This is a genomic window from Variovorax sp. W1I1 (assembly GCF_030815625.1).
GTDB lineage: Bacteria > Pseudomonadota > Gammaproteobacteria > Burkholderiales > Burkholderiaceae_C > Variovorax > Variovorax paradoxus_C.
Genome location: NZ_JAUSWZ010000001.1, coordinates 5,228,861 through 5,342,287 on the forward strand (window position 1 = coordinate 5,228,861; position 113,427 = coordinate 5,342,287).

Here is a 113,427-nt window from a genome sequence, read left to right on the forward strand (position 1 = left end):
CCGCCATTCTCTTTGTCGATGATGCGGAACGGATAGCGCGCGGCCAGCGCATCGAGCGAAGCGCGCTCCTCGGGACGCGAGCCGTCATTGACCACGATGACTTCGGTGGCGGGCACGGACTGCTCAAAGACGCTCTTCACGGAACGCTCGATGAAATCGGCACCGTTGTAGAACGGGATGATCACCACGACGCTCGGCCAGGCGGTCGGCTGCGCTGCGATGGTGGAATCTGGGGAGGCGTTCATTGGGTTCATGGTTCTTTGGGGCGGAGCCTACACAGATTCGAAAAGGTCGCGGACCACGCCGCGCACGCCACGGCCGAACTTGTCGTAGCGGCCGGTCATGGCTTCGCGGGCGATCGGCACGATGCGCGCGAGCCGTGACGCAGGCAAGGCGGCGCGAAAACGCTGGTGCACGATCTTGCTGCGCACCTTGGCGATGATCTCGGGCGGGACCCTGTCCCCCATCTGCAACAGCCGCGCAAGCAGCAGCTCGGCCTTGATCGCGCGCTCGACGTGCGTGTTGCCCCGCGAGGCGAGCGCCTTGCGCACTTTTTCCTTGAACGTGTCGCGCCGCGCGCCGATCTGGTTGGACTCGTGCTGCCGGTATTCGATGAGCGGCTGCTCCAGCAGGTCGACCCGCGCCGTGGTCGATGCGACGATGCTCAGCCATTCGTCATGCACCCACTCGAGTGGCAGCGGCAAGGCGTCGGCCAACAGCGCGCGGCGAAAGACGGTGGTCGCGCCGGTCACCAGGTTGCGGCGCAGCAGTGCATCGAAGGCCTTGCCGCCGTGCACCTGCGCGAGTTCCAGGGGGGTGACCTCCAGAGCGTGGAACAGCGTCTGGTTCAGGTCGCGGCGCTCTGAATCGACCAGCCGTGCATCGGTGTGCAGCAGCATCAGGTTGGCGTCCTGCTCGAAGTGCGCCACCATCAAAGCGAGCCGGTCGGGCATCCACACGTCGTCCTGGTCGCTGAGCGCGATCAGCTCGCTGGTGCAGGCGCTGATGGCCTGCTCGAAATTCTTGACAACGCGCAACGCGACCGGATTCTCGAAGATCCGCAGCGCGATCGGCGGACCCGGGCGCTCGGCCGCGCATTCGGCGACGGCGGCGCGCACCACCTCCACCGAGCCGTCGCGCGAGGCGTCGTCGGACAGCACGATCTCCACCGGCGGCCGGGTCTGCAGGCAGATGCTGCGCACCTGCTCGCGGAGGAACCGGGCGCCGTTGTAGGTGCAGAGGGCGACGGAGACTTCGAGGGGGTGCGGAATGCTCATGAATGGATCGAATTCTTGTGGGGCATGCTGCCTGCGGGGCAGTCGCGGCCCTTCCGATCGGGGGGCAGTGGACTCTCCAGGGGTTACGAATTGCAGCGGAACCGGAGCCGGTAAAATTATCTCTCAGTTGATTACTCATGAATAAAATGAGCGCGCCCTCGCAGGCACCGCCCCGGCCGGCCCGGCCATAGCCCCGAAGAAATCCCGTTTGACCTACTTCGGCAACGAAGCGCATTTGCTTACCGCCGTTTCATGCCACGGCGACCTGACCCAGGACAACACCGTCCGCATGGCAGACAAAAACACTGACGAATACGCATGAGCCAAGTCCATTCCAATCTGCATCGAAGCGCGCTGGCCGACTGGTGGGAAGGCACCCGCCGCACCGATATCTGGTGGACGCTCGCCTGGTTCGACATCGTGCTGCGCTACCGCCGCTCCATGCTGGGGCCGCTGTGGCTCACGCTGAGCATGGGCGTGATGATCGGCGGCATGGGGCCGCTGTATGCCTCGCTCTTCGGCACCCACCTGGACAAGTTCTTCCCGCACCTGGCGCTGGGCGTGATCTTCTGGGGCACTTTCTCCGCGGTGGTCACCGATGCCTGCAATGCCTTTGTCGGATCGTCCAACTACCTGAAGCAAGGCTACTTTCCCATCAGCCTGTTCGTCTGGCGGGGCCTGGCGCGCAACCTGATCCAGTTCCTGCACCAGATCGTGCTGTACATCCCCGTGGCCATCTGGGCGGGTGTCACGCTGTCGTGGTCGGTGCTCCTGATCATTCCCGCCTTCGTGATCCTCATCATCAACGCGCACGCCCTGGGCCTGTTGCTGGGCCTCATCTGCACGCGCTACCGCGACGTGACCCAGATCATCACCAGCCTCATGCAGATGCTGATGTTCCTGACCCCCGTGTTCTGGCTGCCCGAGAACCTCCCGGGCCGCGCCAAATACGTGCTCTGGAATCCGTTCGCGCAGATGCTCGATCTGCTGCGCACACCACTCATGGGCGGCGAGGCGCACCTGCACAGCTGGATCGGCATGGGCTTGTGGACTGTGTTTTGCGTCTCCCTCGCGAGCGTTCTGTTCGTCAAATACCGCCGCCGCGTCGTCTACTGGCTCTGATCCATGGCATCCATCTCACTCAAAAACGTTTCGGTCAGCTTCCCCATCTACGGGGCGGGCTCGGCATCGCTGAAGAAGACGCTGGCGGCTTCGGTCACCGGTGGGCGCTTCGGCAAGGAAACCGGGGTCACCGTGGTGCAGGCACTCAGCGGCCTCAACCTGGAACTCAAGAGCGGCGACCGGCTGGGCCTGATCGGTCACAACGGCGCGGGCAAATCGACGCTGCTGCGCACGCTGGCGGGTGTCTACGAACCTTCGGCGGGCGAATTCACGCGCCAGGGCTCCGTGGCCAGCCTGATCGATCCCGCACTGGGCATAGAGATGGATGCAACCGGCATCGAGAACATCATGCTGCGCGGCCTCGTGATGGGCATGAGCATGAAGGAAATCGAACGGCTCACGCCCGAAATCTGCGAGTTCAGCGGCCTGGGCGAATACGTCAACATGCCCGTTCGCACCTACTCGACCGGCATGATGATGCGGCTCGCATTCTCGATCTCCACCAGCGTCGAGGCCGACATCCTGTTGATGGACGAATGGCTGTCGGTGGGGGATGCAGCCTTCACCGAGAAGGCCGAGCAGCGGATGCGCGATGTGGTGTCGAAGTCGGGCATTCTGGTGCTGGCCTCGCACTCGCCGGATCTGATTGCCAAGGAGTGCAACCGGGTGATCCACATGGAGCATGGGCGGATCGTCGAGCGCTGACGATCAGCCCGCTGGAAGCCGGAATTCCATCGCCGCGCCGCGGATGATTTCTGGCCCATGAGCCTCCGCGCATCCTGTGGCGATTCGACGACTATGATCACCGTCCGCGCCTTGCGCGGCCTCAAGGATGAAAGAAATGCATTTCAAATGCAATGTCTGCGCAGCCACCAGCGTGGGCCGCACACTGACGCGCGGCGACGGGCGCAATGTCCTGTTCTGCGAGAACTGCGACATGGGGGTCGTCGAAGTGGTTCCCGAAGATACGAGCGTCTTCTACGAAGACACGTACTACGGCGCGACGCATGCAGAGGTGGGATATCACGACTACGAGTTCACGGCAGATCACAGTCTTCTGTGGGTCAAACTCGTACTGGAGGCGATCTCCCCCACGGGCCGGATCCTGGACATCGGTTGCGCCAATGGCCATCTGCTTCGGAGCCTGAACGGGGCCTACGAACGCTTCGGCATCGAGGTCAACGCTGCCGCAGCCGGGGTGGCCCAAAACAGAGGCGTGACGATCATCGCTTCCGACGTCTTCGATCCAGCGGTCAGCAATCGGACGCATGGAAGTTTTGACTTCATCACCTCGATAGCGACCTTCGAGCATGTGAACGATTTCAGAGGCGCATTCGATGTTTCCCTGAAATCCCTCCAGCACGACGGCGTGCTCATCTTCGAGGTCCCGCTGATGTCGTACACAAGGGACAACAAGGATTGGCTCGAATCCTCGTACGAGCATGTCTACTACCCGACGGTCAAAGGGATGGAGGCTCTGGTCAAGGAATTCCCGGACTATCAGTTCACTGGATTCGAATCCGCCATCGCCGGATACAGCTCGACCTATATCGGCGTTGCCGCCCGCGACCCACAGGTCTTCTCCCGCGTCGCCCAACTGTTCGAGGCCATGACAAAGCCGTCGCCTGCCGGCCTTTCCGATGCGGAGACCTGCATCAATCTTGCGTACAACGTCGTTCATTCATTCAACGTGACAGCCGACCGCATTCTTGCGCTGCCGACGCTCGTCAAGCATGCCTACAGTTTCAATCTGATCAAGCGGCTGACCCAGCTCTGGCATTCGGACCGGGTCGTCGCGGACGGCGCCGCGGGTGCGCTGGAGAGCGCGCAATGGCATGCGCAGCAAGCGAAGAACTGGCAGTACGAATGGGATCGCCTGCATCACGACACTGAAGAATTGAAAGTGGCCAACGCTGCGATGTACAAGCAGCTTCAGTCGCTGCCCAAGCAAAGCTGAAGACCGCGGTTATCGGACAACGCCTCGGCTGCGCGCGGATGAGGCGACACGCAAGACAGCCTGTGAAAAGCGTCGGCCCATCGTGATCCCCAACCTTTCCATCGAGTGAAACAGGGCAGCGGCGACAAGGCAAAGGGCAACCGTTGCGACCAGCAGCACGGCAATGCCAGTCGTCGAAGGCCTCTCCCCGCCTCCGAGCGCCAGATAGGCCCACGATGAGAAGCTGCAAAGCACCAGAACGTGCAACAGGTACAGCGAGAAGGAGACCCGGCCGAGCCACTGGGATACCGGCAACGAAAGTGCCCGCTGAAATCCTTTGTTGAGCAACACGCCATAGAGCAGCCCTGCACTGCAGAGCGTGAGCCACACGGGCCCGAAGTCATTAGGCCGCGCCGCGGCGAAAACGATCGCGCCGATCAGCAAAGCCCACGACATCAACGGCGCAGCATTCGACACGGCCAGCTTTCGATGCATGTCGAGTTGCGTGAAATTCGCGATCGCGGCTCCGGCGACCATCGCCACGAACGGAGACGCAAGCCATCCGGTGACCGCGAGCAGCGCCACATGAATGGCGCCTCGCAGCACAGCCCCCCGTCCCATGACAAGCAGCGCCGCAAAGACAAGGATCGAGCCTTGCATCTCGACGGGCATTGTCCAGAGCGGCGCATCGTATGAGCTTGCGGGCGAGCCATCGACATACACCCTCCAGAAGGAAAAGTGCAGCACGTCCGCCACGGTTGGCGTGAAGGCATAGACGATCGGCAGCCAGCCCTCGCTTCCCGTCACTTTGCTCGCCGGGATGTTGTGCATCCACCCCAGAGCCATCAGCCCCATGGCCAGACATGAGGCCGCGAAGATCGGCACGGTGAGCCGCGGATAGCGTCTAAGCGCGAGGTCGACGACTGCACGTCGCTCGCCGGTTCGAAAGAATCCCACGCTCAGCACATAGCCGGAGAGAACGAAAAAGATGAACACCGAAAATGAACCGTCGGTGAGAAGAGGATAGAAACCCGGACGCCATGCCGGCCAGAAGATCTCTCCCGCATGGCACAAGACGACAACGAGCGCCGCCCAGCCGCGCAGGCCGTCCAGGTAGGTCTCTCTCATGCTTCGGTGCGCACTACTTTGCCGCTGCTCGCATCCGTGATCGGCGGATGCAGCATCTTGGCCCTGCTCCCGCCGCGCAGCAGCCGCTGAGCAGGCTTTTCGACAAGCAGATAAACCGTCGTCGCCAGCACGAAGAGCGCACCGAAGTAGACAAACTCGGGAACGCCCGGCCATGCGAAAGTGGTGACGAATGCCTTGATCAGAATGAGATGCAGCATGTAGATGGAGAAGCTGATCTCCCCAAGGAACACGAGCGGTCGCACCGACAGCAACCGTCCGACCAGGCCGCGACCGGAGGCAAGGCACCCGATCGCCAGTGCAAAGGCCCAGCACGATCCGGCCGGCTGAAAGAACAGGTTGAACCACGGATTCGGGAACTGTCGTTGCACCGCGTGGAAGCCCGCCAACATCCACCATGCGCAGACAGCGAGCGCGATCGCTTCCACAGCCGTCCACCACCACAGTGATCTGGACTGACGGCTCAGATACTTCCTCCACAGCACGTTGGTCGACATGCCGAGCACAAACTCGAATCCGCGCATCAATGGACTCGGGTAGGTCGCATATCCGGCCGTCATTCGATTGAAGTCGCTGCTTTCGATCGGTACCGCTGCGATGCGAAGCACCGCGATCAAGGCCGCTGCCAACAGGGCGGCGCCCAGGAGCTTCCAGTGCCAGGTGCGTTCGATGTTGACCAGCAGGAACGGAAACGCCAGGTAGAAGAACATCTCTGTCGAAATGCTCCACGACACGGAATTCCACGAGAACGTGTACGCCAGAAAAGGGAAGGCCGAGTGCACGAGGATGGCATTGAAGCCGAGCACCACCCACTTGCTGAAAATCCCGGGACCGTCGAACGTGATCGAGTCCGGCGCCACGCTGACGACCAGCAAGACGATGCCCACCACATGCACCGGCCAAAGTCTCGCAACCCTCGCGCGCATGAACGCCAGGATCGACCCGGGCGGGCGGTCACCATAGACATGCGTCAGGATGAAACCTGACAGCACGAAAAAGAAACTGACGCCCTGTGCAAGCGACAACGGCGCGCCGCGCAACCATGGCCAATCGAGGCTGTTGGACCCGTGCAGAACCACAATCATCATTGCGGCAAAAAAGCGCAGGCTGGTCAGCGCCTTGAGATTTTCAATTGTTGGTGGTCGCGACATCGTTGGGGCCAGTGCGCCTGCTGCCGTTTGCGTCACGGCGAAGCGCGCGATACCGGTCGTGAGCCTCTTTCAAACCAGGGCCACTTTCGCGAAGGCGGCCGCGTAAGCCTCGATCATCTTTTCGCGGCTGAAGTGCTCCAGCGCATGGGCGCGCGCCGCGATCTTCAGCGCATCGAGCGTCTGCGGTTGCTCGTGCAGCCTGGACAGCAATGCGTGTATGCGCTCGGTTTCGGTCGGAGGAATCAGAAAGCCGTTGGCCCCGTCGGTCACCAGCTCAGGAATTCCGCCCACCGGGGCTGCGATCACGGGAACGCCGCACGCATTCGCCTCCATGACCAGAACCGGCCTGCCATCGAATTTCGACGGCAGAACGAGCACATCCAGTTGATGCAGTGCATCTCTGGCGTGCTCGACAAAACCGTGATATCTCAGCCTGTCTGCGATCCCACTGGTTGCAACGCGCTCCTTGACCATGGCCGCATCGGGACCCGTGCCGAACATCTCGAAATCGAGCGCGGAGTTCAGGGGCGCCAGCCGCCGTGCCAACTCGACGAATCCGACCGGATTCTTCTCATCCGACATCCGGCCGACATAGCCGACCTTGAGCCTGGAGCCGCTCTGCGTGGCGACAGGGGAAAACTCGTCCAGATCGACACCGCTGCGAACGACGACGACGGGAGGATCGGGTCTGCGGGACGATCGCCTGATGTAATCGCCCATGAAATCACTCTCGACGATCACGGCATCGAAGCATCCTTCATAGAGGAAGTGATTCAACGTATGGCCGATTTCGTTGTAAAGAATGTCGGCGACCCGCAGGGCAGGCAGCCGCTCTTTCCAATAGGGAAGCAAGTGATAGAGCTCTCCGGCGCCTATCTGCAGCACGAGATCCACCTTGCGGTCGACAAGCTGTTCCAGAACCAGATCGAACCGGGTCATCGCTGTCATGCCGGACAGATCGAGAAGATGCCCGGTCGAAGCGAAGTCCTCCAGCGCATCAGGTTCGTAAGCTGCCGATGCATCGCCGCAATAGGCAACCGTGATATCCACACCGCGTGCTCTGAGCGCACGGAAGATGGCAATCGAGAGAGCACCCTTCACCAGAAAAGGGAGCAGCGCCAGGATACGAGGCGAATTCATTTGGTCAGGGTCCGGACAAGACGCGACCATGCGCGCCGAGGCAAAGAGGGTGAAGAGCCTGAGGCCGGAGCCGGAGCTTCGGCGGCCGCCTGGCGCTCAAGCACGAGCGAGCGATAGGCCTGCTCCCATTTTTCGCTTTCCCCCCTGAAATAGTCCCTTGCTTCGATGTAGGCCCGGATGTCGCGGTGAAGCTTGTCGACCTCCTGATATGCATCGGCACTCGGTCCCACGAAAGCAAAGGAACGTCGGCCGACTTCGGCAAGCTCAGGCTGAACGCTGTAGTTGCCCAGCATTGCGCGGAAGTGCTGGAAATCGGATGCCGCCGTCGATTGCATCATCGCGCCGATCAGTCTGTACGCCTGCAATGGCGGCAATTGACTCAGCGACGGATGGCGACACGTCCAGGCAACCATTCGAGTGATGGAAAGAAGCAGCGAGCGAGCTTCTGCAAGAGGCACCAGATTGCGCTGCATCGCGTAGCTGACCTCGAGCAGCGTGCCGACAGGATCACCGTGCGTTACACCGCGGGAATGAGCGCGGATGAAAGTCAGGCGCTCGGGAACGATGGCGAATCTGCAGCCATGCTGCAGAGCGCGAGTCCACAGCTCGTAGTCTGGTGCACGAACCATCAGCGGATCATCCAGCCCGATTCGCTTGTGCGCCGAAGCGCGCACCATGGTGGAAGACCGGCACAGATGGTTGGCACCGATCCAGGTGTCGACCAGATTCAGGTCGCGCGGCTTGTTGTATCCCGCCTCCAACGCATCGGCCGATGGGTGCCGATCGTCGTTCTCGTCATAGATCTCGACATAGGTGCCGATGACATCGAGTTGTGGATCCCGGGCAGCCGCCTCCAGTTGGATCTCGGCCTTTCGCGGATCGATCCAATCGTCCGCGTCCAGGTTGACCAGCCACTCGCCGCGCGCTTCCTGAACCGCCCGGTTGTAGCTCGCCGCCCCACCGAGGTTCTTCTCATTGACGAACAGCCTGATGCGCGGGTCTTCGATGGCCGACACGATGGCCACCGAGTTGTCGACGGATCTGTCGTCCACCACCACGATCTCGAAATCCTGCACCGTCTGGTCCAGGATGCTGCGCAGCGTCTTGCCTATGTAGCGCTCGTAGTTGTACGAGAGAACGATGTACGAAAGAAGCGGGCTCTTGCTCATTGGAGGCAGCCCGTGATGCGATCCAGGTCGTCCGGCGACAGGTCGTCGTGGAAGGGCAAGCCGATCACACACGGCGCGAGAGTATCGGTGACGGACAGGTCGGACATCGGCACGTCCTTGAACGCCGAATGCCGATGGCAACCCAGCCCCCACCAACGGCGCCACTCGACCTTGGCAGCGTCGAGCCGCTGCGTGGTTGCGGCGACGTCCGCAGCCGGAACGATTACGTTCAACGTCATCGTGACCCAATCGCTTCCGACGCCGCGTTGCAAATGCACCGCCTTGCCTTCCAGCCGCCTTGCGTATGCGGCCGTCAATTCGCGCATTTCCTGGATGCGCCTGGGCAGCCCGTCCAGCCCCGCCAGGCCCACTGCGGCCGAGTACTCGGAAATGCGGTAGTTGCCCGCGCGCAGCGAAGACTGGCGCTCCTGGCCGACGAACCCGAAGCCCGTCATGGCCGTTGCGCGGTCCATCAGTTCCCGGTCGGCGCAGAAGATGGCCCCGCCTTCGCCGATGCCCAGGGTCTTGGTGGCATGAAGGCTCACGCAAACGGGTTGCCGGCCGATGCCCGAGAGCGAGGTCAAGGCGGCCGCGGCATCGAAGACGACGGGGATGCCGTGTTGTTGCTCGAACGCAGCCCAGGCGGCGAAGTCCGGCGGCGCACCGAAGGCGCTGACGACCAGTACCGCGGCAACCGGACCGGGCACCCCGCTCAACGCTGCAGCGGCGATTTCGGGCGTGAGCGCCAGCGAGTTCGGATCGGTCTCGAGCAGATACGGCGTCAGGCCGGCATTGCACACCGCATGCGCGCTGGCGATGAAGGTGAATGCAGGCATCAGGCAATGGCCGCCTTGCTGGCAACGCAGCCTCAACGCCAGCTCGATCGCGGTGGTTCCATTGGAGGTCAACGTCACATGGCTTCCACCGACCAGCTCGCCAAGACGGCGGGCGAATTCGCCATTGAGCGGCCCGTAGTTGCTGTACGTGCGCGAGCTGTCGATGCGTTCGAGATACGGCAGGAGGCTGGCTGCCGCCGGCAGTCGCGGTCGCAGGACCTTGATCGTCGCCGGGGAAGTGTCGCGGTCCTGAATTTGCATGATTGATGGCATCCGGGTCTGTGCAATTGAGCGATAAAAAACTAGGCTGAAGGCGGGAGAGAAGGGGAAATGTCGCCCCTGCGCTGGATGAGACGCGCCGGAACGCCGACGACGGTGGTTCCAGGTTCGACGTCGCGTATCACCACCGCGCCGGCGCCCACCGTCGACCAGGCGCCGATCACGACACCTGGCGCCACCGAGACGCCGACGCCCAGGTTGGCGCCTTCTCGAACTGTGACGCGTCCCGCGAGAGCGCACGAAGGGCCGAGATTGACGAAGTCCTCCAGCACGCAATCGTGGGCGATCGTGCAACCAGGATTGATCAGCGTGTGGGACCCGATCGAAGCGTCCGTCGTGACGCTACACGGGCCGATGAGCATGGCACCCGCGCCGATCGAGACGCGAGAACCGATCACCGCGGCCGGATGCCGCACCATGACGAACTCGGCGCCTGCATCCAGCGACTGTGCAGCACGTTGACGCGCCCGGCCATCCCCCACCGCCAGGACGAGGCGCACGGCAGGGTTCCACAAAGTCTCCAGACGTTCGGCCCGCACCTGCAGGCCTCGCATGTCCGGCACCGGGAAACCCGGGTCGACAACGAAACCGGACACGTGTTCCCCGCATGTCTGCAGGGCGGACAGCACTTCGCGACCCAGTCCGCCTGCTCCATAGATCAACAGAGTCATGTGGTGCAACGGTGTGGTGATCGGAAAGGAAAGAGCGGCCGCGCCAGCGCGGCCGCAAAGAGTATAAAACGCCGCTCAGCGCCGGACCGGCGAGAGCACGGAGACATACCCGCGCTACGGGGCAAGCTGCAATGCACGCAAAACCGCCCCCGTCTGCTCCTGCCAGCTGAACTTCGACAGCGCATCGCTGCGCGCTTCCTGCGCCATCGATTCGTAGGCGTCGCTGCGGTCCATGGCGCGCAGGATGACTTCGGCCCATTCGTGCGCCTTGGCCAGGTAGCCGTTTTCGCCGTCGCGAATGGCTCGGCGATAGGTGAAGCTCGGCGAAGCGATGCTCAGCGTGCCGACGCTCGCCGCCTCGAAATACTTCAACTCGGATTTGCAGTCGGTGAACGCATTCGACTGCAGCGGCATGAGGTTGAACTGCACCGTCCCGAGCAGGCGCTGGAGGTTCACATAGTCATGAAAAGGCTGGCGGCTGACACGGTGGGCGAACTCCCGCATCACCGGCCCATGATCGATGTAGCCGACGACCATGACCTCAGCCTCCGGCCGCAGGGCCAGCACTTCGGCCAGCGCGGACTCGACGATCGCGTAGTCGAGGCGATGGGAAGGCGAGCCGCTGAAGTAGCCGAGCGTCACCTTGTCGTTGCCGGCAAAACGCGCGCGCTCCTTCTCCGCAAAGACGCTCTGCGCGAGCGCGAGCTGCTCCCGGTTCATGAAGTTCGGCACCACGTGCACCGGCAGGCCCGAGTAGTCCGCGAGCTTCTGCGCAAGAAAGTCGTTGGTCGTGATCGCGCCATCGCACAGCTTCAGCGTCTGGCCCATGCGGGCGATCATCGCGAACCAGTCGTCCCAGAGACCGTTCTGCGTGACATCCAGGCCCAGAGTGGCGACCACCAGGTGTGCATAGTCGGTGTCGAAGACCAGATCGTCGACGTCGAACAGCACGCGTTTTCGGCGCGCGCGGAACTTGGTGACGAGGCCATTGACCCGATGGCAGTAGCGCGAACGGCAGATGACCAGCACATCGGCGGCGTCGGCGATCTCGTCGAAGCGCTCGCTGTCGGACAGGAAAAAATAGCTCGCCGAGACGTGGCCCGCCGCATCGTCGTTGAGTACGTGAGCCATGTTGTAGGCCCGGTAGCGAAACGTGCTGTTGTTCGGCTCTTCGTAGAAATAGGCCACCCGCACTTTGCGCCGGTACAGCATGGCCAGCCGCGTCGAGAGCGGCTGAAGCCAGGGATCCGCATAGGGAACGGGCGGGGTTTGCAGTGCAAACATCAGCGTCCCGTGGAGAGCGACTCGAGCGTCGATTCGAACGATTGCGTCCAGTCCGAGCCCAGGGCATTGGCTGCGAAGTTGCGGCTGCGCGCCTCCTTGTCCCCTGCGAGCGCCACGCCGGCCCTCAGCGCATCGAGCATCGCCTGCGTGTTCAGTTCGGCAGCGAGGATGTTGCGCGAATAGCCCGACAGATCCTGCTTGTTGGCGAACTTGTTGGTCACCACGACGGCACCGCTGGCCGCCAGGTCCAGAGGGGGGTAGCTGGGGTGCGGCGTGTACATCAGGCAGAGCCCGAGATCGATCGTTCCCACCAGGTCGGCATAGGCCTCCCAGTCGAGTCCTTCGATGCGCTGGGGCGAATAGCCGTCGCCGAAAGTCACATTGGGAATGTCCTTCCCGACCAGGAAGATGTCCCACTGCGCGAGATCGAGGATCTCCTCGTTGACTGCCCTGTCGATGAGATCCAGGCCGATGTGGAAGAGATTGCGCGAATTGTTCGGTCGCGCATAGAAGAAGAACCGCTTCTTGCCACCCGGCTCCCGCTCGCGCTCGTGGAACAGCGACTTCGGAAATGCGGGCTCGAACCAGCATCCGGCGCGCCGCAGGTGATCCAGGCCCGTTGCGATCAGATGGTCGTACAGGAGCTGGGTGTTGACGACGAACCGGATGTCCTGGACTTGCAACACCCGCTCGCATTGAACGCGCTCTTCTCCGAAGGGATAGAACATCCGTTCGTCTTCCTGGAGCAGATAGACGATCGAGGCGCGCGGAACGCTGGGCAGCGCCGCCGCAGTCGTCCACCACGAGGTGGTGACGAAGATTTCGTCGGGGAGGATGTCCAGGCTGGGCGCCGTTTCTCCGGCGGGAAGGGCACTCGGATAGTCGCCTCCGACGTGCGGTGCGAAGGCAAACTGGATTTCCTGCCGCAGCCGAATGCCGTAGGCGCCCAGGACCTGCGAGGCATTCGCTGGGGAGGGCTCCTCGGTCCGGGTCACGATCCGCAGCGTTGCGTTCATTCGGTTGGCCAGTTGGGCCGCAAACAGCAGCGCGGTGCCGACGCCGCCAAAGAGGCTCCCCGAACCGATGCTGTCGGTCACCAGGCTGATGCGCGGGAGCGAGGACTTCGGGATCACATAAGTATTCAGTGGCTGCTGCGAGACGAACTTCAGCGCCCAAAGCTCGGGAAGCGTCATTTTCGGGTCGCTCGTTTCCCCGGGCTTTCCATTCACGCCAACGATCTCGCCCAGCTTCCTGCGAATCAACCGTGCAGCCCCCGGGGTTCCCTGGTCCCGCCAGAAGGCGATGAATCTCCGAATTCGCGCAATCATCATGAATTCCTAGTTTTTATAAATTTTTCATGCAACCATCGATCAAGACGCATGACAACGATGACAAGTCGGCCACGGATTCAATAGAAACAGAATGCAAAATTCTTTCATTATTAATTCGTCTTGTCGAATTAGAAGTCAGCCATCGTGGCCGCCGCCCTACTTCACCGCCTGTACCGGTCGAAACACTATATATCTGCTGGCCACGTAGGCGGTAACCGTATACACGGGCATCCCCATCGCCTGCGCAAGATAGCTATTGAGACCGAAATGGTCTATTGCCACAACGACCGCCAGGAGGTTTGCACCATAAGCGACCGCGGTACCAAGAAGAAACTTTGCCACTGCAGGCAGCACGGCCCCCTCGTAGGCAAAGGTCCACCGGCTGTTGAGAAAGAAACTGACGCAGATGCCGACACCGTAGCCGATGGCATTTGCCACGACATCGCCCGCATGAAAGAAATATTTGGCGGCGTAGATCACCGACAGTCCGACCAATGTATTGGCGACACCCACGATGAGGAATCGAATGAACTGAAAAGAGAGAATCTTGTCCGTTTTCATTTTTGTGGCGCCGCGCAAATCAAGATCGCGCTTCATCGGCTGCGAGGATTGGCATGGGTGAATCGCTCGGCTTCGAGCAACTGCGCAACGCCGACCGCCAGACTGCGGATTTTTCGATTTCGGCCTCGGCTCGGCACAACAGAGGAAAATCGGATGCGCCGAGAATAGAGTCCCGATGATTTATTCACTCCCGTTGTAATTCGGGGTGACTTTCTGGCAATTCTTTTGAAGATGGAAATTATTTCGGAAATAGTCGCGGGCTGTTCCGAAGCAATGATCTTCGTCAATACACCAGGGGCCGAATTCAAATCGCGAAGTGTTTCGACGATTTCCAGCGCCGCATCGTCGACCGAGATGTAATCGCGAATGGTGTCGATGGGAACGTAGATTCCTATCGGTTTGTTTCGAACGATGCTGCGCGCAATATGGGTCAAAAGCCCTTGCGCCTTGCCCGTCGCCTGCCCCGCGCCATAGAGCGTGGAAATGCGGGCGAGGAGCACTGTCATTTTTGGATTTGCGGCGCAAAACGAACGCAGCAAATCCTCCTGGCTCAATTTCTCCCGCGCGTAAGCGCAATTGGGCGCGGGCAGGGATGCTTCCGTGATGATCTCGTCCGGACAGGCGCCATAGATCGCGCCCGCGGAGCTTGAGAAAACCAGCGAGCCGGGCATGCCCATCAGCACGGCGTCGGCCGCGATCAATTCAAGCAGCAAAGCCAGCGCACGAGTCTCCGGCACGAGGGCCGCCTCGGAACTGCCCATCGTGCCGGCACCGGCTGCCCAATATATTTCCCAGCGGGCCGCACGGCTCGCGCTGACGGAAAACCCGCGAACCGCAGCCTCGATCTGCAAATGCAGCGCCGATTCATCGGTCCATTGGAATGACTCGCTGGGGGTGAACCGCGCTGTGCCGGCCATCGAGAGTGCGCGGCAAAAAGCCGATCCCAGAAGACCACGAGCACCCAACACCCAAGCTGTTTTCATGGGCGATTCGGCCGGGTCGGTTTGGAGCTCACCACGTAAAGCGGCTTGCCCATCACGATGCCCATCGTCACGGCGAGGTATTCGGCAATCACGCCGAGCGCGGTAAGTATCACGCCCGAAAAGAACGCAACCACGACGGCCAGGGAAGTCCATCCCTCAATGGGAACTTGTCCCGTGTATTTCTTGTACAGGGCGTATATCGCAAAACCGATGGCCAGCAGGATCGAGAAAAAACCAACGATCGTGATCAACCTCAGTGGCCGCGTCCCCGTGGTCAGGACAAGGCTCCAGAAGTGCTTGACCAATGCCAGAAAAGAATAGCCAGAAGGCCGGCCAAATTCTTCCCTGAGCTTCAATGGGCAGTGCCCGACTCGGCCGGTTATCCAAAAAAGCCCCACATCGAGATATACGCCATTCCCGCAGTACGCGGACAAGGTGCGGGCTATTTCACCGTCGATCAATCTGAAGCTGTTGAAACTGCCGATCGATTTATTTCCGAGAAGCCGCGTACTGATGAGTTTTGCAGTCTTGCTGAAGAAGTTTCTGACCAGCCCGTGCGGGGCGGCATTTGTCGGTTGTGCATAAACAAGCTGGAAATTCTCCCGAATTCCCAAATCAATCAAGGCCTTGATGCTTTCCGGGTCCTGCTGGCCATCCTCGTCCATGGTGACCACCCAGTCGCCGGTTGCGCTTGCCATGCCCGCCATCGTCGCAGCGTGCTGCCCGTAATTCCGGGACAACCATATCGGTCGGATAAAGGGATACTTTGCCGCCAGCGCGTCAATGACCGTGTCCGATCGGTCGGGTCCGCAATCGTGCACAAGCAATACTTCGCACACGACGAATTCGTTACCCTCGGGCGAAATTTGAGGCGAATTGAATTTTTCGATTTCCGCAACAACCATGGGAAGCGAGCGCTCCCCCGCATAAACCGGAACGACAATGGATATTCTTTGAAGGTTTTTCATTGAAGCGCGTCAATATTCAAAATCAATTGATGGATTCCAGGCCCGGGCCGCAAGAGCCGCCGAGCTTCTTCAAGGACTTGACTCCAGGCAAACGATTGCCAAATTCCCAACAATAGAAACCGATCGCTGGCTGGGCCAGGCTGGCGCGGTTTTGCAATAATCCTCACCGACGGCAATTTGCGTGCCTTTTGCCGGCTTGAACATATATCCAGAGGCTTCGATCAAGAGCGGCACCCTTGAATAGTCAGGGGCAAGAGCAGATACGTTCATGTCACCGTGAACGGTGCTCAGTTTGGCGGGATACGTTCCTTCGCCTTTGCTCAGGAAAATATACTCAACTTTCGAAAAATCGCTCATTTGCTCCAGACGAGCGACGATTCGATTGATTTTCATTTTCTCCCAGGAATTAAGCCGTTGCTGATCGGCAAAAACCTGGTTATTTTTGAAAACGAAAAATATGACTAGTATCGCCGGGAGCAATGCAAAGGCACCGGCCGGAACTCTCGAAAACATCCGGCGCAATATCGGATAAGCGAGCAAGAAAAACAATCCGATGATCAGCCCAGCCTGCGACAACACGCGCGGCATTGGCCACCAATCCTTGAACGGAAGGATCACGCCAACCGTCGCCGGCACGAGAAGCAAGGCCACAGGCAGGACGGTCAATTTCCTGAGCCATTGCCCATTCGCCCTCGCACTCCGAAAGACTTCAATGCACACCGCCACCCCGGCAACGGCGAGCATTGCGGCAAGAAGGGTTTTCAACCAATGGGCTCCCAATGGCTCGCCGCGCCAATATACGGTGGCCATCAAATCGAAAATCTGCGAAATTCGCTCAGGAACTTCCTTCAATTCGATGAATTTTGCCCGGCTCGTTATTTCGATGGCACCGAGCCGTTTGAACACACTCAGTACTACCAAGAAAACCAAAGCGGAAACAATGCAGACGAGTAGCAAATTAAGAATTCGCCTGCGGTGATCGCTGCCAACTCGAGAATTCACTCCCGACGCATTCACTCCCGGCGCATTTCCTGAAATCTCGCCGAACAGAAAGCAAAAGATGAGCGCCACCGCGAAGTAATTCAAAAACCCCTGGTACACAAACAGCATTCCAGTGGTTGCGGCAAACGAGATCAGAAGGTTCTGGATTTTTTTCTCCCCCTCTGCCCGGGCGGCCGATTCCAGCGTGATGATCGCGAGCAATGTGCCCACGCAATAACCGGGAAGCACCATGCGGAATGTGAGTATTTCAGCAAAGTACGGATGCGCCACCATCAGCGAGCCCGCGATGGCCGCGCCAGGTTTGTCGGCAACTCCAACGAAGCGCAATATCGACAATACAAGCCCCGCCTGCAGCAGCAAGGCAGAAAATCCGAGAGAAACATAAATATCGTTTATGTTCACGCCGAGCGAATCGATGACCCGGTCGATGACCGCAAGGAGGAATCTTCCTTGCGTCAAAAAACCTCCGAATTCTCCTTCCGTGAAGCCTTGCCCGTATAAATAATCGTCGATGGCAAAACCTCGGAAGAGGACGCCGCCTCTTGCGAGCAGTGCAACACCGAAAAATATGAGCAGCAACCTGAGATGCCCGGGCGCCATTCGATTGCTGATTTCAATACCTGATGTTTTCATCGAGCAGGCGATTCGACAACGTCAAATTCGCTTATTCAAATTAATTAATTAATCGACCCATCAATTCCAGACATCGACGAAGGTGTTATTTCGCCAATCCCATGGATCGCCCCTGTCGCCAGATCCACTCGAACGCTTTTTTTCACCGCCTGCCACGAACGAAACGATAGGCCCGCCATGTCCAACGCGCCGCGAGCATGCTGCCCCGAATCATCCAGGGCACCTTGCGCTCCAGCCAACGGGACGCCTTGAGGCTCGCGAAGACGACTTGCTCGTCGTACCGTCCCCTAGGTCCGAAGAGCCCTTGGATGAGCTCCTCGGCCGCGGCCTCGGTATTGTCCGGCGGCTCTTCGATCACCTCCGGTTCTGCACCGGCCTGGTTGCCGGCCACCGCTGCGCCGATTCCGATCAGCAAGTGCCTGGATTTCTGCGCGATCGCCTGGGGAGCACTGGTTCGCAACAGATCGCCGTATTCGATGCGCTTGCGAGCGAGATCGCGCGACGCGTGGACCATCGAATTCAATCTTCTTCTGTAGAAGAAGAAAACATCCGTCGTGACGAGGAATCGCCGGCCCGCATCGCACATCCTCATGAACAGCGACCAGTCTTCGTAGCAGTTCAAACTCTCCACGTATGGGAAATCGTCGAGTGCCGATTTCCTGAACAGCGCCGTCGCGGTAGAGAACCGGTTCTCCAGAAGACCCGCGACCACAGCCTCGCCGGAGAACATCGCGTAGTCGCAGAAGTTCGCCGCCTCCCCCGGTGTGGGCTCTGCCTCTCCGTCGAGGAAGTACCCGGCAGGGGTCACGACGATGTCGAATTCCGTGCTGTTCTCCAGCGCAGCCACGCCGACTTCAAGGAAGCGCGGATGGATCAAGTCATCGGCATCCAGCGTCAGCACGTAGCGGCCCGTTGCAAGACGAACGCCGATGTTTCTCGCCGCCGCCAGGCCGACGTTCGCCGTGAGGCGAGCGATCTTGAGACGGGCGTCTTCCTTGAACGCGAGCTCATCGATCACGCGCAGGCTTTGCGCGTCCGTCGACGCATCGTCCACGACGACGATCTCGATGTTCTGATAGCTCTGGGCGGCCAGGTTGTCGAGCGTCGCCGTCAGGTAGCTTCCCAGGTTGTGGTGCGGCACCACAACGGACACCAGAGGCCGTTCCTGCAGCACACGCCACAGAGGCCTTTGCCTGGCTGCGACATGCCATGGCCAAGGTTCTTGCGCGTACTGCACCGGGGTCAGTTGCGCCTTGTCCTCGAAATTGCGCTCCAGCGCGCCAACCAGTCCATCGACCGTTCCGTCGAATTTCAGGCAATTGACACCGTCACGCCATCGCGTGCCTTCGCCGAAGGCCGGATTCGTTTCATTCAGGATCACTCGTGCGCCCAAGAGCGACGCCTCGATGGCGGCCATCTCGCAAGCAGGCGACACACCGGGGAAAACGACGGTTGCGTTTCCGAGGAGCGCTTCACGCGCGTGCGGCGCCAGTTCCGGGATGAAGCTGGCGCGCTCGCTGAACATCGGCGGAACCAGGCGCTCGATCTGCGCGATGTAGCGCTCGTCCAGGCAATGGCCTGCGAGCTTCATCGAGCCCGTGTAGCTTGGACACTGGCGCATGAACCCGGCAACTCCGCGCACGAAGAGATCGGGACGTTCCGATCTCCGCAGATCGGCGCTGAAGACAATGGTTTGGTCGGAAGCTGGGGAGACCGCCCGTCCCACGCCAGAGACATCGCCAGACAAAACTGGCGGTGCGTGGCAAACGACCCTCGGCTCCCATTCCTCTGGAGAAAAACCAAACATCTCGCGCGTGGCCTCGCTCACTGCAGGGCTCGGCGCAATGACGAAATCGCAATCGCGCAGGCATTTGCGCTCCAGGTCGCTGAGATTCAGATCCTCGATGGACAGCGGCAAGGCCTCGGCATGCATCAACGCGGTGTGAGATCCGCAGAGGCGAACCACGATGGTGGCATCGGGCAGGAAGCCCTGGAGCCGGCTTTCCTGCAGCGTGCAGAAGGCGAGCCCGCCCGCATCCTGAAACTCCAGGTACTGGATCGACTGGTTCTCGCTCAACGCCGAAAGCGCCCTGAACACGCATGCCGAACGCCAGTGCGCAGATGTGTTCGAGTAGGCCGATTCGGGTGGATGCTGACGCGAATCCGTGAATCGATCCTGATCGATGCGGGTATCGACCTCGACGAGTGCCACGTTCGGAAAGGCGGCCTCGAACGACACACGGTCGACGGCTGCGTCGACCATGACCAGGGTCGCACGTTGGCGGTCTGCTTCGTCGAGGGCGCGAAGCAGGTCGGACGTCACCCGGCCTGCCGCGTCAGGTGTGCAGGGAAACAGTCCGGTGGAAACGAAGACGAGGCGATCCATTCAGCCTCCAGGGAACTGGCGATGCCGAGGGACCAGCTCGTGGGTTTGTTTATCCGACGCCCAGGATTTCGCGCCTCGGGCTCTTTGGCAAATTTGAATCAAACGCTATTCCCCACCTTCCCGTTTCGGGATTCTTATTGACCGTCATTCGTCGGCGGATCTTTCCGGCGGCCGCCCCCGCATTCACTTCACTGGCCGTTTGCGGATTGCCATCGCCACGCATCGCGGCACATGTCGTCGAGGTCGCGCTTGGCGACCCACCCCAGCAACTCGTTCGCGAGGCTGACGTCGGCAAAACTGATGCCGATGTCGGCCGTGCGGCGCGACACGATTTCATACGGGATGCGCCGGCCGCTCAGTCGCTCGAAGGCCTTGATCACGTCCATCACCGAAGCACCACGCCCCGTGCCGAGATTGACCACGATGTGCGTCTGATTCCGTTCGAGGAAAGCCAGTGCGGCCACGTGTCCGTCCGCAAGGTCCATGACATGGACGAAATCGCGGATCCCCGTGCCATCGGGGCTCGGGTAGTCGTCGCCAAAGATCTGCACGGCAGGCCTGAGACCCGCGGCAACCTGGCACACGAGCGGCATCAGGTTGCTGGGTGTACCCACAGGGCTCTCGCCGATCAGGCCGCTGTCGTGCGCACCCACCGGATTGAAATACCGCAGCGTTGCAATTCGCCACTGCGAATCCGAACGGCTCAGCTCGTAAAGAAGGTCCTCCACGACCAGCTTGGTGCGGCCATATGGATTGCTCACGGTGAGGGGTGCGCTCTCGGCCACGGGCATCGGCTGCTCGGGGCCATAGACCGTCGCCGACGACGAGAACACCAGGGTCTTGCACCCTGCGCGCTCCATGGCCCCCACGAGGGCAATGGAGCCATGAACGTTGTTGTCGAAGTAATCGATCGGGCGATCGATCGACTCGGTCACGGCTTTCAGGCCGGCGAAATGCAAGACGGCGGAGATCGGGTACTGCGCGAAGATCCGATCGAGCGTCGCCCGGTCGCGGATGTCGCCTTCATGCCAACGCACCGGTTGCCCGGTGATGCGCTCGATGCGTTCGAGGACAACCGGGGTGCTGTTGGAGAAATTGTCCAGAACGACAAATTCGTACCCCGCGCGCGCCAGTTCAACGCATGTGTGAGATCCGATATACCCGGCGCCTCCGGTCACCAGAATCAAGGGCCATCTCCGGCGATGCTTTCGGCAAGCGTTGGTGCCGCGGCGTCCTTGGCGGACAGCACCGGCGAGGCGCCCGAAAGGGGCCAATCGATCCCGATCGCCGGGTCGTTCCACGCGATGCTCCGCTCATGGGCGGGCGCGTAGTAGTCGGTGGTCTTGTAGAGAAAGTCTGCCGTCTCGCTCAATACGAGAAAGCCGTGCGCCAGGCCGGGCGGCACCCAGAGTTGTCGATGGTTGCTTTCGTTGAGCTCCACGCCCACCCATTTCCCGAAAGTCGGGGAGGTTGGCCGGATGTCCACTGCAACGTCGAACACCGCGCCCTGAACCACGCGCACCAGCTTTCCTTGCGGCTGCTTGACCTGATAGTGCAAGCCACGCAGCACGCCCTTGGAGGAACGCGAGTGGTTGTCTTGCTTGAACGCCAGGTCCGAGCCGGTCGCACGGCGGAAAACTTCTTCGTTGTAGCTTTCGAGGAAGAAACCTCGGGCGTCACCGAAGACCTTGGGCTCCAGGATCAAGACGTCCGGAATGATGGTGGGAGAAATCTTCATGCTTCAACGTTGGGGAGAACATCTGCGCCGCAATCGATCGGCTGCGTAGCAGGGATTGTTACGCAAAAACGATCGCTGTCGTCTTTCTGCACGCACCCCGTGTTGGTGCAACCGGAAAGATCAAACAAGGGTGAACGCGAATTTATTTGCGCACTTCCTTTTATTCGAAATTAAACCTTTATCATTCCAAATAAAACACAGCGCGATATCCGCTGTCTGAATGGTTTTCCTCAATTCTTCGAGGCTTTCATCAATTTAACAAGCTCTTCTTCATAGCGTCGGAGCATTTTCTTTATGTCGAACCGGCGCTCGGAAAACTCTCTGGCGCTCAATTTGAAATTATTGAGCTTTTCCTTGTCTGCAGCCAATTCTTCGATTCTTCGAGCAAATTCATCGTAGGCTCCGGGCTCGCACAAATAACCCTGCCGCCCCTCTTCCATCATCTCCGGCAGCGCACCGACTCTTGATGCAACGATCGCCGCGCCGCTCGCCAATGCTTCCATGACGATGTTCGGGCGCCCGTCCAGGCGGGAGGGCAGGCACAGAATGTCGCACGCTTGCAGGTATGGCTTCATTTCCGGCACAGTGCCCCGCAGCAGAAAGCGCCCTGTCGGAAAGTTGGCCGCCGCCACGGCGGCTTTTACTTCTGATTCAAGATGACCGGCGCCGGTCATCAAGAACACGACGTCGATATCCTTGGACAGGCGCTTGGCAATTTCGACAAATCCAAGAGGATCTTTCTCCTCGGACCATCGCCCAAAAAATCCGACCACGACCGACTCGCTGGAAATTTCGTCAAAGCCAACTGGCAATTGGTCGTTTGTCGCGGGCGCATTCTGGTCAAGGTCGACGCCGCTCTCCACCATCTGGATGCGTTCGGGCCTCTCCCCTGCGGCAATCAGCCACTGCCGGACTTCCGAGTTTTCGACAAAGGTGAGATCGATGCAATCGGCATACCTCCGATTGTTGGCGGTATGCCCGACCGTATTGAAAAGCAAATCGGCCACGGCAAGGCGGGGGTGCCTTAATTTCAGCGCCGGCAATTGGTCGTAGACAAAGGCGCTGCCAATCACCCAAAGCAATTGGATATTTTTCGATTGCAGCAGATGATCGATGAAATCCCGCCAGTATTCCTGCTCGAGAAATCTCGGCAAATGGAATATCTCAAGAGTCGCCGATTCAAACCAGGATGTGGTATCGCCGTGCGCCTGGCCCACTGGAACGGTTGTCACAATGGTCACGCGCCAGCCGTTCTTTGCCAATTTCGAGACGATGCCGCTCAATAAACGTTCTGCACCACCTAAAACCAGGAATGGCATCGCAATCAGCAGCGAGGGACCCGCAGTCTGAGTATGAAAACGACGCCGGCTCGCAAAGGATTGGGGCAAGCGTGGCGGCGGCGATGCACCATTCGTTCGCGCGGTGCGAATGGCTTCCTCCGTCAGCACGTCCTCGTTGAAACGATGAACCAGTATTTTCTGTACTTCGTTTTCCAGAACAGCCCGGCTATTGCTCAAGGTTTCGCCGTGGCTGCGGTAAAGAAAAAGAGGTTCGCGAATGCCGATAAAGCGCGCCCCCAGCGCGGCGAGCCTCACCCAAAACAGCCAGTCCTCGTGAACATGTCCGGTCGCCGGATCCGAATCCCGATAGCCGCCCGCCTTGCGCCAAAGGTCCTTGGGATACACCGCGCACGTGAGCGCGTTGTTACCTTCCAGCAACATATCGAGCGTCGGGCGTTCGTGCGGCGTCCAGATTTCCGACTTGTCGCCGAAGAACTGGAGTCCCGGCGAGACCACTTGATAGCCCGAATGCTCCAGCACGAAGACGGCTTTCTCGATGTAGGTAGGGGCGATGCGGTCGTCGGCATCCAGGCAGCAGATGTACTTGCCCCTCGCGTGGCTGATGCCGAAGTTGCGGTTGGCTCCGGCGCGGTACGGCTTGTCCTGCAGCAGCAGCCGCAGTTTGGGCGAGGCCTTGGCGACAGCCTCGACGAGGCGCTGGCGGGATTCGGGAGAGCTCGACCCCCCTTCCACCACGATGATCTCGATGTCGGTAAAGGTCTGCGCTTCGACCGAGCGGATCGCATCGCCCACGACGTGACCGTAGTTGAAGCAGGGAATCACGATGCTGACGAGCGGACGATCCGATGGCCAGTCCGGTCCGCTCGGCGGGTTCACCGCATCCGGCACGACGCCCGCCAGCGGCAGGAGGCGAACCGCCTCCGCGGTGCGCCTTATGGCTTCCAGGCTCCCCGCGCCACTCCCGGCCAGCGCGCGCCGGCGCCTGAATTCCCGAAGGTGGTCGAAGATGCGGCCCCGCAGCGTCCACCACACCAGCTTTGCGAGTTGCTTGGCCCGCCTTGCAGCGCGAGGATTGTTCGTCGCCCAGCGACGCACGGGCGCCGTGGCCCGCCATGCAATGGTTTGCTGCATGGCCTCCAGCCGACCCGCAGTCTCCAGAGCCCGGTGTTCGATGGCGGCGGTCTTCCCGACCTCCTCGGACAGCTTCCTGCGAAGCGCCGCCGCTTCCCCCTCGCGCTCCGCAGCGCGCCTGATCTCGAAGTTGATGGCCTCGGTGGCCTGCGCCGCATTGAGGCGCGCGTCCGCGAGGATCACCTCGACTTCGCTCTTCAGGCGCTGGATCTCGCGGCTCGCGGCCTCGCAATCCGCCGCTTGCACGGCACGGGATTGCAGCCTCTTGAGATCGAACGACCAGAGCTGGGCGATGCGCGCAACCAGCGGCGGCGTGAACTCGCTGCCGTCCAGTCTTGTGAGCGATTGCACCGAAGCCTCGGTCGCCTGACCCGCATGCAGAAGGTGCAGGTGCGTCGAGGCCCTGACCTCATCGGTCGCGGCGCTGTCGAAATCGGCGTTCAGCAAGCGTTCGAAAACGTCGTTGACGCGGGCAGCCTGGCGTTCGTTCTTCGTGACGATGCCTATATAGGTTGAGGCGTAGTCCTTGATGGGAATTTCCGCGCCGGTCAGATGAGCGCCCAGTTCCTTCTCGACGATGTGGCGGATTGACTCCTCGGTCGGATAGTAGATGTGCTCCAGCGAACTGTTCAGCCAGGCCGCGTTGCTGGACTCGGCCGACATGACGGGAACCTCGAACAACAGGAATCCGTCGCCTTTCAGCAGGTCGAGGGCCGCGCGGAATCCGCCGCGCAGATCGAGCAGGTGCTCGAACACCGCGATGGCGGTCACCACGTCGAACGCGGCTCGATGCTCATGCACCAGTTGCGGATCCAGCAGGTCGTTGCCAAGAAGCTTGATGCCCTTGCCCTGCGCCTGACCGGCCGCCTTGGCGTTGACCTCGATGCCGAACTTGTCGAAAGCGTCCGCGAACTTGTCCAGCAGATAGCCGTCCGCGCAACCTATGTCGAGAATCTTTCCGTGATCGGCCAGCAGGCGAACCAGCGCAAACGCCCAGCCCAGCCCATGCTCGGCCATGAAGCTGTAGTTCGCATAGCCGCTGCTCTCTCCGTTCACGTAGTAGTTGTCGTCGTAGTACGCCTCTGTGCTCTCGGGCAAGCGGGCAATCACACCCAGGCCGCAGCGGGTGCACTGCTGGATTTCCATGCCGTCCACCCGAACGGCGAATGGCTTGAAGCTGGTACCGGAGCACGCGTTGCAGATCATCTTTGTGGGTTTGCCTGTGAAAAACGAAGGGCTGTATATCCGGCACCGGGCTGGACACGTTCCTTGCGAGCCTTCGTTCTAGGTTGCGGAGATCGCTTTGCGTGCGCTGTGCAGGATTGCTTCGAGAACGGCATCCATGTCGGAAGGCTCGGTGCGAAGCCCCAATGCCTTCAGCCGGGATGGATCGCCGACGAACGCCCTGACATCGCTGTTGCCGCGCCGCGATTCGTCATGCTGCAATTCGACCGGCACGCCGGAGACTGCAATCAAACGCTGTGTCAGGTCGAGCAGCCGCTGGCCGTCGCCGGTGCAGATGTTCACCACCTCCGCAGAGGCATCGCTCGCCAGGGACAGATCGACGAGAAGCTTCGCAACGATCCGTACATCCATGAAGTCGCGCACGACATCGAGATCGCCGGTCGCGAGCACGCCTCCCTGCCCGCCCATGCTCGCGATCTGGTGCGCGAAGCTTCCCAGGGCCAGGGACTTCGGCATGCCGGGCCCGATGGGATTGAACAGCCGGGCCACCACGACGGACAAGCCGCGTGACGCGGCGATGAAGGCATGGCTTGTCTGAGCCAGCTTGCTGGCGCCGTAAGCCGTGTTGGGGCGGCACGCCACGTCCTCTCGCACAGGCTGAAGGGCGGCGGGCACCGGCCCATATTCGGCCGCACTGCCCGCAAGGACCACACGGGGCTTGAGCGGCATGGCGAGCGCGGCGTCCAGAAGATTGGCCGCGAAGGCCACGTTGGCCTCGTAGAGCTCGCTGTAGGAGGGCGCAGCGGAAACGCCCGCCAGATGCATGACGATCTGCGGCGTCACGGCCAGGAGCAGATCTCGAACATCGGCCGCATCGCCAGGGTTGGAAAGCACACGCCTTGCCTCGCCTGCGACGGCGGCCCGTTCGGTTCTGCTGACGGCGATGGTTTCAAGGCCGCGCGCCCGCAGTTCATCAAGCACCGCCCGTCCGACGAATCCGCTGGCGCCGGTGACAAGCACGCGCATGGTTATTCGGGCAGGAAAAGCTCGCGACTCTCGTCGAACATCTTCTGCGCCGTCGAGTAGTCTTCCGGCCGGCCGATGTCGAGCCAGAAGCTCTCGGGCTGCTGATGGCAGCGAACCTTCTTGCCGGCCGCACTCAGCTTGAGCAACAGGTCCGGCATGTCCAGATGAACGCCCTCGCTGACATGCGGCTTCACTGCATCGCGATTGAGCATGTAGAGGCCCATGCTGACCAGGTGCTTGCTCATGGGCTTCTCGAGGTAGCCCTGTAGATTCATTTCCGCATCGACCTGGATAAGCCCGAAATCGATCTTCACTTCTCTTTCGTAGACGCAGATCGTGGCATCCGACTGCCGCTCGGCATGGGTGCGGATGAGCTGGCCGATATCGAAAGTGGTGAGCAGGTCGCCGTTGGTGACGATGAAGTTCTCGCCGACCTTGTCGATCAATGCGCCGAGCGGGCCGGCCGTACCCAGGGGGCTGTCCTCGAGGCTGTAGTCGATCTTCAGACCGAACCGCGAACCATCGCCGCAGAACGCGCGGATCAGATGATGCAGATGGTTGACCGCAAGGATGACTTCGTCGACGCCGGCACGGCGAAGCTGCCGCAACAGCAGCTCCAGCACGGGCATGTCCCCGAGGGGCATGAGAGGCTTCGGAAACGAGGCGGTGAACGGCTGAAGGCGCGTGCCCTTGCCGCCCGCCATGACGACTGCTTTCATGGTGCTTGCTCCCTTAGACGGTGTAGACCGCGGGGCGGTACAGGTGGATATTGCGCCGGATGAATTCGATGCTCTGGCGCAACCCCTCATCCAGATCGACTTGCGGCGACCATCCCATCAACTTCGCGGCCAGCGCGTTGTCGGAGACGAGCTTCAAGACCTCGCTCTTGTCGGGACGCATGCGCGCGGTGTCCGCAACGATCTCCTTTTCCACGCCCATCAGCTTGAGGATGCGCTCGGCAAAGTGGCCGATCGTGTAGGTCGAGCCGGTTCCGAGGTTGATGGTTTGTCCCTCGATGCCGGGCGTCACCGAAGCGGCGACGAAGCCGGCGACCGTGTCCGTCACGAAGGTCATGTCGCGCTCGGGCGTCAGCGATCCGAGCTTGATCACATCCTGCGTCAGAGCCTGCGAAATGATCGTCGGGATGAATGCCCTGGCCGATTGGCGCGGACCGAAAGTATTGAACGGGCGCAAGGTCACGACGCCGGTATCGAACGAACGGTAGTAGCTCTCGGCGATCTTGTCCGCTCCGATCTTCGAGGCCGAGTAGGGCGACTGCCCTTGCAGCGGATGTTCCTCGTCGATCGGCACGCGCACCGCGGTGCCGTACACCTCGGAGGTGCTCGTGTGGACGACGCGGCGAACCGACAGCCGGCGCGCGGCCTCCACGACGTTGAGCGTTCCCTCGACGTTGGTGCGCACGTAGCTGCGCGGGGCGACGTACGAATACGGAATGGCGATCAAGGCCGCCAGATGGCAGACGACGTCGATGCCCTGCATGGCGTGCATGACGAAGTCGCCGTCATCGATGTTGCCCGCCACGACGCGGAACTGGCCCTTCACGTCATCCGGCGCGAACTCGAGGTTGCCCCAGCTCGATGCAGAACCGTAGCGGACCATGGCCGTCACATCGGCGCCGGCACGCACGAGTGCTTCGACCAGGTGGCTGCCGATGAATCCGCCTGCGCCGGTTACGAGGTACTTCTGACCCGTCAGGGTCTGGCTTGATGAGTGCATGACTTGTATTGCTGAAGGAATTGTTTTAGGTGTCAGAGACCGGATTGAGCGTCTTCGACAAGCAGGCGGTTGAGGTACTTGCCATAGGCGTTTTTTTGCAACGGCGCGGCCAGCCGCGCCAACTGCTCCTTGTCGATGTAGCCGTTGCGCCAGGCGATCTCTTCAGGGCATGCAATCTTCAGACCCTGACGATGCTCCAGCGTGGCAATGAACTGGCCGGCTTCGAGCAGGCTTTCATGCGTGCCCGTGTCCAGCCATGCATAGCCGCGCTGCATGATCTGCACATTGAGCTTGCCCAGGTCGAGGTAGGCCTGGTTGACCGCCGTGATCTCGAGTTCGCCGCGCGCGCTGGGCTTCACGGCCTTGGCGATATCGACGACCTGGTTGTCGTAGAAGTAGAGGCCGGTCACCGCGTAGTTGCTCTTGGGCTTCAGCGGCTTTTCTTCGATGCTGCTGGCCTTGCCGCTGGCATCGAACGCCACCACGCCGTAGCGTTCAGGATCTTGCACGTGATACGCGAACACGGTCGCGCCGGATGGCTTTTCATCGGCATCGGCAAGCAGATGCACGAGGTCGTGGCCGTAGAAGATGTTGTCTCCCAGCACAAGCGCACTGGGATCGTTGCCGAGAAACTTGTCCCCGATGATGAACGCCTGCGCCAGCCCATCCGGGCTCGGCTGCACCGCGTACTGCAAGTTGATCCCCCATTGGCTGCCATCACCCAGCAACTGCTGAAAACGCGGCGTGTCCTGCGGCGTGCTGATGATCAAAATATCGCGCATGCCGCCGAGCATCAGCGTGCTCAGCGGGTAATAGATCATCGGCTTGTCGTACACCGGCAGCAGTTGCTTGCTCATGGCGAGCGTCGCGGGATGCAGGCGGGTGCCCGAGCCACCGGCGAGGATGATGCCTTTGCGTTGCGTCGTTTGGGTCATGGGATGTTCGTTCGTGTCTCTTGTCTTGCTCGACGGATGTCAGAAGGTTTCGCGCAACATGCGGGCGACGCCGGACTGCCACTCGGGCAGCACGAGGCCGAAGGTCGATTGCAGCTTCGTGGTGTCCAGGCGCGAGTTGTGCGGCCGCGTGGCCGGCGTCGGGAATGCTGTGGTGGGCACGGGCTCGACCGCTTCGGGGCCGGCCTTGAGTTCGACACCCGCCGCCTTTGCCTGCTCGATCACGAAGCGCGCATAGCCGTGCCACGTGGTCACACCACCGGCCACCGCGTGATAGAGCCCGGCCTTGGACGGGTCCTGCAGCGTCGCGCGAATGGCGTGCGCGGTGATGTCGGCCAGCAGCTCGGCGCCGGTGGGCGCACCGAACTGGTCGTCGATGACCGTGAGCTTGTCGCGCTCCTTGGCGATGCGCAGCATGGTCTTGGCGAAGTTGCCGCCGCGTGCGGCATAGACCCAGCTGGTGCGAAAGATCAGGTGCTTCGCGCAGTGCTTTGCCACCAGTTGCTCGCCTTCGAGCTTGGTGCTGCCGTAGATGCTGAGCGGACCGGTCGCATCGTCTTCCTTCCAGGGCTTGCTACCGCTGCCGTCGAAGACGTAGTCGGTCGAGTAGTGAACCATCAGCGCGCCGATCTGCTGCGCGGCTTCGGCCACCACGCCGGGCGAGGTGGCGTTGAGCTTGCGGGCAAAGTCGGGCTCGCTCTCGGCCTTGTCGACCGCGGTGTGCGCGGCGGCATTGACGATGACGTCGGGCCGCACCTTCAGCACGGTCTCGGCCAGTTGCTCGGGGCGGCTGAAGTCGGCGTTGAAGTCGGTGCTGTCGAAATCGAGCGCGACCAGTTCGCCCAGGGGCGCGAGGCTGCGCTGCAGTTCCCAGCCGACCTGTCCGCCCTTGCCCAGCAGCAGCAGCTTCATGCCGCCGCCTTCGCGTCGTATTGCTTCTCGACCCATTCGCGGTACGCACCGCTCTGCACGTTGCGCACCCACTCGCCGTTCGCGAGGTACCACTCGACCGTCTTGCGGATGCCGCTGTCGAAGGTTTCGGCGGGCTTCCAGCCGAGCTCGCGCTCGAGCTTGCGCGCATCGATGGCGTAGCGGCGGTCGTGGCCCGGGCGGTCGGTCACGTAAGTGATCTGTTCCTTGTACGGCTTGCCATCGGCCTTGGGGCTCAGTTCGTCGAGCAGCGCGCAGACCGTGGTGACGATCTCGATGTTGGGCTTCTCGTTCCAGCCGCCGACGTTGTAGGTCTCGCCGAGCTTGCCGGCTTCGAGCACGCGGCGGATGGCGCTGCAGTGGTCCTTCACGTAGAGCCAGTCGCGCACCTGCATGCCGTCGCCGTACACGGGCAGCGGCTTGCCTGCGAGTGCGTTGACGATCATCAGGGGGATGAGCTTCTCGGGGAAATGGAACGGCCCGTAGTTGTTCGAGCAGTTGGTGGTGACCACCGGCAGGCCGTAGGTGTGGTGCCAGGCGCGCACGAGGTGGTCGCTGGCGGCCTTGCTGGCCGAGTAGGGGCTGTTGGGCTCGTACTTGTTCTCTTCGGTGAATGCCGGGTCGGTCTTGGAGAGCGAGCCGTAGACCTCGTCGGTCGACACGTGCAGGAAGCGGAAGGCGGCCTTCTGGTCGGCCGGCAGCGCATTCCAGAAACCGCGCACGGATTCGAGCAGGCGGAAGGTGCCCAGCACGTTGGTCTGCACGAAGTCTTCGGGGCCGTGGATCGAGCGGTCGACGTGCGATTCGGCGGCGAAGTTCACGACGGCGCGGGGCTTGTGCTCGGCCAGGAGGCGGTCGAGCAGGGCGCTGTCGCCGATGTCGCCCTGGACGAAGATGTGCTTCGGGTTGTCCTTGAGGGACGCGAGTGTCTCGAGGTTGCCCGCGTAGGTCAGTTTGTCGAGGTTCACGACCGGCTCATCGCTCTGCGCGATCCAGTCGAGTACGAAATTGGCGCCAATGAAGCCTGCGCCGCCGGTTACCAGGATCATGGGGTCCCCTGTTTGTTGTCGAACGATCGCCCTTTGGCGAATGAACGGGAGATTATCCCACCGGCCCACAGGGCCGAAATCCAGGGTTGGCGCATCCGCGGGGCCCCACCTACAATCGCCCCCACTGCAGGAGAGCGGGCCACCCCGGTGGCCCTACCGAAGGCGCAAACTCCCATAAACGCTCAGGTCGGCCCAACGAAGTTCTTTGTAATTTCGGCAAGGGGTCAGTACTGCATCAAATCAAACGCCGTCTGGAGAGCCATCGCACCCCGCAAAGGTGTCGCGATGCACCGAAGGAGCAAACCCGTTGCAAGGCGCAACAGGTGAATCTCTCAGGTATCGAGGACAGGGGGAGCGGCAACTTGGACGGCGGACGTCCGGTTGCTTGCTATTGATTGAATAGCACACCACATCCGCCATTCAAGCGCTGCACCTCAAAGGTACTTGCAATGCGCGTGATCGTTCTTGGCGCCGGCCTGCTCGGCGTGACTTCGGCTTATTACCTCCAGCAACTCGGCCACGAAGTGACCGTCATCGACCGGCAGGCCACCCCGGCCGCCGAAACCAGCTTCGCCAACGGCGGGCAGATCTCCGTGAGCCATGCCGAACCCTGGGCCAACCCCAGCGCGCCGCTCAAGGTGCTGCAGTGGCTGGGCAAGGAAGACGCCCCGCTGCTCTTTCGCATCCGCGCCGACATGCGCCAGTGGCTCTGGGGCCTGCAGTTCCTGCGCGAGTGCACCCCGGCGCGCACGAAGCACAACATCGAGCAGATCGTGCGCCTGGGCACCTACAGCCGCGACACGCTGCAACAGCTGCGCCGCGATACGGGCCTGAGCTACGACCAGCGCACCCAAGGCATCCTGCATTTCTATACGACGCAGAAGGAGTTCGACGGCGCACTCAAGCCGGCCGAGCAGATGCGCGCCCTCGGCTGCGAACGGCTGGTGATCTCGGCCGACGAGGCGGTGAAGATCGAGCCCGCCCTCGCCCACATCCGGCCCCAGCTGGCCGGCGCCACCTACACGGCCGAGGACGAATCGGGCGACGCCAACCGCTTCGCCCGCGAACTGGTCGGCCTCGCGGCCGCGGCTGGCGTGAAGTTCCTCATGAGCCACACGGTCACGGCACTGCGCGAAGCCGGCGGCAGCATCGACCACGTCGAGGCGACCGACAACGAAGGCCGCTTCCAGCGCATCCGCGGCGACGCGTTCGTGCTGGCGATGGGTTCGCTGAGCCCGCTGTACGCGGCGCCACTGGGCATCCGCCTGCCGATCTACCCGGCCAAGGGCTATTCGGTGACGCTGCCCGTGAAGGACGCCTCGAAGGCGCACCAGGTCTCGCTGACCGACGACGAATACAAGCTGGTGTTCTCGCGCTACACGTCCGAGTCGGGCGACCGCTTGCGCATCGCGGGCACGGCCGAACTCAACGGCTACGACCGCGACCTGAACCGCGTGCGCTGCGAAGCCATCGTGCGGCGCGTCGAAGAGCTGTTCCCCGGTGCCGGCGACACCACGCAGGCCCAGTTCTGGACGGGCTTGCGCCCCGCGACGCCGAGCAACGTGCCGATGATCGGCAAGACGAAACTGCCGAACCTGTACCTGAACACCGGCCACGGCACGCTGGGCTGGACGCACGCGTGCGGTTCGGGCAAGTCGATCGCGCGGATCGTGAGCGGGCTCGTGCCGGAGGTGGACTTTGCGTTCACCGGCATGCCGGCGCCGGCACCGCGAATCGCGCAACCCGCATTGGGCTGACAATCGCGGCCCTGGGTCACGCCTTGAAGGTGATCCAGGGTTTCAGCCGCACCGCGCAACGAATCAGGCCCGCGCTTTCCTGTGCGTCGATCACCGCGCCGATGGGCTTGTAGGCCTGCGGCGCCTCCTCGATCCTGCGCTCCTCGCGCAGAGTCACACATTGCCAGCTGGCGTTTTCGTCCTGGTTCGCGGCACCGCGCAAGGCACGCACCTCCTGGCGCCGCATCCGGCGGCCGGCGCCATGGCTGCACGACCACAACCAGTCTTCATGACCCAGGCCGGTCGCGAGGTACGAGTGATCGCCCATCGAACCCGGAATCAGCGCCAGGTCTCCTTCGTGGGCCGGCGTTGCGCCCTTGCGGTGGATGTTCATCCCGTGCTCGCGCAGCACCACGTTGTGCGGCACGTCGACCACGAGCTTCGATGCCGTCGCGCCCAGCAGCTCCGCCATGTCCTTGCGCACCAGTTCGGCCAGCACAACACGGTTGGCCCAGGCATAGCGCGCCGCCACACCCATCGCCTCCAGGTACTCCTCGGCCAACGAACCGGAGAGTCCGTACAGGCCGCTGCGGGGATGGCGCAGGCCCTGCGGCCATTCGGCCTTCGCCCGGTCCATCCAGCGCCCACCGACGTGGAAGCCGATGTCGCGCGAACCGCTGTGAATCATCACCACCACTTCGCCGGCCTTGAGGCCGGCGCGGTAGGCCGCGTGCCGGTCCATCACCTTGTCGACCACCTGCAGTTCCACGAAGTGGTTTCCGCCGCCCGGCGTGCCGAGGCATGGGTCCCGAAAAACCTCGTGGCGCGCGCCGGTGTAAGCCTGCGGCGCATGCCGCGCATTGCCGCCGAAGCTCGCAAGGCCGATGCAGCGGTCGATCTCCGCCTGCAGCCGGTCGCGGTCGCAGGACGACCAGAGCCCGCTGCCCTGAACGGCATCGAGAAATGCGGCCGGCCCCACGTCGAACAGCGCCTTGAAAGCCGCTGTGTGCACCGGCACGTCGCGGCCGTTGTCGAGCAGGCTGCGCGTGAGGCGTTCGATGAGCCGTGTCTTGTGCGGCGCCACCTGGTCCAGCGTGAGGCCGGTGGTCAAGAGGCGCATGCCGCAGTTGATGTCGGTGCCCACCGCTGCGGGAATGACGAAGTCCGCGTCGGTCGCCACGACGCTCCCGACCGGCGCCACGGAGCCCGGATGGAAATCGGGCGTCGCGCAGGCCTTGCAGACGCCCTTCTCGCCATCGGGCGAGCGGACGCTGGCAAAGGCCAGCAACTGGTTCACCGCCTTCTCTTCCAGGGGAAGGCTTTGCGGCAGAAGCACCGTCGCCTGTGAAACCTCGTTGTGCAGGTGATAGACGCCGTCGCGATAGTCGACGGCGATGCCAGCGCGCGAAAAGGTGCGCTGGAGTCTCGAAAAATGATTGCTGCTCATGGCTGCTGTTCCATTGGGGAAACCATGTCGGTTTCCAGCCCCGGCCAGCATTGCGTGGCGAGGCGAAAGAGATCGACCGCGCGCCTCGAGGCGCACGGATCACTCTTTCTTGCAGCAGCAGAGATTCAAGAAAGCGGGCGGATTCTAGCGACGGCGGCCGCGGTCGAAAACCCGGCCGTCGTTTTTTCGCCCGTCAGTCCTTGCTGGTGAACACCGTCAACACGCCGGTATAGCCATACAGGTGATGGCGGGCGATTTCGCCCGCGGCGAAGAAGCCGACCAGCGGCACGTCGCCCAGCGCGTGGCGCACGATCTGCAGTTCGGCGCCCGGTGCGCCGAAGTGCGGGCCGCCGCGCCCGGAGCAGCTCACGTACACCGCGCCTGCGATGCGGCGCGCGGGGTGCGGCGCCGCTTCGGCTTCGCCGGCAGCAACGGCGCGGGCGGTGGCCAGCGTCTGTTCTTCCGGCTCCAGCTCTTCGCGGATCTCCGCGCAGATGCGCATCAGGTCGGCCCGCGCAGCCTGCGCATTGCGGCGGCAGAAGGTCAGCCGCATGCCGGCCTCGGCCGTGTCGGCGATCGCGATGCCGCGGCGCGTCGGGTCCAGGCCGATGATGTGGCGCACCAGCACGTCGGCGCCCAGGTCGCCGGTGCGGCGCACGCCGTCGCTGCCGGCGTCGGCCAAGCCGACCAGCGTGTTGCGCACCGCGTCGATGGCCTCCTGCGGCCGTTCGAGCGACACCTGCAGGTCGGCCAGCAGCACGTCGAGCGCAGGCTCGCCGTCGAGCTTGAGCAGGAGGTTTCCGTCGGCCTCGGTGATCTCGCGCTCGCGCACGCCCGAGCGCAGCGGCTGGCAGCCCTGCGTGACGCGCGAGACCACCCGCACGCCTTCGCCGAACACCACGCCCGACAGGCCACCCGAAAACACGCCACCCGCCGCGCCATGCCCGCGGATGTTGCCGTTGCCGCCCACCGCGAATTGCAGCGCGCCGCCGCGGCCCGACGAGAGTCCGCCAAAGAGATAGCCGGTGTCGACGCGGCCGGCCATCTCGCCGATCAGCTCGGTGAGGTCGGGCGTCGCGGGGTCGGCGTGGACGAGCGCGGTGTGCGCCTCGAAGCCGCTCATTTCCGAATTGCTCAGTGGCGCCACGCCCGAGAACACGCGGTATTGATCGCTCGGCAGTGCGCAGAGCATGAGGCTCATGCCGGGCTCGTCGAAGTACTCGGCGTTGTTGGCCGAGACGCCGATGCCGACGGTGCCCGACCAGTCGGTCACCTCGGGCAACTCGGCGCTCAGGTGATCGAGGATCTCCTGCGCCTCGGACGCGTAGTGGTCGGTGATGTAGAGCAGCCCGAGCGTCGGGGACGACGCGTAGTCGGGCAAGGCCATCTGCGCGCGCAACTGGGCCAGCACGAGGCCGGCGGCCATGCGCCATTGCGGATGGGTGGCATGGCCGGTGGGAAACAACTTCATGATGCGTGCCAACCCGTTCTCTTCAAAAGTGGAATGTGTGGGACGTCAGCGGCGGCCGGTGGTTCGCTTGCGCGCGGCGGCCGACGTCTTTTTCTTTGCGGCGGGCGTTGCCGCCTTTTTGGCCGTGGTTCTTGCCGCAGTCTTGGCCGCGGGCTTCTTCGCGGCGGCCGTCGTCTTGCCCATCGCCTTGCCGACCGCATCGGCCAGCGGCTGGGCCATGGCGGGGACCTTGAGCTGGGCCGCGTCCTGCAACGCGGTGCTGGCGATCTGCTGGAACTGCTCGGTCAGCGAACCCCACCACTGCATCGGATCGACCACGCCGGCGCCGTCGGCTGCAGCCTTGCCGCGCGGCTTTTTCTTCGGCGCCGGTGCTTCTTCTTCCTCGATCTCGGCCTCGTCTTCTTCCTCTTCTTCGACCGGCTCGGGTTCGGGCGCGGCGGCCGCTGCAAAGGGCGCGGGCGCAGGAGCCGCCGTGGCCGCAGCGGCCTGCTTGGTGAACACGCTGGCCAGGTCTTCCATCCGCACGTTCATGCCGCGCAGGGTCGAGAGCGTCATCTTCTGCACCTCGAGCGCCTGGATCGTCGCCTTGAGCGCATGGCCGTTCTGCTCGAGCCAGTACTGCACGGTCTTGAGTTCCTGGATGCGCTTGTCAACCTCTTCCACGCTCAGCGTGGGCGCCACCCAACTGGCCAGGCTCGGGATGCCCGGCACCGACGATGCGGCGCCGGTGCCTGCCGCGGCGCCCCCGGCCAGGTTCTTCAGGAAGTCGAATCCGGGGACGAACTGGCTGAAGTTGAAAGGTTGGCTGGCGTTGGTCATGCGGGAGGTCTCCTGGCTGGGTTTTCTTGTGCTGCCAGCTTACTCCAAGGCCTTGGCCTTTGGCCCGCCGGGCGCGGGCTTTTACCTGTGTCAGAGCTCGCCCCGCACCTTGCTGAAGACCTTCCAGAAGGTCGCGTCCTGCGAGGTCGCGAAGTTGATCCGCATCATGGTGCTCGGTGGCCGGCGCGCATGGAAGAGCGAGCCCGGCGCGAGCAGGTAGCCCTGGTCGAGCATGCGCTGGGTGAGCGCGTCGGTGTCGACGCCCGTGTCGACCCAGCCGAAGAGTCCCGCCGGCTCCGAGGCGAAGGTGCAGCCGTGCGACATCGCGAGCTTCACCGCCCGCCCGCGCGCGCCGTCGAGCCGGATGCGTATGCGGTCCGCATGCCGCCGCAGTTGCCCTTGGTCGATGCACCACGACAACGCCCGCTCGAACAGCGTGGGCGATGTCAGCGTGGCCAGGAGCTTGGTCTCCAGCAGCCGCTCCTTCAGCGCGGGCGACGCGGCCAGGAAACCGATGCGCCAGTTGGGCGCGATGATCTTGGCGAAGCCGCTCACGTAGACAGTGCGCTGCAGCCCGTCGAGCGCGCTCAGCCGCGTGGCGTGCTCGGGCGCGAGGTGGCTGTAGGTGTCGTCCTCGACGATGTGGAAGTCGTGCTCGTTCGCCAGCTTGAGCACCCGGTGGGCACTGCCGGGCGTGAGGCTGTAGCCGGTCGGGTTGTGCAGCACGCTCACGCTCACGAAGAGCTTGGGCTTGTGCAGCACGCAGTACTGCGCCATCACCTCCAGGTCGGGCCCGTCGGCGCGGCGCGGCACCGGCAGGATGCGCATGCCCAGCGCCTCGAGCCGCGCGAATTCGAGCGCCCAGCCCGGCTCCTCGACCATCACCGGATCGCCCGGCCGCAGCAGCGTGCGGCTCACGATGTCCAGCGCATGGGTGGCGCCGATGGTGGTGATGATCTGGTCGGGCGCGGCCGGCACGTTGATGCCCACCAGCTTCTGCGAAAGGCTGCGGCGCAGGCTCATGTCGCCGGAGGGCTCGCCGTATTGGAGCGACAGCTCCTGCAGCACGGCTGTACCGGTCATGCGCCGCACCGCCGTGGGGATGAAGGTGGACGTCATCCAGTCCGGCGGGAACACGCCCATGCCGGGCTGCGGCTTGTCGCTCGGGCGGTGGAACATGCTGCGGATCAGCGAGCTCGCGTCGGCCGGTACGCGCGAGGCCATCATCTGCACGGCCATTGCCGCCGGCATGTCGCCCACGCCGACGACGTCGGAGGTTTTGCCTGAGCGGCTGTCCTGTATCGGTGCCGAATCCCGCACGTAGAAGCCGCGCTGCCGGCGGGCTTCGACAAGCCCCTGTGCGAGCAGTTGGTCGTAGGCGGCAACCACCGTGTACGGGCTCACGCCCTGCTGCCGCGCGCACTCGCGCACCGAGGGCAACCGGGCGCCGGGCGGCAGCAGCCGGGTGCGGATGCGCTCGGCCAGGCGGTCCGCGAGCTGGCTGGTCAACGACTGGGTGGAGGTTCGTGTCAGCATGCTGTGTCGAAAGATTGACCAATACAGATTCCAGATTTGTCTGACCATCTGTACTGGCACTGTAATGGTCTCAAGTTTAGAGTGTGTGTCATGAACTGGCAAGAATTCACCGCGCTGCTGGTGCTGGCCACGGCGATGAGTTTTTCGCCCGGTCCCAACACCACGCTTTCCACCGCTCTGGCGGCCGACGGCGGTCTGCCGCGCGCGATGCGCTTCGTCGTCGCGGTGCCGATCGGCTGGACGCTGCTGCTGGCGATCTGCGCGGCCGGCCTCGGCGCGCTGGTGGTGGCGGTGCCGCCGCTGCGCCTGGCGATCAAGGGCCTGGGCATCGCCTACCTGCTGTGGCTGGCCTGGAAGCTCAGCGGCAGCGCCAAGCTCGGCAAGGCCGACAGCGCCAGCCTCTCGGTCGGTTTCGGCCAGGGCGTGTTGCTGCAGTTCGTCAACATCAAGGCCTGGCTCCTCGCGCTCACGCTGGTGGCTGGGTGGATCGCCGGCCAGCCCGATGCGCTCTCGCGCTTCGCCATCGTCGCGCCGGTGATGCTGTTCTATGCCTTCGTCAGCAACTTCGCCTATGCGCTGGTCGGCGCGCTGCTGCGCGACTGGCTCGCCAAGGGCAAGCGCCTCCTGTGGTTCAACCGCGCGATGGGCCTCGTGCTGGTGCTGACCGCCTGGTGGATGGTGGGCGTATGAGCCGCCGGGCCGCTCCCAAGGCGAATGCCGCAGCGCGCAGCGCGGAGGCTGCGCCATGACAAAGCGCTTCGACATCAAGGACGAGACGCTGGGCATGTGGCTCGGCGTGATCGGTGTGGCACTGTTCGCGGTGACCCTGCCCATGACGCGTCTGGCCACCGGCACGCAGGCTGCGCCGCAGTTATCGCCATGGTTCGTCACGCTCGGGCGCGCGGCGCTGGCGGGCGTGCTGTCGGCCATCTTCCTCCTGGCCACGCGCTCGCCGCGGCCCGCGTCGCACCAGTGGAAGCCGCTCGGCATGGCGGTGCTGGGCAACGTCATCGGCTATCCGCTGCTGCTGGGCTACGCATTGCGCGTGGTCACGGCCAGCCACGCGGCGGTGGTGACTGCGCTGCTGCCGCTGGTCACCGCCGCCGTCGCGGCCTGGGTGCTGCATCAGCGCGCGCGGCTCGGCTTCTGGCTCTGCGCGGTCGCCGGCAGCCTGCTGGTGGTGGTGTTCTCGGTGCTGCGTGCGAGCCAGGGCGGCCATGGCTTCGGCTTCGAATGGGCCGACCTGCTGCTGGTGGGCGCGGTCATCGCGGCATCGTTCGGCTACATCTACGGCGCGCAGGTCACGCCTTCGCTGGGCGCCGAGCGCGTGATCTGCTGGGTCTGCGTGATGGCACTGCCGGTGACGCTGCCGGCCACGCTGTTCCTCTGGCCCACGACGCCCATCGCCACGGCGTCATGGCTGGGCTTCGTCTACGTCGGCATGTTCTCGATGTGGATCGGCTTCTTCGCCTGGTACCGCGGCCTCGCCCTCGGCGGCGCGCTGCGCGTGAGCCAGACGCAGTTGCTGCAGCCCTTTCTGTCGATCCTCGCGTCGATCCCGATCCTGAGCGAACCGCTCGATGTGGTGACGCTGGGCTTCGCGATCGCGGTGGTGGCCACGGTGGTCATCGGCAAGCGGCTCTCGCAGCCGCAGGCTTCCGCGGCGCCTGCCGCCGCGCCGCTGTCCGCCGCCGCCCGCACAGGGGGACGCTGATGTTCAGCCACGTCACCGTCGGCTGCACCGACCTCTCGCGCGCCGCCGCCTTCTACGACGCGCTGCTCGCGCCGCTGGGCCTCGTGCGCCGCCCCGTCGTGCCCGATGGCGGCCCCGCGTCGGCCTGCTGGGTCTCGCCCGGGCAGACGCTGCCGCGCTTCTACGTGTACATCCCGCTGGACGGTGAACCCGCCAGCGCCGGCAACGGCAGCATGGTCGCGTTCGGCGCGCCGTCGGCCGATGCCGTTCATGCCGTCCACGAGGCGGCGCTGCGCCGGGGCGGCCGCGACGAAGGCGCGCCCGGCCCCCGCCCACGCTATGGCCAGGGCTATTACGGCGCGTACCTGCGCGACCCGGACGGCAACAAAATCCATGTTGTGTACCGTGGCGACATCCCCTCGAATCTCACCTCACCCGCTTGAAAGAAGAAACACCATGAACTGGAAACTCGCCGCCCGCGCCGCCAAGATGAACCCGTCGGTGCTGCGTGAAATCCTCAAGGTCACCGAACGCCCCGGCATCATCAGCCTGGCGGGTGGCCTGCCCTCGCCCAAGACCTTCCCGATCCAGGCCTTCGCCGATGCCTGCGCCGAAGTGCTGCACAACGACGGCCAGGCCGCGCTGCAGTACGCCGCGAGCGAAGGCTACGCGCCGCTGCGCCAGGCCGTGGCCGACATGCTGCCGTGGAACGTCGACCCCGCGCAGGTGCTCATCACCACCGGTTCGCAGCAGGGCCTCGACCTGGTGGCCAAGGTGCTGATCGATCCGGGCAGCAAGGTGCTGGTCGAGACGCCCACCTACCTCGGCGCGCTGCAGGCCTTCGGCCCGATGGAACCGAACCCGGTGAGCGTGGCGAGCGACGAAGACGGCGTGATCGTCGACGACCTGGTCGCCAAGGCGAAGGACGCACGCTTCGTCTACCTCCTGCCCAACTTCCAGAACCCGACGGGCCGCACCATGACCGAAGAGCGCCGCGCCGCCGTATCGGCCGCTGCAGCCGAAGCGGGCCTGCCGATCATCGAAGACAACCCCTACGGCGAACTCTGGTTCGACGAAGCCCCACCGCTGCCGCTGACCGCGCGCAACCCTGAGGGCTGCATCTACCTGGGCTCGTTCTCGAAGGTGCTGGCACCGGGCCTGCGCCTGGGCTTCCTGGTGGCACCGAAGGCCATCTACCCGAAGCTGCTGCAGGCCAAGCAGGCGGTCGACCTGCACACGCCGATCTTCACGCAGCGCATGGTGTCGGCCGTGATGAAGGACGGTTTCCTCGACCGCCACGTGCCCACGATCCGCGCCCTCTACAAGCGCCAGCGCGACGCGATGATCGCCGCGCTCACCCGCGAAATGGCGGGCCTGGACGTGAAGTTCAACGCGCCCAAGGGCGGCATGTTCCTGTGGGCGCGCCTGCCCGAGGGCATCGACACGGTGAAGCTGCTGCCCAAGGCCGTCGAGCGCAACGTGGCCTTCGTGCCCGGTGCGCCGTTCTATGCGGGCCTGGGCGATCCGCGCACGCTGCGCCTGTCGTTCGTGACAGCCAGCGTGGAAGAAATCGATGTCGCCATCGCCGCGCTCGCCATCACGCTGCGCGAAGAGCTGGAACTGCTGGGCGAGCACAAGCTCGCGCCCGCACCGGTGTAAGGCAGGGGGACCAGCCGATGATCGGACTCGCGACGCTCTCGCTCTTCCTGCTCGCGGTGCTGGCGCTGTTCCTATCGCCTGGCCCGAACATGGCCTTCGTGCTCTCGCACGGCGTGGCGCACGGCCCGCGCGGCGGGTTCGCGGCGGCGATCGGCATCTCGGCCGCCGACCTGGTGCACACGCTGTTCGCGGCGACCGGCGTCACCGCGCTGGTGGCTGCATGGCCGCCATCGTTCGACGTGCTGCGCTATGCGGGCGCGCTGTACCTGGTGTGGCTCGCGGTGCAGGCCCTGCGCAGTGGCGGCGGCCTTCGCGCGGGTGCGGAGGCCCAGCCCGCCGGCTTCGGGCGCATCGTGCGCATGGCGCTCCTGAACAACCTCGTCAATCCGAAAGCGCTGCTGTTCTTCATGGTGTTCCTGCCGCAGTTCGTCGACCCGTCGCGCGGCAGCGTGGCGCTGCAGCTGGTGCAGCTGGGCGTGGTGCTGTCGGTGGCCGCGCTCGCCTTCAACACGCTGCTGGGCGCCTGCAGCGGACAGGTCGGGCGCTGGTTGCAGCGCCGGCCGGGGGCTGCGAAATTCCAGAGCAGGCTGCTCGCCGCTGTCATGTTGGGATTGGCGGTGCGTCTGCTTTTCCTCGACCGACCTGCGTCACGCTGAAGGCAGGCACGTGATGAACATCCTGAAGATCGCGGCGTTCTCCGATGGGAATACGGGCGGCAATCCTGCCGGCGTCTTTATCGGCGATGCACTGCCGTCCGCAATGCAGATGCAGGAGACCGCAGCCGAAGTGGGTTTCTCCGAGACCGTGTTCGCGGCCCGAACCGCCGACGGGTGGCGCGTTCGCTACTTCTCCCCGCAGTCCGAAGTCCCCTTCTGCGGTCACGCGACGATCGCATTGGGTGCGGCCCTGGCCCTGCAACAAGGCGACGGCGTGTTCGCGCTGACGCTGAATCATGCGGAGATCACGGTGGAAGGAAAGCGCGCCGGCCACGTTGTCGCCGCAGCACTCCAGTCGCCACCCACGCGCAGCGCCGCAGCCGAGCCGGCACTGGTGTCCGATGCACTGGCGTTGTTCGGCTACACGAGCGACGACCTCGACCCACGCATTCCTCCCGCAGTGATTCATGCAGGCGCGGATCATCTGGTGCTCGCCTTGAAGCACCGCGCCACGCTGTCGGCCATGGCGTATGCATTGGAAGCGGGTCGCAGCCTGATGAACGGCGCAGGACTGACAACCATCCTCCTTGTGCATGCAGAAACCGCGCAGTTGTTCCATGCGCGCAATCCCTTCGCGTCCGGCGGCGTCTACGAAGACCCGGCGACGGGTGCAGCCACGGCTGCGCTGGGCGGCTACCTTCGAGACATCGCGTGGCCTCACGATGGCGCGATCGATGTGGTGCAAGGCGAAGACATGGGCATGCTGTCGCGCCTGCACGCAGACATTCCACCGACGCCAGGCAGTTCGATCCGCGTGTCCGGCAGCGCCCGCGTCATGCAGGCGTGAACCCTCGAAACAAAGAAAGAGATCCATCCATGCTCAACATCTGGGGCCGCATCAGCTCGATCAACGTCCGCAAGGTCGTGTGGTGCGCGCAGGAACTCGGCCTGGACTTCCAGCGCACCGAGGCCGGCGGCAAGTTCGGCGTGGTGCAGACGGCCGAGTACCTCGCGCTCAATCCGAATGCGATGGTGCCGGCCATCGACGACGGCGAAGGCGCCGATCGGGTGACGCTCTGGGAGTCGAACGTGATCGTGCGCTACCTCTGCGCGAAGCATTCGCACGGCACCCTCTACCCGAGCGAGCTGCCCGCGCGCTTCGATGCCGAGCGCTGGATGGACTGGCAGCAGACCACGCTCAACCGCGCGAGCCGCGACGCCTTCGTCCAGTGGGTGCGCACGGCCCCTTCGGAGCGGCAGCCGGCGCTCATCGATGCCTCGGTGCGCGAGAGCGAGGCACTGTTCGCCATGCTCGATGCGCACCTTGCGAAGCAGCCCTACATGGCCGGCGAGCGCTTCACCATGGCCGACATTCCCATCGGCTGCGAAGCGCACCGCTGGTTCGGCCTGCCGGCCGCCGAATACCACCGGCCGAGTTGGCCGAACGTCGAGCGCTGGTACGCCGACCTCCTCTCCCGACCGGGCACGCGCGGCGTGCTCGATCTAGGACTGGAATGACCCCCAGTCTTCGCGCACTTCGTGTCGCTTCGCCAACCCCCTTGCAGGGGGCGACACCAGTGGCCCGGCAAAGCCGGCTCCACGGTGTCTCCCTGACTGACATTGCCCATTGACCTGAACAGTTTGAAATCGATGAAATCCCGCCCCTTCAAGCAAGTCGACGTCTTCACCGCCACCGCCTACTACGGCAACCCGCTTGCCGTGGTGATCGATGGGCAGGACCTCGACGACGCCGCGATGCAGCGCTTCGCGCAATGGACGAACCTGTCCGAGACCACGTTCCTTCTGCCGCCGACCGACGCGGCGGCCGACTACCGCGTGCGCATCTTCACGCCCGGCGGCGAGCTGCCGTTTGCGGGCCATCCGACCATCGGCAGCTGCCATGCGTGGCTGCAGGCGGGCGGCAAGCCCAAGGCGGCCGGCCGCGTGGTGCAGCAATGCGGCGCCGGCCTCGTGCCGCTGCGCCGCGACGGCGACCGCCTCGCCTTTGCCGCGCCGCCGCTCAAGCGCAGCGCGCCGAGCCCCGCGCTGCTGGCCAAGGTGGCCGGCGCCCTGGGCTTGAAGGCGCAGCAGGTCGTTGCGGCACAGGTTCTGGACAACGGACCTGTCTGGTTCGGCCTGCTGCTGAACGACGCCGACGCGGTTCTGGCGCTGCAGCCCGACCACCGCGCGCTGAAGGAGCTGGGCGTGAAGGCCGGCGTGGCGGGAGTGCCAGCGGCGCACGACACCTCGCTGCTCATCGGCCGCTCGAACCGCGAGGCGCGCGCCTTCGGCAACCGGCCCGCCACGCCGAACGACGACGGCGCGAAGATCGACCTGGAAGTGCGCGCTTTTGCCGAACCCATCGGCGTGCAGGAAGACCCGGTCACCGGCAGCCTGAACGCGAGCCTCGCCGAATGGCTGATCGCCGACGGCCACATGCCCGAGCGCTACCTCGCCGCGCAAGGCCAGTGCCTCGGCCGCGCCGGCCGCGTGTACATCGAGCGCGATGCCGAAGGAAAGATCTGGGTCGGCGGCGATGCCGTGACCTGCATCGACGGCAACGTCACGCTCTGATCGCGAACGAGGACGCTGCCATGCACGCCGAAGTCGACCACCTGGTGATTGCCGCCCGTTCGCTGGCCGAGGGCGTCGCATGGTGCGAGGCCACGCTCGGCATCACGCCCGGCCCCGGCGGCACGCATCCGTTGATGGGCACGCACAACCGGCTGCTGAACGTGGCGAGCGAGGCCTATCCCAAGGCCTATGCGGAAATCATCGCGATCGAGCCCGGCAAGGCGCCGTCGCGGCCGAAGACACGCCGCTGGTTCGACCTGGACGACGCGGCACTGCAAGCCGCGCTCGCGCAGCACGGCCCGCGGTTGATCCACTTCGTGGCGCGCGTGCCCGACGCGCACGCCGCCGTGCAGGCACTGGCCCGCGAGGAGCATGCGCACATCGACCGCGGCCGGGTGCTCGAGGCTTCGCGCGACACACCGGCGGGCCGGCTCGAATGGCAGATCACGGTGCGCGACGATGGGCAGCGGCTCTTCTATGGCGCGCTGCCGACGCTGATTCAGTGGGGTGCTGTGCATCCGACCGATGCGATGCCTTCGTCGGGCCTCGCTCTGCGTTCGCTGCGCGCCGCGCATCCGCGCGCGCCAGCGTTGTCGGCGGCGCTTTCTGCCGTCGGCATGAAGGGCCTGCAAGTGGACGCCGGCCCGCCGAACCTCGTCGCCGTGCTCGATACGCCGCGCGGCATCGTCACCCTCGAATCGCAAGGACTCTGAGCATGCTGACCCTCACCGAAATCGCCTGGTTCGCCCTCGCCTCGCTGCTGCTGGCGCTCACGCCGGGGCCGAACATGATCTATTGCGTCTCGCGCACGCTGATCCAGGGCCGCCGCGCGGGAATGATTTCGCTGGGCGGCGTGCTGATGGCGTTCCTCGTGCACCTCTTCGCCGCCGCGCTCGGCCTCACCGCGCTGCTGCTGGCGGTGCCGCTCGCGTTCGACGCGATCCGCATCGCGGGTGCGGCCTACCTGCTGTGGCTCGCATGGCAGGCGGTGCGGCCCGGTGGCAATGCGCCCTTCGAAGCGCGCGCGCTGCCGGCCGATCCGCCGGGCAAGCTGTTCCGCATGGGCTTTCTCACGAACCTGCTGAACCCGAAGGTGGCGATGTTCTACCTGTCGTTCTTTCCGCAGTTCATTCACCCCGAACGCGGCTCGGTGCTGCTGCAGAGCATGCAGTTGGGCATCGCGCAGATGGCGAGCAGCGCCGTGGTCAACACGGTGATGATCTTCGGCGCCGCGAGCATCACGGCCGTGCTGTCGCAAAGCGCCGGCTGGCTGCGCGCGCAGCGCTACGTGATGGGCAGCGTGCTGGCCGCGCTGGCCGTGCGGGTCGCGCTGACAGAACGCAAGTAAGCGAAAAAGGAAACCCGTGAAATTCACCCGCGAAGAGATCGAAGCCGCGCAGCGCACCGTGCATGCGGCAATGCCGCCTACTCCGCAATACACCTGGCCGCTGCTGTCGCAGCGCCTGGGCGCGACGCTCTGGGCCAAGCACGAGAACCACACGCCCGTCGGCGCCTTCAAGATTCGCGGCGGCCTCACCTACTTCGAAACCCTCGCACGGGAGCACCCCGAGGTGCGCCACGTGATCAGCGCCACACGCGGCAACCACGGCCAGTCGCTCGGCTTCGCGGCGCGGCGGCACGGCCTCGGCGCGACCATCGTGGTGCCGCACGGCAACTCGCAGGAGAAGAACGCCGCGATGCGCGCGCTCGGCGTCGAGCTGATCGAGCATGGCGACGATTTCCAGGCGGCGTCGGAGCACGCGGCCCTGCTGGCCGAACGCGACGCGCTGCACCGCGTGCCTTCGTTCCATCGCGAGCTGGTGCGTGGCGTGTCGACCGCGTATGTCGAATTCTTCAGCGCGTTGAAAGATGCGCCACCCGACGTGCTGTTCGTGCCCATCGGCCTCGGCTCCGGCTTTGCCGGCGCGGCCGTGGCGCGCGCGCATTGCGGCGTGGCTACAAAGATCATCGGCGTGGTGTCGGCGCACGCCACGGCGTACCGCGATTCCTTCCGCGCAGGCAAGCCGGTCGAGTCGCCGGTCAGCACGCGACTGGCCGACGGCATGGCCTGCCGCGTGCCGGTGCCCGAATCGGTCGAGGTGATCCTGCGCGAAGCCGACGACGTGATCACCGTCACCGACGACGAAGTGGCCGAGGCGATGCGCATCCTCTTCAGCGACACGCACAACGTGGCCGAAGGCGCCGGTGCCGCCGCATTGGCGGGCGCGCTTCAGCAGCAGGAGCGCTGGCGCGGCAAGACGGTGGGCATCAGCGTGAGCGGCGGCAATGTCGATACGGACATGTTCGCCGGCGTGCTCTCGCGCAGCGCTTCCTGAACTTCCTGAAGGCGGATCAGGGCAGCGGTTGGGTGTTCGCCGTGTCCAGCGGCAGGCGCGACACCTCGGCCAGCAGCAGCGCCAGTTGCTGCGCGGCCGCATCGATCACCGCTTGCCCCTTGGCCGCAGTCGCCGCAGCCGCATTGCCGGCCGCACCCTCTGCGTTGTAGTCCTCCATCGCCCAGCCGAGCTTGGCGCTCTTGCCGTTGCCGAGGATCGCGTAGTCGGCCGCACGCGTCTCTGAAGTCGAATGGAAATCCTTCGCCTCGCCCATGCGCACGCGTTGCGGGGTCAGCGCCAGCATCATCGAGGTCTCGATCTCGCCCGCGTGCACGCCGAAGCGGTGCTCCTGCGTGCTGAACTGCGCACCCGCATCGCCCAGCGGCAGGTTGAACCAGCTCACGCTGTAGACGATGAGCCCGTGCGCCGCGCGCAGTTCGCGCGCCACGATGTCCATCGCGCCCACATGGCCGCCGTGCGCATTGAAGAGCACCAGCTTCTTCACACCGGCGCGCGCGACGCCCGCTCCGATTTCGCTCCACATGCGGATCAAGGTCTCCGCCGACAGCGTGAGTGTGCCCGCGAAGCGCGCGTGCTCGGGGCTCAGACCGATCTGCTGGGTCGGCAAAAAGAGCACCGGCAGATCGGCCGGCAGCAGCGGCAGCGACGCGGCCACGATGCCGTCGGCCAGCACCGTGTCCACGCCCAGCGGCAGGTGCGGCCCGTGCTGCTCGGTCGCGCCCAGCGGGAGCACCGCCACGGTGGCTGCCATATCGAGCCCCGCGAAGTCGCGCGTCGTGAGTTGAGACCAGAAGCGGGGCAGGGATACCGGGGATGCGTTCATCCGGCGATCTTAGAGCGGTGATTCAATCCACGCGACCCCGACGGGCCGCGCCCGGCCCTGGCCCTTCTTCAACGACACGACAAGGACATCCCCATGGACCTCCAGCTCCAGGACCAGCACGTTCTCATCACCGGCGGGAGCAAGGGCATCGGCCTCGCCTGCGCGCTGGGGTTCCTGCGCGAAGGCGCGCGCGTGAGCCTCGTCTCGCGCGACCTGCAGAACCTGGAGCAAGGCCGCAAGACGCTGATCGAGGCGTTCGCCGAGGCCGAAGGCCGGGTCTCGGTGCATGCCGCCGACCTGAAGGACCCGGCCAGTGCCGTCGCCGCGCTCGATGCGGTCGAAAAAGCCTTCGGCCCAGTCGATGTGCTCGTCAACTCGGCCGGCGCCGCGCGCCGCACCCCGCCCGACGACCTGACCCCCACCGCGTGGCACGACGCGATGGACGCGAAGTACTTCACCTACATCCACATGATCGACCCGGTGGTCAAGCGCATGGGCGAGCGCGGCCGCGGCGCGATCGTCAACGTGATTGGCCAGGGCGGCAAGGTCGCGAGCCCCGTGCACATGGCAGGCGGCGCGGCCAATGCGGCGCTGATGCTGGTAAGCGCCGGCATGGCCGCCGCTTACGCGGCCAAGGGCGTGCGCGTGAACGCCGTGAACCCCGGCCTCACGCTGACCGCACGGCTGCAGGAAGGCATGAAGGCCGACGCGAAGGTGCAGGGCATCGACACCGATGAAGCTTTGAAGCGCGCCACCGCGCGCCTGCCGCTCGGCCGCATCGCGACACCGGAAGAAATCGCCAACACGGTCGTATTCCTCGCGTCGCCGAAGGCGAGCTATGTGACGGGCGCGATCGTCGCGATGGATGGGGCAGTCACGCCGATGATCTGACCGCGCGGCGTTCGACCGCCGCTGCCCTCACCCCAGCCCTCTCCCCAAGGGGAGAGGGAGCAAGTCCCAGGCCGAGCGAAGCAAAGGCCCGTGAGCTGGCCGAGCGCAGCGATGGCCCGCCGATCCCCAAAGCCCTTCTGTATGCGCCGAGGAGCGGAGCGTTTCGCGGATCAGGGCTCGCCCTTGTTTGAGCGCAGCGAGTTTGGGCGAGACCCCGCGAAACGTGAGCACCGCAGGTTGCCCGAAGCGAAGCGGAGGGACGCAGACAGCAGGGTCGCCTTTTCTTTGCTTACGTTCTTTTGGCGAAGCAAAAGAAAGTAAGTCGCCCGCCGGGGCGAGACCCGGCCTCGGAACTCAAACAAAAAACCCCCTATCGACCCGTCAGCGCCTCGAACTTCAACGCAAGAAAATCCACAAACGCCCGAACCCGAGCAGGCACAAACCGCCCACTAGGCAACAACGCATGCAGCGGATAAGGCTCCGTCTGCCAATCGGCCATGAGCTGCACCAGCCGCCCACTGCGAACGTCATCCCGCACATCAAGCGCCGACTTCAACGTGATGCCATACCCCGCCACAGCCCACTCGCGCGCCAGCGAGGCGTCATCCACGCTGCGGTTCCCATTCACCCGAACTTCCGTCCACTGCCCGTTCTGCGCAAACCGCCAGACGCGGTGCCGCCGCCCGCCGCGATTGAAGATCAGGCAGTTGTGATGCACCAGGTCCTGCGGCGTCTTCGGCGCGGGATGGCGGCTGAGGTACTCGGGCGAGGCGGTGAGCAGCGGATTCGTCATCGCAAACGGCCGTGCCACCAGCCGCGAGTCGGCCAGCGCGCCGTACCGCAGCGCCACATCGACCTCGTCCCGCATCACATCCAGCGGCCGGTCGCCGACCGAGAGCGATAACTGCACGCCGGAATGCAGCGCGAGGAATTCGTCGAACCACGGCAAGAGCGTGCTGCGCGTGAGATCGGACGGCGCGGCGACCCGCAAAGTGCCGACCAGTTCGCCCCGGTCCGCCGTGACCAGCGACTCGCCCTCATCGAGCAACTCGAAGGCCCGCACCGCGTAGTCGAGCAGCGTCTGCCCCTGCGGCGTAAGGCGCATCGCACGTGTGGAGCGCTCGAACAGTCGCGCGCCGAGCTGCGTTTCCAGCCGCTTGAGCGTGGCGCTGGCGGCCGCCGGCGTGATGCCCAGCGCATGGGCCGCAGCCGTGAGCGTGCCGCCGCGCGCCGTATGCACCAGCACCTGCAGGTCGGACGTATTTTCAATCTTCATTTGAAAGTGTTGCTGTTCGAGGCAGTCTTATCAAATGCCCGTTGCCATCCTACAGTCGAGCCATCGTTACAGAAAGGTCCCGTCATGAAAGCCATCGGTTACTACCAGCCCCTTCCCATCGACAACGCCGAGTCGCTGCAGGACATCGAACTGCCCGCGCCCGTCGCCGGCACGCGCGACCTGCTCGTGCGCGTGAAGGCCGTGTCGGTCAACCCGGTCGACACCAAGGTCCGCAAGAACGCCGCGCCCGAAGCCGGCCAGGCCAAGGTGCTGGGCTGGGATGCGGTCGGCATCGTCGAAGCCATCGGCAGCGGCGTCGAGAACTTCAAGGTCGGCGACCGTGTGTACTACGCGGGCTCGATCATTCGCCCCGGCGCCAATTCGGAACTGCACGCGGTGGACGAACGCATCGCCGCCATCGCGCCGAAGAGCCTGGACGACGCGCAGGCCGCCGCGCTGCCGCTGACCACCATCACCGCCTACGAACTGCTGTTCGATCGCCTGCAGGTGCCCAAGGGCGGCGGCGCGGGCCAGACGCTCTTGATCACCGGCGGCGCTGGCGGGGTGGGCTCCATCCTCATCCAGCTTGCGCGCCAGCTCACGCAGCTGCGCGTGATCGCCACCGCCTCGCGCCCCGAGACGCGCGAGTGGTGCCTGGCGCTCGGCGCGCACGCGGTCATCGACCATTCGAAACCGCTCGCGGCGGAGCTCAAGGCGGCCGGCATCGGCGAGGTCGACATGGTCGCCAGCCTCACGCAGACCGAGCAGCACTACGCGCAGATCATCGAGAGCCTCAAGCCCCAGGGCCAGCTCGCGGTGATCGACGACATGAAGGTGCTCGACGCGATGCCGCTGAAGACCAAGTGCATTTCGCTGCACTGGGAAATGATGTTCACGCGCTCGCGCTTCACCACGCCCGACATCGCCGAGCAGGGCGCGCTGCTGGCCGAGGTGGCCGCGCTGGTGGATGCGGGCCGCATCCGCACGACGGCGAATGCGAGCTTCGGCACCATCAACGCCGCCAACTTGAAAAAAGCGCACGCGCTCATCGAGAGCGGCAAGGCGCAAGGCAAGGTCGTTTTGGCCGGGTTCTGAACGGGCTGGCTCAGGCCTGCCAGGGCAGCCCGCGCATGCGCTCGCGCTTTTCTTCTTCGTCGAAGTGCGCAAGCGATGGCTTGATGAGGTCGCTGCGCGCGACGAGTCCGACCAGCGCGAGCGACTGCGCATCCTTCACGACCGGCAGCCGCTCGAGCCGGTGGCGCGCGAGGCGCGTCGCCACCACGCGGCAGTTTTCTCCCGCGAGCGCGAACAGCGGCGCCGAACCTTCGCAGGCATCGCCCACGGTGCCGACGCTGAACGCCGCGAGCATCGCGCGGTCGGCCATGCCGATCACCGCACTGCCGCGCAGCACCGGATACGCGCGGTGCACCTGGCCTTCGCCGAAGTACTGCGCGAGCGCTTCGGCCACGGGCAGCGCCGCATCGATGCTGCGCACCTCGCGCGTCATCACTTCCTCGACCGAGTGGCGCTCCAGCGGGTCGATGCCGTATTCGCGGTAGATGTGATAACCGCGGCGCGCGATCTTCTCGGTGAGGATCGAGCGGCGCATCGTGAGCACGGTGAAGCCGTAGGCGACGGCCGATGTGGTCAGCAGCGGCAGCAGCGCATTGCTGTCGTGCGTGAGCCCGAAGGCGAAGATGGTGGCGGTGAGCGGCGCGCGCATCACGCCGCCGAGCGTGGCGGCCATGCAGACCAGCGGCCACAGCATCGGGTCGTTGCCCGGCAGCACGTGCGAGAGCACCACGCCCAGGCCCGCGCCCATCATGAGCAGCGGCGCCAGCACGCCGCCCGAGGTGCCCGAGCCCAGCGAGATGACCCAGATGATCGCCTTCACCGCGAGCAGCGCGGCCACCACGCCGAGCGCGAGGTGGTTGTGCAGCAGGTCGCCGATGACGTCGTAGCCCACGCCCAACGCGCGCGGCTCGAAGTAGCCGCCGATGCCGACCGCGAGACCGCCGATGGCCGGCCACCACATCCAGTGGATCGGCAGCTTGCCGAACAGGTCTTCCACCTTGTAAAGCGAGATCGAGAGTGAGGCCGAGAGCATCCCGCACAGGAGGCCGGCGACGATGCAGGAGAGCATCGCGAGCGGGCCGGGCACAGCGGTCTGCAGCGGGAACAGCGGGCCCGCGTCCATCAAGAGCGGCCGTGTGAAGCCCGCGACCGCGCAGGCCACGGCCACCGGCAAGAGGCTGCGCGGGCGCAGCTCGAACAGCAGCAGCTCGACCGCCAGCAGCACCGCGGCCACCGGCGTTCCGAACACGGCCGTCATGCCGGCGGTGGCGCCCGCCACCAGCAGCGCCTTGCGCTCGGCAGCCGTGAGGTGGAAGTACTGCGCGATCAGCGAGCCGATGGCGCCGCCCGTCATGATGATCGGCCCCTCGGCGCCGAACGGCCCGCCGCTGCCGATCACGATGCCCGAGGACAACGGCTTGAGCACCGCGACCTTCGGCGACATCTTGCTCTTGCCGAACAGGATCGCCTCGATGGCCTCGGGGATGCCGTGGCCGCGGATCTTGTCGGAGCCATAGCGCGCGATCAGCCCGACGATGAGCCCGCCGATCACCGGCACCACGATGACCCAGGCGCCCAGCGTGTGCGTGGCCGGCGAGCGGTCGGCCAGCGAGAAGGTCTGGAAGAAAAAGAGATTGGTGAAGAAGCGGATCAGGTCGAGCAGCACGCGCGCGGCCACGGTGCTGATGGCGCCGATGACGATCGCCATGGCGGTGATGCGCAGCAGGCGCGCGTTGAGCGCGAAATCGCCGCGCGGCGGGTGGGAAGAGGGGGTCATGGCGGGGTGTGGCGCGACGGGGTCCGGCGTCGATGCTGGTGTCGCAAGGGGAGTTCGGAGCAGCCCGAATTACATCACAACATGATGAAACTACGCTGATTCACAATCGCCGCATGACCGCTCCATTGATCGAATTCGACACCGCCCGCCTTCGCCTGCGCCAGTGGCGCGAGAGCGATTGCGCCCCCTTCGCCGCCATGGCGGCCGACCCGCAGGTCATGGAATTCCTGCTGCCGCTACCGACGCGTGCCGACAGTGACGCCTCGGTCGAGCGTGCAAGGGCACTCATCGCGAAGAACGGCTGGGGCTTCTGGGCCGTGGAACACAAGGCAACGGGAGAATTCGTCGGCTTCACCGGGCTGAACGTGCCGCTGGCCACGCTGCCGTTTTCACCGTGCGTCGAGATCGGCTGGCGCCTTGCGCGCCACGCGTGGGGCCAGGGCTTCGCGACCGAGGCTGCGCGCGGCGCGTTGCAGGTCGGCTTCGAGCGGCTCGGGTTCGACGAGATCGTCGCCTTCACCGCGGTCGGCAACCTGCGCTCGGCCGCTGTGATGGAACGCGTCGGCATGCACGAAGACGTGGCCGGCGCCTTCGACCACCCGCTGGTGCCCGAAGGCCACCCGCTGCGCCGGCACCGGCTCTACCGGCTGGACCGCGCGGCATGGGCCGCCGCGCGCGGCGCTTCAGAATGAATGCAGCAGCAGCGCCAGGCCCGAGACGATCGCGAAGACCTGCACGAAGACGCGCAGGAAGCCGCCGTTCACGCGGCGATGCACCACGCGGCTGAGCACCGCGCCCACCACCAGCGCGGGCAGCAGCAGGGCTGCGGCGCGCAGTTGCGAACCGTCGATGCGGCCGGTCGCCATCAGCGTGGCGAGCGACACGAGTTCGCCAACCAGGAAGCACAGCGCGATGGTCGAGCGCATGGTGGGTGCGCGTTCGTGCTGGTAGACGAGCGCGAGCGGCGGCCCGCCGATGCCGGTCGCGGTCTCGGTGACGCCGGTGACCAGCCCCGCCGCCACGAAGGCCGAACGCCCCGGCGAGAAGGCCGGCATCATCAGCGTGACCAGCGCCGCAGCGATGGTCGAGAGACCCACGAACAGCGACAGATGGCTCGCGCTCAGGGCCGCCAGCACCCAGAGGCCGCCCGCGGTGCCTAGCACGCGCCCGCCGGTGATCCAGCCGGCACCGGTGCGGTCGATGGCGCCGCGCTCCCGCCACATCACGTAGAGGTTGAGCGGCAACATCAGCACCAGCACGCACACAGGCAGCAGGTCGGGACGCACGATGCCGATCACCGGCGCCGCGATGAGTGCGAAGCCGACGCCGGTCGCGCCCTGCACGAAGGCGGCGAACAGCACGGCGAGCGAAACGAGGAAGAGGTGCTGCGCGCTCACTGGGCGTTCCAGGCGCGGGCCATGGGCGACAGGCGGCGGTGCTCGGCCGCCGTCGGGTGCAGCCGCACGATGGGTGCGCGTTCGATGGCCGCATGCGCCGCGCGCGCGAGCCGCTGCTGCAGCGCCCGCGCATCCCAATCGGGCGGCCAGCCCTCCCACAGGCGCAGGCGTCCGTCGACGAACACGGCCGTGATCTGGTCGCGGTTGCCCAAGCGCACCAGGTCCCAGGTGAGGTCGACGGAGGTGCACATCTCGGGCGTGTCGACATCGACGACCAGGAAGTCGGCCGCCTTGTCCACGGCGATCTCGCCGGTGAGATGGCCCAGGCCCACGGCGCGCGCGCCTTCGTGCGTCGCGTGGTCGAGCCAGGTCCAGCCGCCGCCGCTCGATGCGTCGCCGATGGCCATGCCGAAGGCCAGCTTCTGCGCGGCCTCGGCCGCGTCGATGAGGCGGAAGGCGTCGCTGCGCGTGGCGTCGGTGCCGAGGCCGAAGCGGATGCCCAGCGCGGCCATCAGGTTCGCGGGCGCCACGGCATTGCCCTTCCACTGGCTGGCGACGGGGTTGTAGCTCACGGCGGTGTCGGTGTCACGCAGCAGCATGAGTTCGGCAGGCGTGACGAGCGTGCCGTGCGCGATCAGCACCTGCGGGCCGAGCGCGCCCAGGTGCGCGAGCAATTCGAGCGGCCGCTTGCCGCGCTGCACCACCGAGCGCTCGACCGACGCCAGGTGTTCGTTCACATGCGTCTGAAAGATGGTGCGCGCCTCGGCGCACAGCGCGGACACGCCGGCGAGCATTTCGTCGGAAGCGGCCTCGGGCACCGAGATGGCGAGCGAGGGATGCACCAGCGGCGCGTTCGACCAGTCCCGCAGGAACTGCGTGGCCCGCGTCCGGATGGCCTCGCGCTCGGCCGCGCTGCTGTCGTTGCCGCCGTCGTTGCAGATCAGGCCGAGCACGCAGCGCAGCCCGGCCTCCTGCACGGCGGCGGCCACCGCGCCGATGTCGCCCGGTGCGCGCGTGCCCGCATCGCACACGGTCGTGAAACCGCCGCGCAGCGACTCGAGCGCCGCGAGCTTGGAGGCGAGATAGACGAACTCGTCGTCCAGGCTCGATTCGAGCGGCACCCACACGCGCCGGAAGATCTCGGACGGCTCGCCGTACGCCAGCGACTTGCCGAAGGACTGTGTGAGGTGGTGGTGCGCGTCGATCATTCCGGGCATCAGGAGCTTGCCGGGCAGTTGCACGGGCACGAGGTGCGGATGGCGCGCGGCCAGCACCTCGGCGGGGCCGACATCGCGAAAGCGCCCGCCGGCCACATGCACGGCATGGCCGATGACAGGGCCGTCGCGCAGCATCAGGTGGTCGGGAACGAGCAGCAGCTCGTCGGCCGCGAGGCGCGCGGCATCGAGTTCAGGAGACATGGTGAAAAAGGAAAGGAACAGGAGAAAGAAACCAGAAGCTGGGGCTCAGTGCGAAGCCGAGGCCATGTCGGCAGGCTCGGCGAATTCGGCAGGTGCGGGCGCCTCGGCGTGGACGCGGTTGAAGACCATGTTGAGCAGCACCGCCGTGAGCGACCCCATGGCCAGGCCATTGCCCAGCACCAGCTGAAGCGTGTCGGGAAAGCGGCTGTACAGGCCCGGCACGACGATGGGCAGCAGCCCCATGGTGAGCGCGCCGGCCAGCACGAACATGTTGCCGCGCTCGTGCAGGTCGACCTTGCGCAGCATGTCGATGCCCATGGTGCCGATGATCGCGAACACCACCATCGCGGTGCCGCCGACCACGGCCGAGGGAATGGCGCTGGCCAGGCGGCCGAGCGGCGCCGACAGCGCAATGAGGACCAGGATCGCACCGGCCATCGCCGTGACGTAGCGCGAACGCACGTTGGTGGCGCGCACGATGCCGATGTTCTCGCCGCTCGTGATGATCATCGAGGTGCCGAAGAGCCCGCCGGCGAGCGACACCAGCGCATCGCCTCGGATGGTGCGCGGCACCGCGTCGCGCGGGTCGATCTTCCGGCCCACGACTTCGGCCACCGCCACCGTCTGGCCGGTGGCCTCGACCATCGAGATGACGCTGAAGATCAGGAGCGGCACGGCGGCCACGAGGTCGAAGCGCGGCATGCCGAAGGGCAGCAAAGTCGGCAGGCTCCAGAAGGGGCCGGCGGCGACCGCGCCGAAGTCCATGAGTCCGCAGCCGGCCGCGAGCACCGTGCCGGCCAGGAGCCCCAGCAGCACCGCGAGCTGACCCAGCGTGCCCTTGAACAGCCGCGCGAACAGCACCGTGAAACCGATGGTCGCGAGCGCCAGCCCGATGTTCACCGGATCGGCGAAGGTGGGCGTGCCGGCCTTGCCCGCGATGATGCCGCCGTACACCTTCACGAGGTTGATCGACACCAGCAGCAGCAGCGTGCCGATGACGATCTTCGGAAAGAAGCGCAGGCAGCGCGCAAAGACCGGCAGCACCAGGAAATAGAACAGCGCCGTGAGGATCACCGCGCCCGAGGCGGTCTGCAGGTCGCGCTGCTGCGCGATGGTCACGAACATCACGATCGGCGCGCCGCCCGGCACCATCACGAACGGCAGCCGCGCGCCGAACTTCCAGGGCCCGAACGACTGCAGCAGCGTGCCCACGCCGCACAGGAGAAAGGTGGCGCTGATCAGGTTCACCGTGAGCGCCGCGGGCAGCCCCAGCGCCTTGGCCACGAGGAACACCGAGGTGATCGGCACGGCCGCCATCACCAGCACGTGCTGCAGGCCGAAGAGGAGCAGTTGCGACAGGGGCAGCACGGCATCGACGGGTGCCGTGGCGGCAGTGGCCGTCGAGGGCGCGGGGGAGGCATCGGAAACACGGGACATGGTCGGAATCCTTGAACCGGGACAGCGCCCAAATCGATTTGGGCGCACTGGCAAAAAAAGCCGCCGAAGCGGGTGAAGTACATTCCGGGACACTTGGCCCAAAACGATTTGGGAATTGAATCACCGCTTTTCGAAAAGGTCAACGGGATGAGCACTGATCCATTGCCGCGCGCAAATATCAAGGACGTGGCGCGGGAAGCGGGCGTGTCGCCGACCACCGTGTCCCACGCGCTCAACGCCCGGGGCCAGGTCGACGCCGAGACCCGCGCACGGGTGGAGCGGGCCGCATTGAAGCTGGGCTACCGCCCGAACCGCAACGCGCAGCGGCTGCGCACCGGCGAGGCGCACATGATCGTGCTGCTCTCGTCGATGCCTTTCGCGGTGGCGGGCGGGCCTTCGCGGCTCGGCTTCATGATGGAAGTGGCGGCGGTGGCGGCCGCGGCGGCGCTCGATCGCAGCCTCGCGCTGGTGCTCGCCCCGCCGATGGAAACCGGCCGCGTGCCGATGGAACTGCTGGACGTGGACGGTGCGCTGGTCATCGAGCCCTCCGCGGGCGATCCGAACCTGGACTATCTGCTGCGCCGCGGCCTGCCGGTGGTCACTATCGGCAAGCCGGCGGAAGACGCGGCGGGCGGCGCGGCGATGCCGCCCTACGTCGACATCCATTCGGGTCAGACCACGCGCCTCCTGCTCGACCATCTGCATGCGCAGGGCGCCCGCCAAGTCGCCATGATCCTCGGCTCGGCGCAGCGCAACTCGTACCTGGAGGGCCGGGCGGCCTACCTCGACTTCGCCGAGACGCACGGGCAAGCGCCGCTCATGTCGCTGGTCGACGAGGTCAAGGGAGAAAACGGCGGCCGCGAAGCCGCGCTCGCGATGCTGGCGGCCGAACCCGGCATCGATGCCTTCTGCGTGCCAGTGGACGCGTTCGCGACCGGCGCGGTCGCGGCGATCGTCGAATCGGGTCGGCGCATTCCCGACGACGTGATGGTCGCGACGCGCTACGACGGCGTGCGCGCCCGCACCAGCGTGCCGCCGCTCACAGCGGTGGACCTGCACCTGGAAGAAGTCTCGCAGCAGGCCATCGCGCTCTTGTTCGACCACCTGCGCGGCGACACCGCGACACGCCGGGTCGACGGGCCTGCGGCACAACTGGTCCCGCGGCTGTCGTCGGCGCGCAGGAACTGAGGGCCCGGCTCAGTTGGGCTTCGCGCGCGACACGCGCCACACCGCGTTGCCCACGTCGTCCGCCACCAGCAGCGCGCCGCTCTTGTCGAGCGCCACGCCCACCGGCCGGCCCTGCGCCTTCTCGTCGGCCGTAAGGAAGCCGGTGAGGATGTCCACCGGCGGCCCGCTCGGCTTGCCGCCGATGAATGGCACGAACACCACCTTGTAGCCCGACTTGGGCTTGCGGTTCCACGAACCGTGCTCGCCGATGAAGACGCCGCTCGCGAACTCCGGCGGCATGCCGCGCGCGTGCGAGAACGTCATGCCGAGCGGCGCGACGTGCGAGCCGAGCGCGTAGTCGGGTGCGATCGCCTTGGCCGCCATCTCGGGGTTCTGCGGGGTCACGCGGGCATCGACGATGCCGCCGTAGTAGGTCCAGGGCCAGCCGTAGAACGCGCCCTCCTTCACCGAGGTGAGGTAGTCGGGCACGAGGTCGCTGCCGATCTCGTCGCGCTCGTTCACCACGGTCCACAGCACGTTGGTGTCGGGGTCCCAGCCCATGCCGTTGGGGTTGCGCAGGCCACTCGCGAAGAGGCGCTTCTCGCCGGTCTTCGCATCGACCTCCCAGATCGCGGCGCGGCCTTCCTCGGCGGCGAGGCCGTTCTCGCCGATGTTGCTGTTGGAGCCGACGGTCACGTAGAGCTTGGTGCCGTCGGCATTGGCGATCACGTTCTTGGTCCAGTGGTGGTTGATGCCCGCGGGCAGCTGCGTCACCAGCGTGGGATTGACCTTCACCGAGGTCTCGCCCTCGGTGTAGGGCACCTTCACGAGCGCATCGGCATTCGCGATGAAAAGCTCGTTGCCCACCAGCGCCATGCCGTAGGGCGACATCAGGTTGGTCATGAAGACCTGCTTGACCTCGGCCACGCCGTCGCCGTCGGCGTCGCGCAGCAAGGTGATGCGGTTCGGGCTGGGCACGCCGGCACCGGCGCGGGCCATGACCTTGCCCATGACCCAGTTGCGGATCTTGGCGACCGGGCCGCTGCCGCCGTCGCTGCTGCCGCCGGGCTTGGGCGGCTTGTTGCTCTCGGCCACCAGCACGTCGCCGTTGGGCAGGGTGTAGACCCAGCGCGGATGGTCCAGGCCGCGCGCCAATGCCGTCACTCGCAGGCCTTCGGCGGGAGTGGGCGCGGCGGCGTCGGTCCAGCCGATGGCGGTCGCGACGTTCACGGTGGGAATCAGGGTCTTGTTCGGCTCGGTCAACTGCGGGCGGGGGCCGGTCGTGACCTCGGGCGCCAGCTTGGCGGCCTCGCCGCAGCCGGCCACCAGCAGGGCAGCGGCGACGGCCAGGGCGGATATCTGCGATGCGCGGACGATGCAGGTGGGTGCTTGCTGCGGAGCTTTCATGCGTGATCCTTCGCGGCGGAGGCCGCATACCGGGCGGATCATCCATGGGCCGCCCACCCCGGGGCTGTCGGTCGTGGGCGCTTTCTGGCGTGGGCGCACCCCAATCGCGCATCGCCGCTACCATCGCCGCATGACCGACGACCTGTTCCGTGCCGACGCCTACCTGCGCACCTGCGAAGCCCGCATCCTGCGCATCGACGAAGCCGGCATCGTGCTGGACCGCACGGTGTTCTATCCGCTGGGCGGCGGGCAGGCGGGAGACGCCGGCGTGTTGGCCCTGGCCGACGGCCGCGAAGTCGTCATCGCCGATACCCGCAAGGCCAAGAACGAAGAAGGCCAGCCGACCAACGAATTCGTCCACGTGCCGGCCCCGGATCAAGCCGAGCTGCTGGCCGCGCTGAAGCCCGGCGACACCGTCACCGCCCGCCTCGACTGGGAGCGCCGCCACCGGCTGATGCGCTTCCACACCGCCTCCCACCTGCTGTGCCACTTGGTGCCGGTGCCGGTGAACGGCTGCTCGATCACGCCCGACTACGCGCGCATCGATTTCCACATGACCGATCCGCTCGACAAGGAAGCGCTCACCGCCGGCCTCGCCCGCTTGGTCGAGGCGGCGCATCCGCTGACCGTGGGCGCGATCACCGACGAGGAGCTCGACGCCAACCCGGCCCTCGTCAAGAGCATGAGCGTGCAGCCGCCGCGCGGCACGGGCACGGTGCGCACCATCCGCATCGGTGGCGAGGGTGAAACGCAGATCGACTTCCAGCCCTGCGGCGGCACGCATGTTGCGAACACCGCCGAGATAGGGACCGTGGTCGTCACCAAGATCGAGAAGAAGAGCGCCAACAGCCGGCGCGTGGTGCTGGGCTGGGCGGCCGCGGCAGCCTGACGCCCCCGGAACTTAGTCCTGCCCAATTGCTCCGACTGACGGCATGATCCTCTCGCGCATCCATTTCGCTACGCTTCTGATAGCAATCTCCGCAGCCAGCATGCCGGCTGCGGCGCAACTGGCTTCCAAGACCGGGGCCGTCGTCACCACCCCTCATGTGCGCGCCGAACTGGTCGCGCATGCGCCCGATGGCGTGGCGCCCGGCGCACAAGCCTGGATCGGCCTGCAGATCACGCACCAGCCCGAGTGGCACACCTACTGGAAGAACGCCGGCGATTCGGGCCTGCCCACCGAGCTGACCTGGACGCTGCCCGCAGGCGTCTCCACCGGCGAGATCGCCTGGCCGGTCCCGAAGAAGATTCCGGTCGGCAACCTCGCGAACTACGGCTACGAGAACACCGTGCTGCTGCCGGTGCCGCTCGAGGTGTCGACGCTCTACAAGCCGCCGATGGCACTCGCAGGCGGCACGCCCGCGTTGGACGTGAAGCTCAAGGCCTCCTGGCTGGTCTGCCGCAAGGAATGCATTCCCGAAGAGGGCGAGTTCACGCTCTCGCTGCCGCTGCAGGGCTCGACCGCGCTGCACAAGGCCGAGTTCGATGCGGCACAGGCCGCCCAGCCCCAGCCGCTCGCCAAGCCGGGCGGCATCGAGGTCAATGGCAACAACCTGCAAGTGAAGCTCGAAGGCCTGCCGGCCGCCGTGCAGGGCAAGACGCTGGCCTTCTTCCCCGAGACCCCCGAGGTGATCCGCACCGCGGCCGTCTCCGGCAAGGACTGGACGCAAAGCTGGCAAGGCGACACCTGGACCGCGACGATGCCGCTGGCCGACCAGCGCAGCGCGAGCCCGACGGTGATGCCGGTGGTGGTCGCGCTCGCCGAAGCCGACCGACAGCCGGGCCAGCCAATGGCGTGGCGCACCGAAGCGCCGGTCGCGGGCACCTGGCCCACCGTCGCCACGCCGGCGCGCGCCGAGGTGTCGCCGGCCCTGCAGGCCGCGCTCGCTGCAAACGCCGCCAACGCCGCCGCATCGGCATCGCCCGCCGACCTGCCCGCCCAACCCACCGGCACCTTCGCCATGGCCTTGCTGGGCGCGCTGCTCGGCGGCCTGCTGCTGAACCTGATGCCCTGCGTGTTCCCGATCCTCGCGATCAAGGTGCTGGGCTTCGCGCGGCAGGCGGGCAACGCCAGTGCGCACCGCAAGGCAGGCCTCGCGTACACCGGCGGCGTGATGCTGTCGTTCCTCGCGCTCGGCGGCGCGATGCTCGCGCTGCGCGCCGCCGGTGCGCAACTGGGCTGGGGCTTCCAGCTGCAGTCGCCGGGCGTAGTGGCGGTGCTGGCGGGGCTCTTCACGCTGATCGGCCTCAACCTCGTGGGCGTGTTCGAGTTCGGCCGCGCGGCACCGTCGTCGGTCTGCAGCGCGCAGGCCAAGCATCCGCTGGCCAACGACTTCCTCTCGGGCGTGCTCGCCGTGGTGATCGCCTCGCCCTGCACCGCGCCTTTCATGGGCGTATCGCTCGGCTTCGCGATCGGGCTGCCGGCCGCGCAGGCGCTGCTGCTGTTCGCGGCGCTGGGTCTCGGCCTCGCCCTGCCCTACCTCGTGGCCGGCTTCGTGCCCGCCATCGCCTACCTGCTGCCCAAGCCGGGTCCGTGGATGGGCACGCTGCGCCGCCTGCTCGCCTTTCCGATGTTCGCCACCGTGGCGTGGCTGGTCTGGATCCTCGGCCAGCAAAGCGGCATCGACGGCGCGGGCACGCTGCTCGCGCTCCTGGTGTGCCTGGCCGCCATCGTCTGGGCGTTCACGCTGCGCGGCCGCACGCGGCTGGTGATCGCCACCGTGCTGGTCGCCTTCACCGCGGTGCTGACCGGCGCCATCGGCCGCAACATCCTGCAAGTCGTGGAGCCGGCCAAGCTGGCCGCGGCCGGCACCGCCGAGCAGCGCTGGCAGCCGTGGTCGGCCGAGCGCGTGAGCGAGCTCTCGGGCGCGGGGCAACCGGTGTTCATCGACTTCACCGCCGCCTGGTGCGTGACCTGCCAGTACAACAAGAAGCGCACGCTGGCCGATGCCGAGGTGCTGGCCGATTTCGATGCCAAGAAGGTCGCGATGCTGCGTGCCGACTGGACCCGCCGCGACCCCGCCATCACCGCCGCGCTCACCGCGCTAGGCCGCAGCGGCGTGCCGGTCTATGTGCTGCAGGCGCCGGGCAAGGCACCGGTCGTGCTGACTGAAATTTTGGGTAAGGACGAGGTCCGCGCCGCACTTGCCGCGCTTTGACCACCTGCGTGACATGGGTTGTCACATGCACTTGAAGAAACGGTTCTAAGCTGCAGTTGTCGTTTGGAATTTTCTAATGGAGCTCACGCTGGCCATGTCTCTTTCGCCAACCTCCGACTCGCGTTCCCTTCGTGCCGCGCGCCATGCCCGCGCCGCCCTGAGCCGAGCCTCCCGCCGTGCCGTCGTCGCCGCCGCTGTCGCGCTCGGCGGTGCCTTCCTGATGGGCACCAACGCTTTTGCCGCACCGGCCGTGGGCCAGAAGGCGCCCGACTTCGTCGCCGTCGACACCACCGGCGCCAAGCACAAGCTCTCGGACTTCGCCGGCAAGTTCGTCGTGCTCGAATGGACCAACCCCGGCTGCCCCTTCGTGCGCAAGCACTACGGCAGCGGCAACATGCCCGCCACGCAGAAGGCCGCGACCGACAAGGGCGTGGTGTGGCTGGCCATCAATTCCACCGAACGCGCCGCGAGCGACTACCTGAAGGCCGACGCGCTCGATGCCTGGATGAAGTCGCAATCGGCCGCGCCCACCGCGGTGCTGATGGACGAAGACGGCGTCATCGGCCAGGTCTACGGCGCGCGCACCACGCCGCACATCTTCATCATCGACCCCAAGGGCACGCTGGTGTATGCGGGCGGCATCGACAGCATCGCCTCGGCGCGCGCGGACGACATCAAGACCGCCACCAACTACGTGAACCAGGCACTGGGCGAAGCCTTCGGCGGCAAGCCGATCTCTGCGAGCACGACGCGGCCCTACGGCTGCTCGATCAAGTACAAAGCCTGACGCGCGCACAAGCGCACACCGTCACTCTTCGAGTGACAGCTACCTGACCCGCGGCGTCAGGTAGCGGTCGGGGAGCCCGGCCTACCCTTGGTGCATACACATCGCCCAAGGGGACAACAAGATGAATCCTGCGCCCTCCGCTGCGCAACAAGGCGCGGCCGCCCGCCCTTCTTCCACCACGGCTTCTTCCTCCTCGAAATTCGCCACGGTCCTGCGCGTGACCGGCGGCAACTTCATGGAGATGTTCGACTTCTTCCTGTTCGGCTTCTACGCCACGCAGATCTCGAAGGCGTTCTTCCCCGCGGGCAACGAGTTCGCCTCGCTGATGCTCACCTTCATGACCTTCGGCGCGGGCTTCCTGATGCGTCCGCTGGGCGCGATTTTCCTGGGCGCGTATGTCGACCGCGTCGGCCGCCGCAAGGGCCTCATCGTCACGCTGGCGCTGATGGCGCTTGGCACGCTGCTCATCGCCTGCGTGCCGGCCTACGCGACCATCGGCGTCATCGCGCCGCTCCTGGTGCTCATCGGCCGTCTGCTGCAGGGCTTCTCGGCGGGCGTGGAGTTGGGCGGCGTGTCGGTGTATCTCTCGGAGATGGCCACGCCGGGCCGCAAGGGCTTCTACGTGAGCTGGCAGTCGGCGAGCCAGCAGGTCGCCATCGTGGTGGCGGCGGCGCTCGGCTACTGGCTCAACGTGACCTTCACCTCGCAGGAGATCGGCGACTTCTACTGGCGCGTGCCCTTCTTCGTCGGCTGCCTGATCGTGCCGGTGCTGTTCATTATTCGCCGCTCGCTGCAGGAGACCGAGGAGTTCATGGCGCGCAAGCACCGCCCCGATGCGCGCGAGATCTTCCAGTCGATGGTCGCCAACTGGGGCCTCGTGGTCGCCGGGATGATGCTGGTGTCGATGACCACCGTGTCGTTCTACCTGATCACGGTCTACACGCCGACCTTCGGCAAGTCGGTGCTGCACCTGAGCACGACCGATGCGCTCATCGTCACGTTGTGCGTGGCGATTTCGAACTTCATCTGGCTGCCGATCATGGGCGCGCTGTCGGACCGCGTGGGGCGCAAACCGCTGCTGATCTTGTTCACGGTGCTGACCATCCTCACCGCGTACCCGTCGCTCAAGTGGCTGGTCGGCGCGCCGAGCTTTGTGCGCATGCTTGAAGTGGAACTGTGGCTCTCGTTCCTCTACGCGAGCTACAACGGCGCGATGGTGGTGGCGCTCACCGAGGTGATGCCGGTGAACGTGCGAACGGCCGGCTTCTCGCTGGCGTACAGCCTGGCGACGGCGCTGTTCGGCGGGTTCACGCCGGCCATCGCGACCGGGCTCATCGAGATGACCGGCGACAAGGGCGCACCGGGCCTGTGGATGACGGCGGCCGCCATCTGCGGGCTGATCGCCACGCTGGTGCTCTACCGGCGCAATGTGAGCCCGGCGGATGCGCGGCGCGTGCCGGTGGTCTGAGAAGGTGTGAACGGGGTCCCGTCCGCGGGCGCGGGCCCCTGCGACAATTGGGAAATGCCTTTCGCCCCATTGCAAAACGACACTTTCCTGCGAGCCTGCTGGCGCCAGGCCACCGACCACACCCCCGTCTGGCTCATGCGCCAGGCCGGCCGCTACCTCCCGGAGTACGTCGCCACGCGCGCCAAGGCCGGCAGCTTCATGGGGCTGGCGACCAACACCGACTACGCCACCGAAGTCACGCTGCAGCCGCTCGCGCGCTATCCGCTGGATGCGGCGATCCTGTTCTCCGACATCCTCACCGTGCCCGACGCCATGGGCCTCGGCCTCTCGTTCGAAGCCGGCGAAGGCCCGCGTTTCGCTCGGCCGGTGCGCGATGAAGCAGCCGTGGCCGCGCTCGAAGTGCCCGACATGGACAAGCTGCGCTATGTGTTCAGCGCCGTGGCCTCGATCCGCAAGGCGCTCGACGGCCGGGTGCCGCTGATCGGCTTCTCGGGCAGCCCCTGGACGCTGGCCTGCTACATGGTCGAAGGCGCGGGCTCCAGCGACTACCGGCTCGTGAAAAGCATGCTCTACGGCCGCCCCGACCTGATGCACCGCGTGCTCGCGGTCAACGCCGATTCGGTGGCCACCTACCTCAATGCGCAGATCGACGCCGGCGCGCAGGCCGTGATGATCTTCGACAGCTGGGGCGGCGTGCTGGCCGACGGCGCCTTCCAGGAATTCAGCCTCGCCTACACGGCACGCGTGCTCGCGGGCTTGAAGCGCACCGGCGCCGACGGCCAGCCCGTGCCGCGCATCGTGTTCACCAAGGGCGGCGGCCTCTGGCTCGACGCCATGCGCGCGCTCGACTGCGAAGTGCTCGGCGTGGACTGGACCGTGAACCTCGCCACCGCGCGCCGCCAGATTGCCGAAGGCAGCGACGGCAAGGCCAAGGCGCTGCAGGGCAACATCGACCCGAACGTGCTGTTCGCCCCGCCTGCGCAGATCGAGGCCGAGGTGGCCAAGGTGCTGCGGGCTTTCGGCAAGCCGCACGCCGACCGCAGCGCGCAGGGGCCGACGCACATCTTCAACCTGGGCCACGGCATCAGCCAGTTCACGCCCCCCGACCATGTGGCGGCGCTGGTCGAAGCGGTTCACACGCAGTCGCGCGCCCTGCGCGGTTGAAACTGTCACGCCGGGGCAGGTCACGCGAACGCGCGGGATGGCCCCAGGAAAACCGCTCCGAATCCGTTTGTCAAGCCCAAAAACGGTCTAGGGGGCCAGACTTATGCACAAAACGCGTGTTGCACTGCGCAAGATTATCTGAGGCACCGCCTTCTTTGCTCCCAAACCAATAGCACGCGTAAGTTGTTGATTTATATAGGATTTGAACTTTGCTTTTTTTTGGGGCAATCCAGCGAGAGCCTTGATTTTCAAGGCTCGCCAGCGTGTCGAGCCCTGTTGTCAACAAAGTTATCCACAGAAACTCTGGATGGCGGGCAAAGCACTGGAAAATCAACGACTTAAGTGGATTTGCTCAAAGTCGCATTAACAAACGTTGCCAACAAGGTCCCCCATCTCCACCACCAGCCCCGCCCCCGAAACGGACGCCGCGACCGCGGGTAACTCCGCTCCGCCGCCGCCTGACAGCGCGCCGGCGGGCGCAGCGTGGCGTCTCGATATCGCGGTGCAGACGCCGGCGCACGCCGCGCTCGGCGACCTGCTGAGCTACGCCGGTGCCGCCCCGCTGGTGCCCGGCACGCTGGTGCGGGTGCCGCTGGGCCGGCGCGAGGTGCTGGGCGTGGTCTGGAACGAGCCCACCTCGCTGGCAGGAACCGGGGCCGAGCCCGACATGGCGCTCAAGCCCGTGGGCGCCGCGCTCGACGCGCTGGCGCCGCTCGGCGAGGCCTGGCGCGACCTCGTGGCCTTTGCCGCGCGCTACTACCAGCGCTCGATCGGCGAGATCGCCCTGGCCGCCCTGCCGCCGCAACTGCGCGACCTGACGACGACCCAGCTCGCGCGCCGGCTCAAGCGCAAGACGACGACCGGCCCAGTCGCCCAGACGGCCGAAGCCGCCAACCTGATCGCGCTGAGCCCGGAACAGACGGCGGCGCTGGCCCGCATCGAGGCGGAGAGCGGCACCTTCCTCCTGGTCGGCAGCACCGGCAGCGGCAAGACCGAGGTCTACCTGCGCTGCGTGGCCGACCTGCTCGCGCGCGACCCCGAGGCGCAGGCGCTGGTGATGGTGCCCGAGATCAACCTCACGCCGCAGCTCGAAGCGCGCTTCAAGGCGCGTTTCGGCGACGAGGCCGTCGTGTCGCTGCACAGCGGCATGACGAATCCGCAGCGGCTGGCGAGCTGGCTCGCGGCGCACAGCGGCGCCGCGCGCATCGTGCTGGGCACGCGCATGGCGGTGTTCGCGTCGATCCCGGGGCTGAAGCTCATCGTGGTCGACGAAGAACACGACCCGAGCTACAAGCAGCAGGAAGGCGCCCGTTATTCCGCGCGCGACCTTGCCGTGTGGCGCGGCCAGCGCGAGGGCGCGAAGGTGATCCTCGGCTCGGCCACGCCCTCGCTCGAAAGCTGGCACCAGAGCCGCCCCGCCGAAGGCGACGATCCGGGCGGGCGCTATGTGCGTCTCGAAATGCCATCGCGCATCGGCGCCGGCGAGTTGCCCGCGGTGCGGCTGGTCGACATGAACCTGCAGCCGCCGAAAACCGTGCTCTCGGGCGCGTTGCTCGACGCCATCGGCCAGCGCATCGCGCGCGGCGAGCAGAGCATGATTTTCCTGAACCGCCGCGGCTACGCGCCAGTGCTGGCCTGCGGCGATTGCGGCTGGAAGAGCGAATGCCCGCACTGCAGCGCCTACCGCGTGTTCCACAAGATCGACCGCACGCTGCGCTGCCACCACTGCGGCTTCACCGAGCGCGTGCCGCGCGCCTGCCCGGCCTGCGGCAACCCCGACATCGCGCCCGTGGGCCGCGGCACCGAACGGCTCGAAGAGCACCTGGCCGAACTGTTCGCCGCGGTGAAACGGCCCGACGGCAGCGCGGTGCGCATTGCGCGCATCGACGCCGACAGCACCAAGAAACAGGGCGCGCTCGAATCGCAACTGGCCGCCGTGCATGCGGGCGAAGTCGACGTGCTGGTCGGCACGCAGATGATTGCCAAGGGCCACGACTTCCGGCGCATCACGCTGGTGGCCGCGGTGAACCCCGATGGCGCACTGTTCTCCAGCGACTTCCGCGCGCCCGAGCGGCTGTTCAGCCTGTTGATGCAGTCGGCCGGCCGCGCCGGACGCGACGCCGCGTATCTCGCAGCGCAGGGCGCGACGGCCGAAATGTGGATCCAGACCTTCCACTCGCAGCACCCGCTTTTCATGGCGCTGCGCAAGCACGACTACACCGCGTTCGCCAAGCAGCAACTCGACGAGCGCCAGGCCGCCGCGATGCCGCCCTTCGCGTTCCAGGCGCTGCTGCGCGCCGATGCGCGCGAGCAGTCGGTGGCGCAGGCCTTCCTGAACATCGCGGCCGATGCGGCCGAGGCGCTGCCCGGCGCCGACATCGTCACGCGCTACCCGGCGGTGCCGCTTTCGATCCAGCGCGTGGCCAACGTGGAGCGCGCGCAGATGCTGATCGAAAGCCCTTCGCGCGCCGCGCTGCAGCGCCTGCTGGCGAGCTGGCAGCCATTGCTGCACGAACTGCGCCGCACGCCGGAAGGCAAGGGCGTGATCCGCTGGCTGGTCGACGTCGATCCGCACAGCATCTGAGCCGGTTGTCCTGCACGGCGCAGCGGCTGGCGGCGCCAAGGTGAGCCGGCATGAACAACACCCTCGCTTCCGTGGCGCGTCGGACCGGCCTCTCGATCGTCGCCATCGCGCTGGTGGCCGCATCGGCGCCGGCCCTGGCGCAGCAGCCATCCACTGATACCGGAGCCGCCGCCGCACTGCGCGCGAAGCTGCAGGCGCTCGCGCCACAACTGGAACGCAATGCCTTCCGCCGGCCGCTCGCACTCGAATCGAGCGAGGCCGCGGATCGCTTGAGCGGCGACGTCTATGCGCTGGTGGACCATCCCTTCGCGCAAGTGAGCGGCGCGCTGCGGGAGCCGGCCGCGTGGTGCCAGGTGCTGATGCTCCACCTCAACACCAAGCACTGCGCGGTGAAGGGCGGCGGCGCCACGCTGGCGGTGGCCATCGGCCGCAAGTTCGACCAGCCGCTGTCGGATGCGCAGACCATCGCGTTCGCCTACACGCCGGGCAAGGCGGATGCGAACTACCTCAACGTGCGCCTGAGCGCGGACACCGGCCCGCTTTCCACACGCGACTACAGCATCGTGTTCGAAGCGACGCCGGCCGACGGCGGCAAGACGGCGATCCACCTGCGCTACGCGTATGCCTACGGCACGGCGGCGCGGCTCGCGATGAAGGGCTACCTCGCCACGCTCGGCAGCGACAAGGTCGGCTTCACGCCCGCGGGACAGGGCGGCTACATCGGCGGCGTGCGCGGCGTGGTGGAGCGCAACACCATGCGCTACTACCTCGCGATCGACAGCTATCTCGATGCGCCCGCCGCGGGCCAGCTCGAGCAGCGCCTTGGTGCGTGGTTCGATGCGACGGAGCAGTACGCCAAGCAGCTTCACGAGATCGAGAAGAGCGACTACTTGACGATGAAGCGCCACGAGTTCCAGCGCATGCAGCAGCCGGCCGCGTCCTGAAACGACGCCGACAACGTCGCGTTCATTCCAAGAACTCAGAGATCAGTGGTGGCCGGTGGGCTCCTTGCCCATGTCGACATAGCGCAGCTCGCGGTGATGCCGGCGCCGCGCAATGCTGCCCGGCCATGCGAACACCACGAGGCTCAACGCGGCCAGCGCGATCGACGCCGCCGTGCCCAGCAGACCGACATGCCACACCCAGCCCACGCCGGCGAGCCATGCCATCCACAGCAGGATGCGAACCAGTATTGCCATCACGCGCCCTATTCACGTCTTCACATCTTTGACCTGGAACCACTTTAGCAGCGCATCTGCAAACTCAAGCATTCAACTGAAGGCATATCGATGCCTACGACTTACGGCCTGCCCTGTGATTACCCAGAAATAATCTGCAAAAGGTGTTGACGCGATGCCATGAGGCTGTTCAAGCTGTAAACGCGCAGTAAACCCGCGAACCGACGCGGTGCCCCGGGTTCCAAGCAAGCTCGCTCGCTCACACGCAAAGGTCGCCGTGAAACCGTCGTTTCTTCCTGGTTGGGTCCTCTCGCTTGCGTGCATCGCCGCCGTTGCCGGCATGGTCGGCACACCGGTTGCCGCCACCGCGGCGGACATCGAATTGCAAGGCCGCGAACTGGTGGTGTCGGGCATGCTCGACGGCAGCGCGATCAAGACCTTCACCGAACAGCTGGCAAGCGGCACCGTGCGCACCGTGGTGTTCGAAGACCTCTCCGGCGGCACCGCCGATGCGGCGGGCGCCTTTGCAGACGCCATTCGCGCGAGCGGCGTCGACACCGAGATCCGCGGCCAGTGCATGGCCGCCTGCGCTTACGCGTTCCTTGCGGGCAAGACGCATCGATTCGGTTATGGCTTCCAGGTCAACGGCATCCTGCTGCCGGTGGCCGCGCGCCCCACGGCGGCCGAGCTGGCCGTGCGCTGGCGCGGCGAGGAAGCCCATAAGACACTGGCCGACTTCACGCCCCCAACCGCCAGCACGGCGGGCACGGCGACGGCGAAACCGGTGGAGGCCAGTGTCCCGCCCGTGAAAGACGTGAGAGACAACTGGCAGCCGGATCACGGCATCCTCTTCACCGCGAGCCCCACGCTCTTCGGCCGCATCTACAACGCCTACTACTGCGACGGCACGCAGGGCCGCGATTTCTCGAAGTGCGAGCGCATCTCGGATGCCGATCCGTACAAGCTCGGCGTCCTCACGCCGTAGCCCGTCGCCTCAGCGCAGCAGCCCGACCGCCAGCGGAAAGCTGAAGAACGCCGCCACCGTCGTCCACAGGATGATGCGTGCGATGCGCCCGTTGTCCGCACCGAAGCGCTCGGCCAGCATCGACACATTGCTCGCACTCGGCAGCGCAGCGACCAGCACGATCACCACCAGCGCCGCGTGCGAGAGCGGCAGTCCCAGCGCGATGGCGCCCGCGCCCAGCGCCCACACCAGCACCGGATGCAGCAGCAGCTTCACCGCCACCACCGGCAGCACGTCGGCGAGCGGCGCCTTGGGCATGGCGGCGCCTCCCGTTCCCATGGCCTCGGCCACCGCGGCGCTCGCCACGTGCTCGCGCGCCAGCAAAGCGGAGCGCGCCAGCACCGCGCCGATGGTGAAGAGCGCCACAGGCGAAGCCGCATCCGCGAGCATGGCGATGGTGCGGTCGATGGGCCCCGGCAATTGCCAGCGCGCGGCCGACAAGAGCACGCCCAGCAGAATCGACCAAGGCATCGGGTTCACGACGATGCCGCGCAGCGCCTTGCGCGCCGCCTGCGAGGCCCCATGCCGCCCCCCACTGCCGGCCTCGCCGGCGCCGTCGAGCCGCGACAGCGCAATGCACAGCGACGAAGTCACGACCAGGTCGAACGCGATCGTGATGATCATCGGCCCGGCCGCCTGCGCGCCGAGGATCGCCACCAAGAGCGGCACGCCCATGAAGCCGGTGTTCGGAAAGGCCGCCACCAGTGCGCCGAAGGCCGCGTCGTTCCAGCCGATGCGCGCATTGCGGGTGAGCATGACCACGCCCGCCACCACGGCCAGCGCGCTCGCGCCCCAGATCAGTGCCACGCTGCCATCGAGCAGCTGCGCGATCGGCGTGCCGGCGCCGAAGCGCAGCAGCATGCAGGGCAGCGCGAAATACAGCACGAAGGTGTTGAGGCCGGGAATCGCCTCCAGCGGCAGGAGGCGGGCGCGGGCGGCGGCATAGCCGGCCGCGATCAGCGCGAAGAAAGGAAAAGTTACAAGAAATACAGGCAGCACCGCGCGATTGTCGTTGCCCGGGCCATTCCTAGCCTTCCTGGCCCTTCCTGGCCCTTTTCCTGCATGCGCCCTGCGTGCGCCGCCTACAACGTCCGGTGGGGCCGGCCCCGTATCATTGCCCGCTTTGCGCCTGCCGTTCCCCACGGCGTTCTCCGGTTCTCCCTCTGCACATGTCCCACGGTCTCAATCTCGCGCAACAAGAAGCGGTCAACTACATGCACGGTCCCTGCCTCGTGCTGGCAGGCGCGGGCTCGGGCAAGACGCGGGTCATCACGCACAAGATCGGCCGGCTGATCCAGGCCGGCCTCGAACCCAAGCGCATCGCGGCCATCACCTTCACGAACAAGGCGGCCGCCGAAATGCGCGAACGCGCCAAAGACCTGATCGGCCGGGACGCGCGCAAGGTGATCGTCTGCACCTTCCACGCGCTGGGCGTGCGCATGATGCGGGAAGACGGCGCGGTGCTGGGCCTGAAGCCCGCCTTCAGCATCCTGGACAGCGACGACGTGACCAAGATCCTGAAGGACGCCGGCGGCACCACCGACATCGCCACCGCCCGCATCTGGCAGTGGACCATCAGCAAGTGGAAGAACATGGGCCTCGATGCCCAGCAGGCCGCCGCCGCCGCGGTGGACGACAACGAGCGCATCACGGCCGAGGTCATGCGCCATTACGAGGAGCGGCTGCAGGCCTACCAGAGCGTCGACTTCGATGACCTGATCGGCATGCCGCTCAGGCTGCTGCACGACTTTCCCGAGGTGCGCGCCAAGTGGCAGGCCGCGCTCGGCCACATCCTGGTCGACGAATACCAGGACACCAACGCCACGCAGTACGAAGTGCTGAAGGCCCTGGCCGGCGACCGCGCCCGCTTCACCGCCGTGGGCGACGACGACCAGTCGATCTACGGCTGGCGCGGCGCCACGCTGGACAACCTGAAGAAGCTGCCGATCGACTACCCGACGCTCAAGGTCATCAAGCTGGAGCAGAACTACCGTTCCACCAGCGCCATCCTGCGTGCGGCCAACAACGTGATCGGCCCTAACCCCAAGCTGTTTCCCAAGACGCTGTTCTCCGAGCTGGGCGAAGGCGAGCCAGTGCGCGTGGTCGATGCCGACACCGAGCTGCACGAGGCCGAACGCGCGGTGGCGCGCATCGTGAGCCTGCGCGCGGGCGATGCCGTCACGCAAGGGGCGCAGCACAAGGAGTTTCGCGACTTCGCCATCCTCTACCGCGCCAACCACCAGGCGCGGATCCTGGAGCAGGCGCTGCGCCGGGCGCAGATTCCCTACAAGGTGTCGGGAGGCCAGAGCTTCTTCGACCGCGCCGAGATCAAGGACCTGTGCGGCTGGTTTCGCCTGTGGGTCAACAACGACGACGACCCCGCGTTCCTGCGCGCCATCACCACGCCCAAGCGCGGCATCGGCCACACCACGCTCGCGAGCCTGGGCACCTTCGCGAGCCAGTACAAGCTGAGCCTGTTCGCGGCGCTGTTCAGCCCGTCGCTTCCCAGCGTGATTCCCAAGCGCACGCTTGACGGCGTGCACGAGTTCGGCCGCTACATCAACGACCTGGAATACCGCGCGCGCCGCACCATGGGCGCCGAGGCCTCGCGCACCTTCATGCTCGACTGGCTCAAGGAAATCGACTACGAGCGCCATCTCTACGACGGCGAAGAGAGCGAGGCGGCCGCCGCCACGCGCTGGAACAACGTGATGGAGTTCGTCGACTGGATGTCGCAGCGCGCCGGCGGTTCGCTGGACGACGCCTCGGGCGCCAACGACAACGACGACAGCGGCGGAACCGAACGCAAGAGCCTGCTCGAGGTGGCGCAGACCATCTCGCTGCTCTCGACCATCAGCGAACGCGAGCAGGACCAGAACGTGGTCACGCTCTCCACGCTGCACGCCTCCAAGGGCCTGGAGTGGCCGCACGTGGTGCTGATCGGCGTGACCGAGGGCATGCTGCCCTTCAAGCTCGACGACGACAACGGCCGCCAGAAGGTGGTGAGCGACGAGACGACGCAGCGCCTGCAGGAAGAGCGCCGCCTGATGTACGTGGGCATCACCCGCGCGCAGCGCACCCTGGCCGTGAGCTGGACCAAGAAGAGGAAGCAGGGCCGCGACATGGTGCCCTGCCAGCCGAGCCGCTTCATCGCCGAGATGGGCTTGGACAAAACCACGACGAAGGAAGACCCGCGCGAGAAGCTCAAGGCGCTGCGCGCCGAGTTCGCGCAGAAGGCACAGGACAGCGCGGCTGCGAAGGCGGCCGCCGCGGCGGCGCCATGAGAGCGCTGCTCGCCGCCCTGGCCGCGCTCGCCATCACCGGCTGCGCAGCGGTCGATCCCAACTGCCCCACCGACGCGCGCGATCTGCCCTTGCAGTCACTCTACGGCCGCTGGGAAGCGCGCTTCGACGGCCAGCCCGCCGTGTCCGTCGTGCAACTGGGCAAGCATCCCGACTACGCCGGCGTGCGCGGCACGATCACACGCAGCGCCGATGGCGGCGCCAAGCCTTCGGTGGCGCAACTCGCGGGCGACGTCGACGACGAGGGCGCCCTCTCCATCGACGAATCGCTGGACGGCCGCGCCATCAGCGGCAACTGGGCCGGCACCTTGCAGCCGCGCTCCTGCGGCCGCGAATTCAGGGGAACCTGGCGCAATGCCGCAAACGACAGCACGCACCCGTTCGTGCTGACCAAAACGGGCGCCATGGAAGGAAAACAATGACTACTCGCACACATGCCCTTTTCGCAACGTCCTTGACGTTCGCCGCCTGCCTGGGCGGCACAGCCGCCTACGCGCAGGCCGTCGACAAGCCCGCCAGTCCGCTGGCCGATGCGCAGCTCACCTGGCAGCAGTGCACCGCGCTCGGCAACAACAACGACGCCCGCCTCGCCTGCTTCGACCGCTGGGCGCAGCAGCAGACGCTGCCTTCGGTGTCGGTGCCGGTCGCGCCGCCGGTGCTGGCCAGCACGCAGCCCGCGCCGCCCGTGGACGGATCGATGCCCGCCACCCGCGTGATCTCGGTGGCCACCAGCGAAGGCTGCCGCGACCGCCAGTACTCGGCGCTCTCGCGCTTCTGGGAACTGGAGAACGCCACCGACTGCGGCACCTTCGGCTTTCGCGGCTACCGGCCGCTCAACGTGTCGGCCTCGGCCGCCACCAACAAGCCGCAAGTGCCGACCTCGCCCTCGGCCGGCCACACCGGCGAAGCCGTCGCCTACCAGGCCAACGAGATGCGCATCGGCCTGTCGGTGCGCACCAAGCTCGCGCAGGGCCTGCTCACGCAGAACGACCCGGTCAAGAAGGATTCGCTGTGGTTCGCCTACTCGCAGCAGTCGACCTGGCAACTGTTCAACGGCGACATCTCGCGGCCGTTCCGCACCACCGACCACGAACCCGAGCTGATGTATGTCTACCCGACCGACTTCAAGCTGCCCGGCGGCTGGCGCTGGCGCTACACCGGCGTGGGGCTGGTGCACCAGTCGAACGGCCAGACCTTGCCGTTGTCGCGCAGCTGGAACCGCGTCTACCTGATGGGCGGCGCGGAACTGGACGACCGGTTCCAGATCACCGGGCGCATCTGGAAGCGCATGTCCGAGAGCGCCGCGAAGGACGACAACCCCGACATCTCCGACTACATCGGCCGCGCCGAAATCACCGGCCGCTGGAACCTCGACCGCGACAACACGCTGGGCCTCACGGTGCGCAACAACCTGCGCGACAGCGGCCGCGGCTCGGTGCGGCTCGAGTGGCTGAAGGCCATCGGCGATCCGACCAAGAGCAACCTGCGCTTCCACACGCAGCTCTTCCATGGCTACGGCGATACGCTGGTGGACTACAACCGCAAGCGAACCGTTCTGAGCATCGGTCTCAGCCTGGTTGATTTCTGATCTTCTTCATCACCCTCCACACACGCAGGCAGAAACCATGAGCGCCGATCTTTCCCCCGTCGATGCCACGCAGCGCGAGATCATCGCGGCGCTGCACGTCGCCCCCGTGTTCGATGCCGCCGCCGAACTCGCGCGGCGCGTCGATTTCCTCGCCGGCTACCTGAAGCAGACCGGCCTGAAAACGCTGGTGCTCGGCATCAGCGGCGGTGTCGATTCGCTGACCGCCGGCTGCCTCGCGCAGCGCGCCGTCGAGAAGCTGCGCGCCGAAGGCTACGACGCCACCTTCATCGCGATGCGCCTGCCCTACGGCGTGCAGAAGGACGAAGCGGAAGCCCAGAGATCGCTCACGGTGATGAAGCCCGACCGCACGATCACCGTCGACATCCGCCCCGCGGCCGACGGCATGCTCGCCGCGCTGAAGGCCGGCGAGCTGAAGTTCCGCGATGCGGCGCACGAGGACTTCGTGCTGGGCAACATCAAGGCGCGCCAGCGCATGATTGCCCAGTTCGCGGTGGCCGGCGCGCACGACGGCATCGTCATCGGCACCGACCATGCGGCTGAGGCGCTGATGGGTTTCTTCACCAAGTTCGGCGACGGCGCGGCCGACATCACACCGCTCACCGGCCTCAACAAGCGCCGCGTGCGTGCCGTGGCGGCGCTGCTCGGCGCGCCCGACGAACTGGTCCACAAGATCCCGACCGCCGACCTCGAATCGCTGGTGCCGGGCAAGCCCGACGAAGACGCTTTCGGCGTCACCTACGAAGAGATCGACGACTTCCTCGAAGGCAAGCCGGTGTCGGCCGCGGCACGCGCGATCATCCTGTCGACGCACCGCAAGAGCGCGCACAAGCGTGCGTTGCCGGTGGAGCCGCCGTCGGCGTGATCGCCGCGCCGCCCTGAACGGCGGCTACTTGAACTCCTCCGCCGTGATTCCCAGCTTGCGGAGCTTGTCGTGCAGCGTCTGGCGCGCAATCGCCAGCGCGGTGGCCGTGGCCGGCTGGTCGCCCTGGTGCTTGCGCAGCGCCTCGACGATCACCGCGCGCTCGAAGGCCTCGACCTGCTGCGGCAGCGCGCGCGGCAGTGCAGGCAAGCCTTCACCCGTTCCACGCGCCTGCGTGAGGCGCTCGCCGGGCAGCCCCAGCACGAAGCGGTCGGCCACGTTGCGCAGTTCGCGCACATTGCCTGGCCACGCGTAGGCCATCAGGTCGGCCAGTTGGGCGCTGGTGAGCAGCGGCGCCGCGCGCTCGTAGCGGCTCGCGGCCAGCAGCGTGAAGTGCTCGAACAGCAGCGGAATGTCTTCGCGGCGCTCGCGCAGCGGCGGCAGCTCGATGAAGGCCACGCCCAGGCGGTAGTACAGGTCGGCCCTGAACTTCTGGCGGTCGCTCATTTCCTTCAGGTCGTCCTTGCTCGCGGCCACCACGCGGCAGTCGAAAGGAATGGCCTTGTTGGAGCCGATGCGCTCGATGCTGCGCTCCTGCAGCGCGCGCAGGAGCTTGATCTGCACCGGCATCGGCATGCTCTCGATCTCGTCCAGAAAAAGCGTGCCGCCGTTGGCGTATTCGAACTTGCCCACCCGCACGCGGTTGGCGCTGGTGAAGGCGCCGGCTTCGTGGCCGAAGAGCTCGCTCTCGGCCAGCGCCTCGGGCAGGCCGCCGCAATTGAGCGGCACGAAGTGCTGGCGCCGGCGTTCGCTGTGGTCGTGCAGGCAGCGGGCGATGAGTTCCTTGCCGGTGCCGGTCTCGCCGTAGATGAGCACATCGGCCGAGGTCTCGGCCAGCGTCATCACGGTGCGGCGCACAAGTTGCATCTGTGCGGAGCGGCCGATCAGCACCGACTGGATGCCGTTCCAGTTCTCCAGCGCATCGCGCAACGCGCGCACCTGCAGCGAGAGCTGGCGGCGCTCGATGGCATGGCGCACGATCGCCACCAGCCGCTCGGAGCTGAAGGGCTTCTCGATGAAGTCGTAGGCGCCCTCGCGCATCGCCTGCACCGCCATCGCGATGTGGCCGTGGCCGGTGACCAGGATCACGGGCAGCTCGGCATCGGCCGCATGCAGCTGGGGCAGCCACTCGGTGCCGCTCAGGCCCGGCAGGCGCACGTCGCAGACCACGATGGCCGGCACGCCGAAGCTGATGTGGCTGCGCGCGCGCTCGGCGCTGTTGAAGGCTTCGACCTCGAAACCGGCCAGGGTCAGCACCTGGGTCGTGCTGAGGCGGACGTCTTCGTCGTCCTCGACCAGCATCACCCGGATGGCAGGGGCTTCGCTCACTTGTTGATCACTCCTGTGGGGGTGGGAATAAGGATGTTCTGCACGGCGGCAGGCAGGTCGACGACGAAACAGGCGCCGCCTTCGGGCTGGTTGGCCGCGCGCAGCGTGCCGTCCATGGCGCGCACCAATTGTGCCGAGATCACGAGGCCGAGCCCGAGGCCCGTGCCCGCCGACTTGCTGGTGACGAAAGGCTCGAAGAGGCGCGGCAGGATGTCCTGCGGAATGCCCGGCCCGGTGTCGCTCACGCGCAGGATCACCCGGCCCTCCCGCGGCCGTGCCTCGATGCGCAGCGTGCGCGAAGGCGCGTCCTGCATGGCGTCGATGGCGTTGCGCATCAGGTTGACGAGCACGCTGCCGAGCGCGGCCTCCTCGGCCATCGCGCTCAGGCTCGCGGGCTGCACGTCGACCTCGATGGCAACGGCGTTCTTCTTCGTGGCCTCGGCCACGATGACCTGCGCATCGGCAATGGCACGCGCCATCGGCACCGCGGCCAGTGGCAGCTCGCTCTTGTGCGCGAAGGTCTTGAGCTGAGAGGTCAGCCGCGCGAGGCGATCGACCATGCCGCGGATGCGCTGCAGGTTGCCGCGCACGTCGTCCAGGCGGTTCTTGTCGAGCAGGATGCCGGCGCTCTCCGAGAGCGTGCGCATCGCGGTGAGCGGCTGGTTCAGTTCGTGCACCACGCCCGTCGACATCTGGCCGAGCGCCGCCATCTTGCCGGCGTGCAGCAGCTCGCCCTGTGCGGCGCGCAACTGCGCGGTGCGCGCCACCACGGTCGACTCGAGGGTGTCGTGCGCGGTCTGGAGCGCGGCCTGGTTGGCGAGCTTCTGTCGCACGGCGCGGCGGCGCTGCCACAGCGTGACGGCGATCAGCAGCAGCACCGCCATCGCCAGGCTCGCGGTGATAGCCGCGTTGCGCGCGCCCACCCGCACCGGCGCCAGGTCGTCGAGCACCACCAGTTGCCATGGCGCGCCGCGCAGCTTGCGCGTGGAGGCGAGCTGGTCCACGCCGTCGAGCGTGATCACCTGCACGTCGCGCGCCAATGCTTCCTTCTGCGCCCATTGCAATGGCTGCAGCGCGGCTTCGCCGTACGGCCGCGAGCGCTGCACCTCGGCGCGCTGCAGGCCGTCCAGCGGGAGCATCGGGCGGAACTTGATGTCTTCGCGGGTGGAGAGGATCACCACGCCGCGCTGGTCGATCAGCACCACGTCGCCCGGGAGCTTGCGCCAGGCGCGCTCGGCCTCCTCCAGGTTGACCTTGACGGCCACCACGCCGCGCGTGGGCTGGTCGCGGCGCAGCGCGTACGACAGGTAGTAGCCGGGCTTGCGGCTGGTGATGCCCACGCCGTAGAAGCGGCCCCGGCCCTGCCCGAGCGCATCGATCACGTAGGGGCGGAACGAAAAGTCCTGGCCGACGGTGGTGCCGGGCCGGTCCCAGTCGGAGGCCGCGAGCGAGATGCCGCCGGCGTCCAGCACATAGAGCATCTCGGCGCCCGCCGCGGCATTGACGCCGTTCAGGTAGCGGTTGACCGCCTCGCGCAGCGCGCCATCCGAAGGCGTGCCGAGCAGCGCCGGGACGATGGGCGTCATCTCCAGCAGCGCGGGCAAATACTCGAAGCGGGCCAGGTCGGCGTCCAGGCCCGTGGCGAGCATGTCGAGCCGGTGGTCGGCCGCATCGCGCAGGCGCGCAAGGCCGGTCTGCATCGCGACATGGTGGCCGGCGAAGGCGGCCACGGCCACCAGCGCCAATGCGCCGAGCCAGCGGGGCAGGCCGCGCCAGCGTCTGGGAGTGTGAGAAGGCAAATCGAAGCGCCGTGCCGGCTCCCGTGAAGTCATGCGCCCGTTATTGCACAAGGCCGTGAAGGCCGCATCAGTGGCAGCCCGGTGGGGCATATCCTGCGACGTTTCCTGCAACATTTCGTCCAGGCTCGGCATGCGCTCAGGTCCATCGCGCGGCTGTCGCACAGGTGAACTTGTGGATCAATGCCGCCTGGTCGATGCCGTTTCAAATCATGGTCGTGCGCTCATTGCATGTGCTGGCCGCCGTTGATGGCGATGTTCGCGCCCGTCACGAAGGCGGCTTCTTCCGAAGCCAGGTAAATGATGAGGCCCGCCACTTCCTCGGGCTTGCCGAGACGGCCGACCGGGATGTGCGGCAGGATCTTGCTGTCGAGCACTTCCTTCGGAATGGCCGTGACCATCTTGGTGCCGATGTAGCCGGGCGAGATGGTGTTCACCGTCACGCCCTTCTTGGCCACCTCGAGCGCCAAGGCCTTGGTGAAGCCGTGCACGCCGGCCTTGGCGGCCGAGTAGTTGGTCTGGCCGAACGCGCCCTTGGAGCCGTTCACCGACGACACGTTGATGATGCGGCCCCAGCCCCGCTCCACCATGCCGTCGGCCACCTGCTTGCTCATGTTGAACAGGCTGTCGAGGTTGGTGCGCAGCACGGCGTTCCAGTTGATCTGGTCCATCTTCTTGAAGGTCATGTCGCGCGTGATGCCAGCGTTGTTGACCAGCACATCGACCGGGCCCAGCGCCTCCTGCACCTGGCGCACTGCCTCCGCGCACGAGTCGTAGTCGGCCACGTCGCAGGGCACGGCCAGGATCTGGTAGCCGCGCGACGCCATCTGCGCCACCCACTCGGCGTGCGACTTGTTGCCCGGCGAATAGGTCACCGCGAGCTTGTAGCCCGCGTCGACCATCTTGGTGGAGATCGTCTCGCCCAGGCCGCCCATGCCGCCGGTGACCAGGACCACTTGTTGTTTGTTGCTCATTGGCTTGCTCCTTCTTCGTGTGATGAAAAAATCGGATCAGGCGCGTTCGACGGCCAGAGCGACGCCCATGCCGCCGCCGATGCACAGCGAGGCCAAGCCCTTGTTCGCGCCGCGGCGGCGCATTTCGTGCAGCAGCGTCACCAGCACGCGACAGCCCGAGGCGCCGATCGGGTGGCCGATGGCGATGGCGCCGCCGTTCACGTTGATGCGGCTGGTGTCCCACTCCATTTGCTGGTTCACCGCGCAGGCCTGCGCGGCGAAGGCTTCGTTGATTTCCATCAGGTCGAGGTCCTGCGCCTTCCAGCCCGCTTTCTTGAGCGCGAGCTGCGAAGCCGGCACCGGGCCCATGCCCATGAGCGAGGGATCGAGGCCCGCGCTCGCATAGGCGCGGATCACGGCGAGCGGCTTGAGGCCCAGCGCGGCGGCGCGCGAGGCCGACATCACCAGCACCGCGGCGGCGCCGTCGTTCAGGCCCGAGGCATTGCCGGCGGTCACCGAACCTGCCTTGTCGAACGCGGGGCGCAGGCCGGCGAGCGCGTCGGCGTTGGTCTTGCGGTTCACGAACTCGTCGGCCGAGAAGACGATGGGGTCGCCCTTCTTCTGCGCGATGCTGAACGGAAGGATCTCGTCATTGAAGCGGCCGGCATCCTGCGCGGCCGCGGCCTTCTGCTGCGAGGCGAGCGCAAGCGCGTCCTGCATCTCGCGCGTGATGCCGTACTTCTTGGCCACGTTCTCGGCCGTGGTGCCCATGTGGTACTGGTTGTAGACGTCCCAGAGGCCGTCCACGATCATCGTGTCGACCAGCTTCCAGTCGCCCATGCGCTGGCCGTTGCGCGAGTTGGGGAGCACATGCGGCGCGGCGCTCATGTTCTCCTGGCCGCCGGCCACGACGATTTCCGCATCGCCGCACTTCACCGCCTGCGCCGCGAGCATCACGGCCTTCAGGCCCGAGCCGCAGACCTTGTTGATGGTGAGGCCCGGCACGCCGATGGGCAGCCCGGCCTTGATGACCGTCTGCCGCGCCGGGTTCTGCCCCGCGCCGGCCGCGAGCACCTGGCCCATGATCACTTCCGACACCGCATCGCCCGCCACGCCGGCCTTCTCGAGCAGCCCCTTCACCACATGCGCGCCCAGATCGGGGGCGGCTGTGCCGGCGAGCGCGCCGCCGAACTTGCCGACCGCCGTGCGTTGCGCGGCCACGATCACGATTTCGTCTGACATGAGAGTCTCCTTTGGGGGTTGATGCGAGAGCGAGAGAGGAAGTGAAGCGACTTCGTTGCGGTTCAGCGCGCCGGACCGGCGGGCATGTGCACCTCGGTCGCGTCGAGCACCTGCTCGGGCTCCTCGGCCTCGGCGGTGCTCTCCTGGTTCAGGATGCGGTTCATGCGCACCGTGTCCAGGTCGTCGGTCCACTTGGCGACCACCACGGTCGCCACGCCATTGCCGATCAGGTTGGTCAGCGCGCGGGCTTCCGACATGAAGCGGTCGATGCCCAGGATGAGCGCGAGCCCCGCCACCGGCACATGGCCCACGGCCGAGAGTGTGGCCGCCAGCACGATGAAGCCGCTGCCAGTGACGCCCGCCGCGCCCTTCGAGGTGAGCAGCAGCACGGCCAGCAGCGTGAGCTGCTGCGTGAGCGTCATGTCGGTGTTGGTCGCCTGCGCGATGAACACCGCGGCCATCGTCAGGTAGATCGAGGTGCCATCGAGGTTGAACGAATAGCCCGTGGGCACCACCAGCCCGACCACCGACTTCTTGGCGCCCAGGTTCTCCAGCTTGGCCATCATGCGCGGCAGCACCGATTCGCTCGACGAGGTGCCCAGCACGATCAGCAGTTCTTCCTTGATGTACTTGATGAACTTCCAGATGCTGAATCCGTGGAACCGCGCGATTCCTCCCAGCACCACGAAGATGAACAAGAGGCAGGTCAGATAGAAGGTGGCCATCAGCTGGCCCAGCTGCAGCAGCGAGCTCACGCCGTACTTGCCGATGGTGAAGGCCATGGCGCCGAAGGCACCGATGGGCGCGACCTTCATGATGTAGCCCACGATCACGAAGAGCACGTGCGAGCCCTTTTCGATCACGTCGAACACCAGCGTGCCGCGGCCGCCGAACTTGTGCAGCGCGAAGCCGAACATCACCGCGATCAAGAGCACCTGCAGGATCTCGCCCTTGGCGAAGGCATCGACCACCGTGTTGGGAATCACGTTGAGCAGGAAGTCCGTGGTGCTCTGCATCTTGCCGGGGCCGGTGTAGGCCGCGACGCTCTTCGCATCGAGCTGGCTCACGTCGACATTCATGCCGGCGCCGGGTCGCACGATGTTGATGATCACCAGGCCCACCACCAGCGCGATGGAGCTCACGACCTCGAAATAGAGCAACGCGAGGCCCCCGGTCTTGCCGACCTTCTTCATGTCTTCCATGCCGGCGATGCCCACCACCACCGTGCAGAAGATGATCGGCGCGATGATCATCTTGATGAGCTTGATGAAGCCGTCGCCCAGCGGTTTCATCGAGGCGCCGGTGTCGGGCCAGAAGTGGCCCAGCAGCACCCCGAGCACGATGGCGGTGATGACCTGGAAGTAGAGGGATTTGTAAAAGGGCTTGGGTGCGGCCTGAGAGTCCACGGGTATCTCCTAGAAAATTTCTGGCACCGGCGGCACGCGGCCGGGCACCTGCAAAACGATCGACGGGGGATGCAAACGCTGGCTGCCGCAGTGCGGCCCGGCAGCACGAACGCATCGGTCCGCCTGCCGGTCACCGCAGGCTCAAGGTCGCCTGGGGCTGTCGGTTTGTCTCCTGTGTCATGGCCGGCACCTCATCGGGTCGCGCGGCCGCTCCCGTGAACTCAGCAATCGATATGCCATGCGCAAGCCGCCGTCCGAAGCGCGCTAAGCCGTTGATTTCATGAGGATCGGCGCCGCCCTTGACCCTTCGGCCTGCCGAGAATCCGGATACGCAGCCGGATGTCCGTCCGAACCACCGGACCCGAAACCAAGGGCAAACCCTGAGTGACAAGGACCCAGCCGGCGCCGGTAGGACATTCGTCCAATGGCGTTCAAAACCCCGCGCGACGACAGTACGGGCTCCCCTTCACTACTGCTTCCAACCCTTTCTTCAGGACCCTCATGAAAACCGCTCAACGCTTCAAGCTCGCCGCCGCTGCCCTCGCCATCGGCCTCTCCTTCGCCACCGGCGCCACCGCTGCCGACAAGCCCAGCGTGGTCATCGTCCACGGTGCGTTCGCCGATGGCTCCGACTGGGCTAAGGTGATCCCGCTGCTGCAGGCCAAGGGCGTGAACGTGGTGGCGGTGCAGAACCCGCTCACTTCGCTCGACGACGACGTGGCCGCTGCCAAGCGCGCCATCGATGCGCAGCCCGGCAAGGTCGTGCTGGTCGGCCACTCGTGGGGCGGCTCGGTCATCACCGAGGCCGGCGCGAACGACAAGGTGTCGTCGCTGGTCTACATCGCGGCCTTCGCACCCGATGCGGGCCAGACCTCGGCCGAGCTCGGCAAGGACTACCCGGCCGCGCCCGGCTTCGCGCACATCAAGGCCGATGCGAGCGGCTTCCTGTCGCTCACGAAGGAAGGCATGGCCAAGCACTTCGCACAGGACCTTCCCGCAGCCGCCACCTCGGTGATGACCGCGACGCAGGGTCCGATCCAGGGCAAGTCGTTCGAGCAGAAGCTGACCGTGGCCGCCTGGAAGACCAAGCCCTCGTGGTTCCTGGTCGCGAATTCGGACCACATGATCCAGCCCGCGCTGCAACGCGACATGGCCAAGAAGATCGGCGCGACCGTCACCTCGGTCAACAGCAGCCACGTGCCGCAGCAATCGCAGCCGGCCAAGGTGGCGCAGGTGATTCTGGACGCCGTGAACCAATCCAAGTAAGGTGCCCGGCGCGCTGGCCCAGGCCGGCGCGCCCTCTTCCTTTTATTCTTCGATTTCTCCCGTGCAGCCTGCGCCCCACATCCCGGTCTTCGACGCCATCAAGGCCCTTGCATTCGTCGGCGACCTGAGCATGGGGCAACCCATCGATCATTCGGCCCGCACCGCGTGGATCGCCTCGCAGCTCGCCGCCGCCCTCGGCCGCGATGCGACGGTGCAAGGCCATGCGGCCTGCGCGTCGCTCTTGCGATGGTCGGGCTGCACCGCGAATGCGCCCGAGTTCTCCGACCTGATGGGCGACGACGTCGGCGGGCGCCGCGCGATGCTCTCGAACGCATCGGCGAGCGCCGCGGCCGAGCTTGCGGCCTCCGTCGGTCCGATGGCGGAGATCCATTGCGAGGTGTCCGGCGACATCGCACGCACGCTGGGCATGCCGCCCGAAGTCGAGCGCACGCTGCGCCACATGTTCGAGACCTTCAACGGGCAGGGCAAGCCGCACGGCCTGCGCGCCTCGCAAATTCCCGAAGAGGTGTTCATCGTCTCGGTCGCGGGCGACCTTGAAATCTTCTCGCGCGTGCATGGCCTGAGCAATGCCTTGCGCTACATCGCCGACCGCGCCGATGCGCGCTATCCGGCCTTCGTGGTCGATGCGGTGCAACAGCACGCGGTCGACTGGCTGCACGCGCTGGAGCAAGGTGCGGCGGCCGACATGCAGTCGCCCTCCGATGCACTGCGCGAGGCGACCGCATCGCTCGAACTGATCGCCGACGTGATCGACCTCAAGCTGCCGTGGATGACCGGTTTCTCCCGCCGCGTGGCCGATGCCGCGTTCGCATGCGCTGCCGGCGTGGGGCTGGGCGATGTCGAGCAGGGGCAGGTGCGGCGCGCGGCGCTCATCCACGGCATCGGCCGCGCGTCGGTGCCGAATGCGGTGTGGGATTCGCCGACCGTGCGCAGCGAAGCCGACAAGGAGCGCCTGCGGCTCGTGCCCTACTGGACGGACCGCGCGGCGCGCCGCATCGGCACGCTGCGAACCGAAGCGGAGATCGCCTCGTTCGTGGACGAGCGCCTCGACGGCTCAGGTTTTTTCCGCGGCATCAAGGGACCGGCCATCGATGTGGCGGGGCGTGTGTTGGCCGTCGCTGCGCATTGGGTGTTGTTGCGCACCAGCCGTCCGGGGCAGGCTGCGCTCGATGAAGCCGATGCGATTGCGGCGCTGAAACGCGAGGCGGAACTTGGGCGGCTCGATGCGGCGGCTGTTGCTGTACTGACGGGACATCCGCAGAGCGGCGCCATGCATGCGCCATCGAGCGAAGCAGCCGCGCTTCTCTCCAGCCGCGAAGTCGAAGTGCTCGGGCGCATCAGCCTGGGCGACAGCAACAAGGAGGCGGCGCGTGTGTTGGGCATCAGCCCGAGCACCGTGCGTGCGCATCTGGAGAACATCTTTCGCAAGCTCGAATGCACGACGCGGGCTGCGGCTACGTTGAAGGCGTTGACGCTCGGGTTGCTCTGAACGCAAGCTGCTGGTCAGGGTGGGTGCACAGGCCACCGGGTACTCCCCTCCGCGAATGTCCCCCGGGCTTCGCCCTCCTCCTTGATTTCGCTGCGGGGAGCACCCGATGCCCTGCGCACTCGCGCGCGCCGCGGGTGTATCGCTGATCAACGACGGCTCTGAAAACGAACGTGCCGATGGGGTGCCTTGCGCAGCGAAATCAAGGAGGAGGCCGCAGGCGGGGGACATTCGCGGAGCAAGGTACCCCGTCGGCGCGATCGCCGCCCTGAATGGCTTCCTTCAGCCGAACGTGAACGCGTAAGCCTGCGCCCCACCGTCGAGGAATTCGATTTCGAACAACCGGTCCTTGCCGCTCTTCGTCTGGCGAACGAGCTGGTAAAGCTTCTGCGCCTCGATGGTTCCGTAGCCCTCTGCATCGGTGTCGGCACCGTGGTCCGCGAGCGGCGCCTTGCCGTCGATCAGCACGCGGAAGCGCACCGGCTTGCCATCCGCCATGGGGCCGAGCACAAGGTGCAGATCACGCGCCTGGAAGCGGTAAGCGATGCGACCGTTCGGCTGGTTCGACACGGCGCGCTCGGACTCCACGGTCCATTCGCCGGCCAAAGCCCACTGGTTCGTGCGCAGCATCGCAGGGCTTTGGTAGACATGCGCGCGGCCGTTTACGAGACCACCGGGCGATGCGAAGCCTTGCGCACGCTCGGCGCCCACATAGGTCTCGCCCGACATCGCGAGTTCGTCGCCCGGCGCGGCCTGCGTGCCCTCGCCCTTCGGTGCGACCACGCCAGCCGGCAGGTTGCGTTGCCCCGCTTCGGCGAGCAACTGCTGGAGGATCTGCTCGGCCTTGTCGTAGCGGTTCTCGCCGAACTGGTGATAGCGGATGCGGCCCTCTGCATCGATGAAATAGAACGCGGGCCAGGCCTGGTTGTCGAAGCCGCGCCAGATCTTGAAGTCGTTGTCCAGCGCCACCGGGAACTCGATGCCGAGGTCCTTCGTTGCCTTGCGTACATTGGTCGATCGCTTCTCGAACGCGAACTCCGGCGAGTGCACGCCGAGGACGACGAGCCCCGCGTCCTTGTACTTCTCGGCCCATGCGCGCACGTAGGGCAGCGTGCGCAGGCAGTTGATGCACGAGTAGGTCCAGAAGTCGACCAGCACGACCTTGCCGCGCAGGGACTCGGGGGTCAGCGGTGGCGAGTTGATCCATTCGGTCGCACCGGCAAGCGAAGGGAACTGCCCCTCTATGCCGAGCTTGCGCACGGGCGCCGGTTCAGGGAGCACGGCGGCTGTCTTCACGAGGCCGGTGTCTTGTTGCTGCGGGGAAGATTCGACCAAGGGCGTGGATTGCGGTTGCGGCTTCGGCATGTCGATCTTCTCCACGAGCGCTTTCTCGAGTGCCGAGGTGGTGCCCACCGAGAGCTGGCTGAGCACGCCGGTGTCGAGCCCCAGCGCGATCGCGCCAACGCCCACCAGCACGGCAACGCCGGCCAGGCGACGCACCCACTCGCCGGTGTGCAGCGACCGCTTCATGACTGCGAACAAGCGTCCGCCGAACAGCAGCGCCGCCGCCAGCGAGGTGCAGGCACCGGCCGCGTACGCGAACAGCAGCACGGTGGTGCCGACGCTCGCGCCGTTGAGCGCAGCACCCGTCAGGATGAGGCCGAGGATCGGACCCGCGCACGGCGCCCAGAGCAGACCCGTGCCGATGCCCAGCAGCAGCGGCGAGAACACCGAGGCCTTGGCATTCGGACCGTCGGGTTGCGCTTCGGCCAGGCGGATGCCCAGCGCGACCAGTGGCCGGCTCATGCGGTCAGCCAGGCTCGGGAACAGCAGCGTCACGCCGAAGAGCGCGAGCATCGCGATCGCCGCGTAGCGCCCGTACTCGTTGACCGTGACCACCCAGCCGCCACCGACTGCCGCCAGCGTGGCGATGGCGGCGAAGGCCACCGCCATGCCCAGCAGCATCGGCAGGCCGTGCGAACGGAACGGGCGGTCGGCGCGTGCGAACACGAAGGGCAGCACCGGCAGGATGCAGGGGCTCAGGATGGTGAGCACCCCGCCCAGGTAGGCAATGAGAAGGAGCAGCAGCATGGTTCGGGTCTCGTTTGTAGCGGTCGGTGCGCGCCCTCGGGGCGTGCGGGGTCTTCACGGTCTCGACGCACGAGCCGCGGTTGCAAAAAACAAGTGGGCGGAAACGGCCGCAGCGTGCGCGGCCCGCTTCCTCTAGGTGATTCGCGTGGGCATGGTCAGGCGTGCCTCCAGTCCGCCTTCGGGGCGGTTCTGCAGCTTGAGTTCGGCGCCCATCGCCATCGCCAACTGGTGCGCGATGGCAAGGCCGAGGCCGGTGCCGCCGGTGCTGCGATTGCGCGAGCTTTCGACGCGGTAGAAGGGCTTGAGCACCGCATCCAGTTCGTCGGGCGGAATGCCGGGGCCGTTGTCGACCACGGCGATGGCCAGTTGCCCATCACCGGGTTGCACGCGCACCCGCACATCGCTGCCGAAGATCAGCGCGTTGTCGATAAGGTTCATGACGATGCGGCGCATCGCGTTCGGGCGGCCGACGATCGGCGTGCCCGCCTTGCCTTCGAGGTGCACCGTCTTGCCGGCGTCCTCGTAGTCGGCCAGCATGCTTTCGAGCAGCGCGTCGGCATCCATGCGCAGCGGCGGCTCGGTGGCGCCGTGCAGGGTGCGCGCATAGGTCACGCCTTCGCGCACCAGCGAATTCATCGCGTCCAGGTCCTGGCGGAACTTGGTGCGGTCGTGCTCGTCGTCCATCATCTCGGTGCGAAGCCGCATCCGCGTGATCGGTGTCTGCAGGTCGTGCGAGATGGCGGCCAGGATCTCCACGCGTTCGGACATGTAGCCGCCGATGCGCTGCTGCATCGCATTGAAGGCGCGCGCGGCGTGTGCCACCTCGGTGGGGCCTTCTTCCGCGAGCTTCTGTGCCTTGAGGTCGGGGCCCAGGTCGTCGGCCGCGGCGGCCAGCTCGGCGAGTGGCCGCGTGACCAGCCGCACCGCGAACCAGGCGCAGACGGCCAGCACCAGCAACTGGATCACGAGCACCCACATTACCCAGCTCGACACCGGCATCCCCACGCGCATGGCGTGCACCACGACAGAAGAACCATCGTGCAGCCGCACCTGGATCTGCAGGCCCTCAGGCGGACGGGCCACCTGCCCGACCTTGACGATCTCGAACGGCCGCATCGCGTCGACGATGGCGGTGGCGAACTGCTGCGACAGCAGCGATTCGGGGGGCACGCCTTCGGCCATGCCGCCCAGCACGAAGCGGTAGTTGCGCCGCTCCAGCTTCTCGAGCCAGCTCGGGCGTTCGGCGGCGGGCAGGCGGTCGAGGATGGCGACCGAGCTGGCGATGTCGCGCTCGATGCCGATCATCATCAGCTCGCGCATCGCCATGTCGCGCTCGTAGCGGATGGCGGCGAAGGTAAGCAGTTGGGCAATCGCCAGGCCCACCACGATGATCAGCGTCACGCGGGAGAAGAGCGACCGCGGCACCAGCCGGTGCAAGCCGCCGGCGGTGCTTGCAGGAGGATTCACAACGGCGGGGCTGGCGGGTGGGGTGGACATGGGCTCGTTTATAGACCCGGGCCTCGCCCGAAAGCCCATCGCATGTATCGCAGTGTGTTCAGCAGCAAGAAGCGACATGGAACATTACCCGGTCGGCCCGTCATGCGTCCTGTCAGACCACGTTGATCGTGACGTCGATGTTGCCGCGCGTGGCCTTGGAGTACGGGCACGTCTGGTGCGCCGCATCCACCAGCGACTGGACAACCTCGCGCTCGATGCCGGGCACGCTGACGTTCAGGCGGGCCTTGAGGAAGTAGGCGCCGTCGGTGTTGGCCAGGTCCACCTCGGTGTCCACGGCCAGATCGGCGGGCAGCTTGATCTTGAGCTTGCCGGCTGCCAGGCCCATGGCGCCGATGAAGCAGGCGGACCAGCCGGCGGCGAAGAGCTGCTCGGGGTTGGTGCCGGTGCCCGGGCCGCCGGGGGAAGAGAGCTTGACGTCCAGGCGGCCGTCGCTGCTGGTCGAGGCGCCGTCGCGGCCGCCGGTGGTGTGGGTCTTGCCGGTGTAGAGGATCTTTTCGGTGGAGGTCATGGTGTTTCCTTGGAGGGGTTGGTTGGGAACGGACCGGATTGTTGGGCCGCCCCCGTCCTTGCGGCGCACCTTGCGTATGCCTCTGTATCTGCCGAAGAAACCCACACAGTACGTTTCACTGCCGGGCTGCGCCGGGATCGCAATGGCGGCATCTCTCCTCGAACGCACCGCTTCCTGCCATCGGCTTTCCGATGAAACGTAGTGTGTGGATTTCTCGCGTCGATACACGGGCATACAGCCTTCGGATCGGAGAGGGAAGGCACGGCCAAAGATGCGCCCGTCCGTTCATTCGGGCGGCCCGCAAGGCCTCTTCACTTCACTCACTCGACGAAAGAAAGATCACCATGTCTTCTGTTTCTTCTGTGCCTCCAGCGCCCACGCGGCGCCACTTCTTCGCCACCACCGCCGTGGCGGGTGCCGCCGGTTTCGGGCTGCTCTCCAACCCGGCTTTCGCACAGGGCCCGGGCGCTTCGGCTGCCGTTGATGTGCCCGCCACGACGAAGCCCCGCGCACCGACCGGCGACACGTCGATCCGCCCCTTCCGCATCCATGTGCCCGAGGCCGTGCTGGCCGACCTGCGCCGCCGCATCCAGGCCACGCGCTGGCCCGACCGCGAGACGGTCAATGACCAGACGCAGGGCGTGCGGCTCGAGAAGCTGCAGCCGCTGGTGCGCTACTGGGGCACGGGCTACGACTGGCGCAAGGTGGAGAAGCGGCTGAACGCCCTGCCGCAGTTCATCACCGAGATCGACGGGCTCGACATCCAGTTCGTGCATGTGCGCTCGCGTCATGCGAACGCGATGCCGCTGGTCATCACGCACGGCTGGCCGGGCTCGGTGATGGAGCTCCTGAAGGTCATCGGCCCGCTCACCGACCCGACGGCGCACGGCGGCCGCGCGGAAGACGCCTTCCACCTCGTGCTGCCCTCGATGCCCGGCTACGGTTTCTCGGGCAAGCCGCAAAGCACCGGCTGGGGCGCCGACCGCATCGCGACCGCGTGGGATGTGCTGATGAAGCGCCTGGGCTACACGCGCTATGTGTCGCAGGGCGGCGACTGGGGTTCGGTGGTCGCCGACAAGATGGCGCGCCAGGCACCACAGGGGCTGCTGGGCATCCATGTGAACATGCCCGCGACGGTGCCGCCGGACGTGGCGAAGGCCCTCAACAACGGCGACCCCGCGCCAGCGGGCCTCTCGGAGAAGGAGAAGGCCGCGTTCGAATCGCTCAAGTACCTCTACACCAAGGGCGGCGGCTACGCGGCCATGATGGTGACGCGCCCGCAGACCCTGGGCTATGCGCTGGAAGATTCGCCCGCCGGGCTGGCCGCCTTCTTCTACGACAAGTTCAACGAGTGGACCTACAGCGGCGGCGATGCCGACAAGGCCTTCACCCGCGACGAGATGCTGGACGACATCACGCTCTACTGGGTGACGAAGACCGCGACCTCGGGCGCGCAGCTCTACTGGGAGAACAACGCCAACAACTTCAACGCGGTCGACATCGCGATCCCCGCGGCGGTGACGGTGTTCCCCGGCGAGATCTATCGCGCGCCCAAGAGCTGGACCCAGCGGGCGTACCGCAACCTGATCTATTTCAACGAGGTGGACAAGGGCGGCCACTTCGCGGCGTGGGAGCAGCCTGAGCTGTTCGCGGTCGAGATCCGGGCTGCGTTCAGGTCGCTGCGCTAGCGGCCTCGCCGGGCGGAGGACGCGAAACATAGTGTCGCGGCCTCCGCCTGCAGATACTTGCGAATACAAACCCCCTGCCCGTTCGCGGCGGGCGAGATACATTCCGGCTGCGGCGCACTTCACACCTCACCCACAGCCATGACCCCAAAGACCTCCGACCACATCCTCATCGTCGACGACGACCGGGAAATCCGCGAACTGCTCACGACCTACCTGGTCAAGAACGGTCTGCGCGTGGTGGCGGTGCCCACCGGCCGGCACATGCGCGCGGCGCTGGAGGAGTCGGGGCCGTTCGACCTCATCATCCTGGACCTGATGCTGCCGGGCGAAGACGGGCTCACGCTGTGCCGGGACCTCCGCACCGGCAAGTACAAGGCCACGCCGATCCTGATGCTCACCGCGCGCAGCGAAGAGGCCGACCGCATCCTGGGCCTTGAGATGGGCGCCGACGATTACCTGGCCAAGCCTTTCTCGGCGCGCGAGCTGCTCGCGCGCATCCGCTCGGTGATGCGGCGCACGCGCATGCTGCCTCCGAACATGGGCGCGGTCGAGCCGTCGCAGAAGCTGGCCTTCGGCGACTGGCATGTGGACACGGTGGCGCGCCACCTGCTGGACGACAGCGGCACGATGGTGGCGCTGAGCGGCGCCGAGTACCGCCTGCTGCGCGTGTTTCTCGACCATCCGCAGAAGGTGCTGAGCCGCGACCAGTTGCTCAGCCTCACGCAGGGCCGCGAGGCGGAGCTCTTCGAGCGCTCGATCGACCTGCTGGTGAGCCGCCTGCGCCAGCGGCTGCGCGACGATGCGCGCGAGCCGCGCTACATCAAGACGGTGCGCAGCGAAGGCTATGTCTTCGCTTCGGCGGTCGAAGCGCGGGACGACTGAGCGGCCCGCCGCTTCACGTACGACGGCGTTTGCGGGTGCCCACGAATTCGCGGGCCGTGATGCATTGACAACTCACCGGGTTGCGGACTTCGTGTGCGAAGCCGCCCGCGAAGAAGAGGAGCGCGAACCAGAGCTTCATCATCTCAGCCTCCGGTGGCAGCAGCAGCACCACCAGCCACCGGCGACGGCTCGGCCAGCAGCGCCTGGATCTTTTTCTCCGTCGTGCCGTAGCTGCCTTCGCCGAAGTGCGAATAGACGATCTTTCCCTGCTTGTCGATCAGGTAGACCGCAGGCCAGTACTGGTTGTTGAAGGCCTTCCAGGTGCCATAGCTGTTGTCCTGCGCCACCGCGTGCTGGATCTGCAGGCGCTTGATCGCGTCTTGCACGTTCTTGGTCGACTTCTCGTAGGCGAACTCGGGCGTGTGCACGCCCACGACGACGAGGCCCTTGTCCTTGTACTTCGCGTTCCAGTCCTTGACGTACGGCAGGTGATTGAGGCAGTTGATGCAGGTGTAGGTCCAGAAGTCGACGAGCACGACCTTGCCGCGCAGGTCCTGCAGCTTCAGCGGCTCGGAGTTGAGCCACTTGTCGATGTTCTGGAATTCGGGCGCCTGCTGCGCGGCGCCCGCGGGAACGTCGCCACCCGGGGGCGGTGCGGCAAAAGTGAGAACGGCGACCGAGGCCGCAACCGCCGCAACGGCGAGAACTACATTGGATCGAATGCTCATGGTGATGTTGTTCTGAACAAGGAAGTGGAGGGGGTTGGGGAAAGAACGAGCGGATTGTTCGCCGCACCTCGCGCCTCGGACACACATTGCGTATGCCTCTGTGTCGGCCTTGAAAACGAACACACTACGTTTCACACGCGGCTTTCGCCCCCTTGCGAGACCTCTGGAAAATTCAGACTTGGCCTACAGACACCCGATTTCCAAGGGAACATCGTCGGGCCATGACACATCCGATCGAACTCATCATCGAGGAGCCGGTGCCCGGCTCCTTCGTCTGGCGGCTGCTGGAAACCGATGCGAACGGCGCGAACCCGACCGTGCTTCGCAGCGCCTTCGATGCAGCCGACAGCTACGAGGCCGCGCTGGCTTCGGGGCAGCGTGCCCTGCACAGCGAAATACGCAACATCGCCGCCAGCGCACACTGAGGCGCAGCGCGGTCGCCACCTTCATCTCCATCGCCATCTCTTGCCGGAGAAGGTGCATGCGTGCGCACACGCCGGCCGTCGCGTCAGCATGTGCTTACGGCTGGTTCACGAGGCGTCCTACCACCTGCCCGCCGCCGCTTCCTAGGATGTTTTCAGGCGCCGGACCCGATGCAACAACCAACACCGGCGTCAAGGAGATGACCATGCAAAAGTTCCTGCGGATATGCGCGACCGCGTCGTGCTTCATGGCACTTGCGGCCCATGCGCAAACAACCCCGCCTCCGGCGGCAACGATGGACCCCGCCGTGGCGGAGCTCAAGGCCGGTCGCGACAAGATCGCCGCCGACTACAAGGCCGACAAGGCCGCCTGCGATGCCATGAAGGACAACGCAAAAGACGTCTGCGTCGAGGAAGCCAAGGGCAAGGAAAAGATCGCCAAGGCCGAGCTCGATCAGAAGGTACGGCCCAGCGACAGCAACGCACGCAAGGTGGCCGAGGCCAAGGTCGAAGCCGCCTACGACATCGCCAAGGAAAAGTGCGACGACCAGAAGGGCGACGCCAAGTCCGCCTGCGTGAAGCAGGCCAAGGCCGAAGAGAGCAAGGGCAAGGCCGACATCAAGGCGATGAAGAAGTAACAACGGCAGCAGCAGCCGGCGCGCCCGCGCCTTGGCGGAACTGCCTTGGCGTGACGCCGATCTGCTGGCGAAAGCGCCGGCTGAAATAGTCGGCATCGCTGAAGCCGCATTGCTGCGCGATGTCGCCGATGCGGACGCTGGAGGTCAGCAGCAATTCCTTTGCGCGCTCCAGCCGCCGCTCGGTGACGAGTTCGGTGAAGGTGCGGTCGGTCTGCTTCTTGAGCAGGTGCGCGAGGTAGTTGGGCGACAGCATCGCCGCAGCCGCCGCTTCGTTGAGCGACATCTCTTCGCTCAGGTGCTCGCGCACATAGCGCATCACACGCTGCAGCGCATCGCGCCGCGAACTGCGGCCGCTGTGGTGTGCGGCCTGCTCCAGCAACGCTTCCTCGTGTCGCTGGCAGGCCAGCGCGATGAGCTGCAGCAGGATGCCGCGGATCGCGCCCGCCGTGGCGAAACCCCGTGCGCGGTTCAGTGCGGAGAGTTCATCGAGCCAGCGCAGGATGCGCGCGAAATCCGCTTCGTCGAAAGAGAAGTCGACGTACTCCTGAAAGAGGAACGGCGCGAGTTCGGGATGCCGCGCGACGGACACCTCTTCGAGGTCGAGCGGCTCGACGGCAAGTTCGGGCCAGAGAAAGCCCTGGTCGAAGTTCACGATGGCGTAGCGTGCGCCGACGGGATGCGGCACCACGTGCACGCGATACGGCAGCACGAAGCTCAGATGCCCCGCGCGGAACGGCCGCACCGCGCCGCCGATGAGCTGCTGCTCGCCGCCTTCGATGCTCACCTGGATCTGGAAGTACTCGTGCCGGTGCGGCCGCGCGAGCACGTCGCGCGCGCCTTCGAAGCGGATGTCGAAGTCGAGATGGTTCGCACGCTCCTGCATGCCGTAGAGGCGGGAGCTGGAGGTGCTGGACTGATGGGGAGCCGGCATGGCGCGATGGTAGCGAGAGGCAGGGGCGATGGGTCTGGGCCGCGTGTTGTTTGCGTCCTGTTTTTGCGTAGATGCGTGCGGCGCGGCGGCCGTGCGTCATCCCAGAATCGACGACGCGCTTTCAGACATAACCCCGAAGGAGACACAGACCATGTCCAACACCTCATCACGCCGCGGCCTCCTGGCCGGCTCGGCCGCCATGGCCACGGGCGCCATTGCCGGTTGCGCGCTGCCCGCCGGTGCGGGGCGCACGGCGTCCACGCCTTTCGATGTCGCCGTCTCGACCGTGCCGATCGTCGGCAGCGAACAGGTGTACCCGGTGCGCCGCATCTATTGCATCGGCCGCAACTACGCCGCCCATGCGCGCGAGATGGGCTCGGACCCGACGCGCGAGCCGCCCTTCTTCTTTCAAAAGCCGGCCGACGCGATCCAGGTCGTGACACCGGGCAAGGTGGCCGACCACCCCTACCCCACGCTGACCAAGAACTACCACTACGAAGTGGAACTGGTCGTTGCGCTCGCCAAGGGCGGCAAGAACATTCCGGCGGCGAGCGCGCTCGACCATGTGTACGGCTACTCGCTAGGCCTGGACATGACGCGCCGCGACCTGCAGCGCGAAATGGGCGACCAGAAGAAGCCGTGGGAAATCGGCAAGAGCTTCGATCACTCAGCGCCCATTGGACCGATCCATCCGGTGGCGAAGGTCGGCCATTTCGCCGATGGCGCGATCTGGCTCAAGGTGAATGGCGAAACGAAGCAGAACGCCACGCTCAAGTACATGATCTGGTCGGTCGCCGAGCAGATCAGCCGGCTGTCGCAGGCCTTCGAGCTGATGCCCGGCGACATCATCTACTCGGGCACGCCCGAGAACGTGGGGCCGGTGGTGCGCGGCGATCTGATCGAAATCCACATCGACGGGCTGCCCAACCTGTCGGTGCGGATCGTCTGATCCGGCTTACTTGCGCGCCTTCTCGATCTCGGCCATCAGTTCCTTGACGGTGGCTTCGCCCACCGAGGCCGAGTACTTGTCGATGACCGGCTTCACCTTGGCGCGCAGCTTGGCCATTTCTTCGGGCGGCAGTTCGGAGACGGTCATGCCGGCCTTCCTGAGCGCATCGAGCGCACTGTCGGCCGCGCCGCGCGAAGCCTGGCGCTGGAACACGGTGGCCTCGGCGGCGGCGTCGGAAATGATCTTCTTCTCTTCGGCGCTCATGCCGTCCCAGGTCTTCTTGCTGACGAGGAGCGCCTGCGGGTTGTAGATGTGGCGCGTCTGGGTGATGTACTTCTGCACCTCGGCGAACTTGGACGAGAGGATCGTCGTGTTCGGGTTCTCCTGCCCGTCGACCGCCTTCTGGTCGAGCGCCGGATAGAGCTCGGGGAAGGGCAGCGGCGTGGCGTTGGCACCGAGCGCGCCGAAGAGGTCGATGTAGATCGGCGACTGGATGACGCGGATCTTCAGCCCCGCGATGTCGTCCGCCTTCACGATCGGCCGCTTGCTGTTGGTGAGGTTGCGAAAGCCCAGGTCCCAGTAGCCCAGGCCGTGCAGGCCCTTCTCTTCGAGCCTGGCCATCAGCTTCTGGCCGAAGGGGCCGTCGGTGACGGCATCGGCTTCCTTGCCGCTGTTGAAGAGAAACGGGAAGTCGTAGGCCGCGAACTCCTTCACCTGCGCGGAAAGGATGCCGGCGTTGAGCACGGTGATCTCGACCGTGCCGCCCTGCAATGCAGACACCGTCTGCAGGTCGCCGCCGAGCGAGCCGCCCGCGAACAGCTTCACAGTGATCTTGCCGCCCGACTTGGCCGCGACGATGTCGGCGAACTTCTGCGCGCCCTGCGCCTGCGGATGGCCGGTCTGGTTCTGGAACGCGAACTTGAGCGTGCGCTCCTTGATCTGCGCGAACGCGCTGCCGGTGGCGAATGCGGCGGCGGCCGCAATGGTGGCCAGCATCGCGAGCTTGCGAATCGAATCTCTCTTCATGGTTTGTCTCCTTTTATGTAAGCCGACTTAGGCTCTTTTCTTGAACAACGCCGATGCGCCGCTGGCACGCGCAACGTCTTCGGCGGTCTGAAGAAGCGCGGGTCCGAGCGCTTCCATCCGTTGCGGCGTCAGGCGGCTCAGCGGCCCCGCGATGGTGACGACGCCGATGGCCGTGCCGTCGGCGCCGCGCACCGGCGCGGCCATGGCCGTCATGCCCGGCGCGAACACTTCATTGATCATGCTGAAGCCGCGCTGGTGCGCGGCCTTCACGAAGGCCATCACGCCCTTGATGGAAGTGGGCGCCTTGGGACCGTAGTCCTGCGGCGTGCCCAGTCCCTTCTTCGCGACGAGCACGGTGGCGGCGTCCTCGCTCATCGTCGAGAGCCATGCGTGGCCGGCCGCGCTGCACGAGAGGTTGACCGACAGGCCCATGTCCGGGTCGTAGCGAAGGCCGCGTGTGGCGCCCTGCGCCTTGGCCACGAAAGTGAGGTCGTCGCCATCGACCACGGCCAGCCGCACCAGTTCGCCCGAGGCCGAGGCCAACTGGTCGAGCAGGGGCTGGGCAATGTCGACGATGCCCGAGCGGCTCAGGAACGACAGGCTGATCGAGACGAGCTTGATGGTCAGCAGGTAGTGGCCATCGCGCGGGTCCTGCCGCACGTAGCCGCAGCGAATGAGTTCCGTGAGCAGCCGGTGCGACGCGCTCAGCGGTATCTCCAATTCGCTCGCCAGGGCAGAGAGCGCGCAGCCCTCCGGATGTTCGGCCAGGTATTCCAGCACCTTGAAGCTGCGTTCCAGTATCCCGCTCATATCGCTCTTTCGAATTTCATTTCACAGACGACGGTGATCTTGCCCGGCGGAGCGTAACAGACAGGGAAGGGATTTCCATAGTGGAAACGCTTTCCAAGAAAATCCATAATCGCGCCCAATCGGTTTTTCCATCTTCCTTGAGGACCTCTTGTGAAACTTCTTCGTACGCTTGCCATTGCCAGCTTCTGCGTCGGCCTTGCCGCTCCGTCGTGGGCGCAGCAGGATCGCGTGATCCGCTTCGGCCATCTGAACAACGCCGACCATCCCGTGAGCTTCGGCGTCAAGCGATTCGCCGAACTGCTCTCGGCCAAGAGCGGCGGCAAGATGAAGGTCCAGGAGTTCCCCGCCTCCCAGCTGGGCAACGAGATGCAGCAGCAATCAGCTCTTCAGGGCGGCGTGCAGCAGATGTCGGCGCCTGCGACCACTTCGCTCGCAGGCATCGTCAAGGAGTTCGGGCTTGTCGACTTTCCCTTCTCGGTGAATTCGTTTGCGCAGGCCGATGCATTGCTCGATGGGCCTCTCGGCCAAGCCCTCATCGCCAAGCTCCCCGAGAAAGGCCTCGTCGCTCTCGGCTACTGGGACCTGGGCTTTCGCAACGTGACGAACAGCAAGCGCCCCATCACCAAGCCCGAAGACCTCGAAGGCCTGAAGATCCGCGTGATCCCCAACCCGGTGTTTCTTGAAACCTTCAAGGCCTTCAAGGCCAACCCGGTGCCGATGCCCTTTGCGGAGCTGTATGGCGCGCTCGAAGCGAAGGCGGTGGACGGTCAAGAGAACCCCTATGCCGTCATCCTCTCGAACAAGTTCTACGAAGTGCAGAAGTTCGTCAGCGCCACGAACCATGTCTACGCGGCCAACATCGTGCTGGTGAGCAAGAAGTTCTGGGACTCGCTCACCCCCGCCGAGCAGAAGATGATGAACGACGCGGCCAACGAGGCACGCGGCTATCAAAGGCAAGTGAGCCGCGCCGCAGCACAGAAGGCCGTGGGCGACCTGCAGGCCAAGGGCGCCCAGTTCAACGAACTCACCCCCGCCGAGCAGGCCCGCATGCGCACTGTCGCCAAGCCGGTCGTCGACAAGTTCGCTGCTCAGTACGACCCCGCCATCGTCAAGCTCTACAACGACGAGCTCGCACGCATCCGCAAGTAAGCAAAAAAAGCCCCTCACCGAAGCTCCCCATGAAGATACTCGTCCTCCACGGCCCCAATCTCAACCTGTTCGGCCGCCGCGAACCTCACATCTACGGCAAGACCACGCTCGCCGAAATCAACGCGCAGCTGCAGTCGCTCGCGGGCGAACTCGGCGTGACGCTGGAGACGATCCAGTCGAACCACGAAGGCGACCTCATCGACTTCCTGCACACGCACATCGACGATGCGCAAGGCGCGCTGGTCAACCCCGCGGGCCTCACCCAGCACGGCGTGCCGCTGCACGATGCGATCAAGGCCATGCCCTTCCCGACCATCGAGGTGCACATGTCCAACATCGCCGCGCGCGAAGCGTGGCGCGCGCACTCGATCATCTCGCCGGCGGTCAAGGGCACGGTGCAGGGGCTCGGGCCGCTGTCGTACCTGGCCGCGCTGCGCGCGCTGGTGGAGATGCAAAGAACAGCCTTGGCCGCGGCCGCGCCATGAGTCGCTGGATCGACCGGTGCTGCACCGGCATCGAGGCGCTGATCGCGGCCGCGCTCGCGGTCATGGTGGTGCTCGTGTTCGGCAACGTGGTGCTGCGCTACGGCTTCAACTCGGGCATCACGGTGTCCGAGGAAGTCTCGCGCTGGCTCTTCATCTGGATGACCTTCCTCGGCGCGGTGGTCGCGCTGAAGGAGCACGGCCACCTGGGCGTGGACATGGTGGTGCAGAAGCTGCCACCCATCGGCAAGAAGATCTGCCTGGCCGTCGGCCACGTCGTGATGCTCTACATCGTGTGGCTGCTGTTCCAGGGCAGCATGGCGCAGGCGCGCATCAACTGGGACGTGACGGCGCCGGTCACCGGCGCGTCGATGGCCATCGTGTATGCGTCGGGCGTGGTGTTCTCGGTGCTGGCCGGCTTCATCCTTGCGCTCGACCTGCTGCGCCTGCTTACCGGGCGCATCGCCGAGAACGAACTGGTGATGGTGCAGGAGTCGGAAGAAGCCGTGCAGCTCCAGCAGATCCTGGGTTCGCAGAACGAGACGCCGGGAGCGCGCAAATGACCATCCTCGTCTTTGTCGGCTCCCTCCTCCTGGCCATGGCGATGGGCATTCCCATCGCCTTCTCCCTGCTCGCAAGCGGCGTGGCGCTCATGTGGCACCTGGATCTCTTCGATGCGCAGATCCTCGCGCAGAACGTGATCGGCGGCGCCGACAGCTTTCCGCTGCTGGCGGTGCCCTTCTTCATGCTGGCCGGCGAGATCATGAACGTCGGCGGCCTTTCGAAGCGCATCGTCGACTTCGCGCTCGCGGTGGTCGGCCATGTGAAGGGCGGGCTCGGCTACGTGACCATCATGGCCGGCTGCCTGCTCTCGGCGCTCTCGGGTTCGGCCGTGGCCGACGCCGCCGCGCTCACCGCGCTGCTGCTGCCGATGATGGTGAAGGCCGGCCATGACAAGCCGCGCGCGGCCGGCCTCATTGCGGCCACGGGCGTGATCGGGCCGGTGATTCCGCCGAGCATCGGGCTGGTGATCTTCGGCGTGGCGGCCAACGTGTCGATCTCGAAGCTGTTCCTCGCGGCCATCGTGCCCGGCCTCATGATCGGCGCGGCGCTGTGGCTCACCTGGGCCTGGCTCGTGCGGCGCGAGAAGATCGTGCCGCCGCCGCGCAAGTCGTCGGCCGAGATCTTCGCCACCTTCCGCAAGGCGATCTGGGCGCTGATGCTGCCGATCATCATCCTCGTGGGCCTGCGCATGGGCGTGTTCACGCCGACCGAGGCCGCGGTCGTGGCCGCGGTGTATGCGCTCTTCGTCTCGACAGTCATCTACCGCGAGATCACCTGGCGCGACCTCTACGGCATCTTCGTGAGCGCGGCCAAGACCAGCGCGATCGTGATGTTCCTGATCGCCGCGGCGATGGTGAGCGCCTGGCTCATCACGGTGGCCGACCTGCCCTCCAAGATCGTCGGCCTGTTGGAGCCCTTCATGGGCAACCAGATCCTGCTGATGATCGCGATCATGGTGATCGTGATGGTCGTGGGCACCGCGATGGACATGACGCCCACCATCCTGATCCTCACGCCGGTGCTCATGCCGGTGGTGAAGGCGGCGGGCATCGACCCGGTGTACTTCGGCGTGCTCTTCATCATCAACAACTCGATCGGGCTGGTCACGCCGCCGGTGGGCACGGTGCTGAACGTGGTGGCCGGCGTCGGGAAGATATCGATGGACGATGTCACGCGCGGCGTGGTGCCATTCATGATCGCGGAGTTCGCGATCCTGTTCGTGATGGTGGCGTTTCCGCAGCTGGTGATCGTGCCGGCGCGGTGGTTCGGGGGCTGAGATGCGCGGCGCTTTTCTCTCCGCCATGCGGCCCGCGTGGCTGGCAGCCCTCGCGCTGTCGGTGCAACTGCCCGCCGTTGCGCAGGACCCCGAGCGCGAGGTGCTGCCCGAGCAGCGGCAGGCGCTGGCCTTCGTCTCGCCCACGGGGCTGGCATCGCTCCACGGGAAGATGCTCTTCAGCGCCTTCCACATCGCGTCGGGCCAGGAGCTGTGGATCACGGACGGCACCAGCGCGGGCACGCGCATGCTGAAAGACATCCGTCCGGGCTTCCGCGGTTCCTTCCCTGCGGGGCAGACGGTGTTCAAGGGCCACGTCTACACCACCGCCACCGATGGCGAGAGCGGCCTCGAACTCTGGCGCACCGACGGCACGGCCGCGGGCACCACGCGCGTGATCGCCCTGCGGCCCGGCGAAGAAGGTGCAATGCCGAGCGAGCTGACCGTGTTTCGCGATGCGCTGTACTTCGTGGCCGACGACGGCAAGACGGGGTTCCAGGTGTGGAAGACATCGGGCACCGCGGAGACGACGACGCGCGTGTCGGCGATCGATGCGGGTCCGCGTGCGGTGACGCGGCAGCTCACCGTGGCGGGCAAGCGCCTCTTCTTCACCGCGACCACGCGCGAGCACGGCCACGAACTCTGGGTGACCGAAGGCACGCTCGAGAGCACGCGGCTGGTGAAGGACGTTCGTCCGGGCGCCGAGGATGCCGGCATCCAGGCGCTGACCGCCGTCGGCGACGACATCTACTTCACCGCGCACGATGGCGAGCACGGCATCGAGCTGTGGAAGAGCGACGGCAGCGAAAGCGGCACGCGCATGGTGAAGGACATCCGGCCGGGAACGTCGCCCTCGCGGCCTTCGCACCTGGTCGCGATCGGCCGCACGCTGTACTTCGCGGCCGACGACGGCGTGCATGGCACCGAGCTCTGGAAGAGCGACGGCACCGAAGCCGGCACGACGCTGGTGAAGGACATCCGTGCAGGCACGGGCGGTTCGATCTCGAGCCCGTTCGCAGCGATGGGCGGACGCGTCTACTTCGCCGCGACCGACGGTGCCTCCGGCGCGGAGCTGTGGCGCAGCGATGGCACCGCCAAGGGCACCGCGCTGGTGAAGGACATTGCACCGGGCGCCGAGAGCGGATCGCCCGCGCGCTTCGCGGTGATCGGCTCGACGCTGTGGTTCTCCGCGAACGGCGGCGGCACGACGGGTGTCGAGCCGTGGACGAGCGACGGCACCACGGCCGGCACGCGCGCGGTCGCCGATGTCGCGGCCGGTGCGCGCAACGCGATGCCGCTGGGCTTTCGCGCGCTGGGCGATGCAGTTCTCTTCGTCGCCGACGACGGCCATGGCAACGAGCGACTGTGGACGCGCCGCAAGGACGGCCGCGTGACGCTGATTGGCGATCCGCTCAAGGAGCGTTTGCGCTGAAGGTCTGCGTGTTCGCGTAGTTGCAGAGCGCCTGCTTCATCGCGGCGGCAAGCGCGGGGTGCGTGGGGTCGTGCCCCGCGCCTTGTGCCCATTGCAGGATGGCCCGCCCGTGCAAGACCCGCGCGAGTGCCTGTGCGCCTTGCGGCGGGCACATGGCATCGCGCGTTCCGTGCACGATGAGCGTGGGGACCGCGGGCAGCGCGGCGCATCGCGCGAGCAGCGTGGGCGCGCGGAGCCAGCAACCGTGGTGCAGGTAGTGGCTCAGCACGCGGTAGCGCGGCACCAGCCGCTGCAACACGGCGTCGTCGGGCGTTGCGGCCGTGCCGCCCGAAAGGCGCTGCTCCCACGCGAACCAATACAGCGTCGCATGCCGTTGCGCCTCCCAGGTTCCGTGCGCGAAGATGTCCGCGAGCACCGTCGCGACCGGGCATTGCCGTCGCCGCGCCTCGTTCCACAGCACGCGCCATTCGGGGTCGCCGCGCCGCGCGGCCTCGGCAAAGAAATCGTGGATGTCCGAAGTGCGGGCGAGAAACGTGTTGCGCAGCAGGAGCCCTGCAACGGCGGAAGGCTGGTCCAGCGCATGCAGGAGCGCCAGCGTCGCGCCCCACGATCCGCCGACCACCAGCCATCGGTCGACATGCAGATGTTCGCGAAGCAGCCGCAGGTCGTCGAGCAGATCGGCAAGCGTGTTGTGCACGATCGAACCCGTGGGCGTGCTCCGGCCCGCGCCGCGCTGGTCGGGGCAGATGATGCGGTAGCGCGTGGGATCGAAGCCGCTGCGCAGAAGCGGCGAGCCGCCGGAGCCGGGCCCGCCGTGGAGCACCAGTGCGGGCAGTCCCTCCGGATTGCCATGCTCCTCGACATGCATGACATGCCCGCCGCTCAACGGCAGGCGATGGACGATCGTCATGCGCGAGCCGGCTCAGCCGCGCGCATTGGCGTCGGTGCGGAAGACGAGTTCACCCGCTCGCCGCGCGCCCGGCACGAAGCGGATCGGCGTGCCGGCATCGCGCGGGTCCGAGGCCGCAGCGACCATCGCCTCGACCTCCGCATGCTGCGGACTCTTCGGGCACACCGGGTCCGTCGCGGCCGCATCGCCGGTGAGCAAAAACGCCTGGCAGCGGCAGCCGCCGTGGTCCTTCTCCTTGTCCTCGCAGCTCTGGCAGGTGCTGCTCATCCAGCCGGTGCCGCGGTACGCGCCGAACGCCGGGCTCTCCTGCCAGATCTCGCGGATGGAGTGCTCGCGCACGCTCGGGAAGTCGAGCCCCGGCAGCATGCGCGCGCTGTGGCACGGCAAGGCCACGCCATCGGGCGCGACCACGAGGAACACGCTGGCCCAGCCGGCCATGCAGGGCTTGGGCTTGCCCTCGGCGTAGTCGGGCACGACCCAGAGAATCTTCATGCGCCCGTCCAGGCGCGGCCGGTGTTCATCGACCACCGCCTCGGCGGTGGCCAGCGCCGCGCGCGTGGGCATCAGCATCTCGCGGTTGCGCCACGCCCAGCCGTAGTACTGCACGTTGGCCAGTTCCAGGAAGTCGGCTTCCATCGACTCGGCCATCTCGATGATGCGGCCCACGTGCGGCAGGTTGTAGCGGTGCATCACGCAGTTCAGCACCATGGGGTAGCCAAGGTCCTTGATCGTGCGCGCCACGCGCTGCTTGAGATCGAAGGTCTTGGTCGAACTGAGAAAGTCGTTGAGCTCGCGGCTCGAGTCCTGGAACGAGAGCTGGATGTGGTCGAGCCCCGCCTTCTTCAATGCCTCCGCGCGCTGCGGCGTGAGGCCCACGCCCGAGGTGATGAGGTTGGTATAGAAGCCCAGGTCGTGCGCCGCCGCGACAAGCTCCGTGAGGTCATCGCGCACCAGCGGCTCGCCGCCCGAGAAGCCCAGTTGCACCGCGCCCATCGCGCGCGCTTCGCGGAACACGCGAATCCATTCGTCTGTCGTGAGCTCGCTGTCGTAGCGGGTGTAGTCCACCGGGTTCGAGCAGAAGGCGCAATGCAGCGGACAGCGGTACGTCAGCTCGGCGAGCAGCCACAGCGGGGGCTTCGCGGCGACGCTGCCGCGCTGGGTGTCAGCGGATCCAGTGGCGTCCATGGGCCTGCTCCAGGAACTCGATCACGTCGGCCCGCAGGTCGGCTTCGCCGAAGGTGGTCTCCAGGTCGGCGACTAGGGCGGCCACGGAGGTTTTTCCGTCGCAGCGTTTCAGGATTTCGGCGGCCGGCCCGTTGAGCTTGATCATGCCTTCGGGGAACAGCAGCACATGGCATTGCTGCGCGTCTTCCCATTGCAGCCGGTACATCGTGCCGATCGACGGCTCTGCGCTGTCGGTCCATTGCGTGGTCATGGCTGCTGTTCTTTCGCAAGATCGTCGGGGTAGGCCCGCTCGATGGCATCGAGCATGGCCCAGAGGATGTCGAGCTTGAAGCCCAGGATCTGCAGGGCACGCTCCTGCCGCTCGCGCGTGGTGCACCACTGCATCGCGACTTCGAGGCCGTGCTCCACATCGCGGTCGGCCAGCGGGATGCGGCTGCGGAAGTAGTCGAGGCCCGAGGTGTCGATCCACGGATAGTGCGTGGGCCAGCCCGCGAGCCGGTCCTTGTGGATGCGCGGCGCGAACATCTCGGTGAGCGAGGAGATCACGGCCTCCTGCCACGGCGCAGTGCGCGCGAAGTTGACGTACGCATCGACCGCGAAACGCACGCCGGGCAACACCAGCGCGTGCGATTCGAGCGTCTCGCGCTCGAGGCCGGTGGCGATGCCCAGGCGCGTCCAGATCTCGATGCCGCCCGCGTTGGCGCCTTCGTGGCCGTCATGCCCGTCGTGGTCGAGCATGCGCACGACCCAGCGCCGGCGCGTCGCGCGGTCGTCGCAGTTGGAGAGGATCGCTGCGTCCTTCACCGGAATGCGGCATTGGTAATAGAAGCGGTTCGCCACCCAGCCGCGCACCTGGAACGGCTGCAGTTCGCCCGCGTTGAGTCGACGGTTGAACGGGTGATGGCTGTGGTAGCGCGACTCCATGGCGCGCAGGTTCGCTTCGAAATGCTGCGGAGACCACGCGTCCTTGTGCTGTTGCTGCGTCACTTGTTCAGATCTCCAGTTCCATGCCGTCGAACGCGACCTCGATGCCGCGTCGCACGAGTTCCGCACGCTCCGCACCGTCTTCGTCGAGGATGGGATTGCTGTTGTTGATGTGGATGAGCACCTTGCGTTTTGCAGCGCAGGCGTCGAGCGCCTTCAGCATGCCGGGGCCGTGCGGTCCGTCGCATTGCGGCAGGTGGCCCATGTCGGCCGCGCGCTTGGTGCCCAAGCCCGCGGTGAGCATTTCGTCTTCGGTCCAGAAGGTGCCGTCGACCAGCACGCAATCGCAGGCGTCGAGGCTCTTGCGCTCGGCATCGCCGACTTGCGCAAGGCCCGGTGCGTAGAGCATGCGCTTGCCGGTGGCCGGGTCTTCGATGAGCACCGCGGCGTTGTCGCTGCGCGCCTCGGTCTGGCGGCGCGGCGAATACGGCGGCGCCTTGCCGGGCACGGGCACCGCTTGCAGGCGCAGGCCGGCGATCTCGTGCCACGCGCCGCCACCGGGCTCGAGCGGCATCGGGTGCCACGTCACGCCGCAGTATTTGTCGAGCGCCTTCAAGAGCGGCAGGCTGCCGGTGAGGTCTTCGTACGACTCGGGCGTGCAATAGAGCTGCAGCCGCTGTCCTTCGCGCAGGCTCAAGAGGCCTGCGACGTGATCGATCTGCGAGTCCATCAGCACCACCGCCTGGATCGGCGAGTGGCGCACGCCGTGGCGTGGGTGCAGCGCCTTCGACGCACGCAACTGCGCGCCGATGTCGGGCGATGCATTGAGCAGCACCCAGTCGTCGCCATTGGCGGACACCGCGATGGAGCTTTGGGTGCGAGGGCTCGCCCGCACCTGGCCGGTTCGCTGGCCCGCACACAGGCGGCAATTGCAATTCCATTGCGGGAAGCCACCGCCCGCCCCCGAACCTAGAACCAATATCTTCATACGCCCCAAAAAAAACGGCACCGGTGGAAGCCGGTGCCGTTGTGGTCCGCTCTCAGCGAGCGGAGATGTACATCGTGATCTCGAAGCCGAAACGCATTTCTTCGAACTCAGGCTTGCACCATTTCATCGCATTGCTCCTTCAGGGTTGGGGGATTGAGGGACCGTATCAATATACGACGATCTTGCCCGTAGGACGCGGGCTATGGCAGTCGTTGTAGAAGTACTCGCCGGGCGCATCGAAGGTGTGGGTCGCCGATTGGCCCGGTGCCAGGCGGAAGTTGAACCGCCCTTCGAAGAACTGCGTCGCGCAGTGCGTGTTGGCATTGGCCGCGGGATTGGTGAAGGTCACCGTGGTGTTGGCCGGCACGCGCATGAAGGTCGGCGTCATCGCATTCACCGCGGTCGACTCCGTGGCACCGGGTTCGTTCGCCGGCGTTTGCACGCGCGCGAGGAACACGGTGTTGGGCGTCGGCAGCGCGGCGCCCTCGACCGCCGAACCGGACACCGGCCGGCGCACGACCGGTGGCGTCGGCGTTGCGGGCGGCATCACCGTGCCGCCGACCTTGAAGGCCCACAAGCGGTCGCCGCGCGGTGCCGAGTCGCCGTACGGAATGCTCGTGCCGCCCGAGTACACCGCGACGTACTGCTCGCCGTCGATCTCGTAGGCGATCGGGCTCGCGCTGATGGCAGCGCCGGTCTGAAAGCGCCACAGCTCGCTGCCGTCGTTGGCGTCCATCGCGAGCAGGTTGCCGTCGGGCTGGCCGATGAAGAGCAGGTTCGATGCGGTGGCCAGGATGCCGTTGCCGTGCGCGAGCGAGTACGGCATCTGCTTCTTCCACTTCACGAGATTGGTGCTCGGATCGACCGCCACCACCGCGCCCGTCATGTAGGTACCCGGCGGCCGCAGGCCGTTGCTCGACTCGGTGAGCGAGTGCGCGGCCGACACGTAGCCCATGCCCGTGTAGACAAGGCCGGTGCGCTGGCTGAAAGCCTGGTGGTTCCAGTTCGCTCCGCCGCCGTGTCCGGGGATGGAGAGGATCGGCACGTCCCAGTGCGCGTCGTACAAGCAGCCCTTCACGTAGTTGGGCACGGCGCGGTTCGGGTCGCCGGGGATGGCGGTGCCCAGCGGCTGGTCGACGATGCAGGTCTCGGTCCATGCGCCCTGGCGCGGCAGCGGCTGCGTGGGCCAGCTCGCCTGGCGAGCGTCCTGCTTCACCGGCACTTCGTCGATGCCGAGCGGCGCGCTGCCGTCCCTGCGATCGAGGATGTAGTACATGCCGGTCTTGCTGCCGTAGATGACGACCTTGCGGTCCTTGCCATCGATCTTCACGTCCGCGAGCACGGGCGACATCACGTTGTCCATGTCCCAGATGTCGTGGTGCACCGACTGGAAGTGCCACTTGTATTCGCCGGTCTTGATGTCGAGCGCGACGATGGAATTGGCGAACAGGTTCAGGCCCGGACGCGCGGAACCGTTCTGCGACGAGCCGCCGCGCACGTTGCCGAAGGTCCAGTAGATGAGGCCGAGCTCCGGGTCCACCGCGGGGTGGATCCACGGCGTGGCGCCCGCACGGTCCGACTCGGCCGCGCCGCCCCAGGTGTCGTAGCCGATCTCACCGGCGCGCGGCACGCCCCAGAACGAAGTCAGCACCTTGCCGGTGAGCGCATCGGCCGAGAACGCGGCGCCGCGGTTGCCGTCGTTGGTGCCGAGGAAGAGTCGCTTGTCGTGATAGACCAGCGCCACCTTCTGCAGCGCGCCCTGGTAGTCGGGGTCGGTGGCGCTGCTGGGGTACTGCTTGATCCAGGCGATGGCGCCGGTGTCGGTGCGCAACGCCACGAGGCGGTTGCCGGTCGCCACGGTGAAGACCAGGCCCAGGTCCTTCGCGACCGCCACGCCGCGGCGCGTGATCGAGCCGTAGGGCGTTGTCCACTTCCATTTCGTGAGGCCGGTCTTGCCGTCCACCGCGATCACGTTGCCGATAGCGGACTCGATGTAGATCGTGCCGTCGACCACAACCGTCGTGCTCTGGTTGTTGCCGGTGGCCATGCCGCCTTCGATCTGGTTGACCCACGCGCCGCCGAGCTTGGCGACTTGGCCCTTGTCGATCTTGGCGAGGCTGGAGTAGTTCTGGTTGCCCAGGTTGCCGCCGACCTTGGGGAAGTCCTTGTCGCCCGCGGTGCAGCAGTCCGACAGGTTCGCCGAGGGCGTTGCGGGCGCGGGCGGTGGCGGCGGTGGCGCGCCGGGGCCGGGGGGCGGCGGCGCGGGCGGTGCCGGCACCACCGGGAAGGCGGGCGTACCGCCGCCCGATGAGCCGCCGCACGCGGTGATCAGCAGCGGCGATGCGAGCACGCCGCAGGAAATGAGCAGCGTGACCAATGACTTTGGTTTCATGGATTGCCTCTACGCGTTGAAGGTTGGAACGCCGTTAATCGGTGCAGAAAGGCGTGAGGCCCATCGCCGACTTGACGCCCTGCACGACCAGCTTCTGGAACTCGATGGCGCCGACGCCAGAGAGGTCGGCAGTGAACGAGTGCGCGTTGTGGCCAAGGGTGGTGAGCCATGCGCGGCCGCCGTCGTAGTACTGGCACCAGGCGACCGGATGGAAGTCGGCGTGGCCGGGGTGCGGCGCCGAGGTCAACGGCTTCAGTGTGGAAGTGTCGACCTTGGCGAGGAACTTCACCTTCGTCGGGAAGGGCGTGAGGTTGTACCACTCGTCCTGGAAGGAGAAGCGCTTGGGCACGTCCTTCGTGGAGGAGTCGTCCGAGACGATCTCGACATCGCCCGCGCGGTTCGGGCCGTGGTTGTAGAAGTTCGCGTTGCCCAGCAGGCCTTCGTAGTACGGCCAGTTGTATTCGGCGCCGAAGGCGTTGTGCAGGCCGACGAAGCCGCCGCCGCGGCGCATGTAGTTGCGCAGCGCGGTGCGCGCCGCATCCTGGCTCGTCGTGACCGCGCCGTTCCACAAGGTGTCGCGGTTCGAGCTCGCGAAGATGATCGCCTTGTAGTTGTTGATGCGGCTGCCGAGCACCGCGACGTCTTCCGTCCAGTCGACCGTGATGCCTTCGGCCGACAGCATGCGGACCAGGCCGGCTTGCATGATGTTGTCCGGGTTCATCGTCGGATTCAGGCCCGCGCCCATCGGCGTGCCGAGCACGGCATGGCGCGGACCCGCGGTGCGCGAATAGACCAGCACGCGATTGGGCGTCGTGTCGAACGCGCCCCAGTTGTTGTAGCACTTGGGGTTGGTGCCACGGCACACGTTGTAGTAGGTGTCGAAGCTGTCGTCCGCCTCGGCCACGGGGTCGGTCGGCGGCACCGGTACTTCGTCGGTCGGCGTCGTCGGCTGGTTGGGCGCGGCCGGCGCCACCGGCTGGATCGGAAAGCCCGCGAACGACGGACCGCCGTCGCTGCCGCCACCGCAGGCGGTCACCGCCAGCGCGAGCGCCGCGGTCGATGCAAGTCCGAAGAGAAATGATCTGGAATATTTCAAGGGAGTCTCCTTTTTTGGTCGAAAGCGGGCCGCACGGGGATGTTTTTTCCCGAGACGGATTTGCTGCTCGGCGGCGGCCGGCAGGAGCAGCGGTGATGAGGGTTGCCGGCGGACCGGAGCCGCGTTCAGCCCGGGGCGTCGTTCGCGGCGAGCGCGAAGTGCCGGACGGTCATTCCTTGCGGATGCGTGCGAGCTCGTCGTTGTAGAGCTTGACGATGGCGGGGTCGTACTGTGCGGCGAACTTGTCGATGACGGGCTTGGCGATGGTTCGCATGCGGGCCTGCTCGGCGGGGGTGAGTTCGTTGAACTGGGCGCCCTTGGCCTGCAGGTCGCCCACGGCCTTCTGCGCAGCGGCGCGGCTGACTTGCCTTTGATATCCACGCGCCTCATTGGCCGCGTCGTTCATCATCTTCTGCTCGGCCGGCGTGAGCGAGTCCCAGAACTTCTTGCTCACCAGCACGATGTTGGCGGCGTAGACATGGTTCGTGGCGCTGACGAACTTCTGCACTTCGTAGAACTTGTTCGAGAGGATCACGGCGTAGGGATTTTCTTGACCATCGACCGCCTTCGCTTCGAGCGCGCCGTACAGCTCTGCAAAAGGCATCGGCACCGGGTTCGCCTTGAAGGCCTTGAAGGTCTCCAGGAATACGGGGTTCGGAATCACGCGGATCTTCAGGCCTTCGAGGTCTTCGGGCTTGGTGATGGGGCGCTTGCTGTTGGTGACGTTGCGAAAGCCCAGGTCCCAGTAGCCGAGAGCAACGAGACCCTTCTCGGGGAGCTTGGCGATCAGCGCTTGTCCCAGTGGCCCATCGAGCAATGCATCAGCCTGTGCGAAGGAGTTCACCGAGAAGGGGAAGTCGACAAGGCCGAACTCCTTGACGATGCCTGCGAGCGAAGTGGTGGCCGGTGCCGACATCTGCTGCACGCCGCCCTGCAGGGCCGACTGCTGCTGCATCTCGTTGCCCAGCTGGGAGGCGGGGAACTCCTGGACCTTCATCTTGCCGCCGCTCTTGGCAGCGAGCAGTTCGGCGAATCGCTTGACGCCGAAGCTCACGGGGTGGTCGGCGTTGTTCAGGTGGCCGAAGCGGATCACGCGATCCTGCTGCGCCTGCGCGAGAGCGGGAACGACCAGTGCAAGGGCGAGGCCTGCGGTGGCCAGCGAGCGGTAAAGCGTTCTCAAGATTGGATCTCCAGCTTCGATGTAAGGGATGCGTGTCGGGGCGATCCACTGGCGCCCCGACCTCTGGCGGCGCGATCTTAATCGGCTAGTGGAAAATCTTTCTACTAGTGAAAACACTTGGCAAAATGCTAAAGTTGCCCGCATGACCGCCATACTCGAACGCAGCTTCAAGGTGCTTGAACACCTGGCCGGCCACCCCGAAGGCCGCGCCCTGTCGGCGCTCTCCGCCCAGCTGGAAATGCCCTTGAGCGCCACCCATCGCCTGCTGAGCGAACTGGTGCGTTGCGGCTATGTGCGGCAGGACCAGAGCCATGGCGACTACATGCTCACGATCAAGCTCGTGTCGCTCGGCCTGAGCTTCCTGAGCAACAGCGGCATCGTGGACATCGCCCAGCCAATGCTCGACAGGCTCGCGGCCAGTTCGGGCGAATTGGTGCGGCTCGCGGTGGTCGACGGCGACGAACTGACCTTTGTGGCCAAGGCGCAGGGCGCCACGCGCGGCCTGCGCTACGACCCGGACATGGGCCTCTCGGTCAACCTCTCGTCCAGTTCGGCCGGCCATGCGTGGCTCTCGACGATGACGGACGAGCAGGCGCTTCAGCTGGTCGCCAGGCAAGGCTTCGGACAGCCCGAGGACTTCGGTCCGAAAGCCCCCACCACGGTCAAGGCGCTGCTCGCCTTTCTGCGCGCGGCGCGCAAGCGCGGCTTCTCGATGATCAGCGAGGTGTTCGCCCCCGCGATGACGGCCATGGCCGCGCCGGTGCGCAGCGGCAACGGCGCGGTGGTCGGCGTGATCACGATCGCAGGGCCGCTGGTGCGCCTGACCGAGGAGCGCATGCTGGCGCTGGGGCCCCTGCTCCTCGAGTCCGCGGAAGATCTGGCCCGCGCAAGCGGCGCCTCGATGCACTTCAAGAAGCGGGCCTGACGCGCAACGCGTCCGCCCGCCAAGTCAACCAGATCCCGGAGCGGTCCCATGGCCGCGGCTGAGACATCAGCCATGCGCGACGTTTTCGATACACGCCTGCGCCGCACAGCCGATCTCATACGTTGTCCTACAACTATGTGACTACTCTTGCTGATTCCAACGACATCGTCCGCATTCCCACTGTTGACCCTGACCGAGAGCTGACTCAATAATCCGCCCGCTGCAGCAAAGACAACAGTGTTGTACGACAACTGATGACTGCAGCCCCGGTAGCGCCGGGACATTCAACCCAAAGAGGGCAAGCCATGAAACGCAGGCAATTCGCAATTTCGGTCCTGACTCCGGTCGCATTGGCGGCATGTGGCGGAGGCGGAGGTGGAAACGGCCCCGTCTTTCCATTCCCCGTTCCGCCGCCCCCACCCGCGCCCGCTCCGGCGCCCACACCGCAGGCCACGGCCGCGGCGGCACTCAAGCGCGCAGCGAGCTACATGGACGAAGTCGTCT

Annotated in this window: 104 protein-coding genes and 2 riboswitches (2 of these 106 only partly in view); of the genes, 45 read left to right on the forward strand and 59 right to left on the reverse strand. The window is 66.0% G+C overall.

The window, feature by feature from the left end:
• Positions 1–245 carry the 5' end (the start) of a glycosyltransferase family 2 protein gene (locus tag QFZ83_RS24505; protein WP_307510778.1) on the reverse strand. 811 nt of this gene lie to the left of the window's left edge, so only the first 245 of its 1,056 coding nucleotides appear in the window; its start codon is at positions 243–245; its stop codon lies off the left edge, out of view.
• A 27-nt stretch (positions 246–272) separates the two neighbouring features.
• Positions 273–1,277, reverse strand: a complete 1,005-nt coding sequence (locus QFZ83_RS24510; RefSeq protein ID WP_307510779.1) for a glycosyltransferase — start codon at positions 1,275–1,277, stop codon at positions 273–275.
• 318 nt (positions 1,278–1,595) lie between these two features.
• Here QFZ83_RS24510 and QFZ83_RS24515 point away from each other — a divergent pair, with 318 nt between their 5' ends.
• From QFZ83_RS24515 to QFZ83_RS24525, 3 genes are all read left to right on the forward strand, one after another.
• Complete coding sequence (locus tag QFZ83_RS24515) at positions 1,596–2,399, forward strand: ABC transporter permease (RefSeq protein WP_013539255.1); 804 nt, start codon at positions 1,596–1,598, stop codon at positions 2,397–2,399.
• A 3-nt stretch (positions 2,400–2,402) separates the two neighbouring features.
• Positions 2,403–3,104, forward strand: coding sequence for an ABC transporter ATP-binding protein (locus QFZ83_RS24520; RefSeq protein ID WP_307510780.1), 702 nt, complete (start codon positions 2,403–2,405; stop codon positions 3,102–3,104).
• A gap of 136 nt (positions 3,105–3,240) precedes the next feature.
• Complete coding sequence (locus QFZ83_RS24525; RefSeq protein WP_307510781.1) at positions 3,241–4,356, forward strand: bifunctional 2-polyprenyl-6-hydroxyphenol methylase/3-demethylubiquinol 3-O-methyltransferase UbiG; 1,116 nt, start codon at positions 3,241–3,243, stop codon at positions 4,354–4,356.
• Positions 4,357–4,365: 9 nt separating this feature from the next.
• Here the strand turns inward: QFZ83_RS24525 and QFZ83_RS24530 are convergent, their stop codons facing one another.
• The 22 genes from QFZ83_RS24530 to rfbB all read right to left on the reverse strand — a co-directional run bounded on the left by QFZ83_RS24530 (position 4,366) and on the right by rfbB (position 30,925).
• A complete protein-coding gene (locus QFZ83_RS24530; protein ID WP_307510782.1) occupies positions 4,366–5,463 on the reverse strand; it encodes an acyltransferase in 1,098 nt (365 codons plus the stop codon).
• Positions 5,460–6,668 (reverse strand): acyltransferase, encoded by a 1,209-nt coding sequence (locus QFZ83_RS24535; RefSeq protein WP_307510784.1) that lies wholly within the window; start codon positions 6,666–6,668, stop codon positions 5,460–5,462. Before QFZ83_RS24535 ends, QFZ83_RS24530 begins: the two co-directional genes overlap by 4 nt.
• A gap of 33 nt (positions 6,669–6,701) precedes the next feature.
• Entirely contained in the window at positions 6,702–7,772 is a 1,071-nt protein-coding gene (locus QFZ83_RS24540) for a glycosyltransferase family 4 protein (protein WP_307510786.1), read from the reverse strand.
• Entirely contained in the window at positions 7,769–8,941 is a 1,173-nt protein-coding gene (locus QFZ83_RS24545) for a glycosyltransferase family 2 protein (RefSeq protein ID WP_307510788.1), read from the reverse strand. The genes QFZ83_RS24540 and QFZ83_RS24545 overlap by 4 nt, the downstream gene beginning before the upstream one ends.
• Positions 8,938–10,038, reverse strand: a complete 1,101-nt coding sequence (locus QFZ83_RS24550) for a DegT/DnrJ/EryC1/StrS aminotransferase family protein (RefSeq protein WP_307510790.1) — start codon at positions 10,036–10,038, stop codon at positions 8,938–8,940. Before QFZ83_RS24550 ends, QFZ83_RS24545 begins: the two co-directional genes overlap by 4 nt.
• 41 nt (positions 10,039–10,079) lie before the next feature.
• Positions 10,080–10,727 (reverse strand): NeuD/PglB/VioB family sugar acetyltransferase, encoded by a 648-nt coding sequence (locus QFZ83_RS24555; RefSeq protein WP_307510792.1) that lies wholly within the window; start codon positions 10,725–10,727, stop codon positions 10,080–10,082.
• 114 nt (positions 10,728–10,841) lie between these two features.
• Positions 10,842–12,011, reverse strand: a complete 1,170-nt coding sequence (locus QFZ83_RS24560; RefSeq protein WP_307510794.1) for a glycosyltransferase family 4 protein — start codon at positions 12,009–12,011, stop codon at positions 10,842–10,844.
• On the reverse strand, positions 12,011–13,339 hold the full coding sequence (locus QFZ83_RS24565; protein ID WP_307510796.1) for a hypothetical protein: 1,329 nt from the start codon (positions 13,337–13,339) through the stop codon (positions 12,011–12,013). Before QFZ83_RS24565 ends, QFZ83_RS24560 begins: the two co-directional genes overlap by 1 nt.
• 159 nt (positions 13,340–13,498) lie before the next feature.
• On the reverse strand, positions 13,499–13,939 hold the full coding sequence (locus tag QFZ83_RS24570; protein WP_307510798.1) for a GtrA family protein: 441 nt from the start codon (positions 13,937–13,939) through the stop codon (positions 13,499–13,501).
• Positions 13,936–14,886, reverse strand: a complete 951-nt coding sequence (locus tag QFZ83_RS24575; protein WP_307510799.1) for an NAD(P)-dependent oxidoreductase — start codon at positions 14,884–14,886, stop codon at positions 13,936–13,938. Before QFZ83_RS24575 ends, QFZ83_RS24570 begins: the two co-directional genes overlap by 4 nt.
• The gene (locus QFZ83_RS24580; RefSeq protein WP_307510801.1) at positions 14,883–15,854 is read right to left on the reverse strand and encodes a glycosyltransferase; all 972 of its coding nucleotides are present in this window, start codon (positions 15,852–15,854) and stop codon (positions 14,883–14,885) included. Before QFZ83_RS24580 ends, QFZ83_RS24575 begins: the two co-directional genes overlap by 4 nt.
• A 69-nt stretch (positions 15,855–15,923) precedes the next feature.
• Positions 15,924–17,489 carry a glucosyltransferase domain-containing protein gene (locus QFZ83_RS24585; RefSeq protein ID WP_307510802.1) on the reverse strand — a complete coding sequence of 522 codons (1,566 nt, stop codon included), beginning with the start codon at positions 17,487–17,489 and terminating at the stop codon, positions 15,924–15,926.
• A gap of 142 nt (positions 17,490–17,631) precedes the next feature.
• A complete protein-coding gene (locus QFZ83_RS24590) occupies positions 17,632–19,875 on the reverse strand; it encodes a glycosyltransferase (protein WP_307510803.1) in 2,244 nt (747 codons plus the stop codon).
• 188 nt (positions 19,876–20,063) lie between these two features.
• The gene (galE, locus tag QFZ83_RS24595; RefSeq protein WP_307510805.1) at positions 20,064–21,062 is read right to left on the reverse strand and encodes a UDP-glucose 4-epimerase GalE; all 999 of its coding nucleotides are present in this window, start codon (positions 21,060–21,062) and stop codon (positions 20,064–20,066) included.
• Positions 21,059–21,613, reverse strand: coding sequence for a dTDP-4-dehydrorhamnose 3,5-epimerase (gene rfbC / locus QFZ83_RS24600; protein WP_013539241.1), 555 nt, complete (start codon positions 21,611–21,613; stop codon positions 21,059–21,061). Before rfbC ends, galE begins: the two co-directional genes overlap by 4 nt.
• Positions 21,614–21,843: 230 nt before the next feature.
• The gene (locus QFZ83_RS24605; protein ID WP_307510806.1) at positions 21,844–25,251 is read right to left on the reverse strand and encodes a glycosyltransferase; all 3,408 of its coding nucleotides are present in this window, start codon (positions 25,249–25,251) and stop codon (positions 21,844–21,846) included.
• 78 nt (positions 25,252–25,329) lie between these two features.
• The gene (locus QFZ83_RS24610; RefSeq protein ID WP_307510807.1) at positions 25,330–26,256 is read right to left on the reverse strand and encodes an NAD(P)-dependent oxidoreductase; all 927 of its coding nucleotides are present in this window, start codon (positions 26,254–26,256) and stop codon (positions 25,330–25,332) included.
• 2 nt (positions 26,257–26,258) lie between these two features.
• On the reverse strand, positions 26,259–26,975 hold the full coding sequence (locus tag QFZ83_RS24615) for a sugar phosphate nucleotidyltransferase (RefSeq protein WP_013539238.1): 717 nt from the start codon (positions 26,973–26,975) through the stop codon (positions 26,259–26,261).
• Between the two features lie 13 nt (positions 26,976–26,988).
• Entirely contained in the window at positions 26,989–27,993 is a 1,005-nt protein-coding gene (locus QFZ83_RS24620; RefSeq protein ID WP_013539237.1) for a GDP-mannose 4,6-dehydratase, read from the reverse strand.
• Positions 27,994–28,025: 32 nt separating this feature from the next.
• Positions 28,026–28,928: a glucose-1-phosphate thymidylyltransferase RfbA gene (gene rfbA, locus QFZ83_RS24625; protein ID WP_307510809.1), complete on the reverse strand. Its 903-nt coding sequence runs from the start codon at positions 28,926–28,928 to the stop codon at positions 28,026–28,028.
• Between the two features lie 39 nt (positions 28,929–28,967).
• Positions 28,968–29,858, reverse strand: coding sequence for a dTDP-4-dehydrorhamnose reductase (gene rfbD, locus QFZ83_RS24630; protein ID WP_307510810.1), 891 nt, complete (start codon positions 29,856–29,858; stop codon positions 28,968–28,970).
• The gene (rfbB, locus tag QFZ83_RS24635; RefSeq protein ID WP_307510811.1) at positions 29,855–30,925 is read right to left on the reverse strand and encodes a dTDP-glucose 4,6-dehydratase; all 1,071 of its coding nucleotides are present in this window, start codon (positions 30,923–30,925) and stop codon (positions 29,855–29,857) included. Before rfbB ends, rfbD begins: the two co-directional genes overlap by 4 nt.
• Before the next feature lie 117 nt (positions 30,926–31,042).
• A riboswitch (glycine riboswitch) is annotated at positions 31,043–31,133 on the forward strand.
• Positions 31,134–31,166: 33 nt separating this feature from the next.
• A riboswitch (glycine riboswitch) is annotated at positions 31,167–31,284 on the forward strand.
• Between the two features lie 90 nt (positions 31,285–31,374).
• On the opposite strand from rfbB, the gene QFZ83_RS24640 reads away from it, so the two are divergent.
• Entirely contained in the window at positions 31,375–32,682 is a 1,308-nt protein-coding gene (locus tag QFZ83_RS24640) for a D-amino acid dehydrogenase (protein WP_307510813.1), read from the forward strand.
• Between the two features lie 16 nt (positions 32,683–32,698).
• Here the strand turns inward: QFZ83_RS24640 and QFZ83_RS24645 are convergent, their stop codons facing one another.
• The 4 genes from QFZ83_RS24645 to QFZ83_RS24660 all read right to left on the reverse strand — a co-directional run bounded on the left by QFZ83_RS24645 (position 32,699) and on the right by QFZ83_RS24660 (position 37,934).
• Complete coding sequence (locus QFZ83_RS24645) at positions 32,699–34,108, reverse strand: RtcB family protein (RefSeq protein ID WP_307510815.1); 1,410 nt, start codon at positions 34,106–34,108, stop codon at positions 32,699–32,701.
• A 193-nt stretch (positions 34,109–34,301) separates the two neighbouring features.
• On the reverse strand, positions 34,302–35,579 hold the full coding sequence (locus tag QFZ83_RS24650) for an FIST C-terminal domain-containing protein (RefSeq protein ID WP_306880561.1): 1,278 nt from the start codon (positions 35,577–35,579) through the stop codon (positions 34,302–34,304).
• Between the two features lie 45 nt (positions 35,580–35,624).
• Entirely contained in the window at positions 35,625–36,398 is a 774-nt protein-coding gene (locus tag QFZ83_RS24655; protein WP_307510817.1) for a PhaM family polyhydroxyalkanoate granule multifunctional regulatory protein, read from the reverse strand.
• A gap of 90 nt (positions 36,399–36,488) precedes the next feature.
• Positions 36,489–37,934 (reverse strand): PLP-dependent aminotransferase family protein, encoded by a 1,446-nt coding sequence (locus QFZ83_RS24660; protein WP_307510818.1) that lies wholly within the window; start codon positions 37,932–37,934, stop codon positions 36,489–36,491.
• A gap of 90 nt (positions 37,935–38,024) precedes the next feature.
• Here QFZ83_RS24660 and QFZ83_RS24665 point away from each other — a divergent pair, with 90 nt between their 5' ends.
• From QFZ83_RS24665 to QFZ83_RS24715, 11 genes are all read left to right on the forward strand, one after another.
• On the forward strand, positions 38,025–38,624 hold the full coding sequence (locus QFZ83_RS24665) for a LysE family translocator (protein ID WP_307510819.1): 600 nt from the start codon (positions 38,025–38,027) through the stop codon (positions 38,622–38,624).
• 55 nt (positions 38,625–38,679) lie between these two features.
• Entirely contained in the window at positions 38,680–39,648 is a 969-nt protein-coding gene (locus QFZ83_RS24670) for a DMT family transporter (protein WP_307510822.1), read from the forward strand.
• Positions 39,648–40,070, forward strand: coding sequence for a VOC family protein (locus QFZ83_RS24675; RefSeq protein ID WP_307510824.1), 423 nt, complete (start codon positions 39,648–39,650; stop codon positions 40,068–40,070). The genes QFZ83_RS24670 and QFZ83_RS24675 overlap by 1 nt, the downstream gene beginning before the upstream one ends.
• 13 nt (positions 40,071–40,083) lie before the next feature.
• On the forward strand, positions 40,084–41,286 hold the full coding sequence (locus tag QFZ83_RS24680; RefSeq protein WP_013539227.1) for a PLP-dependent aminotransferase family protein: 1,203 nt from the start codon (positions 40,084–40,086) through the stop codon (positions 41,284–41,286).
• 17 nt (positions 41,287–41,303) lie between these two features.
• Positions 41,304–41,942 carry a LysE family translocator gene (locus QFZ83_RS24685; protein WP_307510826.1) on the forward strand — a complete coding sequence of 213 codons (639 nt, stop codon included), beginning with the start codon at positions 41,304–41,306 and terminating at the stop codon, positions 41,940–41,942.
• 13 nt (positions 41,943–41,955) lie between these two features.
• Positions 41,956–42,789, forward strand: a complete 834-nt coding sequence (locus QFZ83_RS24690; RefSeq protein ID WP_307510828.1) for a PhzF family phenazine biosynthesis protein — start codon at positions 41,956–41,958, stop codon at positions 42,787–42,789.
• A gap of 29 nt (positions 42,790–42,818) precedes the next feature.
• Complete coding sequence (locus QFZ83_RS24695; RefSeq protein WP_307510830.1) at positions 42,819–43,460, forward strand: glutathione S-transferase family protein; 642 nt, start codon at positions 42,819–42,821, stop codon at positions 43,458–43,460.
• Between the two features lie 132 nt (positions 43,461–43,592).
• Positions 43,593–44,516 (forward strand): PhzF family phenazine biosynthesis protein, encoded by a 924-nt coding sequence (locus tag QFZ83_RS24700; protein WP_306880570.1) that lies wholly within the window; start codon positions 43,593–43,595, stop codon positions 44,514–44,516.
• A 20-nt stretch (positions 44,517–44,536) separates the two neighbouring features.
• Positions 44,537–45,229 carry a VOC family protein gene (locus QFZ83_RS24705; protein WP_307510831.1) on the forward strand — a complete coding sequence of 231 codons (693 nt, stop codon included), beginning with the start codon at positions 44,537–44,539 and terminating at the stop codon, positions 45,227–45,229.
• A gap of 2 nt (positions 45,230–45,231) precedes the next feature.
• Complete coding sequence (locus QFZ83_RS24710) at positions 45,232–45,864, forward strand: LysE family translocator (RefSeq protein WP_307510833.1); 633 nt, start codon at positions 45,232–45,234, stop codon at positions 45,862–45,864.
• A gap of 16 nt (positions 45,865–45,880) precedes the next feature.
• Positions 45,881–46,852 (forward strand): threonine dehydratase, encoded by a 972-nt coding sequence (locus QFZ83_RS24715; RefSeq protein WP_307510834.1) that lies wholly within the window; start codon positions 45,881–45,883, stop codon positions 46,850–46,852.
• A gap of 16 nt (positions 46,853–46,868) precedes the next feature.
• Here QFZ83_RS24715 and QFZ83_RS24720 read toward each other — a convergent pair whose 3' ends face one another.
• Positions 46,869–47,696 carry a creatininase family protein gene (locus QFZ83_RS24720; protein WP_307510836.1) on the reverse strand — a complete coding sequence of 276 codons (828 nt, stop codon included), beginning with the start codon at positions 47,694–47,696 and terminating at the stop codon, positions 46,869–46,871.
• Positions 47,697–47,789: 93 nt separating this feature from the next.
• On the opposite strand from QFZ83_RS24720, the gene QFZ83_RS24725 reads away from it, so the two are divergent.
• Positions 47,790–48,587: an SDR family oxidoreductase gene (locus QFZ83_RS24725; protein ID WP_307510838.1), complete on the forward strand. Its 798-nt coding sequence runs from the start codon at positions 47,790–47,792 to the stop codon at positions 48,585–48,587.
• Positions 48,588–48,957: 370 nt separating this feature from the next.
• Here QFZ83_RS24725 and QFZ83_RS24730 read toward each other — a convergent pair whose 3' ends face one another.
• A complete protein-coding gene (locus tag QFZ83_RS24730; RefSeq protein WP_307510840.1) occupies positions 48,958–49,863 on the reverse strand; it encodes a LysR family transcriptional regulator in 906 nt (301 codons plus the stop codon).
• Between the two features lie 84 nt (positions 49,864–49,947).
• On the opposite strand from QFZ83_RS24730, the gene QFZ83_RS24735 reads away from it, so the two are divergent.
• Entirely contained in the window at positions 49,948–50,958 is a 1,011-nt protein-coding gene (locus tag QFZ83_RS24735; RefSeq protein WP_307510842.1) for a zinc-binding alcohol dehydrogenase family protein, read from the forward strand.
• A gap of 10 nt (positions 50,959–50,968) precedes the next feature.
• On the opposite strand, the gene QFZ83_RS24740 is transcribed toward QFZ83_RS24735, so the two are convergent.
• Complete coding sequence (locus tag QFZ83_RS24740) at positions 50,969–52,714, reverse strand: chloride channel protein (RefSeq protein ID WP_307510843.1); 1,746 nt, start codon at positions 52,712–52,714, stop codon at positions 50,969–50,971.
• A 113-nt stretch (positions 52,715–52,827) separates the two neighbouring features.
• Between QFZ83_RS24740 and QFZ83_RS24745 the strand changes: the two genes are divergently transcribed.
• Positions 52,828–53,406 carry a GNAT family N-acetyltransferase gene (locus QFZ83_RS24745; RefSeq protein WP_307510845.1) on the forward strand — a complete coding sequence of 193 codons (579 nt, stop codon included), beginning with the start codon at positions 52,828–52,830 and terminating at the stop codon, positions 53,404–53,406.
• On the opposite strand, the gene QFZ83_RS24750 is transcribed toward QFZ83_RS24745, so the two are convergent.
• The 3 genes from QFZ83_RS24750 to QFZ83_RS24760 are packed head-to-tail and all read right to left on the reverse strand — an operon-like array spanning position 53,398 to position 56,966.
• On the reverse strand, positions 53,398–54,111 hold the full coding sequence (locus tag QFZ83_RS24750; protein WP_307510846.1) for a sulfite exporter TauE/SafE family protein: 714 nt from the start codon (positions 54,109–54,111) through the stop codon (positions 53,398–53,400). The genes QFZ83_RS24745 and QFZ83_RS24750 overlap by 9 nt on opposite strands.
• Positions 54,108–55,529: an amidohydrolase family protein gene (locus QFZ83_RS24755; RefSeq protein ID WP_307510848.1), complete on the reverse strand. Its 1,422-nt coding sequence runs from the start codon at positions 55,527–55,529 to the stop codon at positions 54,108–54,110. Before QFZ83_RS24755 ends, QFZ83_RS24750 begins: the two co-directional genes overlap by 4 nt.
• A 45-nt stretch (positions 55,530–55,574) precedes the next feature.
• Entirely contained in the window at positions 55,575–56,966 is a 1,392-nt protein-coding gene (locus QFZ83_RS24760) for a uracil-xanthine permease family protein (protein WP_307510850.1), read from the reverse strand.
• Between the two features lie 147 nt (positions 56,967–57,113).
• Here QFZ83_RS24760 and QFZ83_RS24765 point away from each other — a divergent pair, with 147 nt between their 5' ends.
• Complete coding sequence (locus QFZ83_RS24765; RefSeq protein WP_307510851.1) at positions 57,114–58,154, forward strand: LacI family DNA-binding transcriptional regulator; 1,041 nt, start codon at positions 57,114–57,116, stop codon at positions 58,152–58,154.
• A gap of 9 nt (positions 58,155–58,163) precedes the next feature.
• Here QFZ83_RS24765 and QFZ83_RS24770 read toward each other — a convergent pair whose 3' ends face one another.
• Positions 58,164–59,540 carry a sorbosone dehydrogenase family protein gene (locus QFZ83_RS24770; protein ID WP_307510852.1) on the reverse strand — a complete coding sequence of 459 codons (1,377 nt, stop codon included), beginning with the start codon at positions 59,538–59,540 and terminating at the stop codon, positions 58,164–58,166.
• Between the two features lie 130 nt (positions 59,541–59,670).
• On the opposite strand from QFZ83_RS24770, the gene QFZ83_RS24775 reads away from it, so the two are divergent.
• The 7 genes from QFZ83_RS24775 (at position 59,671) to QFZ83_RS24805 (ending at position 69,645) form a co-directional block, all read left to right on the forward strand.
• A complete protein-coding gene (locus QFZ83_RS24775) occupies positions 59,671–60,429 on the forward strand; it encodes an alanyl-tRNA editing protein (RefSeq protein ID WP_307510854.1) in 759 nt (252 codons plus the stop codon).
• 43 nt (positions 60,430–60,472) lie between these two features.
• Entirely contained in the window at positions 60,473–62,698 is a 2,226-nt protein-coding gene (locus tag QFZ83_RS24780) for a protein-disulfide reductase DsbD (protein ID WP_307510856.1), read from the forward strand.
• 94 nt (positions 62,699–62,792) lie between these two features.
• Positions 62,793–63,485, forward strand: coding sequence for a redoxin domain-containing protein (locus tag QFZ83_RS24785; protein ID WP_306882632.1), 693 nt, complete (start codon positions 62,793–62,795; stop codon positions 63,483–63,485).
• A gap of 121 nt (positions 63,486–63,606) precedes the next feature.
• Positions 63,607–64,953, forward strand: a complete 1,347-nt coding sequence (locus tag QFZ83_RS24790) for an MFS transporter (protein WP_307510858.1) — start codon at positions 63,607–63,609, stop codon at positions 64,951–64,953.
• 54 nt (positions 64,954–65,007) lie between these two features.
• Positions 65,008–66,117 (forward strand): uroporphyrinogen decarboxylase, encoded by a 1,110-nt coding sequence (gene hemE, locus QFZ83_RS24795; RefSeq protein WP_307510859.1) that lies wholly within the window; start codon positions 65,008–65,010, stop codon positions 66,115–66,117.
• 502 nt (positions 66,118–66,619) lie between these two features.
• Entirely contained in the window at positions 66,620–68,701 is a 2,082-nt protein-coding gene (gene priA / locus QFZ83_RS24800) for a primosomal protein N' (protein WP_307512807.1), read from the forward strand.
• 50 nt (positions 68,702–68,751) lie between these two features.
• A complete protein-coding gene (locus QFZ83_RS24805; protein WP_307510861.1) occupies positions 68,752–69,645 on the forward strand; it encodes a hypothetical protein in 894 nt (297 codons plus the stop codon).
• 42 nt (positions 69,646–69,687) lie between these two features.
• Here the strand turns inward: QFZ83_RS24805 and QFZ83_RS24810 are convergent, their stop codons facing one another.
• Positions 69,688–69,900, reverse strand: coding sequence for a hypothetical protein (locus QFZ83_RS24810; protein WP_307510862.1), 213 nt, complete (start codon positions 69,898–69,900; stop codon positions 69,688–69,690).
• 256 nt (positions 69,901–70,156) lie between these two features.
• On the opposite strand from QFZ83_RS24810, the gene QFZ83_RS24815 reads away from it, so the two are divergent.
• Positions 70,157–70,864 (forward strand): hypothetical protein, encoded by a 708-nt coding sequence (locus QFZ83_RS24815; protein WP_306882626.1) that lies wholly within the window; start codon positions 70,157–70,159, stop codon positions 70,862–70,864.
• A gap of 9 nt (positions 70,865–70,873) precedes the next feature.
• Here QFZ83_RS24815 and QFZ83_RS24820 read toward each other — a convergent pair whose 3' ends face one another.
• Positions 70,874–71,902 carry an AEC family transporter gene (locus QFZ83_RS24820; RefSeq protein WP_307510863.1) on the reverse strand — a complete coding sequence of 343 codons (1,029 nt, stop codon included), beginning with the start codon at positions 71,900–71,902 and terminating at the stop codon, positions 70,874–70,876.
• Positions 71,903–72,072: 170 nt separating this feature from the next.
• On the opposite strand from QFZ83_RS24820, the gene QFZ83_RS24825 reads away from it, so the two are divergent.
• Genes QFZ83_RS24825 through nadE form a run of 4 tightly spaced genes read left to right on the forward strand, consistent with a single transcriptional unit; the run spans position 72,073 to position 76,676 of the window.
• Positions 72,073–74,187, forward strand: coding sequence for an ATP-dependent helicase (locus tag QFZ83_RS24825; RefSeq protein WP_307510865.1), 2,115 nt, complete (start codon positions 72,073–72,075; stop codon positions 74,185–74,187).
• Positions 74,184–74,627 (forward strand): hypothetical protein, encoded by a 444-nt coding sequence (locus tag QFZ83_RS24830; protein WP_307510866.1) that lies wholly within the window; start codon positions 74,184–74,186, stop codon positions 74,625–74,627. The genes QFZ83_RS24825 and QFZ83_RS24830 overlap by 4 nt, the downstream gene beginning before the upstream one ends.
• Positions 74,624–75,793, forward strand: a complete 1,170-nt coding sequence (locus QFZ83_RS24835) for a phospholipase A (RefSeq protein ID WP_307510869.1) — start codon at positions 74,624–74,626, stop codon at positions 75,791–75,793. Before QFZ83_RS24830 ends, QFZ83_RS24835 begins: the two co-directional genes overlap by 4 nt.
• A 37-nt stretch (positions 75,794–75,830) precedes the next feature.
• On the forward strand, positions 75,831–76,676 hold the full coding sequence (gene nadE, locus QFZ83_RS24840) for an ammonia-dependent NAD(+) synthetase (protein WP_307510871.1): 846 nt from the start codon (positions 75,831–75,833) through the stop codon (positions 76,674–76,676).
• A gap of 24 nt (positions 76,677–76,700) precedes the next feature.
• On the opposite strand, the gene QFZ83_RS24845 is transcribed toward nadE, so the two are convergent.
• The 5 genes from QFZ83_RS24845 to QFZ83_RS24865 all read right to left on the reverse strand — a co-directional run bounded on the left by QFZ83_RS24845 (position 76,701) and on the right by QFZ83_RS24865 (position 83,459).
• Positions 76,701–78,062 carry a sigma-54 dependent transcriptional regulator gene (locus QFZ83_RS24845; protein WP_306882620.1) on the reverse strand — a complete coding sequence of 454 codons (1,362 nt, stop codon included), beginning with the start codon at positions 78,060–78,062 and terminating at the stop codon, positions 76,701–76,703.
• Positions 78,059–79,894 carry an ATP-binding protein gene (locus tag QFZ83_RS24850; protein ID WP_307510872.1) on the reverse strand — a complete coding sequence of 612 codons (1,836 nt, stop codon included), beginning with the start codon at positions 79,892–79,894 and terminating at the stop codon, positions 78,059–78,061. Before QFZ83_RS24850 ends, QFZ83_RS24845 begins: the two co-directional genes overlap by 4 nt.
• A 188-nt stretch (positions 79,895–80,082) precedes the next feature.
• Positions 80,083–80,832 (reverse strand): acetoacetyl-CoA reductase, encoded by a 750-nt coding sequence (gene phbB, locus QFZ83_RS24855; RefSeq protein ID WP_013539197.1) that lies wholly within the window; start codon positions 80,830–80,832, stop codon positions 80,083–80,085.
• A gap of 36 nt (positions 80,833–80,868) precedes the next feature.
• Positions 80,869–82,053 (reverse strand): acetyl-CoA C-acetyltransferase, encoded by a 1,185-nt coding sequence (locus QFZ83_RS24860; RefSeq protein ID WP_307510874.1) that lies wholly within the window; start codon positions 82,051–82,053, stop codon positions 80,869–80,871.
• A 62-nt stretch (positions 82,054–82,115) separates the two neighbouring features.
• On the reverse strand, positions 82,116–83,459 hold the full coding sequence (locus tag QFZ83_RS24865) for a dicarboxylate/amino acid:cation symporter (protein ID WP_307510876.1): 1,344 nt from the start codon (positions 83,457–83,459) through the stop codon (positions 82,116–82,118).
• A gap of 501 nt (positions 83,460–83,960) precedes the next feature.
• On the opposite strand from QFZ83_RS24865, the gene QFZ83_RS24870 reads away from it, so the two are divergent.
• Positions 83,961–84,725 carry an alpha/beta fold hydrolase gene (locus tag QFZ83_RS24870; RefSeq protein WP_307510878.1) on the forward strand — a complete coding sequence of 255 codons (765 nt, stop codon included), beginning with the start codon at positions 83,961–83,963 and terminating at the stop codon, positions 84,723–84,725.
• A 61-nt stretch (positions 84,726–84,786) separates the two neighbouring features.
• Positions 84,787–86,235 carry an HD domain-containing phosphohydrolase gene (locus QFZ83_RS24875; RefSeq protein ID WP_307510880.1) on the forward strand — a complete coding sequence of 483 codons (1,449 nt, stop codon included), beginning with the start codon at positions 84,787–84,789 and terminating at the stop codon, positions 86,233–86,235.
• A 279-nt stretch (positions 86,236–86,514) separates the two neighbouring features.
• Here the strand turns inward: QFZ83_RS24875 and QFZ83_RS24880 are convergent, their stop codons facing one another.
• The 3 genes from QFZ83_RS24880 to QFZ83_RS24890 all read right to left on the reverse strand — a co-directional run bounded on the left by QFZ83_RS24880 (position 86,515) and on the right by QFZ83_RS24890 (position 90,349).
• Positions 86,515–88,320 carry a cytochrome c biogenesis protein DipZ gene (locus QFZ83_RS24880; RefSeq protein WP_307512808.1) on the reverse strand — a complete coding sequence of 602 codons (1,806 nt, stop codon included), beginning with the start codon at positions 88,318–88,320 and terminating at the stop codon, positions 86,515–86,517.
• 135 nt (positions 88,321–88,455) lie between these two features.
• Positions 88,456–89,820, reverse strand: coding sequence for an ATP-binding protein (locus QFZ83_RS24885; RefSeq protein WP_307510881.1), 1,365 nt, complete (start codon positions 89,818–89,820; stop codon positions 88,456–88,458).
• A 112-nt stretch (positions 89,821–89,932) separates the two neighbouring features.
• Complete coding sequence (locus QFZ83_RS24890; RefSeq protein ID WP_306883126.1) at positions 89,933–90,349, reverse strand: organic hydroperoxide resistance protein; 417 nt, start codon at positions 90,347–90,349, stop codon at positions 89,933–89,935.
• A gap of 344 nt (positions 90,350–90,693) precedes the next feature.
• On the opposite strand from QFZ83_RS24890, the gene QFZ83_RS24895 reads away from it, so the two are divergent.
• Positions 90,694–92,037, forward strand: a complete 1,344-nt coding sequence (locus tag QFZ83_RS24895) for an epoxide hydrolase family protein (protein ID WP_307510884.1) — start codon at positions 90,694–90,696, stop codon at positions 92,035–92,037.
• A gap of 138 nt (positions 92,038–92,175) precedes the next feature.
• Positions 92,176–92,919, forward strand: a complete 744-nt coding sequence (locus QFZ83_RS24900; RefSeq protein ID WP_013539189.1) for a response regulator — start codon at positions 92,176–92,178, stop codon at positions 92,917–92,919.
• A 13-nt stretch (positions 92,920–92,932) separates the two neighbouring features.
• Here QFZ83_RS24900 and QFZ83_RS24905 read toward each other — a convergent pair whose 3' ends face one another.
• Together QFZ83_RS24905 and QFZ83_RS24910 are read right to left on the reverse strand one after the other, a co-directional pair.
• Positions 92,933–93,058 (reverse strand): hypothetical protein, encoded by a 126-nt coding sequence (locus QFZ83_RS24905; RefSeq protein ID WP_307510885.1) that lies wholly within the window; start codon positions 93,056–93,058, stop codon positions 92,933–92,935.
• A 4-nt stretch (positions 93,059–93,062) separates the two neighbouring features.
• Complete coding sequence (locus QFZ83_RS24910; RefSeq protein ID WP_013539188.1) at positions 93,063–93,647, reverse strand: thioredoxin family protein; 585 nt, start codon at positions 93,645–93,647, stop codon at positions 93,063–93,065.
• 221 nt (positions 93,648–93,868) lie between these two features.
• On the opposite strand from QFZ83_RS24910, the gene QFZ83_RS24915 reads away from it, so the two are divergent.
• Together QFZ83_RS24915 and QFZ83_RS24920 are read left to right on the forward strand one after the other, a co-directional pair.
• Positions 93,869–94,072: a hypothetical protein gene (locus QFZ83_RS24915; protein ID WP_013539187.1), complete on the forward strand. Its 204-nt coding sequence runs from the start codon at positions 93,869–93,871 to the stop codon at positions 94,070–94,072.
• 203 nt (positions 94,073–94,275) lie between these two features.
• The gene (locus tag QFZ83_RS24920; RefSeq protein WP_013539186.1) at positions 94,276–94,707 is read left to right on the forward strand and encodes a hypothetical protein; all 432 of its coding nucleotides are present in this window, start codon (positions 94,276–94,278) and stop codon (positions 94,705–94,707) included.
• Here the strand turns inward: QFZ83_RS24920 and QFZ83_RS24925 are convergent.
• Positions 94,688–95,638 (reverse strand): AraC family transcriptional regulator, encoded by a 951-nt coding sequence (locus QFZ83_RS24925; protein ID WP_307510889.1) that lies wholly within the window; start codon positions 95,636–95,638, stop codon positions 94,688–94,690. The genes QFZ83_RS24920 and QFZ83_RS24925 overlap by 20 nt on opposite strands.
• A 151-nt stretch (positions 95,639–95,789) precedes the next feature.
• Between QFZ83_RS24925 and QFZ83_RS24930 the strand changes: the two genes are divergently transcribed.
• Positions 95,790–96,587, forward strand: a complete 798-nt coding sequence (locus tag QFZ83_RS24930) for a fumarylacetoacetate hydrolase family protein (RefSeq protein WP_307510890.1) — start codon at positions 95,790–95,792, stop codon at positions 96,585–96,587.
• Between the two features lie 6 nt (positions 96,588–96,593).
• Here the strand turns inward: QFZ83_RS24930 and QFZ83_RS24935 are convergent, their stop codons facing one another.
• Both QFZ83_RS24935 and QFZ83_RS24940 read right to left on the reverse strand, forming a co-directional pair.
• Entirely contained in the window at positions 96,594–97,613 is a 1,020-nt protein-coding gene (locus tag QFZ83_RS24935) for a TRAP transporter substrate-binding protein (RefSeq protein WP_373424182.1), read from the reverse strand.
• A gap of 27 nt (positions 97,614–97,640) precedes the next feature.
• Positions 97,641–98,423 (reverse strand): IclR family transcriptional regulator, encoded by a 783-nt coding sequence (locus QFZ83_RS24940; RefSeq protein WP_013539182.1) that lies wholly within the window; start codon positions 98,421–98,423, stop codon positions 97,641–97,643.
• A gap of 150 nt (positions 98,424–98,573) precedes the next feature.
• Between QFZ83_RS24940 and QFZ83_RS24945 the strand changes: the two genes are divergently transcribed.
• The 5 genes from QFZ83_RS24945 to QFZ83_RS24965 are packed head-to-tail and all read left to right on the forward strand — an operon-like array spanning position 98,574 to position 103,323.
• Positions 98,574–99,572 (forward strand): TRAP transporter substrate-binding protein, encoded by a 999-nt coding sequence (locus QFZ83_RS24945; protein ID WP_307510891.1) that lies wholly within the window; start codon positions 98,574–98,576, stop codon positions 99,570–99,572.
• A 29-nt stretch (positions 99,573–99,601) separates the two neighbouring features.
• Positions 99,602–100,057 (forward strand): type II 3-dehydroquinate dehydratase, encoded by a 456-nt coding sequence (locus QFZ83_RS24950; RefSeq protein ID WP_013539180.1) that lies wholly within the window; start codon positions 99,602–99,604, stop codon positions 100,055–100,057.
• Positions 100,054–100,617 carry a TRAP transporter small permease gene (locus tag QFZ83_RS24955; protein ID WP_307510893.1) on the forward strand — a complete coding sequence of 188 codons (564 nt, stop codon included), beginning with the start codon at positions 100,054–100,056 and terminating at the stop codon, positions 100,615–100,617. Before QFZ83_RS24950 ends, QFZ83_RS24955 begins: the two co-directional genes overlap by 4 nt.
• Positions 100,614–101,894, forward strand: coding sequence for a TRAP transporter large permease (locus tag QFZ83_RS24960; RefSeq protein WP_307510895.1), 1,281 nt, complete (start codon positions 100,614–100,616; stop codon positions 101,892–101,894). The genes QFZ83_RS24955 and QFZ83_RS24960 overlap by 4 nt, the downstream gene beginning before the upstream one ends.
• A gap of 1 nt (position 101,895) precedes the next feature.
• Positions 101,896–103,323 carry an ELWxxDGT repeat protein gene (locus tag QFZ83_RS24965; RefSeq protein WP_307510898.1) on the forward strand — a complete coding sequence of 476 codons (1,428 nt, stop codon included), beginning with the start codon at positions 101,896–101,898 and terminating at the stop codon, positions 103,321–103,323.
• Here QFZ83_RS24965 and QFZ83_RS24970 read toward each other — a convergent pair.
• The 9 genes from QFZ83_RS24970 to QFZ83_RS25005 all read right to left on the reverse strand — a co-directional run bounded on the left by QFZ83_RS24970 (position 103,304) and on the right by QFZ83_RS25005 (position 111,998).
• Positions 103,304–104,233: an alpha/beta fold hydrolase gene (locus QFZ83_RS24970; RefSeq protein ID WP_307510900.1), complete on the reverse strand. Its 930-nt coding sequence runs from the start codon at positions 104,231–104,233 to the stop codon at positions 103,304–103,306. The genes QFZ83_RS24965 and QFZ83_RS24970 overlap by 20 nt on opposite strands.
• A gap of 12 nt (positions 104,234–104,245) precedes the next feature.
• Entirely contained in the window at positions 104,246–105,418 is a 1,173-nt protein-coding gene (pqqE, locus tag QFZ83_RS24975; RefSeq protein WP_307510902.1) for a pyrroloquinoline quinone biosynthesis protein PqqE, read from the reverse strand.
• Positions 105,396–105,668, reverse strand: coding sequence for a pyrroloquinoline quinone biosynthesis peptide chaperone PqqD (pqqD, locus tag QFZ83_RS24980; RefSeq protein ID WP_307510904.1), 273 nt, complete (start codon positions 105,666–105,668; stop codon positions 105,396–105,398). The genes pqqE and pqqD overlap by 23 nt, the downstream gene beginning before the upstream one ends.
• Positions 105,665–106,405 (reverse strand): pyrroloquinoline-quinone synthase PqqC, encoded by a 741-nt coding sequence (pqqC, locus tag QFZ83_RS24985; protein ID WP_307510906.1) that lies wholly within the window; start codon positions 106,403–106,405, stop codon positions 105,665–105,667. The genes pqqD and pqqC overlap by 4 nt, the downstream gene beginning before the upstream one ends.
• A gap of 4 nt (positions 106,406–106,409) precedes the next feature.
• A complete protein-coding gene (gene pqqB / locus QFZ83_RS24990; RefSeq protein WP_307510907.1) occupies positions 106,410–107,330 on the reverse strand; it encodes a pyrroloquinoline quinone biosynthesis protein PqqB in 921 nt (306 codons plus the stop codon).
• Positions 107,331–107,382: 52 nt separating this feature from the next.
• Entirely contained in the window at positions 107,383–107,457 is a 75-nt protein-coding gene (pqqA, locus tag QFZ83_RS32790) for a pyrroloquinoline quinone precursor peptide PqqA (RefSeq protein ID WP_013539171.1), read from the reverse strand.
• 39 nt (positions 107,458–107,496) lie between these two features.
• Entirely contained in the window at positions 107,497–109,722 is a 2,226-nt protein-coding gene (locus QFZ83_RS24995) for a PQQ-binding-like beta-propeller repeat protein (RefSeq protein ID WP_307510909.1), read from the reverse strand.
• 34 nt (positions 109,723–109,756) lie between these two features.
• Complete coding sequence (locus QFZ83_RS25000; protein WP_307510911.1) at positions 109,757–110,818, reverse strand: ThuA domain-containing protein; 1,062 nt, start codon at positions 110,816–110,818, stop codon at positions 109,757–109,759.
• A gap of 169 nt (positions 110,819–110,987) precedes the next feature.
• Positions 110,988–111,998 (reverse strand): TRAP transporter substrate-binding protein, encoded by a 1,011-nt coding sequence (locus QFZ83_RS25005; RefSeq protein WP_307510913.1) that lies wholly within the window; start codon positions 111,996–111,998, stop codon positions 110,988–110,990.
• Between the two features lie 142 nt (positions 111,999–112,140).
• On the opposite strand from QFZ83_RS25005, the gene QFZ83_RS25010 reads away from it, so the two are divergent.
• Both QFZ83_RS25010 and QFZ83_RS25015 read left to right on the forward strand, forming a co-directional pair.
• Positions 112,141–112,923: an IclR family transcriptional regulator gene (locus QFZ83_RS25010; RefSeq protein ID WP_307510916.1), complete on the forward strand. Its 783-nt coding sequence runs from the start codon at positions 112,141–112,143 to the stop codon at positions 112,921–112,923.
• 488 nt (positions 112,924–113,411) lie between these two features.
• On the forward strand, positions 113,412–113,427 hold the start of the coding sequence (locus tag QFZ83_RS25015; RefSeq protein WP_307510917.1) for a pectate lyase. The gene runs 1,643 nt beyond the window's last position; 16 of the gene's 1,659 nt are visible here — the first part of the coding sequence; it begins with the start codon at positions 113,412–113,414; the stop codon falls past the right edge of the window.

Bases quoted from the DNA above. Each gene is read 5' to 3' on its own strand.
- QFZ83_RS24510 (WP_307510779.1), bottom strand. From the start codon at position 1,277: ATGAGCATTCCGCACCCCCTCGAAGTCTCCGTCGCCCTCTGCACCTAC.
- QFZ83_RS24515 (WP_013539255.1), top strand. From the start codon at position 1,596: ATGAGCCAAGTCCATTCCAATCTGCATCGAAGCGCGCTGGCCGACTGG.
- QFZ83_RS24520 (WP_307510780.1), top strand. From the start codon at position 2,403: ATGGCATCCATCTCACTCAAAAACGTTTCGGTCAGCTTCCCCATCTAC.
- QFZ83_RS24525 (WP_307510781.1), top strand. From the start codon at position 3,241: ATGCATTTCAAATGCAATGTCTGCGCAGCCACCAGCGTGGGCCGCACA.
- QFZ83_RS24530 (WP_307510782.1), bottom strand. From the start codon at position 5,463: ATGAGAGAGACCTACCTGGACGGCCTGCGCGGCTGGGCGGCGCTCGTT.
- QFZ83_RS24540 (WP_307510786.1), bottom strand. From the start codon at position 7,772: ATGAATTCGCCTCGTATCCTGGCGCTGCTCCCTTTTCTGGTGAAGGGT.
- QFZ83_RS24545 (WP_307510788.1), bottom strand. From the start codon at position 8,941: ATGAGCAAGAGCCCGCTTCTTTCGTACATCGTTCTCTCGTACAACTAC.
- QFZ83_RS24550 (WP_307510790.1), bottom strand. From the start codon at position 10,038: ATGCAAATTCAGGACCGCGACACTTCCCCGGCGACGATCAAGGTCCTG.
- QFZ83_RS24555 (WP_307510792.1), bottom strand. From the start codon at position 10,727: ATGACTCTGTTGATCTATGGAGCAGGCGGACTGGGTCGCGAAGTGCTG.
- QFZ83_RS24560 (WP_307510794.1), bottom strand. From the start codon at position 12,011: ATGTTTGCACTGCAAACCCCGCCCGTTCCCTATGCGGATCCCTGGCTT.
- QFZ83_RS24565 (WP_307510796.1), bottom strand. From the start codon at position 13,339: ATGATTGCGCGAATTCGGAGATTCATCGCCTTCTGGCGGGACCAGGGA.
- QFZ83_RS24570 (WP_307510798.1), bottom strand. From the start codon at position 13,939: ATGAAGCGCGATCTTGATTTGCGCGGCGCCACAAAAATGAAAACGGAC.
- QFZ83_RS24575 (WP_307510799.1), bottom strand. From the start codon at position 14,886: ATGAAAACAGCTTGGGTGTTGGGTGCTCGTGGTCTTCTGGGATCGGCT.
- QFZ83_RS24580 (WP_307510801.1), bottom strand. From the start codon at position 15,854: ATGAAAAACCTTCAAAGAATATCCATTGTCGTTCCGGTTTATGCGGGG.
- QFZ83_RS24585 (WP_307510802.1), bottom strand. From the start codon at position 17,489: ATGAAAACATCAGGTATTGAAATCAGCAATCGAATGGCGCCCGGGCAT.
- QFZ83_RS24590 (WP_307510803.1), bottom strand. From the start codon at position 19,875: ATGGATCGCCTCGTCTTCGTTTCCACCGGACTGTTTCCCTGCACACCT.
- rfbC (WP_013539241.1), bottom strand. From the start codon at position 21,613: ATGAAGATTTCTCCCACCATCATTCCGGACGTCTTGATCCTGGAGCCC.
- QFZ83_RS24605 (WP_307510806.1), bottom strand. From the start codon at position 25,251: ATGATCTGCAACGCGTGCTCCGGTACCAGCTTCAAGCCATTCGCCGTT.
- QFZ83_RS24610 (WP_307510807.1), bottom strand. From the start codon at position 26,256: ATGCGCGTGCTTGTCACCGGCGCCAGCGGATTCGTCGGACGGGCGGTG.
- QFZ83_RS24615 (WP_013539238.1), bottom strand. From the start codon at position 26,975: ATGAAAGCAGTCGTCATGGCGGGCGGCAAGGGCACGCGCCTTCAGCCG.
- QFZ83_RS24620 (WP_013539237.1), bottom strand. From the start codon at position 27,993: ATGCACTCATCAAGCCAGACCCTGACGGGTCAGAAGTACCTCGTAACC.
- rfbA (WP_307510809.1), bottom strand. From the start codon at position 28,928: ATGACCCAAACGACGCAACGCAAAGGCATCATCCTCGCCGGTGGCTCG.
- rfbD (WP_307510810.1), bottom strand. From the start codon at position 29,858: ATGAAGCTGCTGCTGCTGGGCAAGGGCGGACAGGTCGGCTGGGAACTG.
- rfbB (WP_307510811.1), bottom strand. From the start codon at position 30,925: ATGATCCTGGTAACCGGCGGCGCAGGCTTCATTGGCGCCAATTTCGTA.
- QFZ83_RS24640 (WP_307510813.1), top strand. From the start codon at position 31,375: ATGCGCGTGATCGTTCTTGGCGCCGGCCTGCTCGGCGTGACTTCGGCT.
- QFZ83_RS24645 (WP_307510815.1), bottom strand. From the start codon at position 34,108: ATGAGCAGCAATCATTTTTCGAGACTCCAGCGCACCTTTTCGCGCGCT.
- QFZ83_RS24650 (WP_306880561.1), bottom strand. From the start codon at position 35,579: ATGAAGTTGTTTCCCACCGGCCATGCCACCCATCCGCAATGGCGCATG.
- QFZ83_RS24655 (WP_307510817.1), bottom strand. From the start codon at position 36,398: ATGACCAACGCCAGCCAACCTTTCAACTTCAGCCAGTTCGTCCCCGGA.
- QFZ83_RS24660 (WP_307510818.1), bottom strand. From the start codon at position 37,934: ATGCTGACACGAACCTCCACCCAGTCGTTGACCAGCCAGCTCGCGGAC.
- QFZ83_RS24665 (WP_307510819.1), top strand. From the start codon at position 38,025: ATGAACTGGCAAGAATTCACCGCGCTGCTGGTGCTGGCCACGGCGATG.
- QFZ83_RS24670 (WP_307510822.1), top strand. From the start codon at position 38,680: ATGACAAAGCGCTTCGACATCAAGGACGAGACGCTGGGCATGTGGCTC.
- QFZ83_RS24675 (WP_307510824.1), top strand. From the start codon at position 39,648: ATGTTCAGCCACGTCACCGTCGGCTGCACCGACCTCTCGCGCGCCGCC.
- QFZ83_RS24680 (WP_013539227.1), top strand. From the start codon at position 40,084: ATGAACTGGAAACTCGCCGCCCGCGCCGCCAAGATGAACCCGTCGGTG.
- QFZ83_RS24685 (WP_307510826.1), top strand. From the start codon at position 41,304: ATGATCGGACTCGCGACGCTCTCGCTCTTCCTGCTCGCGGTGCTGGCG.
- QFZ83_RS24690 (WP_307510828.1), top strand. From the start codon at position 41,956: ATGAACATCCTGAAGATCGCGGCGTTCTCCGATGGGAATACGGGCGGC.
- QFZ83_RS24695 (WP_307510830.1), top strand. From the start codon at position 42,819: ATGCTCAACATCTGGGGCCGCATCAGCTCGATCAACGTCCGCAAGGTC.
- QFZ83_RS24700 (WP_306880570.1), top strand. From the start codon at position 43,593: ATGAAATCCCGCCCCTTCAAGCAAGTCGACGTCTTCACCGCCACCGCC.
- QFZ83_RS24705 (WP_307510831.1), top strand. From the start codon at position 44,537: ATGCACGCCGAAGTCGACCACCTGGTGATTGCCGCCCGTTCGCTGGCC.
- QFZ83_RS24710 (WP_307510833.1), top strand. From the start codon at position 45,232: ATGCTGACCCTCACCGAAATCGCCTGGTTCGCCCTCGCCTCGCTGCTG.
- QFZ83_RS24720 (WP_307510836.1), bottom strand. From the start codon at position 47,696: ATGAACGCATCCCCGGTATCCCTGCCCCGCTTCTGGTCTCAACTCACG.
- QFZ83_RS24725 (WP_307510838.1), top strand. From the start codon at position 47,790: ATGGACCTCCAGCTCCAGGACCAGCACGTTCTCATCACCGGCGGGAGC.
- QFZ83_RS24730 (WP_307510840.1), bottom strand. From the start codon at position 49,863: ATGAAGATTGAAAATACGTCCGACCTGCAGGTGCTGGTGCATACGGCG.
- QFZ83_RS24735 (WP_307510842.1), top strand. From the start codon at position 49,948: ATGAAAGCCATCGGTTACTACCAGCCCCTTCCCATCGACAACGCCGAG.
- QFZ83_RS24740 (WP_307510843.1), bottom strand. From the start codon at position 52,714: ATGACCCCCTCTTCCCACCCGCCGCGCGGCGATTTCGCGCTCAACGCG.
- QFZ83_RS24745 (WP_307510845.1), top strand. From the start codon at position 52,828: ATGACCGCTCCATTGATCGAATTCGACACCGCCCGCCTTCGCCTGCGC.
- QFZ83_RS24755 (WP_307510848.1), bottom strand. From the start codon at position 55,529: ATGTCTCCTGAACTCGATGCCGCGCGCCTCGCGGCCGACGAGCTGCTG.
- QFZ83_RS24760 (WP_307510850.1), bottom strand. From the start codon at position 56,966: ATGTCCCGTGTTTCCGATGCCTCCCCCGCGCCCTCGACGGCCACTGCC.
- QFZ83_RS24765 (WP_307510851.1), top strand. From the start codon at position 57,114: ATGAGCACTGATCCATTGCCGCGCGCAAATATCAAGGACGTGGCGCGG.
- QFZ83_RS24770 (WP_307510852.1), bottom strand. From the start codon at position 59,540: ATGAAAGCTCCGCAGCAAGCACCCACCTGCATCGTCCGCGCATCGCAG.
- QFZ83_RS24775 (WP_307510854.1), top strand. From the start codon at position 59,671: ATGACCGACGACCTGTTCCGTGCCGACGCCTACCTGCGCACCTGCGAA.
- QFZ83_RS24780 (WP_307510856.1), top strand. From the start codon at position 60,473: ATGATCCTCTCGCGCATCCATTTCGCTACGCTTCTGATAGCAATCTCC.
- QFZ83_RS24785 (WP_306882632.1), top strand. From the start codon at position 62,793: ATGTCTCTTTCGCCAACCTCCGACTCGCGTTCCCTTCGTGCCGCGCGC.
- QFZ83_RS24790 (WP_307510858.1), top strand. From the start codon at position 63,607: ATGAATCCTGCGCCCTCCGCTGCGCAACAAGGCGCGGCCGCCCGCCCT.
- hemE (WP_307510859.1), top strand. From the start codon at position 65,008: ATGCCTTTCGCCCCATTGCAAAACGACACTTTCCTGCGAGCCTGCTGG.
- QFZ83_RS24805 (WP_307510861.1), top strand. From the start codon at position 68,752: ATGAACAACACCCTCGCTTCCGTGGCGCGTCGGACCGGCCTCTCGATC.
- QFZ83_RS24810 (WP_307510862.1), bottom strand. From the start codon at position 69,900: ATGGCAATACTGGTTCGCATCCTGCTGTGGATGGCATGGCTCGCCGGC.
- QFZ83_RS24825 (WP_307510865.1), top strand. From the start codon at position 72,073: ATGTCCCACGGTCTCAATCTCGCGCAACAAGAAGCGGTCAACTACATG.
- QFZ83_RS24830 (WP_307510866.1), top strand. From the start codon at position 74,184: ATGAGAGCGCTGCTCGCCGCCCTGGCCGCGCTCGCCATCACCGGCTGC.
- QFZ83_RS24835 (WP_307510869.1), top strand. From the start codon at position 74,624: ATGACTACTCGCACACATGCCCTTTTCGCAACGTCCTTGACGTTCGCC.
- nadE (WP_307510871.1), top strand. From the start codon at position 75,831: ATGAGCGCCGATCTTTCCCCCGTCGATGCCACGCAGCGCGAGATCATC.
- QFZ83_RS24850 (WP_307510872.1), bottom strand. From the start codon at position 79,894: ATGACTTCACGGGAGCCGGCACGGCGCTTCGATTTGCCTTCTCACACT.
- phbB (WP_013539197.1), bottom strand. From the start codon at position 80,832: ATGAGCAACAAACAACAAGTGGTCCTGGTCACCGGCGGCATGGGCGGC.
- QFZ83_RS24860 (WP_307510874.1), bottom strand. From the start codon at position 82,053: ATGTCAGACGAAATCGTGATCGTGGCCGCGCAACGCACGGCGGTCGGC.
- QFZ83_RS24870 (WP_307510878.1), top strand. From the start codon at position 83,961: ATGAAAACCGCTCAACGCTTCAAGCTCGCCGCCGCTGCCCTCGCCATC.
- QFZ83_RS24885 (WP_307510881.1), bottom strand. From the start codon at position 89,820: ATGTCCACCCCACCCGCCAGCCCCGCCGTTGTGAATCCTCCTGCAAGC.
- QFZ83_RS24890 (WP_306883126.1), bottom strand. From the start codon at position 90,349: ATGACCTCCACCGAAAAGATCCTCTACACCGGCAAGACCCACACCACC.
- QFZ83_RS24895 (WP_307510884.1), top strand. From the start codon at position 90,694: ATGTCTTCTGTTTCTTCTGTGCCTCCAGCGCCCACGCGGCGCCACTTC.
- QFZ83_RS24900 (WP_013539189.1), top strand. From the start codon at position 92,176: ATGACCCCAAAGACCTCCGACCACATCCTCATCGTCGACGACGACCGG.
- QFZ83_RS24905 (WP_307510885.1), bottom strand. From the start codon at position 93,058: ATGAAGCTCTGGTTCGCGCTCCTCTTCTTCGCGGGCGGCTTCGCACAC.
- QFZ83_RS24910 (WP_013539188.1), bottom strand. From the start codon at position 93,647: ATGAGCATTCGATCCAATGTAGTTCTCGCCGTTGCGGCGGTTGCGGCC.
- QFZ83_RS24915 (WP_013539187.1), top strand. From the start codon at position 93,869: ATGACACATCCGATCGAACTCATCATCGAGGAGCCGGTGCCCGGCTCC.
- QFZ83_RS24920 (WP_013539186.1), top strand. From the start codon at position 94,276: ATGCAAAAGTTCCTGCGGATATGCGCGACCGCGTCGTGCTTCATGGCA.
- QFZ83_RS24925 (WP_307510889.1), bottom strand. From the start codon at position 95,638: ATGCCGGCTCCCCATCAGTCCAGCACCTCCAGCTCCCGCCTCTACGGC.
- QFZ83_RS24930 (WP_307510890.1), top strand. From the start codon at position 95,790: ATGTCCAACACCTCATCACGCCGCGGCCTCCTGGCCGGCTCGGCCGCC.
- QFZ83_RS24935 (WP_373424182.1), bottom strand. From the start codon at position 97,613: ATGAAGAGAGATTCGATTCGCAAGCTCGCGATGCTGGCCACCATTGCG.
- QFZ83_RS24940 (WP_013539182.1), bottom strand. From the start codon at position 98,423: ATGAGCGGGATACTGGAACGCAGCTTCAAGGTGCTGGAATACCTGGCC.
- QFZ83_RS24950 (WP_013539180.1), top strand. From the start codon at position 99,602: ATGAAGATACTCGTCCTCCACGGCCCCAATCTCAACCTGTTCGGCCGC.
- QFZ83_RS24955 (WP_307510893.1), top strand. From the start codon at position 100,054: ATGAGTCGCTGGATCGACCGGTGCTGCACCGGCATCGAGGCGCTGATC.
- QFZ83_RS24960 (WP_307510895.1), top strand. From the start codon at position 100,614: ATGACCATCCTCGTCTTTGTCGGCTCCCTCCTCCTGGCCATGGCGATG.
- QFZ83_RS24965 (WP_307510898.1), top strand. From the start codon at position 101,896: ATGCGCGGCGCTTTTCTCTCCGCCATGCGGCCCGCGTGGCTGGCAGCC.
- QFZ83_RS24970 (WP_307510900.1), bottom strand. From the start codon at position 104,233: ATGACGATCGTCCATCGCCTGCCGTTGAGCGGCGGGCATGTCATGCAT.
- pqqE (WP_307510902.1), bottom strand. From the start codon at position 105,418: ATGGACGCCACTGGATCCGCTGACACCCAGCGCGGCAGCGTCGCCGCG.
- pqqD (WP_307510904.1), bottom strand. From the start codon at position 105,668: ATGACCACGCAATGGACCGACAGCGCAGAGCCGTCGATCGGCACGATG.
- pqqB (WP_307510907.1), bottom strand. From the start codon at position 107,330: ATGAAGATATTGGTTCTAGGTTCGGGGGCGGGCGGTGGCTTCCCGCAA.
- QFZ83_RS24995 (WP_307510909.1), bottom strand. From the start codon at position 109,722: ATGAAACCAAAGTCATTGGTCACGCTGCTCATTTCCTGCGGCGTGCTC.
- QFZ83_RS25010 (WP_307510916.1), top strand. From the start codon at position 112,141: ATGACCGCCATACTCGAACGCAGCTTCAAGGTGCTTGAACACCTGGCC.